The organism is Pectobacterium versatile (assembly GCF_020166435.1).
Classification (GTDB): Bacteria; Pseudomonadota; Gammaproteobacteria; order Enterobacterales; family Enterobacteriaceae; genus Pectobacterium; species Pectobacterium versatile.
The window spans coordinates 1-115,343 of the sequence record NZ_JAINZP010000004.1; the positions used below are offsets into that span (position 1 = coordinate 1).

The 115,343-nt window shown below is 52.3% G+C and carries 90 protein-coding genes, 2 pseudogenes and 2 CRISPR repeat arrays (1 of these 94 running past the window's edge); of the genes and pseudogenes, 51 read left to right on the top strand and 41 right to left on the bottom strand.

Annotated features, from left to right (window positions below; all coding sequences use genetic code 11):
- Positions 1-2: 2 nt before the first annotated feature.
- Positions 3-1,951: direct repeats of the CRISPR family, unit length 28 nt; unit sequence TTTCTAAGCTGCCTATACGGCAGTGAAC.
- A 294-nt stretch (positions 1,952-2,245) separates the two neighbouring features.
- From cas1f to cas6f, 6 genes are all read left to right on the top strand, one after another.
- On the top strand, positions 2,246-3,226 hold the full coding sequence (gene cas1f, locus K7X24_RS06775) for a type I-F CRISPR-associated endonuclease Cas1f (protein WP_224553882.1): 981 nt from the start codon (positions 2,246-2,248) through the stop codon (positions 3,224-3,226).
- Complete coding sequence (cas3f, locus tag K7X24_RS06780) at positions 3,223-6,525, top strand: type I-F CRISPR-associated helicase Cas3f (RefSeq protein WP_224553884.1); 3,303 nt, start codon at positions 3,223-3,225, stop codon at positions 6,523-6,525. The genes cas1f and cas3f overlap by 4 nt, the downstream gene beginning before the upstream one ends.
- Positions 6,526-6,938: 413 nt before the next feature.
- Positions 6,939-8,273, top strand: a complete 1,335-nt coding sequence (csy1, locus tag K7X24_RS06785; protein WP_224553885.1) for a type I-F CRISPR-associated protein Csy1 — start codon at positions 6,939-6,941, stop codon at positions 8,271-8,273.
- Positions 8,270-9,202, top strand: a complete 933-nt coding sequence (gene csy2 / locus K7X24_RS06790; protein ID WP_224553887.1) for a type I-F CRISPR-associated protein Csy2 — start codon at positions 8,270-8,272, stop codon at positions 9,200-9,202. The genes csy1 and csy2 overlap by 4 nt, the downstream gene beginning before the upstream one ends.
- Positions 9,203-9,215: 13 nt before the next feature.
- The gene (gene csy3 / locus K7X24_RS06795) at positions 9,216-10,226 is read left to right on the top strand and encodes a type I-F CRISPR-associated protein Csy3 (RefSeq protein WP_224553889.1); all 1,011 of its coding nucleotides are present in this window, start codon (positions 9,216-9,218) and stop codon (positions 10,224-10,226) included.
- 9 nt (positions 10,227-10,235) lie between these two features.
- The gene (gene cas6f, locus K7X24_RS06800) at positions 10,236-10,790 is read left to right on the top strand and encodes a type I-F CRISPR-associated endoribonuclease Cas6/Csy4 (RefSeq protein ID WP_224553891.1); all 555 of its coding nucleotides are present in this window, start codon (positions 10,236-10,238) and stop codon (positions 10,788-10,790) included.
- A gap of 129 nt (positions 10,791-10,919) precedes the next feature.
- Positions 10,920-11,907: a CRISPR direct-repeat array (repeat unit 28 nt; unit sequence GTTCACTGCCGCATAGGCAGCTTAGAAA).
- A 100-nt stretch (positions 11,908-12,007) separates the two neighbouring features.
- Here the strand turns inward: cas6f and K7X24_RS06805 are convergent.
- Both K7X24_RS06805 and uvrA read right to left on the bottom strand, forming a co-directional pair.
- Entirely contained in the window at positions 12,008-12,427 is a 420-nt protein-coding gene (locus tag K7X24_RS06805) for a secondary thiamine-phosphate synthase enzyme YjbQ (protein ID WP_224553893.1), read from the bottom strand.
- A gap of 16 nt (positions 12,428-12,443) precedes the next feature.
- On the bottom strand, positions 12,444-15,278 hold the full coding sequence (uvrA, locus tag K7X24_RS06810) for an excinuclease ABC subunit UvrA (protein WP_224553895.1): 2,835 nt from the start codon (positions 15,276-15,278) through the stop codon (positions 12,444-12,446).
- Positions 15,279-15,603: 325 nt separating this feature from the next.
- On the opposite strand from uvrA, the gene ssb1 reads away from it, so the two are divergent.
- The 4 genes from ssb1 (at position 15,604) to K7X24_RS22155 (ending at position 26,106) form a co-directional block, all read left to right on the top strand.
- Positions 15,604-16,149, top strand: coding sequence for a single-stranded DNA-binding protein SSB1 (gene ssb1 / locus K7X24_RS06815; RefSeq protein ID WP_010295128.1), 546 nt, complete (start codon positions 15,604-15,606; stop codon positions 16,147-16,149).
- 742 nt (positions 16,150-16,891) lie between these two features.
- Positions 16,892-17,173 (top strand): hypothetical protein, encoded by a 282-nt coding sequence (locus K7X24_RS06820; protein WP_039490817.1) that lies wholly within the window; start codon positions 16,892-16,894, stop codon positions 17,171-17,173.
- An 854-nt stretch (positions 17,174-18,027) separates the two neighbouring features.
- Complete coding sequence (locus K7X24_RS06825; protein ID WP_224553897.1) at positions 18,028-25,569, top strand: RHS repeat domain-containing protein; 7,542 nt, start codon at positions 18,028-18,030, stop codon at positions 25,567-25,569.
- A 252-nt stretch (positions 25,570-25,821) separates the two neighbouring features.
- Positions 25,822-26,106, top strand: a complete 285-nt coding sequence (locus K7X24_RS22155) for a hypothetical protein (RefSeq protein ID WP_224554120.1) — start codon at positions 25,822-25,824, stop codon at positions 26,104-26,106.
- Here K7X24_RS22155 and K7X24_RS06835 read toward each other — a convergent pair.
- Positions 26,006-26,225 (bottom strand): annotated as a pseudogene (locus tag K7X24_RS06835) (glycoside hydrolase family 32 protein); the annotation flags it as partial. The gene K7X24_RS22155 and the pseudogene K7X24_RS06835 sit on opposite strands and share 101 nt — an antisense overlap.
- Before the next feature lie 235 nt (positions 26,226-26,460).
- On the opposite strand from K7X24_RS06835, the gene K7X24_RS06840 reads away from it, so the two are divergent.
- Positions 26,461-26,919: a GNAT family N-acetyltransferase gene (locus K7X24_RS06840; protein WP_224553899.1), complete on the top strand. Its 459-nt coding sequence runs from the start codon at positions 26,461-26,463 to the stop codon at positions 26,917-26,919.
- A gap of 270 nt (positions 26,920-27,189) precedes the next feature.
- Here the strand turns inward: K7X24_RS06840 and K7X24_RS06845 are convergent.
- A pseudogene (locus K7X24_RS06845) lies at positions 27,190-27,489 on the bottom strand (transposase); the annotation flags it as partial.
- 468 nt (positions 27,490-27,957) lie between these two features.
- Here K7X24_RS06845 and K7X24_RS21995 point away from each other — a divergent pair.
- The gene (locus K7X24_RS21995; RefSeq protein ID WP_263499250.1) at positions 27,958-29,520 is read left to right on the top strand and encodes a M12 family metallo-peptidase; all 1,563 of its coding nucleotides are present in this window, start codon (positions 27,958-27,960) and stop codon (positions 29,518-29,520) included.
- Between the two features lie 341 nt (positions 29,521-29,861).
- Here the strand turns inward: K7X24_RS21995 and K7X24_RS06860 are convergent, their stop codons facing one another.
- From K7X24_RS06860 to K7X24_RS06885, 6 genes are read right to left on the bottom strand one after another with little or no spacing between them, the layout of a single operon-like run.
- The gene (locus K7X24_RS06860) at positions 29,862-30,899 is read right to left on the bottom strand and encodes a LacI family DNA-binding transcriptional regulator (protein ID WP_039490810.1); all 1,038 of its coding nucleotides are present in this window, start codon (positions 30,897-30,899) and stop codon (positions 29,862-29,864) included.
- Positions 30,899-31,951 carry a carbohydrate ABC transporter permease gene (locus K7X24_RS06865; RefSeq protein ID WP_010295141.1) on the bottom strand — a complete coding sequence of 351 codons (1,053 nt, stop codon included), beginning with the start codon at positions 31,949-31,951 and terminating at the stop codon, positions 30,899-30,901. The genes K7X24_RS06860 and K7X24_RS06865 overlap by 1 nt, the downstream gene beginning before the upstream one ends.
- A gap of 8 nt (positions 31,952-31,959) precedes the next feature.
- Positions 31,960-32,958 carry a carbohydrate ABC transporter permease gene (locus K7X24_RS06870; RefSeq protein WP_039470140.1) on the bottom strand — a complete coding sequence of 333 codons (999 nt, stop codon included), beginning with the start codon at positions 32,956-32,958 and terminating at the stop codon, positions 31,960-31,962.
- A gap of 23 nt (positions 32,959-32,981) precedes the next feature.
- Positions 32,982-34,073, bottom strand: coding sequence for an ABC transporter ATP-binding protein (locus K7X24_RS06875; protein WP_103971032.1), 1,092 nt, complete (start codon positions 34,071-34,073; stop codon positions 32,982-32,984).
- A 2-nt stretch (positions 34,074-34,075) separates the two neighbouring features.
- Positions 34,076-35,182, bottom strand: a complete 1,107-nt coding sequence (locus tag K7X24_RS06880) for a glycoside hydrolase family 105 protein (protein WP_039507092.1) — start codon at positions 35,180-35,182, stop codon at positions 34,076-34,078.
- A gap of 1 nt (position 35,183) precedes the next feature.
- Positions 35,184-37,646 carry a hypothetical protein gene (locus K7X24_RS06885; protein WP_224553901.1) on the bottom strand — a complete coding sequence of 821 codons (2,463 nt, stop codon included), beginning with the start codon at positions 37,644-37,646 and terminating at the stop codon, positions 35,184-35,186.
- Positions 37,647-38,087: 441 nt separating this feature from the next.
- Here K7X24_RS06885 and K7X24_RS06890 point away from each other — a divergent pair, with 441 nt between their 5' ends.
- The 7 genes from K7X24_RS06890 (at position 38,088) to K7X24_RS06920 (ending at position 45,879) form a co-directional block, all read left to right on the top strand.
- Complete coding sequence (locus tag K7X24_RS06890; protein ID WP_103971035.1) at positions 38,088-39,395, top strand: ABC transporter substrate-binding protein; 1,308 nt, start codon at positions 38,088-38,090, stop codon at positions 39,393-39,395.
- Complete coding sequence (locus K7X24_RS06895) at positions 39,392-39,943, top strand: glucosamine kinase (RefSeq protein WP_224553903.1); 552 nt, start codon at positions 39,392-39,394, stop codon at positions 39,941-39,943. Before K7X24_RS06890 ends, K7X24_RS06895 begins: the two co-directional genes overlap by 4 nt.
- Positions 39,940-40,848: a BadF/BadG/BcrA/BcrD ATPase family protein gene (locus tag K7X24_RS06900; RefSeq protein WP_224553905.1), complete on the top strand. Its 909-nt coding sequence runs from the start codon at positions 39,940-39,942 to the stop codon at positions 40,846-40,848. Before K7X24_RS06895 ends, K7X24_RS06900 begins: the two co-directional genes overlap by 4 nt.
- 163 nt (positions 40,849-41,011) lie before the next feature.
- Entirely contained in the window at positions 41,012-42,835 is a 1,824-nt protein-coding gene (locus K7X24_RS06905) for a metallophosphoesterase family protein (protein WP_224553907.1), read from the top strand.
- Positions 42,836-43,398: 563 nt separating this feature from the next.
- Entirely contained in the window at positions 43,399-44,109 is a 711-nt protein-coding gene (locus tag K7X24_RS06910; protein WP_224554121.1) for a metal ABC transporter ATP-binding protein, read from the top strand.
- On the top strand, positions 44,106-44,960 hold the full coding sequence (locus K7X24_RS06915; protein ID WP_010300359.1) for a metal ABC transporter permease: 855 nt from the start codon (positions 44,106-44,108) through the stop codon (positions 44,958-44,960). The genes K7X24_RS06910 and K7X24_RS06915 overlap by 4 nt, the downstream gene beginning before the upstream one ends.
- Before the next feature lie 40 nt (positions 44,961-45,000).
- Positions 45,001-45,879 carry a metal ABC transporter substrate-binding protein gene (locus K7X24_RS06920; RefSeq protein WP_224553909.1) on the top strand — a complete coding sequence of 293 codons (879 nt, stop codon included), beginning with the start codon at positions 45,001-45,003 and terminating at the stop codon, positions 45,877-45,879.
- A 147-nt stretch (positions 45,880-46,026) separates the two neighbouring features.
- On the opposite strand, the gene K7X24_RS06925 is transcribed toward K7X24_RS06920, so the two are convergent.
- The 12 genes from K7X24_RS06925 to K7X24_RS06980 all read right to left on the bottom strand — a co-directional run bounded on the left by K7X24_RS06925 (position 46,027) and on the right by K7X24_RS06980 (position 58,274).
- Entirely contained in the window at positions 46,027-47,526 is a 1,500-nt protein-coding gene (locus tag K7X24_RS06925) for a helix-hairpin-helix domain-containing protein (protein WP_224553911.1), read from the bottom strand.
- Between the two features lie 30 nt (positions 47,527-47,556).
- Positions 47,557-49,164: a PP2C family serine/threonine-protein phosphatase gene (locus K7X24_RS06930; protein ID WP_224553913.1), complete on the bottom strand. Its 1,608-nt coding sequence runs from the start codon at positions 49,162-49,164 to the stop codon at positions 47,557-47,559.
- Positions 49,164-50,204, bottom strand: a complete 1,041-nt coding sequence (locus K7X24_RS06935; RefSeq protein ID WP_103942298.1) for a TerY-C metal binding domain-containing protein — start codon at positions 50,202-50,204, stop codon at positions 49,164-49,166. The genes K7X24_RS06930 and K7X24_RS06935 overlap by 1 nt, the downstream gene beginning before the upstream one ends.
- Positions 50,205-50,323: 119 nt before the next feature.
- Positions 50,324-50,962 carry a vWA domain-containing protein gene (locus K7X24_RS06940; protein WP_224553915.1) on the bottom strand — a complete coding sequence of 213 codons (639 nt, stop codon included), beginning with the start codon at positions 50,960-50,962 and terminating at the stop codon, positions 50,324-50,326.
- Positions 50,963-51,607 (bottom strand): TerD family protein, encoded by a 645-nt coding sequence (locus K7X24_RS06945; protein ID WP_224553917.1) that lies wholly within the window; start codon positions 51,605-51,607, stop codon positions 50,963-50,965.
- Between the two features lie 39 nt (positions 51,608-51,646).
- On the bottom strand, positions 51,647-52,285 hold the full coding sequence (locus K7X24_RS06950) for a vWA domain-containing protein (RefSeq protein ID WP_224553919.1): 639 nt from the start codon (positions 52,283-52,285) through the stop codon (positions 51,647-51,649).
- Between the two features lie 157 nt (positions 52,286-52,442).
- Entirely contained in the window at positions 52,443-52,907 is a 465-nt protein-coding gene (locus tag K7X24_RS06955; RefSeq protein ID WP_224553921.1) for a tellurium resistance protein TerW, read from the bottom strand.
- Positions 52,908-53,257: 350 nt separating this feature from the next.
- On the bottom strand, positions 53,258-54,211 hold the full coding sequence (locus K7X24_RS06960; RefSeq protein WP_224553922.1) for an HpcH/HpaI aldolase/citrate lyase family protein: 954 nt from the start codon (positions 54,209-54,211) through the stop codon (positions 53,258-53,260).
- A complete protein-coding gene (locus K7X24_RS06965) occupies positions 54,211-55,293 on the bottom strand; it encodes a cysteine protease StiP family protein (protein ID WP_224553923.1) in 1,083 nt (360 codons plus the stop codon). Before K7X24_RS06965 ends, K7X24_RS06960 begins: the two co-directional genes overlap by 1 nt.
- A complete protein-coding gene (locus K7X24_RS06970) occupies positions 55,286-56,068 on the bottom strand; it encodes a hypothetical protein (protein WP_103861826.1) in 783 nt (260 codons plus the stop codon). The genes K7X24_RS06965 and K7X24_RS06970 overlap by 8 nt, the downstream gene beginning before the upstream one ends.
- Complete coding sequence (locus tag K7X24_RS06975) at positions 56,061-57,203, bottom strand: phosphoribosyltransferase domain-containing protein (protein ID WP_224553924.1); 1,143 nt, start codon at positions 57,201-57,203, stop codon at positions 56,061-56,063. Before K7X24_RS06975 ends, K7X24_RS06970 begins: the two co-directional genes overlap by 8 nt.
- Before the next feature lie 6 nt (positions 57,204-57,209).
- Positions 57,210-58,274, bottom strand: coding sequence for an ATP-grasp domain-containing protein (locus K7X24_RS06980; RefSeq protein WP_105879788.1), 1,065 nt, complete (start codon positions 58,272-58,274; stop codon positions 57,210-57,212).
- A gap of 322 nt (positions 58,275-58,596) precedes the next feature.
- Between K7X24_RS06980 and K7X24_RS06985 the strand changes: the two genes are divergently transcribed.
- The 6 genes from K7X24_RS06985 to K7X24_RS07010 all read left to right on the top strand — a co-directional run bounded on the left by K7X24_RS06985 (position 58,597) and on the right by K7X24_RS07010 (position 63,165).
- Complete coding sequence (locus K7X24_RS06985) at positions 58,597-59,178, top strand: TerD family protein (RefSeq protein WP_103861829.1); 582 nt, start codon at positions 58,597-58,599, stop codon at positions 59,176-59,178.
- Positions 59,178-60,338, top strand: a complete 1,161-nt coding sequence (locus K7X24_RS06990) for a TerD family protein (RefSeq protein ID WP_103861830.1) — start codon at positions 59,178-59,180, stop codon at positions 60,336-60,338. Before K7X24_RS06985 ends, K7X24_RS06990 begins: the two co-directional genes overlap by 1 nt.
- A 23-nt stretch (positions 60,339-60,361) precedes the next feature.
- Positions 60,362-60,817, top strand: coding sequence for a tellurite resistance TerB family protein (locus K7X24_RS06995; RefSeq protein WP_095700564.1), 456 nt, complete (start codon positions 60,362-60,364; stop codon positions 60,815-60,817).
- 25 nt (positions 60,818-60,842) lie between these two features.
- Positions 60,843-61,886 (top strand): TerC/Alx family metal homeostasis membrane protein, encoded by a 1,044-nt coding sequence (locus tag K7X24_RS07000; protein WP_103861831.1) that lies wholly within the window; start codon positions 60,843-60,845, stop codon positions 61,884-61,886.
- Between the two features lie 52 nt (positions 61,887-61,938).
- Positions 61,939-62,517 (top strand): TerD family protein, encoded by a 579-nt coding sequence (locus tag K7X24_RS07005; protein WP_095700566.1) that lies wholly within the window; start codon positions 61,939-61,941, stop codon positions 62,515-62,517.
- A gap of 72 nt (positions 62,518-62,589) precedes the next feature.
- Entirely contained in the window at positions 62,590-63,165 is a 576-nt protein-coding gene (locus K7X24_RS07010) for a TerD family protein (protein ID WP_103861832.1), read from the top strand.
- Positions 63,166-63,207: 42 nt separating this feature from the next.
- Here K7X24_RS07010 and K7X24_RS07015 read toward each other — a convergent pair whose 3' ends face one another.
- From K7X24_RS07015 to dtnK, 4 genes are all read right to left on the bottom strand, one after another.
- Positions 63,208-63,891, bottom strand: coding sequence for an HAD-IB family hydrolase (locus tag K7X24_RS07015; RefSeq protein WP_224553925.1), 684 nt, complete (start codon positions 63,889-63,891; stop codon positions 63,208-63,210).
- A 16-nt stretch (positions 63,892-63,907) separates the two neighbouring features.
- Complete coding sequence (locus K7X24_RS07020) at positions 63,908-64,732, bottom strand: DeoR/GlpR family DNA-binding transcription regulator (RefSeq protein ID WP_103861834.1); 825 nt, start codon at positions 64,730-64,732, stop codon at positions 63,908-63,910.
- Positions 64,733-64,936: 204 nt separating this feature from the next.
- Positions 64,937-65,917 carry a D-threonate 4-phosphate dehydrogenase gene (locus K7X24_RS07025; RefSeq protein WP_103861835.1) on the bottom strand — a complete coding sequence of 327 codons (981 nt, stop codon included), beginning with the start codon at positions 65,915-65,917 and terminating at the stop codon, positions 64,937-64,939.
- On the bottom strand, positions 65,910-67,238 hold the full coding sequence (dtnK, locus tag K7X24_RS07030) for a D-threonate kinase (RefSeq protein WP_224553926.1): 1,329 nt from the start codon (positions 67,236-67,238) through the stop codon (positions 65,910-65,912). Before dtnK ends, K7X24_RS07025 begins: the two co-directional genes overlap by 8 nt.
- 236 nt (positions 67,239-67,474) lie before the next feature.
- Here dtnK and K7X24_RS07035 point away from each other — a divergent pair, with 236 nt between their 5' ends.
- The 7 genes from K7X24_RS07035 to K7X24_RS07065 all read left to right on the top strand — a co-directional run bounded on the left by K7X24_RS07035 (position 67,475) and on the right by K7X24_RS07065 (position 75,200).
- Complete coding sequence (locus K7X24_RS07035; RefSeq protein WP_103942280.1) at positions 67,475-68,611, top strand: iron-containing alcohol dehydrogenase; 1,137 nt, start codon at positions 67,475-67,477, stop codon at positions 68,609-68,611.
- Between the two features lie 68 nt (positions 68,612-68,679).
- Positions 68,680-69,564 carry a dihydrodipicolinate synthase family protein gene (locus tag K7X24_RS07040; protein ID WP_039470120.1) on the top strand — a complete coding sequence of 295 codons (885 nt, stop codon included), beginning with the start codon at positions 68,680-68,682 and terminating at the stop codon, positions 69,562-69,564.
- Positions 69,565-69,602: 38 nt separating this feature from the next.
- Positions 69,603-71,018 carry a sodium:solute symporter family protein gene (locus K7X24_RS07045; protein WP_224553927.1) on the top strand — a complete coding sequence of 472 codons (1,416 nt, stop codon included), beginning with the start codon at positions 69,603-69,605 and terminating at the stop codon, positions 71,016-71,018.
- Positions 71,019-71,021: 3 nt separating this feature from the next.
- Positions 71,022-72,209, top strand: coding sequence for a sialidase family protein (locus K7X24_RS07050; protein ID WP_224553928.1), 1,188 nt, complete (start codon positions 71,022-71,024; stop codon positions 72,207-72,209).
- A gap of 187 nt (positions 72,210-72,396) precedes the next feature.
- Positions 72,397-72,867, top strand: a complete 471-nt coding sequence (locus K7X24_RS07055) for a YhcH/YjgK/YiaL family protein (RefSeq protein WP_103942274.1) — start codon at positions 72,397-72,399, stop codon at positions 72,865-72,867.
- Positions 72,868-73,014: 147 nt separating this feature from the next.
- Positions 73,015-73,704: an SDR family NAD(P)-dependent oxidoreductase gene (locus K7X24_RS07060; RefSeq protein ID WP_107333449.1), complete on the top strand. Its 690-nt coding sequence runs from the start codon at positions 73,015-73,017 to the stop codon at positions 73,702-73,704.
- A gap of 434 nt (positions 73,705-74,138) precedes the next feature.
- Positions 74,139-75,200, top strand: a complete 1,062-nt coding sequence (locus K7X24_RS07065) for an ABC transporter substrate-binding protein (protein ID WP_180790377.1) — start codon at positions 74,139-74,141, stop codon at positions 75,198-75,200.
- Positions 75,201-75,256: 56 nt separating this feature from the next.
- Here the strand turns inward: K7X24_RS07065 and K7X24_RS07070 are convergent, their stop codons facing one another.
- A complete protein-coding gene (locus K7X24_RS07070; protein WP_130640369.1) occupies positions 75,257-76,447 on the bottom strand; it encodes a LacI family DNA-binding transcriptional regulator in 1,191 nt (396 codons plus the stop codon).
- Between the two features lie 318 nt (positions 76,448-76,765).
- On the opposite strand from K7X24_RS07070, the gene K7X24_RS07075 reads away from it, so the two are divergent.
- From K7X24_RS07075 to fsa, 4 genes are read left to right on the top strand one after another with little or no spacing between them, the layout of a single operon-like run.
- On the top strand, positions 76,766-77,209 hold the full coding sequence (locus K7X24_RS07075; RefSeq protein ID WP_039530939.1) for a PTS sugar transporter subunit IIA: 444 nt from the start codon (positions 76,766-76,768) through the stop codon (positions 77,207-77,209).
- A gap of 22 nt (positions 77,210-77,231) precedes the next feature.
- Positions 77,232-77,519, top strand: a complete 288-nt coding sequence (locus K7X24_RS07080; RefSeq protein WP_039507113.1) for a PTS sugar transporter subunit IIB — start codon at positions 77,232-77,234, stop codon at positions 77,517-77,519.
- A gap of 14 nt (positions 77,520-77,533) precedes the next feature.
- Positions 77,534-78,793: a PTS ascorbate transporter subunit IIC gene (locus K7X24_RS07085; protein WP_010300423.1), complete on the top strand. Its 1,260-nt coding sequence runs from the start codon at positions 77,534-77,536 to the stop codon at positions 78,791-78,793.
- Positions 78,794-78,846: 53 nt separating this feature from the next.
- Complete coding sequence (gene fsa, locus K7X24_RS07090) at positions 78,847-79,512, top strand: fructose-6-phosphate aldolase (protein WP_224553929.1); 666 nt, start codon at positions 78,847-78,849, stop codon at positions 79,510-79,512.
- Between the two features lie 82 nt (positions 79,513-79,594).
- On the opposite strand, the gene yacL is transcribed toward fsa, so the two are convergent.
- On the bottom strand, positions 79,595-79,954 hold the full coding sequence (yacL, locus tag K7X24_RS07095; protein WP_103861848.1) for a protein YacL: 360 nt from the start codon (positions 79,952-79,954) through the stop codon (positions 79,595-79,597).
- Between the two features lie 186 nt (positions 79,955-80,140).
- Positions 80,141-82,738, bottom strand: a complete 2,598-nt coding sequence (gene acnB / locus K7X24_RS07100) for a bifunctional aconitate hydratase 2/2-methylisocitrate dehydratase (RefSeq protein WP_103942483.1) — start codon at positions 82,736-82,738, stop codon at positions 80,141-80,143.
- 445 nt (positions 82,739-83,183) lie between these two features.
- Between acnB and K7X24_RS07105 the strand changes: the two genes are divergently transcribed.
- Complete coding sequence (locus K7X24_RS07105) at positions 83,184-83,690, top strand: DUF3060 domain-containing protein (protein WP_224553930.1); 507 nt, start codon at positions 83,184-83,186, stop codon at positions 83,688-83,690.
- 143 nt (positions 83,691-83,833) lie between these two features.
- Here K7X24_RS07105 and K7X24_RS07110 read toward each other — a convergent pair whose 3' ends face one another.
- Positions 83,834-85,234 (bottom strand): RtcB family protein, encoded by a 1,401-nt coding sequence (locus tag K7X24_RS07110; protein WP_182813125.1) that lies wholly within the window; start codon positions 85,232-85,234, stop codon positions 83,834-83,836.
- A gap of 260 nt (positions 85,235-85,494) precedes the next feature.
- On the opposite strand from K7X24_RS07110, the gene K7X24_RS07115 reads away from it, so the two are divergent.
- Positions 85,495-85,806, top strand: a complete 312-nt coding sequence (locus K7X24_RS07115) for an ArsR/SmtB family transcription factor (protein ID WP_010300450.1) — start codon at positions 85,495-85,497, stop codon at positions 85,804-85,806.
- 95 nt (positions 85,807-85,901) lie between these two features.
- Here K7X24_RS07115 and K7X24_RS07120 read toward each other — a convergent pair whose 3' ends face one another.
- Positions 85,902-88,199, bottom strand: a complete 2,298-nt coding sequence (locus tag K7X24_RS07120) for a TonB-dependent siderophore receptor (RefSeq protein ID WP_182813127.1) — start codon at positions 88,197-88,199, stop codon at positions 85,902-85,904.
- Between the two features lie 422 nt (positions 88,200-88,621).
- Between K7X24_RS07120 and K7X24_RS07125 the strand changes: the two genes are divergently transcribed.
- Together K7X24_RS07125 and K7X24_RS07130 are read left to right on the top strand one after the other, a co-directional pair.
- Positions 88,622-89,605, top strand: coding sequence for a helix-turn-helix transcriptional regulator (locus K7X24_RS07125; RefSeq protein WP_224553932.1), 984 nt, complete (start codon positions 88,622-88,624; stop codon positions 89,603-89,605).
- Positions 89,606-89,715: 110 nt separating this feature from the next.
- Complete coding sequence (locus K7X24_RS07130; RefSeq protein ID WP_224553934.1) at positions 89,716-91,044, top strand: MmgE/PrpD family protein; 1,329 nt, start codon at positions 89,716-89,718, stop codon at positions 91,042-91,044.
- A 47-nt stretch (positions 91,045-91,091) separates the two neighbouring features.
- Here the strand turns inward: K7X24_RS07130 and K7X24_RS07135 are convergent, their stop codons facing one another.
- From K7X24_RS07135 to pdhR, 5 genes are all read right to left on the bottom strand, one after another.
- Entirely contained in the window at positions 91,092-92,279 is a 1,188-nt protein-coding gene (locus K7X24_RS07135; protein ID WP_224553936.1) for a dienelactone hydrolase family protein, read from the bottom strand.
- 160 nt (positions 92,280-92,439) lie between these two features.
- Positions 92,440-93,864 (bottom strand): dihydrolipoyl dehydrogenase, encoded by a 1,425-nt coding sequence (gene lpdA / locus K7X24_RS07140; protein ID WP_010306320.1) that lies wholly within the window; start codon positions 93,862-93,864, stop codon positions 92,440-92,442.
- A 214-nt stretch (positions 93,865-94,078) separates the two neighbouring features.
- A complete protein-coding gene (gene aceF, locus K7X24_RS07145; RefSeq protein WP_224553938.1) occupies positions 94,079-95,959 on the bottom strand; it encodes a pyruvate dehydrogenase complex dihydrolipoyllysine-residue acetyltransferase in 1,881 nt (626 codons plus the stop codon).
- A gap of 14 nt (positions 95,960-95,973) precedes the next feature.
- The gene (aceE, locus tag K7X24_RS07150; RefSeq protein ID WP_224553940.1) at positions 95,974-98,637 is read right to left on the bottom strand and encodes a pyruvate dehydrogenase (acetyl-transferring), homodimeric type; all 2,664 of its coding nucleotides are present in this window, start codon (positions 98,635-98,637) and stop codon (positions 95,974-95,976) included.
- 141 nt (positions 98,638-98,778) lie between these two features.
- Positions 98,779-99,543, bottom strand: a complete 765-nt coding sequence (pdhR, locus tag K7X24_RS07155) for a pyruvate dehydrogenase complex transcriptional repressor PdhR (protein ID WP_010306328.1) — start codon at positions 99,541-99,543, stop codon at positions 98,779-98,781.
- Positions 99,544-100,223: 680 nt separating this feature from the next.
- Here pdhR and K7X24_RS07160 point away from each other — a divergent pair.
- The 3 genes from K7X24_RS07160 (at position 100,224) to K7X24_RS07170 (ending at position 104,133) form a co-directional block, all read left to right on the top strand.
- Positions 100,224-101,582, top strand: coding sequence for an amino acid permease (locus tag K7X24_RS07160; protein ID WP_103183136.1), 1,359 nt, complete (start codon positions 100,224-100,226; stop codon positions 101,580-101,582).
- A gap of 183 nt (positions 101,583-101,765) precedes the next feature.
- Positions 101,766-103,199: a glycoside-pentoside-hexuronide (GPH):cation symporter gene (locus K7X24_RS07165; RefSeq protein ID WP_224553941.1), complete on the top strand. Its 1,434-nt coding sequence runs from the start codon at positions 101,766-101,768 to the stop codon at positions 103,197-103,199.
- On the top strand, positions 103,177-104,133 hold the full coding sequence (locus tag K7X24_RS07170; protein ID WP_224554123.1) for a family 43 glycosylhydrolase: 957 nt from the start codon (positions 103,177-103,179) through the stop codon (positions 104,131-104,133). Before K7X24_RS07165 ends, K7X24_RS07170 begins: the two co-directional genes overlap by 23 nt.
- A 36-nt stretch (positions 104,134-104,169) precedes the next feature.
- Here the strand turns inward: K7X24_RS07170 and ampE are convergent, their stop codons facing one another.
- Positions 104,170-105,024 (bottom strand): beta-lactamase regulator AmpE, encoded by an 855-nt coding sequence (ampE, locus tag K7X24_RS07175; protein ID WP_103971063.1) that lies wholly within the window; start codon positions 105,022-105,024, stop codon positions 104,170-104,172.
- Positions 105,024-105,596: a 1,6-anhydro-N-acetylmuramyl-L-alanine amidase AmpD gene (gene ampD / locus K7X24_RS07180; RefSeq protein WP_198998213.1), complete on the bottom strand. Its 573-nt coding sequence runs from the start codon at positions 105,594-105,596 to the stop codon at positions 105,024-105,026. Before ampD ends, ampE begins: the two co-directional genes overlap by 1 nt.
- A gap of 418 nt (positions 105,597-106,014) precedes the next feature.
- On the opposite strand from ampD, the gene K7X24_RS07185 reads away from it, so the two are divergent.
- The 5 genes from K7X24_RS07185 (at position 106,015) to hofC (ending at position 111,352) form a co-directional block, all read left to right on the top strand.
- On the top strand, positions 106,015-106,875 hold the full coding sequence (locus K7X24_RS07185) for a nucleoside-specific channel-forming protein Tsx (protein WP_039470072.1): 861 nt from the start codon (positions 106,015-106,017) through the stop codon (positions 106,873-106,875).
- A 144-nt stretch (positions 106,876-107,019) separates the two neighbouring features.
- The gene (gene nadC / locus K7X24_RS07190) at positions 107,020-107,910 is read left to right on the top strand and encodes a carboxylating nicotinate-nucleotide diphosphorylase (protein ID WP_224553943.1); all 891 of its coding nucleotides are present in this window, start codon (positions 107,020-107,022) and stop codon (positions 107,908-107,910) included.
- 306 nt (positions 107,911-108,216) lie between these two features.
- A complete protein-coding gene (gene ppdD, locus K7X24_RS07195; RefSeq protein ID WP_224553945.1) occupies positions 108,217-108,663 on the top strand; it encodes a prepilin peptidase-dependent pilin in 447 nt (148 codons plus the stop codon).
- Between the two features lie 2 nt (positions 108,664-108,665).
- Positions 108,666-110,150: a type II secretion system protein GspE gene (gspE, locus tag K7X24_RS07200; RefSeq protein ID WP_224553947.1), complete on the top strand. Its 1,485-nt coding sequence runs from the start codon at positions 108,666-108,668 to the stop codon at positions 110,148-110,150.
- Positions 110,147-111,352: a protein transport protein HofC gene (gene hofC / locus K7X24_RS07205; protein WP_224553949.1), complete on the top strand. Its 1,206-nt coding sequence runs from the start codon at positions 110,147-110,149 to the stop codon at positions 111,350-111,352. Before gspE ends, hofC begins: the two co-directional genes overlap by 4 nt.
- A gap of 84 nt (positions 111,353-111,436) precedes the next feature.
- On the opposite strand, the gene K7X24_RS07210 is transcribed toward hofC, so the two are convergent.
- Positions 111,437-112,477 carry a GMP reductase gene (locus K7X24_RS07210; RefSeq protein WP_224553951.1) on the bottom strand — a complete coding sequence of 347 codons (1,041 nt, stop codon included), beginning with the start codon at positions 112,475-112,477 and terminating at the stop codon, positions 111,437-111,439.
- 286 nt (positions 112,478-112,763) lie between these two features.
- Between K7X24_RS07210 and coaE the strand changes: the two genes are divergently transcribed.
- The 3 genes from coaE to yacG are packed head-to-tail and all read left to right on the top strand — an operon-like array spanning position 112,764 to position 114,387.
- Positions 112,764-113,390 carry a dephospho-CoA kinase gene (gene coaE / locus K7X24_RS07215; RefSeq protein WP_224553953.1) on the top strand — a complete coding sequence of 209 codons (627 nt, stop codon included), beginning with the start codon at positions 112,764-112,766 and terminating at the stop codon, positions 113,388-113,390.
- Complete coding sequence (gene zapD, locus K7X24_RS07220) at positions 113,383-114,135, top strand: cell division protein ZapD (RefSeq protein ID WP_040044057.1); 753 nt, start codon at positions 113,383-113,385, stop codon at positions 114,133-114,135. Before coaE ends, zapD begins: the two co-directional genes overlap by 8 nt.
- A 57-nt stretch (positions 114,136-114,192) precedes the next feature.
- Positions 114,193-114,387, top strand: a complete 195-nt coding sequence (yacG, locus tag K7X24_RS07225) for a DNA gyrase inhibitor YacG (protein ID WP_010297975.1) — start codon at positions 114,193-114,195, stop codon at positions 114,385-114,387.
- A 64-nt stretch (positions 114,388-114,451) separates the two neighbouring features.
- Here the strand turns inward: yacG and mutT are convergent, their stop codons facing one another.
- Entirely contained in the window at positions 114,452-114,847 is a 396-nt protein-coding gene (mutT, locus tag K7X24_RS07230) for an 8-oxo-dGTP diphosphatase MutT (RefSeq protein ID WP_103861867.1), read from the bottom strand.
- Positions 114,848-114,937: 90 nt separating this feature from the next.
- A protein-coding gene (secA, locus tag K7X24_RS07235) for a preprotein translocase subunit SecA (protein ID WP_103861868.1) crosses the window boundary here: on the bottom strand, positions 114,938-115,343 show its end. Its footprint extends 2,297 nt past the window's final position; only the last 406 of its 2,703 coding nucleotides appear in the window; its start codon lies off the right edge, out of view; its stop codon occupies positions 114,938-114,940.

Consider the following 115,343-nt stretch of genomic DNA (forward strand, 5'->3'; position numbering starts at 1 on the left):
GTTTTCTAAGCTGCCTATACGGCAGTGAACCGATAAGCATCCGTGAGTTAACCATTCTGCCGTTTCTAAGCTGCCTATACGGCAGTGAACAAAATTTTCCAATAACCACTGGGGATCTGCACTTTCTAAGCTGCCTATACGGCAGTGAACAACATGGTGCCTATCACGCTGCTCGCACCACTTTTCTAAGCTGCCTATACGGCAGTGAACATGATGCTACTGGCACTAGTCTTTCGCTCCTATTTCTAAGCTGCCTATACGGCAGTGAACGATCAGATTGTTTTCGCCCTCATCCCTAATCATTTCTAAGCTGCCTATACGGCAGTGAACTTACTGGGCTTAACGCCCACCGATCTTGACTGTTTCTAAGCTGCCTATACGGCAGTGAACTAATTCATTGCCCGTTTAACAGTGTTGAAGAGGTTTCTAAGCTGCCTATACGGCAGTGAACAGGTTATTCAGAAGACGGTCAAACTCATTGGATTTCTAAGCTGCCTATACGGCAGTGAACTGGGCGAACAGGTGCTTATCGCTGCCCCAGGCTTTCTAAGCTGCCTATACGGCAGTGAACATCCTCGTTGAGTACATGAATAGCGTTATCCATTTCTAAGCTGCCTATACGGCAGTGAACAATTCAGCCATTTTATACCCCATCAACATAGTTTTCTAAGCTGCCTATACGGCAGTGAACGATGTTGTCTTGATTCTGACGAATCGGAACGCTTTCTAAGCTGCCTATACGGCAGTGAACTATTGCATCAAAAAAAATCCCGCCGATTTCCGTTTCTAAGCTGCCTATACGGCAGTGAACGTCTATCCACCGACATCCCTGCTGGTCATTCTTTTCTAAGCTGCCTATACGGCAGTGAACCAAATTCCTGAACGGCCCCGATGACGGCTATTTTTCTAAGCTGCCTATACGGCAGTGAACTTTTCCACGGCCAGAATCTGGCGCACCTGGTCTTTCTAAGCTGCCTATACGGCAGTGAACGCAACGTTAGCGCGGAATTATCCCGTCGCGCTTTTCTAAGCTGCCTATACGGCAGTGAACGCAAGCCAGTAATTATCCGCACTTACTCTGCTTTTCTAAGCTGCCTATACGGCAGTGAACTTATTCCATTCTCGCGGCACCACTTTCGGAGATTTCTAAGCTGCCTATACGGCAGTGAACTATCGCTTCTGGCTGCCCGTGTTGCTTTTAACTTTCTAAGCTGCCTATACGGCAGTGAACCTGAGGCTGATGGAACGGGGCGGGCGAATAGTTTTCTAAGCTGCCTATACGGCAGTGAACCGTGAACGAATGGTGTTCACTAACAGGCGATTTTTCTAAGCTGCCTATACGGCAGTGAACTTTGGCAACAAAAAACCCGCCGAAGCGGGTTGTTTCTAAGCTGCCTATACGGCAGTGAACGCATTGTGCGTAGACGGTGCTGATGCAGGCGATTTCTAAGCTGCCTATACGGCAGTGAACTGGTCATATTTACGTAGTAGACACCTTCCTATTTTCTAAGCTGCCTATACGGCAGTGAACGTGCGCTCTTTAACATTGATGGGAATTCTTCCTTTCTAAGCTGCCTATACGGCAGTGAACGCTTCATCGGTATCTACGATTTTTGACATACGTTTCTAAGCTGCCTATACGGCAGTGAACTTTTTCACGTCGTCAGAAGATGCCCGGATGATTTTCTAAGCTGCCTATACGGCAGTGAACATCTTGTTACCGTCTTTCACCAGCACTTTCATTTTCTAAGCTGCCTATACGGCAGTGAACAATGATTAGTAAAGTTATTTATTTTTTTGCTTTTTCTAAGCTGCCTATACGGCAGTGAACATAAAAGAAAGGCACGGGGTTGGCCATGCCTTTTTCTAAGCTGCCTATACGGCAGTGAACCTTTTCTGTTGTGATCAGTTGCTCCCGGAGACTTTCTAAGCTGCCTATACGGCAGTGAACCGTTGCCCGATCACTCTAACGATTTGTTTTATTAGCAGCAATTGCCGTTTTCGCCGCAAAAACCCTTTTTTTTCGTCCTTTCGTAACTCATTGATTTTTAATCCTGTGAAATAGGCCAAATAAAAAGGGTCTGAGTCTGGGTAATATTTTTTGCAGCCACCATTTTTCCAGAATATTTGTGATAGTCTGATTTTCGTTAGTTTTCTGAAGATTATATTTTTTCTTATCAAATAGTTAGCCTGCGATTTATTCGCTGGCATCACAGCTATTATCGATTGCGGCAGAAAATACATTATGGATAACGCCTTTAGCCCTTCGGACTTAAAAACCATTCTGCATTCCAAACGTGCCAATGTTTATTACCTCCAGCATTGCCGCATTCTCGTTAACGGTGGCCGTGTCGAATATGTCACGGAAGAAGGAAACCAGTCCCTGTACTGGAATATCCCCATCGCCAATACCAGCGTTGTCATGCTGGGAACCGGCACCTCCGTCACGCAGGCAGCGATGCGGGAATTTGCCAGAGCTGGTGTAATGGTTGGCTTTTGTGGCGGCGGCGGTACTCCGCTGTTTGCGGCCAACGAGGCGGAAGTGGCGGTATCCTGGCTATCGCCGCAGAGCGAATATCGACCAACCGAGTATTTGCAGGACTGGGTCAGCTTTTGGTTCGATGATGAGAAAAGGCTGGCCGCCGCCATCGCCTTCCAACAGGTGCGGATAACACAAATTCGTCAGCACTGGCTGGGCTCTCGTTTGTCCCGCGAATCCCGCTTTACCTTTAAAGCCGACCATCTTCAGGCGCTTCTTGATCGATATGAAAAAGGGCTAACCGACTGCCACACCAGCAATGACGTGCTGGTGCAGGAAGCGATGATGACCAAAGCCCTGTACAAACTGGCCGCCACTGCCGTGAGCTATGGCGACTTTACCCGCGCCAAACGCGGCGGTGGTACCGATCTGGCCAATCGCTTTCTCGATCACGGTAATTATCTGGCTTATGGGCTGGCTGCCGTCGCGACGTGGGTGTTGGGTCTGCCGCACGGATTAGCGGTGTTGCACGGTAAAACTCGCCGCGGCGGGCTGGTATTCGACGTCGCTGATTTAATTAAGGACGCACTCGTACTGCCACAGGCGTTTATTGCCGCGATGGAAGGCGAGGATGAGCAAGAATTTCGTCAGCGCTGCCTGACCGCATTCCAACAATCCGAGGCGCTGGATGTGATGATCGGCGGTTTGCAGGATGTCGCCAGCACGCTGAGTCAGGTGGGTCGATGAACATTCTGCTAATTTCAGAATGCAATAAGCGCGCGCTGGTCGAAACCCGCCGGATACTGGATCAGTTTGCCGAACGCAAGGGCGAGCGTACGTGGCAAACCGCTATTACGCAGGAAGGGTTGAACACGCTACGCAAGCTGCTGCGCAAAACGGCGCGTCGTAATACGGCCGTCGCCTGTCACTGGGTTCGCAGTGCGAATCATACCGAGCTGCTGTGGATCGTCGGTAATTTACGGCGTTTTAATGCACAGGGGAGCGTGCCGACCAACACCACCAGCCGCGATATTCTGCGCTCAAAAGATGAAAATCCGTGGCACAACGCCGAGGTGTTTAGCCTGCTGGCGGCCATTGCCGGGTTATTCCACGATGTCGGCAAGGCCAATGCGCTATTTCAGTCAGGGTTGAGCGGCACAGGTCCACGCAGCCAACCGTATCGGCATGAATGGGTGTCGCTGCGGCTGTTTCAGGCCTTCGTGGGGGAGCAAGACGACAAAGGCTGGTTAACCGTACTCAGTAGCATCACTTCGGAAGCCGAAGTCACTTTGCTCGCCAGCCTAAAGCAAGATACGCCAGCAGTGAACGACACGCCATTTCTGACCCTGCCGCCGCTGGCGCAAGTTATCGCCTGGCTGATTGTGTCGCACCATCGGCTGCCTGTGTTTAACAAATCGACAGAGCTTACACCCAACAGCAGTGAACCGCAGCTCAACTATGCAGAAACATGGTTAACCGACCATCTCTCGGCACAATGGAATGCACTCAATCATTGCAAGACCGATGTCACGCCAGCCAATCTGGCACAGGTGTGGCAGTTTCCTCACGGTACGCCGCTGCGCAGCAGCGTCTGGCGTGAGAAGGCGCGCAAGTTTGCGGGTCGAGCGCTAAAACTCCCCTCATTCATGCATTTCGCTCAGTTAGATCAACGGTTGACCGTGCATCTGGCTCGTCTCGCACTCATGCTGGCTGACCACCATTATTCAGCAGGCGATCCAACAGCGGGCTGGCAGGATCCCGCTTATCCCGTCTGGGCTAACACCGATCGCAAAACGGGGGAATATAAACAGAAGCTGGACGAACACTGCGTCGGCGTCGGGCAAAATGCTCTGCTGCTGGGACGCAGCCTGCCACACCTGCGCGACACGCTACCCGCGATTACTCGCCACAAAGGTTTCCGTCAGCGCAGCACGCACCCGCGCTTTCGCTGGCAGGATCGCGCATTCGATCTTGCCTGTTCCATTCAGGAATCCAGCAAGCAGCATGGTTTTTTCGGCGTCAACATGGCCTCGACAGGCCGGGGGAAAACCTTCGCTAACGCGCGAATTATGTATGGGTTGGCAGATGAAGCGCTCGGCTGCCGCTTCTCAGTCGCGCTGGGGTTACGCACGCTGACGCTGCAAACCGGTGATGCGCTACGGCAGCGCTTAACGCTGGATGAAGACGACTTAGCGGTGCTGATTGGTTCACAGGCCGTACAAGATCTCCATGAAATGCGGTTGGAAAATGAGACGCGCCAACAGCACACGCCGCAGACGGGCAGTGAATCCGCCGATCCGCTGTTCTCTGAACATCAGTATGTTCGTTACGATGGCTCGCTGGACGATGGCAGGTTAAAGACGTGGCTGGAACGTAGCCCAACCCTGCATCAATTACTGAGTGCACCGGTGCTGATCACCACCATCGATCACCTGATGCCCGCAATGGAAAGTCTGCGCGGCGGCCACCAGATTGCCCCGATGCTACGGCTATTGACCTCCGATCTGGTGCTAGATGAACCGGATGATTTTGGGCTGGAAGATCTTCCCGCGCTGTGCCGACTGGTGAACTGGGCAGGAATGCTGGGATCGCGTGTTCTACTTTCCTCGGCCACGTTGCCACCCGCGTTAATTCGCGCGTTGTTCGGTGCCTATCTTGATGGCCGTGCCGCCTGGCAACAGGCTTACGGTACACCGAATACACCGCTTAACGTGTGCTGCGGCTGGTTTGATGAATTTGATTGTCAGCATGAGCAATATGGTGATGTGAAAAGCTTCATGACCCAGCACGATGCGTTCGTTCAGCAGCGGCTGAAGAATCTTACCAAAGAGGAACTTCCGCTTCGGCTGGCCTCCATTGTGCCCGTCAGTAGCCCCAGCAAAAATAAAGATGATGTTCATTTGGCTGTCGCGCAGGCGATCCACCCACTGATACGCGATTTGCACTTACAGCACCATCAGAAACACAAGAACGGCAAAGCCGTTTCTCTGGGGCTGGTCAGAATGGCGAATATCAATCCGCTGGTTGCCGTCGCCCGTCAGTTGCTTGCTATACCTTCGCCGCCGGACACCTGTATTCATTACTGCATTTATCACAGCCAACACCCGCTGGCGATGCGTTCCTATATTGAGCAGCGGCTCGATGCCGCGCTGATGCGTAACGACGCCGATGCGCTGTGGCAGGTGGCGGAGATTCGTCAGGCGATAGAAAACGCGCCGCAGCAGCATCATATCTTTGTGGTGTTAGCGACCTCAGTCGCCGAAGTCGGTAGAGACCATGATTACGATTGGGCGATTGTCGAACCCAGCTCAATGCGTTCATTTATTCAGCTTGCCGGACGAATATTACGCCATAGACAGGATGAACAGCATGTACCTAAAACCCCCAATATCTATCTGCTTAGCCACAATATTCGCGCGCTGAGAGGTGAAGACGTCGCGTACTGTAAGCCTGGGTTTGAATCTAACGATGAACCGCTAACCACACATGACCTTCGTCAGCTATTGCAGGAGGAGGACTACCGTCATCTCAACGCCGCCCCGCGCATTGTGCAACCGGCAGCCCTCACCAAGCCGTTTTCACTGGTGGCGTTAGAACATGCTGTTTTAGGAAAAACGCTACTTGGCCTAAAAAATCAAAATCTTGATGGGCTGAAACGCCCGCCCGCCGCGTTTTGGTGGCGCGCACATCCGCACTGGAACGGTGAACTCCAACGGCGTACGCCATTTCGTCAATCTGCAAAAGATGAACCGTACACCCTGTGGATCGCCGACGACGATGAAGATGCCGTTTTCATGATACCGGACGACGGCCCCAGCAAGTGGAAGCAAAGCGATGTGATCCGCCCCACGTCACTGCACATGGCAGAAGGCGTTTGTGCATGGCTCGATCCCGACTACCACGCCTTATACCAGCGACTGGCGGACGAGAAACAGTGGGAACTCAAACGGGTTAGCGAACGCTTCGGCGAAATTCGCCTACGGGAAAAAGAGGCAAAAGACTGGCTCTGGCACCCGCTGTTAGGGGTGTTTGGCGCACTCAACTGAGTGCGCCGCTGCCTGTACGGCAGTTTATATGTATAGCGAACATATCTATTTCTAAGCTGCTGATACAGCAGTAGCTTAATTCTACATAGCAAGCTACATAAAAACCAATTTTTTAATTTTATAGAGAATATATCTAGGATATTTACAACTATTCATTCATCAATTACTATTGCCATATTGTGTGGGTTTGTTTACAGGCTGTTCCATCATGAAACGATTAAAAATCATTTGGTTATGTGTTTCGGTTATCGCCTGTATATTGATAGTTACCCTTGGCACGAAACCAATGATTATGTATATCGATAACCAAGCGGACAGTTCAGCAAAGGGACAGCAATTCTCAATTTTTTCTATAACAATCAATCGGAACTAGAAAAAAATTCATGTAAGAATCTAAAAATAAAGGATTAACTATGAGTGGTGAGAAATTGACCGAATTCATACTCTCCTACATCAACAATCGAAAGCAGGCCAAGCTGGATGCGTTCGATAAAGAGGCAGAGAAGAAACGCGCGGTGCTCAGCGGCGAAGCGTTAGCCGCAGAGGAAGTGGAGCTGGCCGAGAAGCGGCGAGAGATCGAGCAAAAACATGAGGTTCGCGCTTGGTTAACCGATGCCGCCAGCCGTGCTGGGCAAATCAGTCTGGTCACCCACGCCTTGAAATTTACCCACAGCGATGCCAAAGGCAGCAGCATCTTTAGCGCTGAAACAGTAGCAAATGCCAAAACGCTTTCGACCGCAACACTGACACAGCCCGCTATCGATGCAGTCGGCAACGCGGCCGCCCTTGATGTCGCCAAGTTGCTCCAGACCGAACACGAAGGTGATTCGCTGGTCGCCGCCTTACAGCGCGGCGACCACAGTGCATTAGAAGCGCTGGCAGAAAGCCCAGAACAGCTCGCACAGTGGCTGGCAGGCTTTCAGCAGGTCTTTACCGATCGACAACCCAGTTCGCATAAGCTAGCCAAGCAGATCTATTTCCCACTCGAAAACGGTGAATACCATCTGATCAGCCCACTTTACTCTTCTTCACTCGCTCATGCACTCCACCAGCGGGTTAATGCCGTGCGCTTTGGTGATGAAGCCAAAGCCATTCGTCAGGCGCAAAAAGCCAATCAGTGGCACGACCAACTCTCTATCAGCTACCCCTATCTGGCAGTACAGAATATGGGGGGCACCAAGCCGCAAAATATTTCCTCACTCAATAGCAGCCGTAGCGGCCGTTCCTATTTGCTCAGTAGTGCCCCACCACAGTGGAACAGCATTGAAAAACCACCACAGCAGCATGACTCTATTTTCCGTCCACGCGGCGAGGTGGACTATCACACCCGAGCGACCTTAGCGCTGATGCAGCGCTTTCTGCTTAGCGTCAAAGAGGTGGAAAACAATCGTGACATTCGTCAACAGCGCTTGCATTACCTCGACCAGTTGATCGATCAGCTCTTCTTTTATGTCACCAGCGTGCAAAATCTGCCCGCTGGTTGGAGCGCAGAGTCTGAACTGACACGTGCCCAGCAGCTATGGCTCGATCCCTATCGTGCAGAAACGGATACGGTTTTCCGCCGCGAGCGTGAAGCAGAAGACTGGCAAAAGGACGTGGCCTACGATTTTGGCCGCTGGCTGAACCGTCGACTCAAGCATGAAGATTTGATCTTCGGCGAAGTCGAACGCCGCGAATGGTCTACCGCTGCGCTATTCAAGCGCCGGATGCGTGAAATGGAAAGCGCACTGAAAGAGGATCTGGCATGAGCACGCTGATTATTCTGCATCGTATCAAGGTCGAAAACGCCAACGCCATTGCCGGGCTGACCTACGGTTTTCCCGCTATTACGCACTTTCTTGGTTTTACCCATGCGCTGTCGCGTAAATTGCAGGCCAGCCACAGGTTGACGCTGGAAGGCTGCGGCGTGGTGAGCCATCAACATCAGCTACACGCCTATGGTTCCAGTTGGGAACGGAGCTTCGCTCTGACCCGCAACCCACTGACCAAAGAAGCAAAAACCGCCGCCTTCAATGAAGAAGGCCGTATGCACATGACCGTCTCGCTGCTAATCCGCTGCGAGGGACAGATCCCAGCGGATACCACGGCATTGCGTGATTTCCTCACCCAGCAGGCACAGTGCCAGCGGCTGGCAGGCGGCACGATTGTCGATATCGAGCGCGTCACCCTCCAGTCATTACCCAGCGACGAAGCAGAAACCCGTAAAGTGATGCGCCGTTTATTGCCTGGTTTTGTACTAAAAGATCGCACATCGCTACTGCATGATCATTTCCAGACGCTACAGCAGGATAATCCGCAAGCGGAACTGATTGATGCCTGGCTGGATTTCGCCGCGTTAAAAATGCGGGCAGAGCGCGATCCCAACGGGAGCAATGTACAGTGGCAATACCAGCCCAAACCCGGTGGCGGCGGCTTCCTGATCCCGCTAATGATCGGCTACCGCGCCATTTCGCCGCTTTATGCCCCCGGTGAAGTCGATAAAACCCGCGATCCGCACACGCCATTCTGTTTTGCCGAAGCCGCCTACGGCATCGGGGAATGGCAAGGCGCGCATCGCATCAGTGATATCCGCCAGATACTCTGGGAGTACGACTATCAGAACGGCGATTATCACTGCCGCCAATTAGCAGACCCCCATTCAGCAGCAGAAGACACTTCCTACGAATTCGATGACTAAAAAGGACGACATCATGGCAAAAGCACCAACAAGTTTAAAAACTGCATCGGTACTGGCTTTTGAACGCAAGCTGGCGAATTCGGACGCGGTAATGTACGCAGGTAACTGGGCGCAGCAGGATAACTGGACACCGATTGCCATTCAGGAGAAATCGGTACGCGGGACGATCTCCAACCGCCTGAAAAATGCCCTCACCAGTGACCCGGCCAAACTGGATGCAGAAATTCAGAAAGCCAACCTGCAAACCGTAGACGTTGCCGCCCTTCCCTTCGGAGCCGATACCCTGAAAGTCGTGTTTACCCTGCGGGTGCTGGGTAACCTCGCGCAGCCCTCAGTCTGTAACGATCAGGACTATCAAACCGCGCTGGGTAACATCATCACCGGATACGCTCAGGATCAAGGTTTTGGCACACTGGCGGCACGCTATGCAGAAAACATCGCAAACGGTCGTTTTCTGTGGCGCAATCGCGTCGGGGCGGAAGCGGTTCGCGTGGTGGTTACCACAGGCGAGCTGCGTTGGGAATTCAATGGTGAAGACTATTCGCTGCGCCAATTCAGCCAGCCAACGGGTGACCTTGCCGCATTAGCACAGGCGATTGAGCAAGGGCTGGCGGGCGACGCCTCGGTGCTTTTTACCGTGGAAGCCTACGTACAGCTCGGCAACGGGCAGGAAGTCTTCCCTTCTCAGGAACTGGTGCTCGATGAAAAAGCGCGTAACGGCAAGAGCAAGATTCTCTATCAGGTGAATGACGTCGCCGCCATTCACTCGCAGAAAATCGGTAACGCGCTGCGCACCGTTGATGACTGGTATCCCGCCGCCGATGAAGCAGGCCCGATTGCCGTCGAACCTTACGGTTCCGTGACCAGCCGAGGTAAAGCCTACCGCCAGCCCAAAGATAAAATGGATTTTTACACGCTGCTGGATAACTGGGTGATTAAAGGCGATGTTCCTGCACCGGAGCAGCAGCACTATGTGATCGCCACGCTGATTCGCGGCGGTGTGTTTGGTGAAAAAGGCGAATAAGGTGGCGGTATGGATCACTACATTGATATTCGCGTCCAGCCCGATCCTGAGTTCACTGCCTCGCAGCTCTTGAACGCGCTATTTGCCAAACTGCACCGGGCGCTCGGACAGGTGGCGGATGGCAAGATTGGGATCAGCTTTCCCCAAGTGGGTAAAACGCTGGGGGAATGCCTGCGGCTGCACGGTACGACAGAAGCGCTCTCTACACTGGAGCAAACGGCCTGGCTGAAAGGATTGCGGGATTACACGCAGGTTTCCGCGTGTACAGCCATCCCTGACGGCGTGAAATTTCGCACCGTGCGCCGCGTTCAGCTCAAGAGCAGCGCCGAACGGTTACGCCGACGCTCGGTCAGCAAAGGCTGGCTAACGGAAGCGGAAGCCGCAGCACGCATTCCCGATGCGGTGGAAAAACGCAGCGCACTGCCGTTTGTGCAAATCAAAAGCTTGTCCAACGGGCAGATGTTTTTCGTGTTTGTGGAACATGGCCCGCTACAGGACGCCCCTGTCGCTGGCCGCTTCTCTTCCTACGGTTTAAGCGCAGAAGCCACCGTTCCGTGGTTCTGACCCTTTTTTTACGACCAACTGCAAGCTATTGATTTTTAATTGCAGTTGGTCGCCCTAATAAAAAAGGGTTTTTCACCAAAAAAGTCATATTCTCTTTAAAAATCTGGTGGTTATCTTAAAACCTTAACGGTTCACTGCCGCATAGGCAGCTTAGAAACTGGGGTGAAGGGGTAAGAGGGGATACCGCCCGTTCACTGCCGCATAGGCAGCTTAGAAAAGAAGTAGAAATCGAAGAGCAATCACTTGAGCGTTCACTGCCGCATAGGCAGCTTAGAAAATGTGTCGAGCGAATGCGGATTTGTTGCCGGAGTTCACTGCCGCATAGGCAGCTTAGAAATCGCGCCTTGAGCGCCTCAGGAATAGCGGATTGTTCACTGCCGCATAGGCAGCTTAGAAATTGACGGCTTCGGCTACTAATTCAAACATGGCGTTCACTGCCGCATAGGCAGCTTAGAAACGACGCGACGGAACGGCGTGGCGTCCTTAGCGGTTCACTGCCGCATAGGCAGCTTAGAAAAGCATGGTTAATGCAGGAACCTGCGAACTCAAGTTCACTGCCGCATAGGCAGCTTAGAAATATCATGCCTAGCGTTGACTAATTTAAGCATCGTTCACTGCCGCATAGGCAGCTTAGAAATCCCCCATAGCGCCACACAGGGAGCCTAATATGTTCACTGCCGCATAGGCAGCTTAGAAACGTAAGGGACAGAATAAACTCGGTGAATGCTAGTTCACTGCCGCATAGGCAGCTTAGAAAGATCACGTATAGCCCATCTAATTACACCGAATGTTCACTGCCGCATAGGCAGCTTAGAAATGTCCACGCGTCTAGTTATGTCAGTGAACGGCGTTCACTGCCGCATAGGCAGCTTAGAAATTATCGAGCTAATGAACGCGTTTGGCGCGGAGGTTCACTGCCGCATAGGCAGCTTAGAAAGAACTGCTGATTGACTGCATCGTGCCGGAAATGTTCACTGCCGCATAGGCAGCTTAGAAAGAAACCAACTTCCATACACTGGATTGCGCCATGTTCACTGCCGTATAGGCAGCTTAGAAAATTGGACTGATTCGCTAGCGATCGCTGAACATGTTCACTGCCGTATAGGCAGCTTAGAAAGAGTAGTTCAGATAAATACATGTAAATCATGGTGTTCACTGCCGCACAGGCAATTCGGTACTTATCGGGATGCGTCGCTGGCGCGACGCATTTCGTGGCGTTATTCCCCGTTGAGCGTGACAACCAGCGAGCGGCTGCCGCCGTGGTTGCGATGTTCGCACAGGTAGATGCCCTGCCAGGTGCCGATGTTCAGGCGTCCGTTGGTGACAGGGATCGTCAGGCTGTTTCCCAGCAAGCTGCCTTTCAGGTGCGCGGGCATGTCGTCGCTACCTTCATACGTATGGCGGTAGTACGGTTCATCCTCCGGCACTAAGCGATTAAAGAAACTCTCGAAATCCTGCCGCACCGTAGGGTCGGCATTCTCATTAATCGTTAGTGCCGCTGAGGTGTGCTTGATGAATACCTGCATCAACCCGACGTTTATCTGACGCAGTGCGGTGACCTGCGCCAGTATTTCATCGGTCACCAGATGGAAGCCTCTGCTTTTCGGCTTCAGGCGGATTTCATATTGCGTCCACATTGCCTTATTCCTGCTATCAGGCTTCGCGCGCCAGAATCGGTCGCAGGAAACGCGCAGTGTGAGACTGTTCGCACTCCGCCACCGTTTCCGGCGTGCCGGAGACCAGAATTTCCCCGCCGCCGCTGCCGCCTTCCGGCCCTAAGTCGACAATCCAGTCTGCCGTTTTAATTACATCCAGATTGTGTTCAATCACCACGATGGTATTACCCTGATCGCGCAACTGATGCAGAACAGTAAGAAGTTGCTGAATATCGGCAAAGTGCAGACCAGTTGTAGGTTCGTCGAGAATATACAGCGTCTGCCCGGTGCCACGTTTCGACAGCTCGCGTGACAGTTTCACACGCTGTGCTTCCCCGCCAGATAGCGTGGTGGCCGACTGCCCAAGACGAATGTAGGACAGGCCGACGTCGATCAGCGTTTGCAGTTTCCTCGCCAGCGCCGGAATGGCATCAAAGAACCCTCGCGCCTCTTCAATGGTCATATCCAGCACTTCATGGATGCCTTTACCTTTGTATTGAATCTCCAGCGTTTCGCGGTTATAGCGCTTGCCTTTGCACTGGTCACACGGCACATAGACATCCGGCAAGAAGTGCATTTCGACCTTAATCACACCGTCGCCCTGACAGGCTTCACAGCGCCCGCCGCGCACGTTAAAGCTGAAACGGCCAGGATTGTAGCCACGGGTACGGGCTTCCGGCACGCCAGCAAACAGTTCACGAATCGGCGTGAAAATACCGGTATAAGTTGCGGGGTTAGAGCGCGGCGTACGACCGATCGGGCTTTGATCGATATCGATCACCTTATCGAAATGCTCCAGTCCCTGAATCTCGCGGTGCGCGGCAGGCTCTGCCAGCGTTGCACCGTTCAACTGGCGCTGCGCCAGTGGGAACAAGGTATCGTTGATAAGGGTCGATTTGCCCGATCCCGATACCCCAGTGATGCAGGTAAACAGCCCAACCGGCAGCGTCAGCGTGACGTCTTTCAGGTTGTTGCCCTTCGCACCAATCAGCTTGAGCACTTTGGTCGGATCCGCAGGCACGCGCTGCTTCGGTATTTCAATCTTGCGTTTACCGCTGAGGAACTGCCCCGTCAGCGAATCCGGCACCGCCATGATCTCTTCCATCGTGCCTTCTGCGACAATCTGCCCGCCGTGCACGCCCGCACCGGGGCCGATATCAATCACATGGTCAGCGGCACGAATCGCGTCTTCATCATGCTCAACCACAATGACGGTATTGCCCAGATTACGCAGGTGAATGAGGGTTTCCAGCAGTCGCTCGTTATCACGCTGATGCAGGCCAATGGACGGCTCATCCAGAACGTACATGACGCCAACCAGCCCGGCACCGATCTGGCTAGCCAGACGAATTCGCTGCGCCTCGCCGCCGGACAGCGTTTCCGCCGAACGGGAGAGCGACAAATAGTTCAGCCCGACATTCACCAGAAACTTGAGTCGATCGCCAATCTCTTTCAGCACTTTCTCGGCGATTTGAGCACGCTGCCCGCTGAGCTTCATATTCTGGAAAAACGTCATCGCATGGCCGATGCTCATATCGGAAATCTGCGGCAGCGTCGTCTGCTCGACAAACACGTTACGCGCTTCTTCACGCAGACGCGTTCCACCACAGCTGGCGCAGGAACGGTTACTGATGAATTTCGCCAGCTCTTCGCGCACCGCCGTGGATTCCGTTTCTTTATAACGGCGCTCCATGTTGTGCAACACGCCTTCGAACGGATGGCGACGTATCGAGGTATCGCCGCGATCGTTGATATATTTGAATTCGACGTTCTCTTTACCTGAGCCATACAGGATCACTTTCTGAACCGCGGCGCTCAGGCTTTCAAACGGGGCATCGACGTCAAATTTGTAGTGCTCCGCCAAGGAGCGCAGCATTTGAAAATAGTAGAAGTTGCGACGATCCCAGCCGCGAATGGCGCCGCCTGCCAGCGACAGCTCGGCATTTTGCACCACGCGGGACGGATCGAAGAACTGCTGCACGCCCAGACCATCACAGCTTGGGCACGCGCCCGCGGGGTTATTGAACGAGAACATGCGCGGTTCCAGCTCATGCATGCTGTAGCCACACACCGGACAGGCAAAGTTAGCCGAGAACAACAGTTCAGGCTGGGTTGGGTCGTCCATATCGGCAACAACGATACTACCACCGGACAGATCCAGCGCGGTTTCGAATGACTCCGCCAACCGCTGTGCCAGATCGTCACGCACTTTAAAGCGATCGACGACGACTTCAATAGTGTGCTTTTTCTGTAATTCCAGCTTCGGCGGATCGGACAGATCGCACACTTCACCGTCGATACGGGCGCGGATATAGCCCTGTGAAGCCAGGTTTTCCAGCGTCTTGCTGTGTTCGCCTTTGCGATCTTTCACAATCGGCGCCAGCAGCATCAGGCGTTTGCCTTCAGGCTGCGCCAGCACGTTGTCCACCATCTGGCTGACCGTTTGCGCATCCAGTGGCACATCGTGCTCTGGGCAACGCGGCTCACCCACGCGAGCAAACAACAAACGCAGGTAGTCATGAATTTCGGTAATCGTCCCGACCGTGGAACGCGGGTTGTGCGAGGTGGATTTCTGTTCGATAGAGATGGCGGGCGATAGCCCTTCTATATGATCGACGTCCGGTTTTTCCATCAGCGACAGGAACTGACGGGCGTAGGCGGAGAGTGATTCCACATAGCGCCGCTGCCCTTCGGCATACAGCGTGTCAAACGCCAGCGATGACTTACCCGAACCAGACAGACCGGTGATTACGATCAGCTTGTCACGAGGGATTATCAGGTTGATATTCTTGAGATTATGGGTACGAGCACCACGAACTTCGATCTTATCCATTCACACACTTCCCGGAATAAAAACGGTTTGTCATCGCCTCTCGAGCAGAGAGAACCGGTACGAAACGAGCAATTATGGCACAAAAAAAATGCCGGACGCATTTTTTAACGTCGCTCGCGACGGCCCGATAGGGTGGCAAGCAGGGATAGCTTGCCATAAAAAAGGCTGAATGGATATCCAGTATTAAACCCGTTTATTTTGCAAACGCTGCAAATATTACTTTCATTTCTGAAGCCATTTCGCAGGTATGACAGAGCGTTTTCCCATGTTAAGATTGATCGTTTAGACTTAAAATAAATCTATCGATTCATCAGGAGAGACGAGCATGGCCAGCAGAGGCGTTAATAAAGTGATTCTTGTCGGGAATCTGGGTCAAGACCCGGAAGTCCGCTATATGCCGAATGGTGGTGCAGTTGCCAACATCACGCTGGCTACGTCGGAAAGCTGGCGTGACAAGCAAACCGGTGAGCAGAAAGAGAAGACCGAATGGCACCGTGTGGTGCTGTTCGGCAAGCTGGCAGAAGTCGCGGGCGAATACCTGCGCAAAGGCTCTCAGGTTTACATCGAAGGCGCACTGCAAACCCGTAAATGGGCCGATCAGGCGGGCGTAGAACGTTACACCACAGAAGTGGTTGTTAACGTCGGCGGCACCATGCAGATGTTAGGTGGACGCCAGGGCGGCGGCGCACCAGCAGGCGGTGGCAATGCAGGTGGCGGCCAGCAACAAGGCGGTTGGGGTCAACCTCAGCAGCCGCAGGGTGGCAACCAGTTCAGCGGCGGCGCGCAATCTCAGCAACGCCCAGCACAGAACAGCGCACCAGCACAAAGCAACGAACCGCCGATGGATTTCGACGACGACATTCCGTTCTAAGATTTACTTTTAAGTGCACCAAAAATTTGATTGTGGGAAACCCTGCTCCGGCAGGGTTTTTTTATTCCCCAAGATTGATTGCATTTCTCAGGGTCATCCTGATTTAATAGCATAATCATCATGCTACGCGATAAAAATATCATTGGTTATTTTATCAAAAATGATATTTGAGTTATTAATATCATTAAGTTTGTGAGAGATTTAGCTTTTCCATTACCACTTAAAAAAATTAGTCATAAAAATTATTCTTAATAAAATTGCCATAAAAAATCAATGTAAATAGGTATTTTACATTCCTTGGCGTTATGTTCTGGGATTGTAATTGAAACCTGAGTCATCAGAATCACTTATAAAATACAATTTATTATTCTCCTCTCACTTAAAAGAAGATCGTGGTAATAATAACCACATTAACAATAACCAAGGAGACTATAAAATAAACCCTTAAAAAACAACACGATAAAAGAAAAAATAAAATGAATTATTTTTATCCCTGCGAGATTGACAAAGCCATTCGTTGAATATAATTTATTCTTGCATTAACGTTATTAAAATGGCTAACAGCAATACTCCTGCTATACCCGCCATACTTCAAGCTGCTTGTGCGTTGGCTGCCCTTACTCACCCCAGTCACTTACTGCTGTAAGCTCCTGGGGATTCGCGCAGTTGCCGCCTTCACGCAACTCGAATTATTTAGGGTATATAAAGCATAACTACAATTATTTATTAATAAGGATAAGCTATGTCCACTACAAAATTTGAAGCTGTCAAAGTTCAATCAGGTGCAACACAAAGTATAGATTTCGGAACTCGTGTACTTAACGCCTCTGTCGCCGTTCAAGCCTTTGAACTTTCTTTCGGTAGTGCTGATCACCATTTAAAAACCATTAGCGTTGCCAGCTCAATATCAAGTTTTAGTGGCAATAAAGTCACCGTTTCTGCAACCTGTTTTATGGAAGACAAGTCCAATAATAAAGCCTATGGCAGCGTCAACGTTCTTGTTGTCGCAGAATGTGATTCATAATTTTATCTTTCTCTTTTTTGATTAATTATATCGCAGGTAGCAGAAATGCTATCTGCGACTTTTGAGTACCAGCACACCGTCCAGAATACACGGTTCACACGTCAGAAAGCCATTATCCTCACGACACATTACCGTCTCTAGCCTAACTTATGCATCCTGACTGATAACGCTTCATTAAAAGGATATAAAAAATGAACAATAGCACGAACAGTCAAACCCCAAAAATACGCCCAAGCCAATTCGAAAAAAATATCAACAATATATTTAAGGACAGCGTTAATCTATTTCGTGGTGATATAAACCTACCTCTAGACTTAGTTTCACTGCAAGGAAGAAACAAGCTGGATGTGAAAGTGACGGCATCCTATGGCAGTAATGTTAAAAATGAGATTCATCAATCAAATGCCAGCGCCCCAACAAGTATATTAGGACTAGGCTGGAAGCTTCCTTTTGAAAGAATAGAAGTTGAAACACGAGGGAGTGCCTCATCAGGCGACAACACCTATCAAATTTACATTAATAACAGCGCAACAGAATTAATAAGAACAAAAAATGAATGGCAGCGTGCGACACTTTCCAATAACAGTATCCCCCCTCTTAACAAAGGGGAAATAGATTCCGCTATTCAGTCTCAGTTTATTGATTCTGGAATAACGATTGATAGTCATGCCCGTGTCAATACCATCGAACCGAATCAACAATGGGAAATTATTGATAGCCAAAATCAACGTGTGTTTGTCGTTAAGAACCGAGACTCACATCTGAGTGTCCTTTCTGGTGGTTTTGCCTTTGAATGTTTCCAATATGATTTCAGTAAAATTTTATATTACCCAGAGTTTGAACGCTGGGAAATTGTGAAAGATGATGGCACCAGTTATTTTTACGGTGGAATAACCCCGAATCAACATGCTATTCAATGGAAAGTAAGATGGGGTAACTGGTCAGGACAATCAGCGCTGACGCATGCCGGAGATAAAACACGATTACAATCAAGATTCGCGTCAGCCTGGAATTTAGTACAAATCGAAAGCCTTTGGGGAGATACCATCACGTTCAGCTATGATGTGGTGGAACAACAGATTGGTGACAACGGGTTATCGTTTACTAAAGCCTGCTACCTTTTAACAATCACCGACATGTTTAACCGTACCATTAATTTCAACTACAAGGAAAAACTGTACGATATTCATTCCCCTGCTGGCCCGCGCGAATACTTGTCTCCACATTGGAATGCACCCTATACGCAGATCCCTGATAACCAGCCGAGCCCCTATCAGGACCGATACGAAACTCGTTATCTGGACAATATTGTCGTTAATAATCCTCAAGGCTCTCTGCTTTATACCGTGCAATTGGGTTATGACATCAGCAGCAATTTCAGCCACTACGCAAAGAATGACAACCTCTACGGCGACACTGTCAAACGCACGCTAACCAGTATACGCCGGACATACGCCACCCCGTGTTCCCTGCCAGACCTGCAACTCAGCTACTGGCCGGCAGGCAGCGTTAACGCTGGGGCGCTAAGCCGTGCGATTACGCCCGATGGGGCCGATATCACCTACCGATACAAACAGCAGGCGCTGCCCCTCTGTGACAGGCAGCAGCAGATTACCACCCCTTGGCCACGCACCGCGAAGCCTCGAGTCTGGTTTGGGGCGGACTATGTGGTCAGCCTATGGCTAAACGAATCGACCGACCAGATCCATATCACTTTCTATACCTGGCTGGGGCGCTGGCAACAGTGGACGCCCACGCCTCAGGTCATCAAGGCCGCGTTCGATATCAATAGTGTTAACGTGATTACCTCCACTGACTTTGCCTGTCTAACCTATTCCAGCCCACAGAATGGGAAATCAGGCGTACACGTTTACCATAAAGACAACCGCAAATGGGGGGAATGGCTCGAAACGGCACCGATAAATGCAAAAACCGCTCATTTACAAATCGCCGCGGGTGACAATTTCTTCGTCACTTGTGATAAAGATAACCGCAAGCTACTACGCTACACATGGAATAGCTTTGCCAAGTCATGGATTATTGAAGAGAGATCCTCCGATCTTGCGGCAAATAAGCCAAACAACAAGCCTTACATCACCGCTACAAACAAGTACTACGCCATTCTGGACTATGCGCCAGAAAGCGGCGGCACGCATCACAATACATTCACACTCTATTATCAGGACGGTGGCGAGCAATGGCATACCGGCGCGTCCACAACGCTGACCTTTACCATAGGCGGCACTAATCCAGCAAACAGCTTTGGGTTTGCCAGCAGCGCCTCGTTTATTGCGCTGACTTACATTACTCAGGAAGTTTCTCTTAGCGTTGACTACACCATTAAAGTTCTGGAATGGGACGCTGCTTTTAACACGATAAACAGTGTCGACTTCCCCTGTCGCCTACCGAAAAGTAATCCCTCCAGTGTGATTACCATTCCCTTTATCGCCAGATTCATCAACAACAGCATGATTGCTTCCGGCCCTCATTTGCTACGCTACAACGGCGCATCATGGTTGTTTAACAAAAGCCTGAATTTCCGCGATACCTGTAGCGATCAGGACATAAACTGGTATGCCTACGGCACCGATTACGCTATCGCGGTCAGTAATCGGGAATCTGCCGTGCAAGCCAAACTCATTGGCTACGATCCCACGACCCAAATTACCCGCTGGGATAACAGTGCCATAGATTTGTATAGTAAAGACGGCTCCACATCCGCGCGGAAAATACATTTCTTCCCAACGGCCGGTGCCGATATTGCCACCATGGGCAATCGTATCTACCAGCGTGGTTCCTGGTGTAACTGGCAGGATGCGGTCAACCACTATCAGGAAGTGCCGTATGAGATAGATAGCACCACCATGATCAATCAGGGACCGCGTTTTATTTCTTATTTGAATTTGGCAGGAACGGCAGTCAAAGATACGACCGTCTGGCCACTCCTCAACCAGAACCTTGCCAGTAAAGATGTTATCGTCCAACGCTACTTCACACAGATCGGTGCAGACGGGCAAATCAAAACTAACATTAATGGTCAATACCCTTCAGGCCTCTCCACTTTTGTCACCTATTTGCCGCTGGAAAAGAGCTTTGATAACGCAGAAACCCTAACGCTGAACCGCTATCTGGATAATACCCTGCAAGGTACGCTGGTGGATTATTGCGTCGATACGGTCAGTATCAATGACGGTTATACCACCAGCACGACGGCGTATGTTTTTGATATCGCAACGGCAACCTGCGATCCAACCGGTGCCGTATTTAAATATTACAAAAGCACCTCTTATCCGGGCACCACCACGCCAGCCACCCCGCTTTTTGGCTATACCGAAAATAATTATTTCAACGGGCTAACCAGAAAAAATCAGAAGGTCAGCACGTCAGACCAAGACGATTCAGGCCTTTTAGATGGGCAGCTTATTGAACAAAAAACCTTCGATAGCAGCCATAATCTGTTGGTACATGAACAGAAGCATGTGGAAGTGTTTACAACGCTCACCGTCAAGGGAGTGCAACGTGACTTATTTGGCGGCTACATCCGCTGCGTCACCGACACAAGCACCAATGATGGCCTGCTGACGACCACGGGCTACACTTATGACAACCAGTTTGGCAAACTCGTACAGGAAACGTTTGATAATGTGACTCAAGACGGTACGGTAGAAACGATCACCAAAGACTATGGTTATGCATATCAGGCCTACCCGTGGTTCTTACTTAAGCACGTTATCGACGTTCCTTTCACCCATTTTGACTCGGTTACCAGCTCGGCTAATGGCGGCAAGAAAACGGTATTCTCCGGCAGCCTGCAACAATACACCCCTCAGTCACGTCAGTTTCCACTCTCTGGTCGCCCAGCTCCAACGGTGTGGGCAGCAAGCCAGGCGTATATCTTGCAACAGGCTTCTGATGACACCACGCCAGAGAGCTCACATCTCATCGCTGCCAACCCGGGTACATCATGGCTGAAGGTAAATAGCGTTCTGCGCAGGCGTTTTTATGGGGCAATCACCTGTGGGACTGACGCCACAAAACAGATAGAAAGCACGCTATGGGATCAAAACGAAATTCTGCCGATTGCGACCTTCACCAGCGAAGACGAGAACACCTGTGATTTTGTCGGTTTTGAACCCTATGAAGCCTATTCGTCGAACTGGCAATTATCGTCAGGCAAGGGGACGATGGCAGACTATCTCACCTCTGGTGATGCGTGCACAGGCACCCAGAGTTTTAAACTTGCCGCTAACAGCGCACTGTCGCGAATAGCGCAGCTACAACACTCGCAGACAGTAATCATTGCTGGCTGGATAAAAGTGGAAAAAGGGTTTCTGACCAACGCGGGCAACGTTTATCTGGAAACGCGCTCAGGCGGCGGTGAACGTAAAAAAATGACGATTATCCCTACCGATGAAGCGAAATGGGTGTACTGGCAGGCGGTCATCGACTATCAAGGAGAAGGGGTTCCCCTCCCGCTAACCGTGGCATTCACGAATGAAAAATCGTCCGCTTACCTTCTGATCAACAACATCAGCATTACCCCGTTGACCAGCAACATGGAAGCGAAATTTTACGACCCAATCTACTGGGATGAAACCGCCACGCTCGGCAATAATGCCGATATCATGCGTTATGGCTACGATGCACTACGCCAGAAATTCACCGAAGTTGGCCCACAGGAAAACAGCAAAAAAGGGTCGGTAAGCTACGCGACGCGAAGCTGGAATGACGCACAGCCCTTTGCCTATCCTCAAAACGATCCCTCCAGTAGCTGTGACATCATGGCGGCAGAAGGCGGCCTCTACGAAACCTTTATGAACGGCGAGCAAATCTGGGAGCACTGGCAGCGGGATGTCGTCGGTGCGTGGCGGCTCAATAACGGCCAGCTTTGCCACACGGGTCTGGCAATTAACACCATTTCATGGCGGCCAACCCAGCAACATGACTGCTATGCTATCGGCGTTACCCTCTCTTCCTACACGCCTCAGAATGCCGCTTTTGGCATCACTATCGGTAATTGCTTAAACGCCAAATGGCAGTCATTAACGGGCTGGACGCTGGAACTGGATGGCACGACGCACAAAAATAGCAAAGTTAATGGCCAGGTTCCCGCAACGGTTTTACTGATTCCTGTCAACGGAGCCGTGCTCTTATTCGCCGATGGTCGACAAGTTTTTGCCATAAAAAGTCCAACGCCACTGCGTGGCGAATGCGTGTTTTCAGCACAGGGCGAATTGCAATTCGCTAACCCTGTGACGTATCGCTCACCTCAAATTTCAATGGTGTATAAAAATGCAAATCGGCAGGGTATGCAGTATCAGGTGTTAAATGGTATCCAGTGTTTGGTTAAAGAAAAATGCTATGACGCCCTAGGGAACTGCATCGCTGAAACCAAGATAGCGACATTTGACAACACACTTTTCGGCTACCGCTCAGGGTTTGTCAGCGGGCTGGATAGTGCAACGGGCATGATGAGTGGCGAAATCAGCACGCTTTATCCACAAGATGAAGGATACCCGTACAGCGGCACTCGCTATGAAGCGTCATCACTTGGTAGACCACTCAAAAAAGGGTTACCCGGTAAACTGTTTGCCATCACTGGCAGCAACAGCCACACCACCCAGATAAGATATGCCGTTACCGATCAAAAAAGCATCGCAGGAATTCTGTATCGCCCAGGCGAACTATTGGTTACCGCGCTGACCGATGCGAATGGCTCTCAGGTTCTGGAAATTAAAGATCGTAGAGGACAAACGTTAGGCAAGCAGACCAATGCAGATAACACCGTTGTTGATGCCGTTCAGCAAGTTTTTGATGCCGCGGGGAATATCTGCCAAATCCTGCATCCGAACGCTTTTTTACCAGGCAACGACGCTGGGGCATTTACGACCCACAACCGCTATAACTTCCTGCAGCAACTCATATCCCGAACGACGCCAGATACGGGAGAAACGCGCTATATCTACGATTCCGCAGGTCGTCTACGCTTTAGTTCAACGCCGTTAACGGTTGAGAAAGGCACCGTTCTCTATAAGAAATATGACATTCTGGGTCGTATCATTGAGGAAGGAGAAATTACGCGTTCTTGGGGGGATGGCAGTCAATTACAGAGCATAGCGAACAGCGATCCGCGCTATCCACAGAATAACCTCTGGGAAACCCAAAATAGCTATGACGGAACAGGGGAAGACGTCACATTACGCGGGCGTTTATGGAAAATACAGAAACGAAATGCCAGCGATACGATCGTCGAGAACAGTTACGGCTACGATCGCTACGGCAACACAACACGCACCACATTGAGCGTGCCAGAGCAAGTTGCGCAAACCACGACATATACTTACAACAATCTGGGTAATACCACGCGTATTGATTACCCTACCGGCGCGCCCGTTCCCAGTGTCATTTACACCTATAATAACATGGGGCAAAACACGGCCATCGGTACGGAGAGCGACCCTGGAAAGTTTGCACAATATCGTTATCATGCTGATGGCAGCCTCGCCGGAGAACAGCTCAATACCACAGGGAGTCGCCCGCTTGTACGTCGTCTGGCTTACAACTCACCGGGATGGGTAACCGAAATAGACAACCAGTACGCTGACGGTAGCCTGTTGCTCAAACACACCTTTAGCTATACATCCGGTGGCTATAACGGCTCAGGTTACTACAACGGTAATATTGCCAGCGCCACCAGCGAAAACAGCATCAATCCAGAAAACACATTTGCCTACCGCTATCAGTACGATAAACGCGGCCAGTTAATCGTCGCACAGCACAGCACTCACGATGACTACAGCCTTGGCGTCGGCCACCCGCTTACCTTCGATCCCAATGGCAATATCTTGTCTCTTCAGCAGGGAACGGCACTGAGGACATATGATTACCTAAAGAACAGCAATAAAGTTGCTGCCGTTCATCATGATAACGCGCAAACACAGCATTATCGTTATGACACCTTCGGCAATGTCACCGCCTCATCGCATCGCCATATTGCACGCATCGACTACAATGCGCTGAATAATTTACCGCAGTTCGTTTCACTGGAAGAGGGCAACTCGCTGGAATTTACCTATAACGGCCTTAATCAACGCGTTATAAAGCGGCGGAGTAACGGCACACAAACGCTGTATGTACATGGGCTGAGTGACTTCCCGCTGATGGAGTCAGGGGAACAAAACACCCAATATATCTATGGCATTGGTGGCCTATTGGCGATGGTAAAAAACCATGTGACATATTATGTTCTGAAAGATTTGCAGGGATCGGTACGCGCCGTCATTGCTGACGACGGCACCGTTGCCACCATGCTGGACTACATGCCGTTTGGTCAGCTATTTGCCAATAGTGTCGGTACACCGGATATTCTTCACTACCGCTATACTGGCCAAGAGTTTGATGCAGAACTGGCAATCTATAACTATCGTGCCCGCTTTTACGATCCCCAGCTTGGGCGCTTCTACTCGTGCGATCCCAAATTCCAATATGGTGGCCCGTTCGTTTATTGCTACAACAACCCTGTCAACCAAACCGACTCTTCGGGTGAAATAGCGTCAATTCTGATTATTTTGCTCACGGGGGCACTGGTTGGCGCAGCGATTGGCGGTATCTCCGCTGCCTATACGGGCGTTCAATCTGGGCTAAAAGGGGGCGCACTGGCAGGTTACATCTTTGCCGGAGCAGGGATCGGTGCCGTTGCGGGGGCACTATCCGCAGCTGGCGGGGTCGGTGCTTTTGCTGCTGGGTCGGCGGCGGCGGCGGCAACATCAACAACGGCAGGCGGCATCATTGCGGGATCGTTTGTTGGTGCGGTCTCCGGAGGTGTTATTGGCGCTGCACAAGGCGTCAGCCAGCATTTTGTCAACGATGCCTTCGGCGTCGCCAACTCGGGAACCTGGCAACAATCGATGTTCAGCGGTGCGATTACGGGTGCGATTGGTGGAGCAATCACTGGCGCGGTCTCCGGTGCAGGCGGTGCGTTAGCATACCAACAATCGAAGATTTACGACAAAATTCTTGGTACAGGTAACAGGCTCTCATTCAGCCCGTCATCGCTTACTGATGTCAGCAATGCCTACAGCTCGTTTGGCAACCTTGGCGTCGTACCACAGTCCACTCAGCTCAGTCGCATACCCGTAATAAAAACGCTGCAAAGCCTCACGTTGGGCAAATTAACGATACCTGCGTTTGGCAGTCTAACAGGGGCGATAGCCAAACAAGGTGTAAAACCATTACTCCCTACGTCAGGTGGAACAAATAGCTCGTCATCTACATCACAGAATCAGCCCCCTTCATTCTACGGGCAACAGGCCTATAATCCGTCGATGAGCGGCAGCGTAGGGATGCAGTCAGCGCTAATAATGAATCCATCAAACTGGAGTAATAACAAGGCGTAACCGTGTCGCAGGTGAGGAAAGTGGCGTGTCCTCACCTGCTTGACCAATGAAAAAAGGAATGAAAAAGCCAAATACCTCTTTCATTTTCCGTGGCATTTGGCTCTTTATCACTGATTAACCACCCTTTTATGATAAAAAGGGTCACCACCACCACCATGGGGCTTCGCCCTGTCACGTTGCCAGATGTGCTAAAAGGGGAAAATGTTATTTTAGCAAACTGTCAGTCAGACTGATCGCTCACTCCCCGCCTACATTCCGAATAATTTTGACGCGCAGCATCAGGCAACACGCTATCTCATTGACCGTGGCTACCAAAAACCGCTCTGCTTTTGGCTCCCTGAGGCAGAAGCGGCAAACCACGATCGGCGTGAAGGATTTGAACATACCTGGCAAACCACGGGGCGCTCATTATCAGACGCCTCGCAGCACCATATGATGGTTCAACATGTTGTTGATGTTGGCGCAGGCTTTCCAGTTCACGAACAGGCCGCTGATATAGCTTTCCATGACATTCAACGAGTTCACGCGGCAGGGTAAACGACCCGGCCCACCCTTCCTGCTTGGACGGCATCGGCGACCATCCATCCCAGAATGACGCGCCTGCCACCCGCTGCTAGAAACGACTGACCATGTCCAGAAGAAGGCAAATAGCAATCCACTTAACGTTAAGTAATTTTTCCTGACAGAGTGTGCCAGTGTATGCGCGTGTTTATTCATGTTGGCCTATCCCGCAAGAAGCCCGATATGATTGTTAATGTACGGCCCAGAACGTAGGAATTTAAACGAATTGGTCTGCTTCCCTCTCAATAAGTGGATGGGCATAACAGTCTGTTTAATTGTTATAAATATCAGCCTGATGTTCAGCCCTATCCGCAACCCTATGAGAGTAAAATGATGAATATAGATCAAGAAATTATTATTAATTCCGTCGCGCCAGAAGACTATGACCAATGGCTGCCTTATTGGAAAAGTTATCAAGCGTTCTATAAAGTCCAACTTACCGATGACGTCACTGAAACCACCTGGGAGCGCTTTTTTAACGCCGATATACCGGTGTATTGCGCGGTAGCAAGAGAAGGTTCACACATTGTCGGTTTCGTACACTTTGTTTTTCACGATTCCACATGGGGAGTAAACCCTTATTGTTACTTAGAGGATCTGTTTGTTGTTCCTAGCACTCGCGGTAAACACGTTGGGAAAAAACTGATTGAATATGTCAGGGAAAAGGCACAAGAAAAAAACTGCGATCGTCTTTATTGGCATACGCAGGAAACGAATAAAACAGCACAGCGGCTTTATGATTGGGTAGCAGAAAAACCAGGCATGATCGAATATAGAATGCCGCTTTAACAGTAGCCTTTATGCAAAGCAAAACGTCCCAAGTAAATTATGCGAGCTAACCACCGCCGAATTAGTGGTGATCGCACGGCTCAATGGCATTAACGGTGTATACCCTAAATAATTCGAGTTGCATGAAGGCGGCAACCGCACGAATACCCGAGAGCATACTCAAGTAAGTGACTGGGGTAAGTAAGGGCAAATTGGCTAAGCCAATTTGAACGCCGCTTGCGGCGGCCCTCTAGAGCGAGGCTCAAAAATGAGCCGAATATTGCCAACGCACAAGCAACTTGAAGTATGACGAGTATAGATAGCTTTACGGATATCGGGTGGGTAAGAGAAGAACTGTTGAGATTTTCCCAATCTGTGCGCCAACTTTTGCTGATTTGCGCGAATTTCTCATCCCAGATGCCGACAAAAGTATCCTGTGCCATCAGAGCCGCCTTTGCCATAGGCCCTGATACACCGCTTTAAACCCGCCGGTAACGGCCTGTAATCTTTCCACAACACGTATTTCAGACTGTTAATTATGCTCAGCTAAATGTGGGTTTGCAGATACACGATGTTTATCACATCCGAGAAAACTGGTTGAGATCGTTTTCGATTTTAAGGAATTTGACCCGCTCAGCCATGAGGGATTTGAGTTTTTTCGTCCATGTTTTTCCTGTCTCTGCTATTGGAGTAAAAGTATAAAAACAGGCAATTAAATAATTTCAATTACAGTCTTGAAAAAACACATTACAAAACATTTCCGCCTGTATTATTCTAAAAAAAATATCAACATCATCAAATTAATATATCATAAAATCAAGAATTGATTAAAAATAAGCACAAATATAATTCAATGGCTACGTTTAAAATAAAACATGATATTTCCACCTCTAAATGGAAAGTTATTAAATATCATTTATAATTACCACATGCACCATGATTTACTTGTGCATACTTTCTATGGCAGCTTTTTCTCATGGGCTATTTTATACCATTCCTTACAAATAAAATTAAGCAAGATAATTAAAACTATCCTAACCATTTATTTTGGAGGTATTCATGATCAGTATCACATCATTATTTAGGGCAAGTTTTCTAGCTTTATTTTTATTGGGAAATTATGCTAATGCAACCTTACTTTATCAAATCGAACCTAGTGGCAGGTCTGCTGATGCACTTGCAGAACCGATCGTCAAATCACTATTAGAAGAAAAAACAACGAAGGAGTTATATATTGGTAAGATAAAAATTAATAAACTAGGTGAGGACATTAAGAGCATTCGACTTGAGACTTCCCCGGGCGTTATAATTAGCTCTAATTTAGTAAGTTTTAAAAAAGATGAAAACGGCTCTTTAGTTTGGAAAGGCGACATATCATCGTTGATAAAAAATAAATCCATCAATGATAAAATAGAAAACACTACAAGTAATTATGTTACGTTGATAGAAAACAACAATCTTATTACCGGTCTCATTTCATTTCGGGATAAAACATACTCCATCACGCCCTTAAATAATGAACAAATTGCTATTGTTACGATAGATAGTAGTAAATTCCCCGAAGGAGCACCTCCGATTATTAACTCCGATAGCGAAGAAACCACAGTAAAGCCCAAAGAAACACAGATTAATACGGTTACACAGCAACCTATAGACAAAACATCATCATCATTAAATTTAGATGTACGAGCTGATGATATCAGTAGAATTAATGTTTTGATGATAACAACGCCAGAAGCATATAATAGAATTGGTGCTGCTCAGTATCCTGGTTTTGTTACATTAGCTACAGATACATTACAGAGCGCAGCAACAAATAGTAAGTTGCCAATTCAGTATAAAGTAACCGCTGTCGTTACTGGTATCAGTGAAGCAGGTCGAACATACGATCAATTACTTTCTGCACTCCGTGACCCAAATACTCCACTGGGTAAGTTTGCAGCAGAACATCGGGAGCTTGCACAAGCCGACCTTGTTAATTTGATGGTTATCAATCCCGCATATTGTGGTTTGGCATATGTAACAAACGGTACAGTTGAACAATTTAGGAGACTTGGTTTTAGCGTTGTGACACATACCTGTGTGTCTGGATATACATTTCCGCATGAAATAGGACATAACTTGGGGGCAACACATGACCCAAACGCAGGTAGCAATCCTTATTTTAGTTACGGGTATGGATATCAATATCTAGGAAATCCTCCCTGGCGGACAGTGATGGCTTATGGATGTCAATCTATTTCTTGTCCTAGAATTAACGCCTACTCCAGCCCTAACCTATTTCATAATAATTTACCAATGGGAACCGCAAATCAGGATAACGTCCGTGTTCTGAATGCTACACGCCATAATGCAGCTAAAGTTTATCCAAATAAACCAGTTGACCCAGTTGACCCAGTTGACCCAGTTGACCCAGTTGACCCAGTTGATTATGACTACGTATTTCCTAACGGTCTTAACGTATATAATGCAGGCACATTGGTGAAACAGCCTAAAAATGGCAAAATTTATGAATGCAGGCCGGCACCTAATAGTGGCTACTGTCGACAATGGACTCAAACATCAACACAATATGAACCCGGCTTCGGTTTTGCGTGGCGAGAGGCATGGATAGAGAAGTAGTCAAAATGGCACGGTAGCATATTCAAACGGTAACGCCTGGCAACGATCTATACCCGTAATACGTCAAGTTGCATGTGCATTGGCTTCCAGCAACTCGAATTATTTGAGGCATAGCATAATTCGCCGCCTTTTTATTAAAAAGCTCAGTGCCATTACCCCTAACCTCGATCAAGGCTCTGATTAAAGTCTCCTGTGATTGTGCAAGAATCCGTAATTTCTATGAGATTACGGATTCTTTTTTATACTACTCAGCCAGAGCGAATGGTTCGGTGGATATATCGATTCCCGCGACTACCGCGTCACAGCGCTTGAGCGGCTGTTATCGTTGAAATAACGCCCGCCTACCCCACCCGCCGCACCGATTCCCTAACCACCACCTGCCCAGCCAGTTCAGTACGCTGGGCAATGCCGAGTGCCTGTGCGGGCGTCATTTGCTGCGCCAGTAGCTGTAGCGCGGCACGGGCAATCGTCTCAAACGGCAGGTGTACCGTGGTGAGTGAAACCGGCAGCATGTCGAACGGCAGGATGTCGTCCATGCCCATGACGGACATGTCCTCCGGCACGCGTAGCCCGTGCTGATACAGCGCGTCGATCACGCCGATAGCCTGATTGTCCGCCGCACAGAAAATCGCAGTAACGCCCAATCTGTCGGGATTAGCCGTCAGCCAGCGCAGCAGCGCATCGCGTGCCGTGCGCGGGTGGAAATCCGGCAGCGACAGAATTAGATCCTCATCCACCGCTATGCCCGCCTGCGCGAGCGCATCCCGATAGCCGCGTTCGCGCTGTTTGATCGTCATACGCGACGTCCAGGTCAGGTGCAGGATCCGCGTGTGCCCTTGTTCAATCAGATAACGCACCGCCGCGGCGGCGGCATAGTGGTTGGCAGGCGTGACGCTACTCAGGCGCATGGAGGGATCTTCCCCGTTGATCAGCACCGCCGGAATACCACTTTCCGCCACGGCGTTCAGCAGCGTTGGGTGATCGTCATTCACGATCAGAATCCCGCTCTCTTTTCCGCCCTGAAGTTCACGCAGTAGCTGCTGTTCGTTAATGGTGTCGTGCTCCCCGAGAAACGGGCGAAGCTGGATATTACGTTGCAAACACAGCGTTTTCAGGGCGTTAATCAGCGTCAGCGACACCAGATTGTACTCACTTTCCAGCATCAGGTTACGCGGCGTCGCCAGCAGGATGTGCCGCAGCGGTTCCGTCTGCGCGACGGTCGCTTTGCCCACTTTATGCAGCGGATAGCCTTGCTCGGTGGCAATCGCCATGATGTGCTGTCTGACTTTGGCGCTGATCGGGGCTGTCCCGTTCAGCGCGCGGGAAACCGTGCTGATGGAAACCCCCGCGCGGTCGGCAATATCCTTGAGTGTCGCCATTATTTCATCCCCGTGTTGGCAATCCCCGTCGTGATGTATTTTTGCAGGAAGACGAACACCGCCGTCACCGGCAGAAGCGAGAGCATCGTCATCGCCAGTATATAGTGCCATTGCACCGAGAACTGCCCCTGAAACGCATTCAGGCCGATTTGCAGCGTAAAATTGTCCTGACTGGAGAGGACGATCAGCGGCCAGAGGAAGTCGTTCCAACGCCAGATCACCGAGAAGATCGCCAGTACCGCCAGCGCGGGTGCAGTCAGCGGCAGGATGATCTTCCAGTAAATACGGAACTCGCTGGCGGCATCGATACGCGCTGCCTCGATCAGCTCATCGGGGATCGTCAGCATGTATTGCCGCAGCAGAAACACGCCGGTCGGCGTCGCCACCGTGGGAATAATCACGCCCCACAGGTTATCGCCCATGTTCAAGCCAATCACCACCAGAAACGTCGGCACCATCACCACCGACAGCGGAATCATCATCGTGGAGAGAAACAGCGTCAGCACCGTACCGCGCCCGCGAAACTCGTATTTCGATAGTGCAAAGGCCGCCATCGAACTGAGCAACAGAGTCAGCAACGTCGCCATCACCGTCACGAACACAGTGTTCTTCAGGTAGGTGGCAAAGTGGAACTTCGTTATCGGCGTCGTGTAGTTCTCCGTCTCCAGATGCAACGCTTTCATTGGCACCAGATCTTTGGTCGACACACGCACCACTTCACTCGGCGCATCCGGGTTCACCAGCTGTGCAATCAGCCCGATGCGACGTACCAGCGCCATCGTTTTCGCTTCGCCGTCTTCCTGCTTAACCTGCCACAGCTCGAGCGGCTTCGGGTACTCCGGCAGCGTGACGGTATCTGCCGCCTGCGGCAGAAAACTCGGTGGAAAGCGATTGATCTCCGCAGGCGTTTTGAACGACGACATCGCCGCCCACATCACCGGAATCATCACCAGCAGCGTACCCACCACCAGCCAGACCCAGCTCATAATATCCGTAATATGGATGCGCCCCGGATGACGGGTACGGGTGAGAAATGCGATTATTTTCATCATGGCTCCCGTTATTTTTTCCCTTCCAGCCGACGCGTCAGCAGGAACTGTAACGCCGTCAGAATCATCAGCACCACGCCCATCAACACCGACGCTGCCGAGGCTAGCCCGTAAAGCGAGGCATTCGACGAGAAAGCGGTCTGGTAGATGTACTGCACGATAAAGCTGTTGGCCGTGCCGGGGCCGCCGCCGTTGGTCAGTACCCAGGCTTCATCGAAGATCTGCACGCTATTGATGGTCAGCAGAATCACCACCACCAGAATATTCGGTGCTAGCAGCGGCAACGTCAGGCGATAGAAACCACGCCAGCGCGAGGTGCCGTCCACCGCCGCCGCCTCGTAAATATCACGCGGGATCGCCTGCAATCCGGCCAGCAGAATCAGGGTATAAAACCCGACGTGAAACCAGACGGAGACAAACACCACCCAGAAGCGCGAAAACGTTGGGTCGAGCAGGAAGGTAATCGGCTGCCCGCCCAGCGACGACAGCACCAGATTCAGCAAGCCGTTGCGGTTCAGGAACCACTGCCAGATCAGGCCAACGACCACCGGCGACAGCAGCACCGGATAGAAGAACATGGCGCGGAAAAAACCACGGGCGATAATCTTGCGGTTGAGGATCAGCGCCGTCACCAGCGCCACCAGCAGCGTGCAGAGCACGTTGAAAAAGGTGAACGACACCGTGTTGTAGACGCCAGTCCAGAACAGATCCTGCTCACAGGTGGATGGCTCGGCGTAGTTGCCGCAGCTCAGCAGCGTGGAAAAGTTATCCACGCCAACGTAGGGGCGCTCCCACAGCAAAATATTGGTGCCGCCAGTAAAGGCGTAGCACACCGCCAGTAGAATCGGAATAAAGACAAAAACGGCGAACAGCAGCATATTGGGCGCGATAAAAAACCACGGCATCACTTTGCGGCCACCGAGTTTTTGTAGCAGATTCACCGCTTTTTCCACTGGCGTCACCAGCTTATCGATCAGCGATCCTGCGGGTAGTAAGGCAATCTTTTTCATGTCGTCCTCTCCCGTCGCGATAATTAATGCTCGGTACAGCGCGGCAATGTGTCATCCGTTTTGCCATCGAACAGATGGCAGTACGTTGGCGGGAAGCGGACGAATACCGATTCACCCGCAGCGAACTCGCGGTGCTGCGCCAGATGGACGATCATCTCATCGTCAATGCCGCCCATCCGCCCGTAGATAAAGGTTTCATGCCCCATCATCTCGCAGCGATCGACACACAGTGCAATCCCCTCGCCTTCCTCCACCAGCTCACAGTGTGAAGGGCGAATGCCGAGCGTGACGTTCTGCCCGACGGTGCCGATAAACGGCAGCACCAGACGATTGCCAGACGGGCACTGCACCTCAACGCCGTCCGCGCAGGTGGCGACGATCTGCGCAGGAAACATATTCATGCGCGGTGAACCAATGAAGCCCGCGACAAATTTGTTTTTCGGCCGATTGAACAGCTCCAACGGCGTGCCAACCTGCTCGATGCGGCCGGCGTTCAGCACCACAATGCGCTGCGCCATCGTCATCGCTTCCACCTGATCGTGAGTCACGTAAATCATGGTGGTGCGCAGCTTCTGGTGCAGGCGGGACAGCTCGCCGCGCGTCTGCACCCGCAGCTTGGCATCCAGATTGGAGAGCGGTTCATCAAATAGGAACAGGTCAGGTTCACGCACGATGGCGCGCCCAATCGCCACGCGCTGCTGCTGCCCACCCGACAGCGCACGCGGCCGGCGATCCAGATAAGGTTCCAGCCCCAGCATACGGGCGGCTTCATCAATACGACGGATGATTTCGTCTTTAGGAAAGTGCAGGTTCTCCAGCCCGAACGCGAGGTTCTTGCGCACCGAGAGGTGCGGATAGAGCGCGTAAGACTGGAACACCATCGCAATCTTGCGCTCTGCTGGCGTGAGATCGTTCACCTTGCGGTTGTCGATCAACAGCTCACCGCTGCTGATCTCTTCCAGCCCGGCAATCATGCGCAGCAGCGTGGATTTTCCACAACCCGACGGGCCGACAAAGACCATGAACTCGCCGTCATGAATCGTTAAGTCCACGCCTTTGATGATGCTCACCGCACCATAACTTTTGTGGACGTTTTTTAGTTCCAGACTCGCCATTGTCAGCCCTCGCAAACAGAATCTAACTGTGCCAATAACATCAGCATGACCAGCGCCTGCCCGTAAGGCACAGCGACATTGGGAATATCGCGATAGAACTGTAAGTCGTGTCCCATCGCCGTGCCGTCCGAGACACCTTGCACCACGCCCTGCGCGTCAATCTGCGCCACCACGGCGGCATAGCCTTTTTCCAAGACGTCCTGCGGGAAGTCGCGCAGCATGCCCAACCGCCGTGCCGTCAGAATCCCGGCAATGAATCCCGCGCTGGCAGACGTCTCCAGCGGTGAATCAGGGTCATCCAGCAGCGTGTGCCACAGGCCAGAATCGTGCTGGCAGCGCGCCAGCGTTGTCGTTTGCTGTTCCAGAATCGCTTCCAGCGTACGCAGTACCGGCGCGGACAGCTGATCCTCCGCCAGCACCCGCATTTCCGGCAGCACCAGCGTGATCCAGGCATTGCCGCGTCCCCAGAACGCATTCGCATAGTGATGGCGACCGACGAACGTCCAACCGTGATACCACAGCCCGCTGCGCACATCGGCCAGATAGCGCGCGTGCGTGACAAGCTGGTATTCCGCCTCTTCGATCAGATCGCGGCGGGAAAGTAATTTCCCCGCGACCACCAGAAACAGACCCGCCATAAACAGCGTGTCGTCCCACAGCTGTCCGGTATTCGGCCGCTCTTTCACCGTATGCTGGAAGCCGCCATCCTCGGTTTTTGGCAGCGAGTGCAGCAGCCAATCCGCCCAGTCGCTCACGGTTTCGCGCCACTGTGCAGGCGCATCCGGCTTGTCCTGACACAACAAAGCCAGCACCAGCATCGGAGCCGTCGAGTTAATCTGGCGCGGTGGCAGCCCAGCATCCAGCTTTTGCTGATACCAGTTCGCCAGCGTCGTCAGCATGGTGTCATCCTGCGTCAGATGCGCCAGCTTCCAGAAGCCGTACAGCCCGACGCCAACTTCCCAATCCCACTCTTCGAATTGAATCGTCAGCCCGGCATCCGGCGCATCGTCCTGCGTCACGCTGTCAATAGCCTTCAGGCGGCAAAACGCCCGCGCCACCTGCGCCAGCAGCACTTCGGTTTGTTGTCGGTTAAGTGAACCTGTCTGCATGTCATGGATTTCCTGTGTTGAACTGCGGGACGACCGGGACATCGTCGCGGAAAAGGAAAGGCTGCTGCGCCACGTTGAATCCTGCCGCGTGGCTAAAGGCCAGTTCGCCGTAATCGGGATCGTCGATACGCACGCCGTCGCTGTCCTGTATCAGCGAACGCCCTCGGAAGCGGTCAGCAAACGCAGCAAATCCCTCTGCACCATCGCCGCTGTCCACGGCAACGAACCAGACGTTCTGCTCGCCATACGCCCGCAGTTCGCCTTCCGCCTGCTGGCCTGCGGTCGCAAACGGCTGTAATCCGGCGGGATTATGAAACGCGGCATAGCCGTTGCCGCCGCGTACGAAGCACCAGACATCTTCAACGATGACCTCATCCAGTGCGGTTTGTGGCAGATAGAGGTGCGTCCACGGGCGAATATCCTGTTGCAGATCGAACACCATCAGCGCGCGATTACGATGTTGCATCAGGTGCGGCAAACGCCCGTTTCCCGCCCAGTAAGAAGGACGGTGCACGCCGTCGGGGCGATCTTCGCCGGGGTGGTTCACCCACAGGCGGGCGGCATAGTGTGTGCCCAGCCGCACATCCAGCAGATGCTGCTGGTGCCCATGCTCGCCGGGGTGATGATCGAAAACGGAAGAAAAGGCAACATCGCGCTGCTTCCAGGCGATGATGCGGGCGCTGCGGTTCAGCCCTTGTACCCAGCGCGCTTCGGCACCGTGCGGCAGTGACCAGTGTGCGATCCGATCCGTCGCTTCCGGTGGCTGATAGTCGCTCAGGCACAGCAGCGGCAGCGCGGCGCAGTGCGGAATCAGCCAGCCCTCGCCCCACATCAGCGCACACAGGCCGGACAGCTCGGTCAACATGCCGGAACGCAGCTCTTTATCGTAGGCGCGTCCCATCGTGCCAACCGCGACGCCGTTCTGATGCACCCACGCCGTCATCAGCATGATGCGGTCAATCACCACGCGGGATTTCTCGCGCAGATCGGCGTCCTGAGCCAGTTCGTACAGCGCGACTAGCCCAATCAGATCGATGGGGTAATAGGCCGCCGAATTCCACTCCACCAGCCCGTGTTCCAGAATGGAATCAAACCAGCGCGTCAGGCGTTCGTGAGCCATCGTCTTCTGCTCCAGCCCGCGACGGCCGCTGCACGGAAAGGTGTCATCCGGGAAGTTTTGTCCGGCCAGATATTGTGCGACGTGGAAGCACAGGCAGTGGTTTTCGCTCCAGAACCACATGGTGTCGTTGCCCGGCTCATCAATCCAGTAGCGGAAACCGAGAATCGCGCTGCGCACGCGCCGCCAGTCCTGCGGCGGCAACTGCTGTCCCTGATAGCGCTGCCACAGCCAAATCAGCGGCACCAGTTGGAAATCGGCACAGTCTTCACGACGGCTGATTTTCTGCAATGCGCTATTGAGAATCGGCGCGGCGGCATCGCTGCCCTCACCAGTTTCGACAATCGCCAGCAGCCGACCGAGGCGCTCAAAACCGTGCAGCGCGGTATGGCGCAGTACCGCTTCACGCCGCGCCGCTAATGTCGGCAACGCAGGCATCGTTTGTTCAGGCAAGCGCCCAAAGCTGAGGGTGCGCGTCAGCGTAATGCCGTTGCAGGTCGCGGCGCAGACCAGATCGTAATAGCCAACCAAGATTTCGGGTAAATCCACCTGCCAGCCCAGATTGCCGGCTGGCAGCGTGTGTTGCTGCTGCCACGCAGGAACGGACTCGTTGACGTTGCCAACCAATCGGTGTGCCATCGTCACCGTTTCCAACAGCGGTTGTGAGCTATTCAGCACCAGTACGGGCGGTTGGATCAGGTTATTCTCCAGCGTCAGCCCGTTCACCCAGCTATCCAGCGCGGTCAGCTGTGCGCTGAGCGCAGCGTCTTCATCAAGCTGCCAGAAGAGCGCGTCTTCCCCCTGATAGCACAGGCTAAACAGGTAGTCGGTATCACGCTCACACAGCTCTTCGCTATGAACCACCAGCGTGTTCAGCCCCGCTCTCAACGGCAGCGAGATCGCACAGGTTTGCTCAGTGTTGCGGGTAAACGGCGTAAAGCGGGTAACCTGTTCGCCGTTCAGCCACAGCGTGACGCCGCCGCAGGTGCTGAGCGTAAACGGTGCCGTCTGCGCCCGGTCACTGTGGATCGTGCAGCGAGCAAAGCGCTGAACGTGAACCGGACACGGCCAGAAATCGCTGAAATTCACGCTGCGACTTTCATCGCCGCCGCTCCACATCAGCGGGAAATGAAGATTTTCGGGTAACGTCACTTCGCGCTTTGCCTCTTCCTGCAAAAAGCGCACGCGGCAGGGTAAAACACCGACATCGACAAAGCCGTTAATAAAGCGGTAATTCACCTTATCCGGCAGCGTATCCGGCTCGGCGAAATAACGTTTCTCCGTCAACTCGGTGATGAGAAACCGATTAATGACGCCGTTCTTCTTTAATTTCCAACCGATATTCATACGGAATCCTGTTTACGGCGTTGAAAATAAAATAACGAAAATGTATGGCTGCATTTATTTGCACTTTCGCTGTGCACGCCCTGCCAATATTTAGGGCATCGGCTCATTCACTGCACTGTGACATCGCAATTAGAATGCAAATTTGCATTAAATTGTCATTTGCATTCATTTATTGATATTTCGCATTAATAAATAAGATTATCTCTTTTATATATGTGATTAATATCACAAAAATGCTTTATTTAAATCAACATTTAAAATATCTTTAACCTGCTTCACATAAATCAATCAGGGTTCTGTCCATGATTGCATGATGAAAATGACAGATGAATGCAAATTTGCATTAATTAAAAGACAAGATAAATCGCAGGAATAAAATAAGCCCGTCGCCAACGCTTGGGTATTTGCGCCATTAATCAAACCTATGATGTGGAGATGTTTATGATACGTCCCAACACCGCGTTATTTTTTTCCGCCCTTGCGCTGGGGTTATTCGGCAACAGCGCGTTAGCCGCCAAAACGCAAATAACATTTTTATATAGTGACGACGATCCCGAATTAGTGCATTTCATGGAGCAGAAAGTTAAATCCTTCTCTCAAAGTAATGAACGCATTGATGTGAATTTCGTCAGCACTGGCTATAACGCGCTGCAAACACAGTTACCGATGCAGTTGGCTGCGGGCTTAGGCCCCGATATTGCTAAAACCACGCAAATGGGGCTGCTCGGCTATACGCTGGATTTACGTCCCTACCTGAAAGATCCCGCTGCATTTGAGAAACGCTACAGCGCCGGTATCGAAAAGATCATGCGCGTGAAAGGCGTGCATAAAGCCGATGCGCTGCCGGGCTTTGTCGCTTCCTGGACCGCCGACCTGCCATTTATTAACGTGACGCTGTTTGAGCAGGCGGGCGTTCCGCTACCGCAGCCGGGCTACACGATTGATGATTTGATGAAGGCCTCGAAGCTGGTCGCGGAAAAAACCGGCGTGCATATTCCCTTCACCATCGACCGCAGCGGTTTTCGTTTCTCCGGCCCTGCCTACTCCTATGGCGCACGTTACGATAAAGACGGGCTGATCAACTTCCCGGATGCGGCAGCACAGCAGTGGATTAAAGATCTGAAGCGCTGGTCGGATGAAGGTGTGTTCCCGCGTGAAATGTGGGGCGCGGCGGGCGGCGGCCAGTACAAGAGCATGGCGGACGATTTCGTGAACGGTAACATCGTGACCTACTTCTCCGGCAACTGGCTGTTGAACCAGTTCAGTAAGCAGATTGGCGACGGTTTTGACTGGAAAGTGCTGCCTGCGCCTTGCAAAGAGAAGTGTATTTCGATGGGCGGCGCGACCTTCATCATGCCGTTCACCACCACCAAACACCCGCAGGAAGTCGCCGAATTCATGGAGTGGCTGGGCAGTGAGCCGCTGCAACGTGAGATCGCCGAGCGCTTCAATATCATCGTCGGCGCAGATATTGCCGATCTACACTACCAGACCAAAGATAAGCACGTGATCGACGGCCTGAACACTGCGCGTGAAGAGATCAAAAAGATCCCGTCTTACGTCTTTGATTGGGAACGCATGGAAAGTCTGGGCGCGAACGAACTGTACCCCATCATCCTGACGCGCTTTACCCAATATCTGAACGATCAAGTGTCGTTTGATGAGTATCTGCGCCTGACCTCAAACGATGTGAAGCGCCTCAACGAAACGATCGCGACCAATCAACAACAGCGGAAAAACGCACCGTGAAAGGGCAACTGAGGGAGGTCGGCATTGATGGCGATCGCCCCTTTGATCGGGCGCAGGAGAGCACGTTGTGCGAACAGCGCTGGCCAGGGCAAAGCCGCTATCTGCTGGTCACCGGCGGCTTTACCCGGCTGCTGTACTGGCATGACGGCCTCCTGACCTGTCGCGGTGGTGATAGCTTTCCCATCGGCAACCCAGCCAGCCTGTCGCGGCTGGGGCTGTGGGCGGTGCAAGAGATGCTTCAGGCCGTTGAGGGCATCACCCCACTGACGCCACTCAGTGAAGCACTGTTCCTGCACTTCGATAAGCATATCGATCGGGTGATCGACTGGTCAAAACAGGCGCAGGCCGCAGACTACAGCACGCTAGGGAAAATTGTGCTGGCGCACCCGCAGGATGCGCTGGCGGTGCAACTGCTGGCCCGCTGCGCAGGTGAACTGGCTCTGCTGCTCAGCAGCCTGCCGGACTCGCAGACTGAAACCGTCAGTATCAGCGGCGATCTGGCGGTTGCCTGCCTTCACTATCTGGATTCTGGAGCACGCGCATCATGACAACATGGCTCTATGCCGGGGTGGATGGCGGCGGCACAGGCTGTCGGGCACGGATTTATCAGGCGGACGGCACGCCGCTCGGGCAGGGACACGGCGGCCGTGCCAACCTGCTACTCGGCGTGGAGAACGTACGTCAGTCAGTGGACGACGCTATCGCACAGGCGTTGAAGCACAGCGGACTTTTACCGGATGACGTATCCCGGCTGAAAGTCGGGCTGGCACTCGCCAGCGCAGAACACCGTGCCGCCTATGATGCCTTTCTTGCACTGCCGCATCCTTACGCCGCTCAGGTGCTCAATACCGATGCGCTGGGCGCCTGTCTGGCAGTCAACCAAGGGAAAGATGCGGGCGTAGTGATTGCTGGCACGGGTTCCTGCGGGCTGGCGTGGCAAAACCGGACGATTACCGCCTACGGCGGCCATGAATTCCCGATTTCCGATCAGGGCAGCGGCGCACGGCTTGGCCTAGCGGCGCTGCAACATACCTATGATGTGCTGCAAGGCTGGTGCGCGCCCTCTGCGCTCAGTCAGCGCATCGACGATTTCTTTTCTGCCCGTGTAGCGCCCGCGCAGGCCGCGAACACGCTCGACGCGCTACAGACGTTTAGTCAGCAGGCGAAACCGGGCGACTATGCGCAGTTCGCCCGCCACGTATTTGACTGCGCTCAGCAGGACGATACCGTTTCTCACGCGCTACTGGCGCAGACGGCTAGCGAAATCGGCCTGCTGTTGGCCGCCGTAGCACGCCATACGCCTCCCCGCCTGTCGCTCATGGGCAGCATCGGCTTACATATTCGTCCGTGGCTACCGGACGAGTGGCAATCCCAACTCGCCGCCCCGATGGGTGATGCACTCGACGGCGCACGATTGATAGCCTGTCATGATTATGCGCTATACCCTAAATAATTCGAGTTTCAGGCAGGCGGCAAGGGAAGGAATCCCGATGAGCTTACTCAAGTAAGTGATTCGGGTGACTGAATGCAGCCAACGCACATGCAACTTGAAGTATGACGGGTATATACCGCTAGTCCTTTGGGTTCGACCAGCAACCCCACCTATGGAGATAGTCATGGAATCACTCACTCGCAGAACTTTCGTTAAGCTCGGTGCAGGCAGCGCCATTACGCTGGCTGGCGGCTTTTTTCACGCTAACGGCGAATCGGCAGCCCCCGCCGGACCGCTGCGCATTGCCATTATTTCGGATGTCCACGTCCACAATATCTACGGCAACTACGATTTTGACGGCCTGCCTGATGCGCAGACGGGAAAAAAGCTGACCATTCGCACCCTGAAAGATTCGGTGAATTCGACCCGCATCTTCAACGAACCCTACTTTGCGCTGCTGGCCGCGCTCGACGAACTGGCAAAACAGCAGGTGAAATACGTCGTGCTGTCCGGCGATTATTCTGATGATGGGCAACAGCCTACCGTTGAAGGTATTGCCGCTATCCTGACGCAGTATGAGCAGCGTCACGGTATGCGCTTCTTCGCCACGCCGGGCAACCACGACGTTAATCGCCCGCAGGGGGATGACTCCTCGGAGAGAATGCTCAATGCCGACGGCAGCAGCACCATGCTGAGCAGTAAATCCGACGTCAAACTCGGTGATGCAAAATCGTTGATTGTCACAGCCAAAATGCAGGCACTCGGCTATGAACGTGGCCTGCCGCTGATGAAGCCGTTTGGTTTCTTTAAACGCGACGATTTTCTGCACTGGGAAACGCCGTTTGGTGACAGTGATGAACTCAGTCAGCGTCAGTATCTCGCCCGTTCGCCGGACGGCAGCAAACAGTGGAACATCGTAGACGCCTCCTATCTGGTGGAGCCGGAAGCTGGACTGTGGCTGCTTTCCATTGATGCCAACGTGTATCAGGTTAAAAACGGCCCAGAAAAGCGTGAGGAGATCAAAGGCTACTCCACCAGCAGCGACACGGGCTGGAACGCCTTGTTGACGGAAAAGCCGTTCATGCTGCCGTGGGTGAAATCGGTAGTGCAACGGGCGAAAGCGCAGAACAAGAAGCTGCTGGTGTTCTCGCACTATCCGCTGGTCGATTTTCTCGACGGCACGGTAGAAGATGAAAAACAGCTCTTTGGCAGCAACAGCTTCATTAAACGCACGCCGCGGCCAGAGGTCGCCGAACAGGCGCTGGCGGCAGGTATTCGCCTGCATTTCAGCGGCCACCTGCACGTTAACGACACCGGCGTGTATCGCGGTTCACAGGGGACGCTGGTCAATGTTGCCGTGCCATCGCTCGCTGCCTATCCGCCAGCCATGAAGCTGGCGACGCTACACAACGACAGGGTAGATATCGATACGCTGGTGCTGCGCAACGTGCCGCAGTTCAACCATCTGTTCCCGTTTTATCAGAAAGAGTTGGATCGCACCGGTGAACCGCTGGGTGACATCCTGAAAAGCCGCGATTATTACGATTTCCTGCACCATCATCTGGCGCTGCTGGTACGCCAGCGTTTTCTGGTGAAAGACTGGCCGGAAGATTTATCGCCCCTCATCACTACGCTGAACTGCGCCGATCTGCTGTGGATCGCACAACAACAGGAACCGCTCAGCGCCAAAACGCTGCCCGACGCCGCCGAGCGCAAACCGACTGCGGTTGCAGGCACCGAAGGGTTACAGGATATTTCGCTGCTCACGCTGGTGACCGACTGGTACTGCCTGCGCAACGGCAGCGATCTCGCCTGGCAGGATATCCCGGCTGCGCGGGTGAAACAGTACCGCGCACTGCTGGCGGCCTACACGCCAACGACCACGCTACCACCGGACAGTCTGCAATACCGCTTCGGCCTGATGCTGAAAATCCTAGCCGGTTACATCAACGATGAGCCTGCTACTCGCTTTGTGGTTGATATGCAGGGGAATTTTTTAACAGTATAAGATTTTCTCTTTCGGGGGAGGCTTCGTACGCCACGCTGAAGATAAAAACTGAGCCAACTCATATTGCTCACGGGTCTTCTCTTCACGGCGTAAAAAATTATGCTGAGGTGAACATGAACGCCGAGTGAGCGGCATGGATGCCGCGAAAGCCAGTGCCGCGTCGGGAACGCGTCACTGGCGGCTCGAAAAGCGGGCATGGGCACCGAAGGCACCGCGTTAGCGGCATAATTTCCGCCAAAAGCCGGGGTTCATAGGGGGCTGGCGTAGCCCCCTATGTCGGGCGCGTGCTACGACGTAGCATGAAGATAACAGTGTTCGACGCGCACGAAATAGTGCCCCCCTGCCTCATCAATCACACCCCTCCCCCTAATCGGCTTACATAATTTTTTACCTATTCCCTCTGTCGTCGTCGCCAAAAAGTGATATGTTATAATATAACAATTTAGCCTTTTGCCGATGATAATGACAAGTTTTTACTCTCTCTCCGCGTTCAAGCGCGTGTTACTGGTTTCCCTGCTGTTGGTGCTGTTGTGGCTATTGGTTGGGTGGGCGGTGATGTTGCCATGATTGCTCTACAGGAACTGGCCTTTGGCTATCGTCATCAGCCACCGCTCGCGACACTCAGCGGATGCTTTCATCAGGGATCGCTGACGGCGATTATCGGCGCGAACGGCAGCGGAAAATCTACGCTGCTGAAAACGCTGGTGGGTCTGCTGCCGCCGCTTTCTGGTTCGTTCAGCCTCGGTAACGACAGCAACAATAATGCTATTGGCTATCTACCCCAGCTCTCCGAATTTGATCGGCAGTTTCCTATCAGCGTGCGCGATCTGGTGCTTATGGGATCGCTGCCCCATCGCGGCTTGCTGCGGAGTATTAACGCCAACTGGCACAGCAAAGCGATCGATGCGCTCGACGCAGTCTCCATGACGGACTTCGCCGATCGGCATATTGGCGTCCTGTCCGGCGGGCAGCTACAGCGCGTGCTCTTCGCGCGACTGCTGCTGACACAGGCTCCCATCATTCTGCTGGATGAGCCTTTTACCGGCGTCGATAGCCAGACCACGCAAACACTCTTGCAGATTATCGAACAGCTTCACGCCGAAGGCAGAACCATTCTGGCCGTATTGCACAATCTGGAAGTCGTCGGGCAGCACTTCCCAACTATCTTACACCTCACCCCAGACGGCCACCGCTGGGGAGATGCCCAACCCCTATTACATAGCCTGCGCAAGGCCGACAGCGATACGCCAACGCTCAGGATTGTCACCTCATGATGCTATTCCACCTGATTACTTCTCCTTTTGCCGAGTTCGGTTTTATGCGTCGTGCGCTGGTCGGCTGTCTGGTCATCACGCTGAGCGCCGCCCCGCTGGGCTGTTTCCTGCTGTTGCGGCGCATGAGCCTGATTGGCGATGCGCTGTCACACGCGGTCTTACCCGGCGTCGCCATCGGCTACCTCATCTCGGGGATGTCGCTGCTGGCGATGGGGATCGGCGGTTTTATCGCCGGGCTGTCTGTCGCCATGCTCTCCGGCTTCGTCACCCGCCACACGGAATTGAAAGAGGATGCTAGCTTTGCCGGATTTTACCTCGGCTCGCTAGCACTCGGCGTCACGCTGGTGTCACTGCGCGGCTCCAGCGTCGATCTGTTGCATGTGCTGTTCGGATCGATTCTGGCGGTAGATCGTGCCGCGCTGATCGACATTGCGCTGATCGGATCGACCTCCTTGCTGGTGCTGGCGGTGATCTATCGGGCGCTGGTGATTGAATCGTTTGACGTAACCTTCCTGCGCATCAGTTCAGGGCGCTATCGGGCGTTAATCCACGGTCTATTTCTGTCGCTGGTGGTGCTGAATCTGGTCGCTGGGTTCCAGCTGCTAGGCACGCTGATGACGGTCGGCATGATGATGCTGCCTGCCGCCAGCGCACGCTTCTGGACACAGCGCCTGCCCGTCATGCTCGGCATTGCGGTGCTGCAAGGGATGCTCGCCAGCCTGATCGGGCTGCTGTGGTCCTACTATGCCGAGCTGCCCGCCGGGCCTGCCATCATTCTGACGATTACGCTGTTTTTTTGTTTCTCGGTCTGCGTTGGTCACAACGGTGGGCTGTTACGCCTGCGTCGGTGACCGATGAATCTCGTTATCTGCAACTGTCTGTGAGGGAAAAATGAAACGTTCACTGTTAGCTATTGCTTTATCCGGCCTGCTGCTTAGCCCACTGGCGATGGCAAAGAATCTTGATGTTGTCGCCAGCTTTTCCGTACTCGGCGATATGGTCAGCCACATCGGCGGCGATCGCGTTACCGTGACCGATCTGGTGAAACCCAATGGCGATCCGCATGAGTTTGAACCGTCTCCGAAAGACAGCAAAACGCTGGCTAACGCCGATCTGGTTTTCGTTAACGGGCTGGGTCTGGAAGGGTGGATCGACCGGTTGGTCACCGCCTCCGGCTACCGTGGTGAGGTAATCACGGCATCAAACGGAATTGAAACACGCTCGATGGTGGAAGACGGAAAAACCGAAACCGATCCGCATGCCTGGAACAGCATGAGCAACGGCGTGGTCTACGCGCACAACATCGTCAATGCGCTGGTGAAAGTCGATCCAACGAATGCCGATTACTATCGTCAGCAGGGTGAAACCTACATCAAACAGCTACAGGGACTGGATAGCTATGCGAAGAAAACGTTCGCCGACATTCCGCCAGAAAAACGTAAAGTGCTGACCAGCCATGACGCGTTCGGCTATTTCGGTCAGGCCTACGGCGTGACGTTCCTGTCGCCAGTGGGCTACTCTACCGAGTCAGAAGCCAGCAGCAAAAAAGTGGCCTCGCTGATTAAGCAAATCAAAAAAGAGAAGGTGAAAAGCTACTTCATTGAAAACCAGACCGATGGACGTCTGGTGAAGCAAATCGCGACGGCCAGCGGCGCGCAGCCTGGCGGTGAACTGTACCCGGAAGCGCTGACCGATGCATCTGGCCCCGCGTCAACTTACACGGCGGCGTTTAAGCACAACGTCGATACCCTCGCCGCCAGCATGAAATAAGCCCATTCCTGCCCTTGCGCTTATCAACAGAGACGCACAAGGGCAGCGATACCGGAAAACACTCCGCCGAACGCTGCCCATGGCGTCATGTCCTCTGTTAGCTCATGTTCTTTGTTAGCTCATGTTCTCTGTTAGAATAGTGCCGTGTTAATTTGTGACCAACTGTACTACCACCAGCCTTCCCCCCTCTTGGGTGGAAAGAACAAACTGGGCACCGTCCGTCAACGCCAGTTTGTCTCCGATGGCGACCTTATTCTTGTCGGGTAACGACATCAATTCCTCAATGCCTTCATTAACCAGCCACCATTGGTCATTATGAAACACAAAATAGCCAACACGCTTCTTTTGTTCTGGTGTCGTGCGCTCGTTGGGGGCAATTAACCGGTTCACGTGCCAGGCATACAAGGACTGACCATTCCATACCATCAAACGGTGGTCGTCTGGACGATAGCTTCCCGTTTTACGCGAAGAATACAGATTGAGTATCGGCAGTTTTCCTTTATACGGCGTGCCGCAGTAAGGGCATGAGGGCTGCGTTTTACCTGAAAACACATACCATTTCTGTTCACAGGCTACATTCTGGCACGGCTGGATGAGATCGACCGTTTTCACCAGTGCCGTTTCCCACTCGTCGGCCGTTGGGCGCTTGGTTGGCTCATGCAAACCGGTAATAAAGGCTTTATCAAAAAGAGGCGTAAGATAAGGCCCGAGAACGGTATAGGGGATCTTATCCGTATCTGCCCACGGTAAGGATGATGGGCTAACCTGGCTGAGCTTAACCGCATTGCTGCGGTCTGTCGGGTGCTCGATAAACAAAGCCTTTTCCCCCATAGACAGGGATTCGTCCCGCATTTCATCATCCATGTCATGAATTTTACCGCCCCGTAGCGGGTGTCGGTAAAACAGATACATGTAGATTAATACTGACAGCGCGTGGCGATCGGTGCTGATGCTCGGTAAGATCCGGTTAGCATCCTCTTTCGCCAGATGGGTGGTTTTAACGACTTCGGGAGCGATAAAGTCCGGCGTGCCGACAACGTCCGGCGGGTATTTCCCCGGCACCACCAAACCATCGATATCGATCACGCAGGCATGCCCGGCCTCAGGATCCACCAGCACATTCTTATAACTCAGATCGCTATGACACAAACCCGCTGCGTGCATGCGCCGTACCGCACGGGTCAACAACAGGCAGACTTTCAGATAATTGAGCAGGTTGCCGCGCTCACGCGGATCGAGGAATTTATTCTGGTTATTCGCACTGGCGAACCATTTCCCTTCTTTTTCCCGCCCCTTGATACCAAGAAAATCATCATTCTTAGAACCATACTTAAAGAAAAAGTGGCTGTGGTAGGTTGGCACCACAATCCCTATCCGCCCCTGATGCTCAACCACGCTGGTCGGCCAGCAGAACAGGTCTTGCCAGTAGTCGCCCCCCGCTTGCTCAAAAATACTTTGCCGATAGCGGCCAGTGATCATCGCGATCCGTTCTTTCGCCTGCTCATTCTGGGGCTTTTTGTAGAAAGCCACCACGTAGGTCTTATCAGGGGAAAAATAGACATCCTTCATCGAACCCGAACCGATGATTTCGTCAACGTATTGGACAGGCTCACCGTCTCGGGTAGTACAACTAATAATATTAGTCATTGATTATCACCAGCGATCCATTTCTGAGACTCACCATGCCACGACGATCGTCCGGTCATCATGGTTTCCGGGCGAGAAAAAGTTTAGCCACTCAGCCAGTTGTTCTGCCGCCTGTTCGCTATCATTCAGACAGGGGGCAATATCGGCGACCAGCGCATCCCATTTTTCCGGATTTTTTAGCCCGTTATCGGTTTCAAAATACGGATCGGACACCCCATCGGTCATCAGGATCAGGTGCGAAATATCGCTCCATTTGCCGATAATGACTCGCTCGCTAAACTGGGGATCCTGTACGGCATTCTGATCCAAAAAACGGGTTTGCCCTGCATATTCACCACTATCTGGCTTGCCTAATAGACGAACTTTGCCCACCGGGCCGTAGGCGGCAATAGCCCCATCTCCCAGCCAGAATGAGGCAGCAAACAGCCCATCCGCAGTGCGCAACGATACCGTCGCGAGCAGCGTGGTGGAGTAAGATTTGACATGTTCACCGGTTTCTATCGATTCGCCGTCGAGCTTATGTACCGCACGCTGTGCCGCCTTATGAAACTGTCTGCTGAAGAAGGTGAAAATCTCTTTCTGGCCTTCCGACGTCCACTGGGAAATCTCAGGCTTTAGCCATGCGGCCGATTCTTCCGCCATCTGCCGTGCTAAATAGCCGCCAACCTCCTCTGTGACCAGCCGCGACCCTTCACGAGAATTTTTGGCACTCCCAGCGCCATCAGCAACCAACAAGACACTCCAGCCGCTGTCATTATCGTGAGCGATAAAATAATCATCATCACGAAAAGTGCCAACGTGTTCGTGTGAACGCCCTCGGCGGCTAGCAGCAACGATATTAACGCCTGGTTGACGGATCAGTTGGTGCGCGACATTCGCTTTAAAATAACGATCGTCCGCTGGAGGATCGATAATTTTCCATAGGCTGCGCGGATCGGGATTCACGATCAAGAGCACCGTTGTTGTCCCTGTTAGCGCGGCTCCACATGACCAGTGGAGGGTGATTTCCCGATCGCCACTTTGGGTCGGCGTTCCCACCAGCGACGTCGTGTCTCGGTCGAAATGCAGTCCGATCGCTTCGCCAAAAATCACGTCCTGTATATCAGGCTGGATCCCGTTATCGAGGATAATTTCAATAGGCGCGTTAAATGGCGTACCGACACGCGCATTGGCGATGTTAACTTTTGCCTGTGGCGCACGCGTCGTGGGAGCCGCGTTCTGGCGCTGGTTCGACGTTGGGATCTGTCCAGGTTTTAGCATATCTGCACCACTCAGATTATTTTGCGTGGCATTCAATTCCGTAAATGGCATCGTTTCCCACTGTGCTTTTTCCGCGTTCTCCTGCTCTGTCGATTCTACACCGCTGGTCGATACCGGCTCGACGCTCTCCGACACGATGATCTCAGACGGAAGCGTATCATCCGGCCCAGATGCGGTTACCACATCGGGTAGCGTTGCGGCGCTAGTTGGCGGCGTTCCTTCAGCCTTGAGCATCACCTGTTCACGCAGTTTTTCTAACTGTAGGCATAACTCAGTATCGTCGTCCCAGACGTGATGTTCGGCTTCGGGAAGCGTTTTTCCTGCCTGTTGTAGAATAAGCGTGAATATCTGGCGATTCAGACTGACATCATGATCCATTAGCCTCTCCCACGGTTAACATCAAAATCTTCCACACCGCCATTTTCACTAAAGCTAATGTTATTATCGCACCATGGGCATATCACGGTTTCTGGCCCGTTGATACACAATAGCTTTCCACAGGAACACATCGCGAAGGCACTGGCATTACCACAATGGGGGCAACCCGGCGCACCGTGTAATTCGCTCGTATTCACCTGTAGCGCAGAGGCGGAGGCATCACTCCAGGCAAAATAATCTTCATCAATAGGGAAACAGCCTGCCAAATTAAACCCGTTGATATTGAGCTTAAAATTGAGGGAAGACAGATTGACGTTGGGGCGCTCATATTTCATCAGATAGGGACGACGTGATTTATTGCAGCGACCGACGAGGATCACACAGTTCTCATCATAAGCCCTCGCCACCTCATCCTTGGCCAACCGAACAATAGACCCCGTCGTCGGCAACAGCGGCGGTGTCTCCTCTCCGACGCTACGGCTATGTGCGGTAACAGAAGCCGTTATCCATTTAATAAAGCGGGTGAAATCCCCTTCCTGTGCATCAGTAAACAACAAGACATTTTCGGTGAGCTGGCGCAGCGTACTTAAGTCGGCAGAAGCCCCTAAGCCAATCGCAATCAGGTTAACCTTACTGGCGTAGTGTGTTTTCCAACGTGTAATCTCTGGGGTGATATCATCCGTCGGGCGACCATCGGTCAGTAGATAGACCACCGGTTTCCAATCACCTTTACGCTCTTGCGTCGTCTTTCTGACTTGCTCATCGATCTGTTTAGTCAATTCCCGTATCGCCGCCCCGAGGCTAGTACCACCACCTAACGGCAGACGCGGTGGATAAAATGACACTACTTCCACAAGGGGGACGATGGTTTGCGCCACACCAGCAAAAGCAATGACAGAAATCCATGCGGTTTCGAGGGCGTGAGGGTCTTTTTTCAGATCGCTGACGATAGTCTGGAGGCCATCGTTCATTTTCTTCAGATTATCTCCGATCATCGACTCCGAGCAGTCGAGAACGAAGAAAATGGGTAGTCGTCTCATCACAGACACCTTTATTAAGCGAATCGCTTTTATTCAGAATAGCCTTTGCGGTAAGCGCTTCTCTGGGTTCAATATTGATAAAATAAAGGCAGAGCCCTGTTGGGAGCCCTGCCTTGGTGTCACAGAACCAGCTGTATTTCGGGAGGGGGTGGCGGCAGGTTATCCTGACCCGCATTGACACCGGAGCTAGCGCTACCTGATGCAACACTCGCCGAAACCCATTTGAAGAAACCGGAAAACGCCGTAGAGTCCAGCGTTTCTAACGCCACCACTTGGCTGGTCAATTGTTTAAGGTGTTCATGCTTGGCTTTCGGCCCAACGGCACAGGCAATGATCGAACCAAAAGCACGTTTTTTGATTTCTTTCACTGCCTCATCGTACGCATAAGCGTCAGAGGGGCTGCCGTCGGTCATGAGGAACACCAGAGGCCGCCAGTCGCCTTTCTGATCGCCATCGGAACGTTTGATATCGCGATCGACTGACTGAATCAGGCACTCAAGGGCCGCCCCCGTAAACGTTCCGCCCGCGCTAGGCACCACAATATCGGTAAACTGGAAATCTTCCAGCGGCGTCAACGGGATAAACTCTCGCGCTTCATTGTCGTATGTGATGATTGAGATATAGACACTTTCTAACGCATAAGGATCCTGACGCAACGCGCTTAGCATCGCTTGGATCCCCACATTGACCGCATGAATGGACTCACCACGCATGGAGCCTGACGTATCAATCAAGAGATAAACCGGTAGACGTCTCATTTACAGGTAGCTCTTTAAATGCGTGATAAAGGAATCTGAATCGGAAGGTTCGCCAATCGCGCTAAGTTTCCAGCCCGTCCCTTCACGTACCAGTTCAGCAAACACCATGGAGAATTTTTGGTTAAATGCAGGCCCGCCAGACAGGTCAAAACGCGCCATTTCGATATTTTTAGCATCTACGGCGCGGATAAAGGCATTCTGTACTTTGCCAAAGTGCTGTTGCAGTTCCCGACCATTGTAGATCTGGACAATAAAGACGATCTTTTCGTATCTGGCATCCAGCGTATTCAAGTTGGCAATAATCTGCTCATCATCGCCATCTCCCGCGCCGGTGCGGTTGTCGCCAGTTAACCAGATTTGCCCTGAATGATGTCGCTGGTTATTAAAAAAGATCACATCCCCGTTATCTAACGTTGGCCGACCTTCTTCGATTTTCCCCAAATCGACTACTTTCCCGTCGGTGTTACACAGGAAGGCAACCACATCAAGATCGTACTCATCTTCTGTTTTTTTGCTAAAGATTCCCCCGAGGAATCCTTTTTTCTCTTCACTGATGTCCCAGCCTAGACCGATGGTCACAGAGGAGAGATCGAATTCAGTCTTCTTGAGGCTAACACTTTGTCCTTTACGCAAACTGACTGACATACAGTCTCCTTGTTTTTTCTGTTAGAGCACTATATTCATTTAGAGTACGACATTCACTTCTGGCGGCGGCGGAGGAAGATCGTCAAGACCGATAACTTCTTTTTTACCAGATTCCACTTTTTGACTTCCAACCGAGATGCTCGCCGATACCCACTTGAAAAAAGCCTTAATGGAATTCGAATCCGCGGTATCAAGTCGTAGGACTATCTCAGTAATTTCCTGTAGTACTTTCGTTTCTGCTACCTGCCCAGCAGCACAAGCAACCACAACGCCAGTACGTGCCGATTTAAAATCAGCAACACCTTTACGCCAGTCATCTGTCGGCGCACCGTCTGTCATGATGAAAACTAGCGGACGCCAATCTCCTTTGGTTTCCGCCGTGGTTTTCCGAACTTCACTTCCAATAGCTTGTGCTACCAGCGATAACGCTTCACCCAGCGCCGTCGTACCATTGGCCACCAGATCGGGAAATTTGAAATTAAGCAGATCGGTTAGCGGTACCGCTTGCCGAGCAGAGGTATCAAAGGTAATGACGGAAACATAGGCCGTTTCCAGCGCATAAGGGTCTTGGCGTAGCGTCGTGAGGAGTGTCTGTACCCCGTTCTTCACGGCTTCAATTGGCTCACCATGCATTGAGCCAGAGGTATCGAGTAACAAATAGACCGGTAGTCTTCGCATGTCATCAATCCATTAATTTTATGAATAATACGATTGGGACATCATAATCAATCTGGTCGTTATCTCAACAAAAAATACGCATCGTCAACCAGTTAACTTGAAGGGGATAATGGGATACCGCTAGGGATACTGGCGAGAGAAGCCAAAGTGGTGTGGGTTATTTTCTTGACGGCGAGGAAGCGCGAATCAACTCATCAGCACATGTACCAATCAGCATTTCCACCGCTTCGCTACGCGTAACGTCTTTCAGGCGTGCAAGCGTGTCGATTTTACGCAAGATCGACATCCTTAATGACAGAGAAACCGCTTTCTTTTTTTCTTTATCCAGAAATACCCGACTCACCGTTTCTTCTTTAAACGCGGCGTTAGATGACAGCGCTTCCGTCATACGACGTAGTGTCTTTTTATCGAGTTGACCAGGCTGAACCATGTGATAAGCGTGCAGTGCTTTGCTGTATTTTATCTCTGCAGAATAAGTGATTCTCAACTCCTTCAGTACACGAGTCAACGTAGGTTCCGAGCAATCAAGTGCGGTGATGATCTGTGAGGCGGCAACGGGCTTCCCCGTTCCCAGGATGTTGGCAAGCTGGAAAACGCGAACCTGACGAGTGCTTAGTTGCATAGAGAATCACACCCTGCATTCCAGGACAACGATCGTATTGACTGAAAAATAAGTGTGTTCATTGACATTTTTTAAATGACTCTCTCGTGCTAATCGCGGTTAATTAACGAGCCACCAATCATACCGCAGCCCTTAAAGCTGGGTGAACCGTAGCACCGCTGTCATTCCTGAACGTGGGCAAAAAATGCTGGCGACAGCAGATAAATGCTCCCACATACATTCATTTCTAAGTAAATTTTAATAACTTTTAATTTTAGCAGAAATTTTTCAACGAGAGATAAACCAATGGCAACATTAAACAACGAGCCCCAACCAGAATAAGGTGCATAGCTTATCTACCGCCGATCGCCTCAATGATTATGCGTCGCAGCGATAAAGCGCGGTCCCAAGCTTTGCTCTGATGCAATACCATACACCTTAGCACGTTCGAGAATCCCCGATGCCCAGCGCCGATGGGTAGCAGGCTCGCACATAGCCCCCTGAGATTTAAAGACCGCCTGACTGGAATTCAGGATACGCAACGCATCCGCATAGTCAGTATCAGACACCATCAACGCCTGTTCAATGATAGCAATTTGATTAGGATGAATAGCCGTTTTGCCTACCAACCCATGCGCCATGTCCAACGCGAGTTCGCGGGACATGATGTGGTGATCGTCAATATGTTCACAGACTGGCGCGGTCAAGGCGAAATTCCGGGCCGCAAATATCGAGACCAACATTTTGATCACGTATCCCATAGGCCCATCATATAAAGTCAGGTGGCGCGAGCGCCGCAGTGAGATCACATTCATCAGATCGTTTCCCCCAATGCGCAGGGCGATAATTCGCTCATGGCAAGGGTGAGACTGGAGTTGAGTGGCTAATTCACGCATCTGCACCACGTCAAAAACATCTTCTGTTTCCAGCGTGGGCATCATGCAAAGCTCGCTATTACGCACCGCTTCCCACCACAGAGGCAAAGAAGACAGGGTAAATTTGGGTAGCACCAGCCCATCTAGCGGACTCAAATCCATTTCATCCACAAGCCACTGCCCCATTTCGCTGTCGCGCGGACGAACGAAAACCAGCGGCCAGTCAGCTTTTCCATCGGCGTCTCTCGCTTGTGCCAATCTCGTCAGCAGTTCACGGAGCCGTGATAGTGCCAGAGGCACATCGCTTTCAGCGACCGCATCTTCAAGGCAAATAACCAGAGAACGCAGCCCGCTAATCTTATCGTTCAGGATAACATCAGCAATATCGGTACGCGTGGCAGGCATATAAAGCGTCGCACCGAGATTCCAAGGAGAAAGCCTTTTGTTCATCAGAGCACCTTTTTGATGATCGTAGCCGCACGGTACTGACCAATTTCATCACCGACTTCAGTAATGGTAATCCCCTTTTCCTGGGCAAGATAAACCAACAGAGCGACATCAGGATCGTCCAGCTTTCGCACCAAAACATGGTCCGGTACACGGCGCAACACGGCACGAGTTGCTTCAGCGATTCCCGGTTTTATTCTATTGATACTGTTGATGTCATAGCGTTCAGCCAACGTGCGGATCACCCTTTCGCTCTGTTGTTGAAGATAACGCTGTCGTTCAGGCAGTGACTCACAACATGATGGAACCACAGAAGAGGACGAGCCATGCAGCGCCTCAATGGTATCCACCAGCATTTGGCTGCACTCATAGCGCTTAAGGTGATCGCATATCACACAGCCGTGTAGCCCGTCATCGGCCCATAAAGATCGGGATATCAACCCAGAAACAGGTGCGCCCATAATCCCGAACGGAATCAGCCAATCATCATTGCTCGCCGCCAGCCAGGCACAACCGCAGGGATCTGCCAGTACGACCAAGCGCGGCTGAGCGGGATATCCCGCTCTCCCCTTTAAGGATCGGATCAATTCACCCGTGATAGCGCCTTTACCCGTCCAGCCATCAACAAACACAATGCCCTCGCTGCCGTGGCGGGTTTCAATCCATTCCAGCGCGGTGTTATCAATGCCCCGATCGCGGATAATGCTAATGCCATAGTGGTAGGACGTTTTCCCCAGAGCACGCAAAGCCCGGTGCAGCATCACGCCCAGAGGAACACCTGCACGCACTAAACTGGTCAACACTATCGGCGTATCACCAAAACGATCTGCCAGCGTCTGCGCGAGCATCTGTACCTCCCGAGCTAAACGCCCCCCCCCTTGTTCGAGGGCGCGGGAGAACAGTTCAAGGTGCCACACCGTCGGTTCCGGTTCCTGACTCAGCATATCTGAATAGTGCTTAGCGCCCGATTGAATCAGCCGTTCCTTCTCTTCCACAGAAGTCACTTCAATTTCTACGGGCTGAAGCAAAAAGTGGATGTCGTCTGGTAAATAGGAACCAGAAAAGGGCGTGATATCGTCATGCATTTTTGGGGTCTCCGAAAACGCGGCGGGCGATCGCCTCCGCAAACTGGCCTTGTCGGGGCAACCCGTACCAGGTGCAGAGTTTCATAAAACGGTGATCGCTGAGGCTATCTCCCAAGCCAATAACGGGAAAGGTTCCCCGTTCCGCACGCAATTTATTGAGTAAATAAGTCACTGCCAGCCCTTTTTCTACTGGATCAGGTAACCAGGCAATGTTGTTACTATTGCGGTGCACGTAAAAACCCTGAGTCGGATAGCACTGCTCTATTTCATCAGCGATAGCGTAAAGCTCCTCAAGTCTGGTGCTATCTCGGTGCTTCATCACCAGATAAATCGGGGTATCGCCATATTCGTAATTAATGCGTGCCCAACCGTTAATCCCACGCGCGGCCATCAGTTCGGTGATGCCCTGCTGCATTGCGTGAAGTTGCTCCGCATAGGGTGCCAGATCGCTCAATATCTGCGCTTTCCAGTCACTGTCCGGTTCACCCTGCGGGGTGAGGATCACCGCACCATGTGTGGTAACCGCCCAAGAGCGGAAAGGGATGGTCACACGGGCTATTTCCTCCGTGCCACGCGCAGTCACTGGAATCAGTTCAGCGTGTTCCAGCATCCAGTCCACCAGCATCGCCTGCTCTTCAGTCATAAAACTGCGCGGCGTCAGGCTGGGATCCAGCGCTCCCGTGCGGTACGGCTCCAGATCCAGCTCATCAACCATCTTACGCCGCGTCTGAAACAGGGTATCGTCAAGGTCAGAAAAAATAACGGGCTTAGTCATAGCTGATAATCTCCACCTGGGGCGCAACCGTCGCCAGCGCATCGAGTAATTGGGAATCAACACTCTCTGGCGGCGTTTCCACGCAGAGCAAAATGCGATCGAAACGTTGATGCAGCACGTTGTAGACAAAATTCGCAATGCCTAACCCGTAATTATCATTGAACGTTATCGCTGACTGAATAGCGAATCCGTTTGCGATAGGCGATCGCGTAGTTGAACCGAACTTAACCTTGGCCCCCTGCGTGTGCAAATGTTCTGCCAGTAAGAAAGGCTCCCAAACAAACTCACTACTGCCCAACACCAATATTTTTTCACCCTGCGACACGCATAAATCTCGTCCTAAATCCCCCGCAGGTTCAACCATTCCCAAACGTCCCCAGCTCTGTTTGCCAGTGATCGCAACGTTACCGCGTGCCGTAACGTTAACCGTCGGCATCACAGGCAGTGGTGCATCTGGCTCCGGCACCCACTGCCAGTCGCCCTGAACCAGAGAGATCGACTGAATCGGTAAAGGACAACGCTGTGCAAGAGCACTACCGCTCCAATCAGTCAGCGTGACGGCAAACACCTGTTGCAAATGCTTGAATAACGTCGTTTCACGCAGTGCAGCGAGTAAATTAATGAATGTATTGCCAGTGGTCGCTTCATCATCGATCAGGATCAGAGTACGCGAATCAAGTACGCGACGACGCAGTTGTTCTGCGTCGGGAAGATAGATCAGGTGATCGGTAGCGTGGCTATGCGCTTCCTTAAACTCACACAGCAGTTCGCCATCTTGCGGATGACGAGTGGAAGTCAAATAAACGGCGTCACTGACCCGTTGCCTCACCTCATCAAAAACCCCTGCGCCCAAACCCACCGCGGTTTCAGCCATGCCAATAAACAGCACGGGACCCGCGATAGAAGCGGGAAGTTGTTCTGCAAGCTGGCGATAAACACCGCGCATAACCGTTGGAGACACAGGAATATGTCGCCCCAGAACCTTACTAACAAACAAAAAGGCGCGCTTAGGATTACGGCGTTCAGCGATATCAAACAATGTATCCAGTGCCGCCACCCCGCCGGTTGGCGTCACATTCAGTGTGCCGCAGGAAAGATTGCGAGTATAAACGGGCTGTGGTGAAACCTGTGACATGGCGACTTACCCTTCTTGAAGTCGATTAGACAACGTGGTCTGGTAACGGACAACATCGGTTATAGCGCGTACTGTCGCGGGCGAAAAAGCGTCAGCCGCCAGCTCAACCACCTGTTGTGTACTCAGTAATCCCAGTTGGCGCAGGGCAAATAGGCCGGGCAGGTTTACGCCACTAAAACGGGTATAACCGATGCCACCAGAAGGGCGCATATTGATCTCAAGCAGTTGGGGGATCCCATCGCTATTGTTGCGGGTTTGCACATTGACTAAACCATCTGCCTGCATTGCCTCAGCGCAGGCAATGGCGAGCTGATAAGCCTCACCACTGTTCTCCAGATATTGCAGCGCACCGACCTTACGCCGCGCAACCGCCGCCAACACGGTGCCGTTTTCTACCAGCATATCGACAGAATATTCCGGCCCCGGCAGGTACGGCATGAGTACCAGCGGCGCAAAATTCCCCGCCTCTTCCTGTGCTTGCAAATAGTATTTCGGTGCAACCAGACGTCTGTCTGGATCGGTAAATATCGACATCGGTGAGGCGTTATCATCAAAACGCCAAAAACCCATGCCATAAATTCCCGTTACAGGTTTCACGCACAGCGGTGCACCAGAAAAAGGTGCCGCAGCGATCTGCTGCCTGAGTTCATCAACAGAGGACACGCGAATTGACGGCACGACAGCCAGCCCCAGTTTCTCCATTTCATCGGCAAAAGAGACTTTGTCATCCGCTATCAGTAACGATTTGGCATCGACAGTGCCAGTAGTGAGTTTTACACCAAGGGATTCAATTTCACGTCGATGGTTTTCGCACCAGCGGCCATGTCGGCCAGCATGGATGACATGAATTCCCTGCGTCTTGAGGATGGTGAGAATAAACGAGAGTCGAGCAGCCTCGTCTTTAGGCTCCAGGATCGCACGATCGGCCAGAGACAAAATTTCATTACGTTCATTACGATGAGAGGCAAAAATGGTCACATCTGCACGGCGCGTTTCGGCAAAAGACTTGATCGCCAAAATCATATCGCGCTGGGAAGACAAACCTTCCATCAGCCAAATTTTATGTGTCATTGGTATGTATTTCCATACGGTGTTGACTGATTACTTTAAGCGTACTGAGTCTATTTATGCCATCTCTATATGTCAATCATATTATGATTTATATCAAGTAAATAAAAAACCTTAATGAAACATCTTAAAATAGCAATACGCCATCGATGATTTATGCATATTTGTTAATATTCATATTAAAATCATTAGCATGATACATTTAAAACAATAAAAGGTAAAAAGTTTCTTGCTCACAAACTACATCATGATATGATTTTCTTAATCAATGGGTTTTGGTGTAAAAAGCGTTGTTCTTTTCAATACCTTTATAAGGAATATGGCTATGGTTTCGTTAAGTAAAAACCAGACAATTTCTCTCAGTAAACAGTCTTCTGCAATCAGCAATCTTCATTTTGGTTTAGGCTGGGATCCACTCAAAAAGAAGGGCCTTTTAGGGGGATTATTTGGCGGCAATGCGTCAATTGATCTCGATGCTGGTTGCGTGCTGCTCGACAAAGCGGGTAATGAAATCGATACCGTATGGTTTCGTAAATTGAAATCCTCCTGTGGGTCGGTAGTGCATAGCGGTGATAACCTGACTGGCGAAGGAGACGGCGATGACGAAGTGATCCGCGTTGATCTGAACCGGTTACCTCAAAACGTCGAATATTTGGCGTTCACCGTGAACAGCTTCCGTGGCCAAACATTTAATGAAGTTGAAAATGCATTCTGCCGCGTTGTTGATCAGGCCAATAAAGAACAGGCTCGCTATCAGTTGACCGAACAAGGTTCTCATACTGGTATCGTTATCTCCTCACTGCGTCGCAATAACGGCCAATGGGATTTCACGGCTCATGGGCAGGCCTGTCGTGGTCGCACCATTAGTGATATGCACGCCGATATTGTTACTACGGTGGTGCGCTAATGAATTTGATCCCAGGAGGCAATGCCCCCGTCCCCAATAAAACGTTGCAGGTTCGTATACTTTCCGGCTCAGCAGTAGACGCCAGTGCTTTCCGTCTGTTCTCAACCGGTAAGGTACAGGGCGATGCTGATATGGTTTTTTACGGTCAGCCACGTAACGATGACGGCAGTATCAGTCTGAGTAACGAAGGGAATAACACCGTTTTCACTATCGATGTTACCCGACTAAAACCAGACGTACAAAAAGTCGCCTTCACCGTTGCCTGTGAAGGCAGCCAGACCGTCACAAATTTACAGCGACTCAACATTCAAGTTGAGGCTGATAATGAGGTTCTGGTTAACGGCAACGTCGAATTGGCAGGACGCCAGGAAGCGGCCTTGATCCTGGGAGAGCTTTACCGTCGTAACAACGACTGGAAATTCCGCTTTATCGCTCAGGGATTTAACGGCGGGCTACAGCCTCTCGCCGAGCACTTTGGTATTGAGGTGTCGGCAAGCCCAGCGCCTACCGCAGCGCCTGCGCCCACGCCAGCACCGACTCCCGCACCAACCCGCATCAACCTGAGCAAGGTATCACTCACCAAAGAAAAACCGGCCATTAGCCTGGAGAAGCGAGACAACTTCGGCGAGATCCGCATCAACCTCAACTGGCATCGTGAAAGTAAAGCTTCTGGGCTACGAGGTATGTTTGGTGGCAGTAAGGGCGTCGATCTCGACCTCGGTGCTTTTGTCGAAATGCAAGATGGTCACAAAACCGTGATTCAGGCTCTGGGAGGCCGCTTTGGTGACTACCAGAACGAGCCGTTTGTCCTGCTCAAAGGGGATGACCGTACTGGTGATGTGTCAGATGGCGAATGGCTGCATATCAACGGTCGTGAATGGAAGAACCTGCGTCAGATTCTGATTTACGCCTTTATCTACGAAGGTGTGCCTAGCTGGGATAAAACCGATGGCGTAGTCACGCTACACATCCCCGATCAACCGCCTATCGAAACCCGCATGACGGAAGGACAAGATAATCGCAGCATGTGTGCTGTCGCACGTCTTGTCAATGAAGGGGGAAGCATCAAAGTAGAACGTATCAACCAATTCTTCCGTGACCACGGCGAGATGGATAACGCACATGGTTGGGGGTTCCGCTGGAAGGCGGGCTCAAAATAGTTTCATTTTACGAGGGTTTAAAAATGAGTTTTCTTAATAAGGTTAAAGGTGCCTTTAACGCCAGTCGGGAAGAGTTGACCAAACAGGTCGGACGCTTCAAAAACAAGAAATTTCTGCAAGGTACTGTCGCTGTTTGTGTCCGTATCGCGGTATCCAGCGGTGGTGTGAGTGCAGAAGAAAAACAGAAGATGATCGGTTTTCTCAAATCATCAGAAGAGTTAAAAGTATTTGATACTGCTGAAGTCATTGAATTTTTTAACAAATTAGCCACCAGTTTCGATTTCGATGAAGAAATTGGAAAAGGTGAAACGATGAAATATATCCTGGCGCTCAAAGATCAGCCTGAAGCGGCACAACTCGCCCTGCGAGTGGGTATTGCTGTTGCTAAAAGTGACGGTGATTTCGATGCAGCAGAACAAAATGCCGTGCGCGAAATCGCAACAGCGCTTGGGTTTCAACCGGCCGATTTCGGCCTTTGATGTCAATATCCTCTAAGGGTTATTTATGGTGTCTACTAATATCGGCTTCCCGACAGAAACCGTCATTGTTTTCATAGCACTGGCTATCGGGGCCATTTTTATCGACCTATTCATGCACCGTCATGATAAGCCGATTTCATTGAAAAGCGCTGCACTTTGGTCTGTGTTCTGGGTCGCGGTGGCAATGGCTTTTGCAGGGTTCCTCTATATACACCACGGTACCGAGGTCGCCAGCTTGTTCATCACTGGCTATGCGCTGGAAAAAGTGCTGTCGGTAGATAACCTGTTCGTGATGATGGCGATTTTCTCCTGGTTCTCCGTTCCAGACCGCTACCGTCACCGCGTTCTTTACTGGGGGATTATCGGGGCTATCGTGTTCCGCGGTATCTTCGTTGCGATCGGGACTGGGCTGCTCAGCCTGGGGCCTTATGTGGAGATCGTCTTTGCGTTGATCGTTGCCTGGACCGCCGTCATGATGTTGAGAAGCGGTGACGATAGTGATGAGATCGAGGACTACTCACAGCACCTTGCTTATCGTTTAGTTAAGCGTTTCTTCCCTATCTGGCCAAAATTGCGAGGCCACGCTTTTCTGTTAAACCAGAAGGAAGTGGACGAAGAACTCGCTAAACCAGAGAACAAAGACGTCACCATTGGCCGTGGTACCAAAGCCGCGTTTTACGCCACCCCACTGATGCTGTGTGTGGCAGTCGTAGAACTTTCTGACGTGATGTTCGCCTTTGACTCTGTTCCCGCTATTATTGCCGTGAGCCGTGAACCGCTGATCGTCTATAGCGCCATGATGTTCGCTATCCTTGGTTTGCGTACACTCTATTTTGTACTGGAAGCGCTGAAACAATATCTGGTGCATCTGGAAAAAGCCGTTATTGTGTTGCTATTCTTCATTGCCGCCAAGCTTGGCCTGAACGCAACCGATCACATATGGCACCATGGCTATGGCATCTCGGCAACCACCAGCCTACTTGTTGTTCTGGGTGTACTGGCGCTAGGTATTATCATCAGTATCATGTTCCCAGGTAAACCCGATGCTGAGGAGAACAAGGAGAGCTAATCTTCTTCTCCTTACACTGAATTCTGAAATATCAACTTAAGAGGTTAATTTAATGAGCGTTTCTCTTTCTAAAGGCGGTAATGTTTCACTGAGCAAAGCAGCGCCGACGATGAAAAATGTCTTAGTCGGCCTTGGCTGGGATGCCCGCGCAACAGATGGTCAGGACTTTGACCTGGATGCTTCGGCATTCCTGTTAAATGTTAACGGCAAAGTGCGTGGCGATACTGACTTCATTTTCTACAATAACCTGAAGTCTGCTGACGGCTCAGTGGCTCACACCGGCGATAACCGCACAGGCGCGGGCGATGGAGATGACGAGTCATTGAAAATTAAGTTAGATCTGATTCCAACTGAAGTGGACAAAATCGTTTTCGTTGTCACGATTCATGATGCACAAACACGTAACCAGAGTTTTGGTCAGGTTTCCGGTGCGTTCATCCGCCTGGTAAACGATGACACTCAGACCGAAATCGCACGCTACGATCTGACTGAAGATGCTTCAACCGAAACCGCAATGCTGTTCGGTGAACTGTATCGCCATAATGCGGAGTGGAAATTCCGTGCAGTTGGTCAAGGCTATGCGGGTGGTTTGGCATCTGTTTGTTCACAGTACGGTATCAACGCATCCTGATAACCCTCACCTTGTTTCCCCTCCGGGCAGCCTGAACTGCCCGGTAATCCAATCTAAAGCAGGAGCTATAAAATGGCAGTTTCTCTGGTAAAAGGCGGTAATGTATCCCTGACGAAAGAAGCACCAACCATGAATATCGCCATGGTCGGCCTGGGGTGGGACTCTCGTGTCACCGATGGGCAATCTTTCGATCTGGACGCCTCAGTATTTATGGTAGGTGAAGATGGCAAGGTACTGTCTGACGCTAATTTTATTTTCTTCAATAATAAACTGAGCCCATGCGCCTCCGTTGAACACCAAGGTGACAACCGTACTGGAGAAGGTGACGGCGATGATGAGCAGGTGAAAATCCATCTGGCGAAGGTGCCGGCTGAAGTGAAAAAGCTGGTATTTTCCGTGACTATTTACGATGCCGAAGGTCGTAAACAAAACTTCGGTATGGTCAGCAACAGCTTCATGCGCGTATATAACAATGATACGGGCACTGAAATTGCTCGTTTCGATTTATCTGAAGATGCCTCCACCGAAACTGCCATGATTTTTGGCGAACTGTACCGTAACGGTACTGAGTGGAAATTCAAGGCCGTAGGTCAAGGTTTCGCGGGTGGGTTGTCCGCCCTTGCGTCCCAGCACGGCGTCAATATCTAATTGATACTGGCTCCTCGGTTCAAACTGGGGAGCCATTAATATTTAAGGATGTCCTTTAACGACACCCGATAGCAGCAACCGTTTTGCAAGCGGCTTGAGCCGCATCCAGTGCGGGTGAAAATGACGCCAGTGCGCATCTTGAGCGGATGCTAATAGCTCGTAGTCGCCACGGGTATCGCCCCACGCGCGCAAATGATATTGGCTCAGCGGGCCATACACCCCTTCCAAGCGTTCTACCTTATAAAGACATCGGCAGTTATGCCCGTTAATCTTCCCGGTCAGTACGCCATTTTTCACTTCAAGCTGCGTCCCAATCAGTTTGATACCGAGTCGATCGGCAAAAGGACGTAACACGATCTCTGGCGATGCTGAACAGAGTGTCACTTCGGCCCCAGAATGGAGTTCTGCGGCAACGCCAAGTAAGCCTGACTTACGCATCAACGTATTCCACTTGCGGTTGCAGAAGGCCTCTGCTTTTTCCTGCATCCAGGAAACCTCGATACCCGTAAGAAAGGTGGCGATGAGCGCTTCTTTGAGTTCATCTCGCGTCAATTTGCGCTGTATACAACGCACAGAAGGCAACACTAGATGTATCACTCGGCGAGCAAACACACGCTTGCCGAAGGCGAAGCGTAAAAAAGGAATAAAACTGTCATGGTAGGTCAACGTTCCATCGAAGTCGAAGACCGATAGAACCTGACGAGCGTGATTAAACTCAATGCTCATTGGTCAAAAAACTCCCCTATAAACCACCAACCAGCGTCAGATTAAACGTTTTGCCTTTCAGTTCCGTTTGCGCCTCGGGTGCTAACGCGCTGTCGGTGATGATATCGGTTAGTTCCGACAGGGGCGTGACGCAGAACAACGAATACGCACCGTATTTACTGCTGTCGGCCAGCAATATCCGGCGGCTGGCATTCGCACCGAGATCTTGTTTTATGCCCGCTTTCTCTTCCGTCGGCGTGGTAACGCCTTTGTCCAGACTCCACGAGTTGCAGCTGATAAACGCGATATCGGGGTAAATGCTGCGTAACAGACGGCGGCCGTGTTCGCCGATGCAGGACTGACTGCTATCATCAATACGTCCACCGATAATCGTCACTTCGATCTGCTTGAACTCAGACAGAAACAGCGCAATTTGCAAATCGGCAGTAATCACGCGCAGCGGCAAATGCGTCAGGTTTCGCGCCAGCTCCAGCATGGTCGTTCCCGCATCCAGCACCACCGCACTGCCTGGTTTAACCAGCGTCGCGGCATAGCGAGCTATCGCCTGCTTTTCTTGAAGGCTACGATGTAATTTCTCATTCGTGGTCGGCTGGGAAGGGATAAAACGATTGAGCGTCACGCCGCCATGACTGCGGCTAATCACGCCCTGCTCATCCAGTTTGATCAAATCACGACGAATCGTCGCTGGGGAAGCGTCGATCACGGACACCAGTTCATCTACCGTCACCAGATTATGGCTTTTCAGGTAATCCATAATCTGATCAAGACGGCTCTGCCCTTTTACTTTATCCCCGCTCATGCGGAAAGCATCAGTTAATGTAGGATCCACGGCGATATCCATCTTGCTGTCATATACCCGTAATACTTCAAGCTGCTTGTGCGTTGGCTGCGCTACTCGAATTATTTGGGGTATAAAGTTATTTTACATTGTTGGTTCTTGATTGCAGGATACCAGAAACCTTCCCGAACGCGGGAAGGAAGATATCCTGCAATGTGCACTGTAGCTTAAAAAACCGTGCTATCAACCGTGATGGGTTACTGCCAATCAGGCCAGTTGCATGGCGAGCTGGATAGAAATCGCCATACTTTCTGACTTCGCTTTCCCTGTCCAGGCAATATCAAACGCCGTGCCGTGGTCAGCAGACGTGCGGATGAACGGCAATCCGGCGGTGATATTCACCCCATCATAGAAGCCCAGCAGCTTAAGCGGAATGTGGCCCTGATCGTGATACATCGCCACCACCATGTCGTACTGGCCTTCATACGCCTGCAAATAGACGGTATCCGGGGGGCACGGGCCATAGACATCAATGCCTTTAGCTTTCATGGCTTCAACCGATGGCGACACGATGGTGATCTCTTCATCACCAAACAGACCATTCTCGCCCGCATGCGGGTTAACCCCGGCAACGGCGATACGCGGGTGAGTAAAACCAACGCGCTTGAGGAAGACATCCGCCATCTCGATCACGGTTTCCACGCGATCGCGGTTCAGCGTATCCAGGAACTTACGCAGCGCGATGTGCGTTGAAACATGGATCACCTTCAACTTATCGGTATACAGCACCATCGCATAGTCGCGGCTGTTGGTCAGCTTCGCCAGCAGTTCGGTGTGACCCGGATAGAGGTGGCCTGCCGAGTGCAGCGCTTCTTTATTCAGCGGCGCGGTGGCAATCGCATGGACTTCACCCGCCATCGCCAGCGCGGTCGCTTTCTTAATGCAGCGGTAAGCTAAATCACCCGCCTGCGCCTGAACAAGACCCGGCTTCAGCGCCTGCGGATCTTCCAACGGCTCATCAATCATGTTGATGACGCCCGGCGCGAAGACCGCGTCAGCCGGTTTATCAATAATTTTCAGCTCTACGGCTGGCACGATATTCAGTGCCAGAATACGTCGCATCGTCTGTACGCAGCCCACCACCACGGCAGATGCGCCGGAAAGCTCGCCTTCGGCCAGCGATTTGATAATAATTTCCGGTCCAATCCCTGCCGGATCACCCATCGTTACCGCAATAATTTTACTCACTGACCTTCTCCTCAATAAAACGTAAAACGTCGAGCAAAGTAGTTTCGTTGCCAAAACCCCCCGCTTTAGTCATCACAGGGGTCGTGCCGACAACGCTGTTCAGCAGGTATCCCCAGGGCACACAGGATGCGATTTGCCCCTTAATCTGAAAGCCGGTCGCGCCCAGTGCGGTTGCCACGGCAATCGCAATGTCACCACCGGATAAATACAGCCCACCCGGCAGACGCCGGTTAGCCCTGTCCGCCGTCAGGCTGTCTAGCGCCTGAACAATATTGCGCGTAAGTTCCCCCAGATAGTGGCTGATCGTTTCGCCAAGCTGCTGTCGGCTAAGCCCAAGCTGCTGGCACCGCGCGTCAATCTCGAAGCGCTGATTTTCGTTATGACAGGTACGAATAATGCAGTGATTACCCTTCATCAGCGCCTTCACCGCGTCCTCACACTGAGATGCCATGACGGTGGACGAATCGGGTGAAAAGAGTGCGTTGATATCAATCTCAACCAGCGTGACATCGCTGCGCAGTCTGACGGCCGCAATCTGTTTTTGAGCGATATCGCTCATCGACCCGACGACAGCCAGCAGCGGCCTTTCGGTCTTACGCGTAAAATTCTGCGTATTCGCCAGCGCTTCGCTCAGGCCCGCCGAGCCAACCAGCAAGGGGCGAAATGGCAACGTTCTGGCGGCGTGAACGATATGAGTCAGATCGTCCTGCTCGTCGGTATCAAGAATAATCAGACGTACGCCCTCGTACGCCAACTGCTGCAAACGGTCGGCTAAATTGTCCTGACGGACGTCATCAAGGTGTATTTCCGCCACGGATAAAGCGGTTTGCTCTGCCAGACGAGCGGCGATAGACGCCGAAGCCACCGGTGTTTTTGGGTCGCTGGCAAATTCTGTATCGGTAAGCAGGCGCTCATTCACCCAGACTTCACCTTTGCGGGTCACGCGCCCCAGCGTCGGCGACGCGGCAGCAATCAGCGCGACGGGCACTCCTGCCGCAGACAGCGCAGCAGCCACTTCAACCCCCAGATTCCCACGTAGCGTCGAGTCAATCTTCTTAATAATCCAGCCTTGTCCGCCAGCAGCCTGCCAGGCTGTAACCGCTTCTGCGGTACGTTGAGACGCCACGTCGTCACGCGCCGCACGGCTATCGGTGTTGATCACCACCGCATCGCCCAGTAAATCCGCATGCAGTTTATTAACGTCAAATACGACGCTAACCCGCGCGCCATGCTGCGCCAGACCGACGCCCGCATCATTGGCACCCGTAAAGTCATCAGCGACTACTAATACCTGTTCTGCTGATTGCTGCACGTTTGACATACCTCATCCCCGGTTCATGATTACCTGATAATGATTATATTGAATCACATTTGATTATATGTGAGCAATATCAAATTATTTAAAAGGAATTTCACCTATAAATTATCACCACGATGTGGCAAATGGCGTTTCTGCGTGATGAGAACCACGCCATTTGACTGAAAGTAATCACCATCGCAACCATTATCATCATAGCGATAACGCTCTGGCGAAAGAGAAAAGGCAAGGTAATAAGCATGAACATCAATAGCACTATCCTCAGCGGTTACCGGGTACTTCAGGACATTAGTCACCTGTTGGCAGGGAAACAGCACGTTTTATTTGTCACCGACAAAAACATCGTCGGGCTGCCTGACGTTCAGGCGCTGATCGCACAAGTTAAGCAAGCCGTTCCGCAGGTTCTGTTGGTTGATCATGTTCCTGCCGAACCAAGCCAGCACGACGTCGCCCAGATACTGAGCCAGCTCAATCAAATCCAAACCGATCTGGTCATCGGCGTAGGCGGCGGCAGCGTACTGGATGTTGCCAAACTGCTTTCCGTACTGTGCGCGGGCGATGACACCGTCACGCTGGATAGCCTGTTGGCAGGAGAGAAACCGACTCGCCGCACCACATCCCTGCTTATCCCGACCACCGCAGGAACTGGCTCAGAAGCCACACCGAATGCCATTTTGGCGATCCCGGAAAAAGAGACCAAAGTCGGCATTATTACGCCGGTGATGCTGCCGGATTACGTTGCGCTGGTGCCGGAGCTGACCATCAGCATGCCGTCGCACATCGCCGCTTCAACCGGTATCGATGCACTCTGCCACCTGATCGAGTGCTTCACCTCGACGATCGCCAACCCAGTCAGCGACAACTACGCGCTGATTGGCCTGAAAAAGCTGTTTGCCAACCTCGAAACCTCCGTGCGCGAGCCGAGCAATATGGAAGCCAAGCTGAACATGCTGTGGGCGTCCTATTACGGCGGTGCCGCTATTGCCCACTCCGGTACGCATCTGGTTCACGCCATGTCTTACCCGCTGGGCGGCAAGTACCACATCCCACACGGTGTAGCGAACGCCATCCTGCTCGCCCCTTGCATGCGTTTCGTGCAGGACGCCGCACAGGACAAATTCGCGCAGGCGTATGACCTGCTGCCGGATGCCGATCTGACGCTCAGTACAGCGGAAAAAGCCCAGGCGCTGGTGACCTACTTCAGCGAATTGGTTAAACGACTCAATCTGCCTAACACCTTACAGCAGCTCGGTGTGGAAAAAGACCACCTGCCGTACCTGGTTGATGCCGCGTTACAGGTTCAGCGCCTGATGAAAAACGTGCCGACACAGGTCAGCGCCGACGATGTCCGTGAGGTTTATCTGACCCTGTTTTAAAACGCGCGGGTTTAGGTAGAACGATTTTAAATTTTCATCTTTTTGATTACGTGTCACGAGGAAGAACAATGAGTAAAAATATTACCGGCGTATTAACTGCCATCGTCACGCCGTTTGATAACCAGGGCGAATTTAACCCCGCTGCCATGCGTCTTCAGGTTCAGCGCCAGATGCGCTACGGCAACGGTATTTTCTGTAACGGCACCAACGGTGAGTTTTTCGTTCTGCACACCGATGAGAAAGTCGCCGTCACGGAAACCTGCGTTGATGAAGTTGCCGGAAAAGTGCCGGTTGTCGGCCACATCGGTGAAATCTCCACGCGGGAAACCATCAAGCTCGGCAAGCGCATCGCCGCGCTGGGTGTCGATGCCGTTTCGGTCATCACCCCGTATTTCATCCCACTCAAACAGGAAGAACTGATCGCCCACTACACCGCCGTCGCCGATGCGCTGACTGTGCCGGTGTTTCTCTACAACATTCCTGCACGCACGGGGAATACGCTGGCACCGGAAACCGTCCGCACGCTGGCGGATCACCCGAACATCATCGGCATCAAAGACAGCGCAGGCAGCTATGAAAGCCTGAGCGGCTATGTGCAAGCGGTGAAAGGTGTACAGGGTTTTAACGTACTGAATGGCCCAGACTCGCTCATTCACCAGGGCTTTGTTGACGGCTGCTCCGCCTGTATTTCCGGGCTGGCTAACGTGGCACCGGAACCGATCAGCCAGATTTGGCACCGCTTCAACGCGGGTGACATCGAAGGCTCTCGTCAGGCACAAGAACAGGTTGCCGAGTTGCGTAAGACACTGTACGCCATCGCGTTCTCACCGGCTGTGGTGAAAAAAGCGCTGGCGATTATGGGTGAAGATGTCGGCGTCAGCCGCTATCCGATCCAGTTTTCCGCACAGGATGAAGACAACATCCGCAACATACTTAGTCAATTCTCGCAGTAACAGAGAAATATCAATTTCCACTTATAGGCCGAGAAGATATGAACCATTTTAACTTAACTGACACCCTCATAATCGTTGGGATGATTGTGTTTTATATCGCATTCACCTCATGGTTAACCTACAAGCTCCGCAGTAAATCGAACACCGAATTCATGGAAGGCTCACGCGCGCTGCCGGCGTTTATCGTCGGTATCCTGCTGATGACCGAGTTCATCGGTGCCAAATCCACCATCGGTACGGCGCAGTCTGCCTTTGAGAACGGCTTTGCCGCATCCTGGTCGGTGATTGGCGCCGCCATCGGTTTCCCGCTGTTTGGTATGATTCTGGTGAAGAAGATTTATAACACCGGGAAAATCACCATCTCTGGCGCGATTGCCGAGAAATACGGTACCAGCACCAAGAACATCATTTCGATCATCATGATCTATGCGCTGTTGCTGGTTAACGTGGGCAACTACGTCAGCGGCGCGGCAGCGATTGCCACGGTGTTGAAAGTCTCCCTGCCTGTCGCCGCGTTGATTACCGCTGTCGTCAGTACCTTCTACTACTATTTCGGTGGCTTGAAAGGGACGGCCTACATCACGCTGATCCACAGCGCCGTGAAATACGCTGGCGTAATGATCATCCTGTTCGTGGCATTGAAAATGACCGGCGGCTTCAAGCCAATGATCGAACAAATGCCGGATTACTACTGGACGTGGGACGGTAAACTCGGTGCCAGCACCATCTTCGCCTGGCTGATCGGGACCATCGGTTCTATCTTCTGTACGCAGTTCGTGATTCAGGCCATTTCATCAACGAAAGATGCCACCAGCGCCAAACGTGCCACCTGGGTTGCCTTCTTCTTCTGTATGCCGATTGCGCTTGCTATCGCGGTCATCGGTGTCGCGGCGAAGTTTGCTCACCCTGAAATCAACAGCCTGTACGCGATGCCAGTCTTCCTGCAAGACATGAACCCATGGCTCGCCGGCTTGGTCACCACGTCACTGGTCGCGTCTATCTTCATCAGCGTGAGTATGGTGGCACTGGCTATCGTTTCCCTGCTGATTAAGGACTTCTACGTTCCTTACTGGAAACCGACGCCAGAAAAAGAGATGAAAATGACCCGAATCCTGTCGCTTGTCGTAGGTTTCGCGCCGCTCGTCTTCGTTCTGTTCGTTCCTGAAATCCTGAAGCTGTCGTTCTTTACCCGTGCTATTCGCCTGTCGATTTCTGTGGTTGCGGTGATTGCGTTCTATCTGCCGTTTTTCAACAGCGCACGCGGCGCAAACGCCAGCCTGATATCAGCCTGTGTCGTCACCTCCGTCTGGTATATTCTCGGCAACCCGTACGGCATCGATAACATGTACATCGCGTTGGTTACCCCAGCTATCGTCATGCTGATCGATCGCATGATTCCGAACAAAGCGAACAAAATCAAAATCTCTCCAACTGAAAATAAATCAGGAGCCTGAGTCATGAGTAGCGAAACCATTACTGTGGAACGTAGCGGAAAAGTTCATCACGCAGAAGGCGATGCCGCGCGTCTGGATGCCTACATTCCATCGGAATGCCCGCAGAATCATGCGGCCAACCTGCTCCATCTGCCGAACGGCGATGTACTGTGCGTCTGGTTTGGCGGCACACAAGAAGGGATTGCGGATATCTCTATCTATATGTCCCGTCTGGTGAAAGGCAGCGATAGCTGGAGTCAAGCCGTTAAGCTGTCTGAAGATGCCACGCGTTCCGAACAGAACCCGGTTCTGTTCCTCGCGCCGGACAACGTGCTGTGGCTGCTGTACACCGCGCAGAAATCCGGTAATCAGGACACCGCGATTGTGCGCTACCGTCAGTCTACGGATTTGGGTGCCACCTGGGGCGAGATCGGCACGCTGCTCGATCAGCCGGGTACCTTCATCCGCCAGCCCATCACCGTATTGGCAAACGGCGACTGGCTGCTGCCGGTGTTCTACTGCCGCGTTCAGCCGGGTGAGAAATGGGTCGGCAACGATGATGACAGCGCCGTGAAAATTTCCAGCGATCAGGGGAAAACCTGGCAGGAATACCCAGTGCCAAACAGCACGGGCTGCGTGCATATGAACATCACCCCGCTGAAGGACGGTACGCTGCTGGCGCTGTACCGCAGCCGTTGGGCGGACTTCATCTACCAAAGCCGTTCAACGGACGGTGGTAAAACCTGGTCAGATCCCGTGGCAACCGATTTGCCGAACAACAACTCGTCCATTCAGGTAACGACGCTGGAGAATGGCCATCTTGCACTGGTGTTCAACCATATGAGCGCCGCCGATGCGACCGAGCGCCGTCTGTCGCTGTACGATGAAATCGAGGATGAAGAAGACAAAGCCAGCAATGCCAAAATGCCGGAAGTACAAGCCGGTGGTCGTAGCGCCTTCTGGGGTGCTCCGCGCGCGCCGATGACGCTCGCCATTTCGGAAGACGGCGGTAAAAGCTGGCCGTGGCAGCGTAATATCGAAGTGGGCGACGGTTATTGCATGACCAATAACTCCACGGAGAAGCTGAACCGCGAGTTCTCTTACCCCAGCGTCAAACAAGCGCAGGACGGTAAGCTGCACGTCGCGTTCACTTACTTCCGACAGGCGATCAAGCACGTCGTGGTGAGTGAGGAGTGGGTCAAAGCGAACTAAACCGCGCGGCTTTTTTTCTCTTTATCAGCGGGGCTCTCCCCCGCTATACCCTAAATAATTCGAGTTTCAGGAAGGCGGCAAGTGAGGGAATCCCGATGAGCTTACACAAGTAAGTGATTCGGGTGACCGAATGAAGCCAACGCACATGCAACTTGAAGTATGACGGGTATATACCCGGGACACGATTATGATTGCAGGAAACCTCAACACCCTCAAACTCGCCACATTACCCGACGCGCTGTGGGCCATTCTGTCCGCACCGGGCATGTCGTTAGCTGAACTGAATGCGCTGCCCGAAGGCCGTTATCAGCCGGAAGGTGCCGAATGGTTCTACAACATCGGCACTGTGAACACCGCACCACGCGCCACGCGACATACCGAATTTCACAGCAACTACCTTGATATTCAACTGATTCTGGAAGGCGAGGAGATTATCGGTTACGGTCTGAATGATGTGCATGGTCAGCCCGCGACTGAACGTAAGCCGGATCTCTATATTCTGGATAATCCTCAGGTGCCGCATCAGATCCACCTGCGGGCAGGCGACTTCGTCACCTTCTATCCAGGTGAAGCTCATCAGGCGCTGTGTGCGATTAACGACAGCCCTGCTCCGGTCAAAAAAGCCGTGTTTAAAATCCCCGTCACGTTATTGTATTAAAATGGTTATCCCCTAAATAATTCGAGTTGCAGGAAGGCGGCAACCGCGCGAATCCCCAGGAGCTTACTCAAGTAAGTGACTGGGGTGAGTAAGAGAAGCCAACGCACATGCAGCTTGAAGTATGACGGGGATGCATTAAGGAGACACATGTCAGCAACAGCCCCTAAACACGCCCTGATTACCGGTAGCAGCTCAGGGATCGGTGCCGCCATCACACAAAAATTACTGGCGGAAGGCTGGCGGGTAACCGGCCTGTCACGCAAGCCGGGTGACTATTCACATCCAAATTTTACCCACCGCGCGGTGGATATCATGGATACGCCCGCGCTGACGGCCATTCTGGACGAGATTGTGCAGGTTGATGCCATCATCCATGCCGCTGGCATTATGAAAGCGGCCCCGCTCGGCCAGCTTTCGCTGGAAGACGGCGAAACGCTGTGGCGCTTGCATATCAACGCGGCACAGGTGCTTGCCGACCGTCTGGTCGATAAGCTGCCGCAAGGTGGAAGAATTGTGCTGCTGGGCAGCCGCACGTCCAGCGGTTCAGCAGGACGCAGCCAGTACGTTACGACAAAATCCGCAATGATCGGCATGGCGAGAAGCTGGGCGGCTGAACTGGCCCCACGCGGCATTACAGTAAACATCGTCGCGCCGGGCGCAACGGAAACACCGATGCTGACCATGCCGGGTCGCCAAAGCTCTCCGCCGAAGCTGCCGCCAATTGGGCGCTTCATCCAGCCACAGGAAGTGGCCGATCTGGTGGGTTACCTGCTTTCTCCGTCTGCCGCGGCCATTACCGGCCAGCAGTTGGTGATGTGCGGCGGTGCATCGCTGTAACCTTGCTTAATACACGGGATAGCGGCAACAGCGCAGGCGCTTGCCGCTTCTCCCCCAAGCCTAGATAAATTATCGCTAAGCAAGTGTGAAAACTGGCATGTTTTTGTCCAACCTCGACGCCATCGGCAAAAAATCGCCGTGTTAATCCACCTACCAATTAACTCCCCCTTCGCATTTTATCTTTTCAAAAACAAGATGATAAATAGTTCAACGGGCTAATTGCCACAGTAATAATCTCGCAAACGGATAACACTCAGGAGAAACCAAGCTAATTAAAGAAAATAAATTTTTCGCCCCCTACATTCCCCGTCTAGCTTATGTCAAAAAACTCTTTATCAAGCACCGTGCGCTTCCCTACTCTCAGAAAGGCGATATTTTCATCCTTATCTTTTATCAGGCTGCACACAGCCCAACCTATTGATGGACAGGTCATTATGAATAATAAAAGCAATACTACTCGCCCTCTTCACTCCGGGAACGCTTTACGTCGTAAATGGCTTGGTCTGACAGTAGCCAGCGCGGTTTTACTGTCGGGACTCGGTCTGCCAACTCTGGCACAGGCGGAAGGACAGTTGCGCATCGCGCAGCAATTCGGGATCGTTTACCTGCTGCTGAATGTCGCGCAGGATCAAAAGCTGATTGAAAAACATGGCAAGGAAGAAGGGCTGGATATCAAGGTCGAATATCTACAACTTTCCGGCGGTGCCGCGGTGAACGATGCCTTGCTCTCCGGTTCGGTGGATATCGCTGGGGCAGGCACCGGGCCATTGTTCACGCTGTGGGATCGCACCAAGGGCCGTCAGAATGTACGTGCAGTGGTGGCGACAGGTAACTTCCCTTATTACCTGATCAGTAATAATCCCAACGTAAAAACCATTACGGATCTAACAGACAAAGATCGCATCGCCATTCCTGCGGTGGGCGTTTCTGTCCAGTCACGTTTCCTGCAACAGGCCTCTGCCGAACTGTGGGGCGATAAAGCCTATAATCGTCTGGATAAACTTCAGGTCGCCATTCCACACCCAGAGGCCACCGCTGCGATTATCAGCGGCGGCACGGAAATCACCACGCATTTTTCCAACTCTCCGTTTCAGGAACAAGCGCTGGCAGGTAATCCTAAGGCGCATATCATCCTGAATTCCTATCAGGTCACTGACGGACCGAACTCGCCGGTCGTGCTCTACGCCACCGAAAAATTCCGCCAGGACAATCCGCTGACCTACCGTGCCTTCGTTAATGCCATCGCAGAAGCGGCGGATTTCGCCAGCGCGCACCCTGAAGAGGCCGCTGACGCCTTCATTCGCGTGACCAAATCGCGTATCGATCGCGAGCTGCTGCTGAGCATTCTGAAAAGCCCGGAGGTGTCGTTCAGTGTGACGCCGCACAAAACCTTGCAGTTGGGTCAATTCCTGCATCGCGTTGGGGCGATTAAAAACAAGCCGGAATCCGTTAAAGACTACTTCTTCGACGATAAGCATGTCGATGCAGGCAGCTAATCACATCGCGTGTGGCAGGCCTGCATGAGAAAGATGCAGGCTTGCTCAGATCCCTGTTAGCTGCTGGCGCGCGGTTCAAAGATAAATTTCACCTTTTCCAGTACGGGCGGGTGATCGTCGTTGTCCATCATGGCGAGCACCAGACGCCCGACCTCCGCCCCCAGCTTTTCATAGTCAAGCCGCATCGCGGTTAACGCTGGGAACGTGTGCTCACATTGTTCGGAACCATCGAGACAGGCAATCGCCAGATCGTAAGGGACTTTCATCAGTCGGCGCTGGCATTCAAAGAGCGCGCCCAGCGCAATTTCCTCATGGCTACAGATAATCGCATCCAACTCCGGCTGGTTTTGTAGCAGTTCCGTCATGGCGTAGCGGCCAAATTGCAGGCTGGGTGCTTCCGGGATCGTAATTTTCAAATCCGCATTGTGATAGTGCGCCAGCATGGCTTTATTCCAGCCGTTCAACTGCTGTTTTTGCAAACGGTTATCCGTATGAGCGCCAATATAAGCCACGTGACGATATCCCTTTTCCAGCAGCGACATCGTCAGTTGCTCCGCCGCTTCAGCAAGGGCGATATCAATATTGATATTTGCACTCAGCGCATCAGCGCCGGAGACGTTCACCGTAATGACGTTACTGGCCTGGATGATGTCCTGAGTTCTCTGTGAGAGTTGCGCACTGAACAGCACCAGCGCCGCTGGCCGCTGCTGCAAGAGTTTTTCGACCATTCCCGCTTCGGTGTGCTGGCGATATTCATGGCAGCCCATGATTAACGGAATGTTGTGTTTGCCCACCGCCTGTTGCAGCGCCTGCACAAAACGAACACTGGCGTGATCTTGCTGAAAAGGATAAAGCACCGCGATAGCGGGCTGATAAGCTGATGCCAGTGCGCCTGCGGCCTGATTCGGTACATAGCCCAGCGTTCTTATCGCGTCATTGATTTTCTTCTGCGTGGCATCAGAAACCAGTCCGGGCTCCCGCAACGCGCGGGACACCGTCATGGCGCCAACACCGGCATGGTTCGCGATGTCCTGTAGCGTTACGCGATGGGTGCTCTCGGTAAGCTGGCTGGCTTCTTGATTGGGTTCATAGCCTAATGCTCTGGCGGCCAGCTCCACTTTGCTGCGTAACTTTTCAGAGACCAGATCGGGTTTGCGCATTACGCGCGATACCGTCATCGTCCCTACGCCCGCGTAGTCGGCGACATCCTGTAGCGTAACCTTACCGGTACTGCGACGCTTACGCATGCTCACTTCCTCTCCATTCGTCATTTTTCTCATCGCACGGTCGCGATAACAGCCTGTTACGTCATTGCCTTCAGGCTAGCGTGAAGGGGTAGGCAACGTGCGAACACCCTGATTTCTACTGCGCCATTCACGCCGTGTCATCGCCGTTCATAGTGTGCCTGTGACAACACGGGGGAACAAATAATGGCCCCGCTTGTGCTAAGCGGGTCACAGTTAATGATAGCCATATCAGTTAGCGCTACCTTTTTAGATGTTAATCACATTATTTTCGACACTGGCACACTATCCTGCGTTCAGAATGATACAGAGGTGACTCTAATGCTTAACACTTTACTAACACCAGACGTTGTTCAGATTTTACCTGCCTGTGATGACTGGCGTCACGCTATCGCCTTGTCCTGTAAGCCTTTACTGGATAACGGTTCGATTGAATCCACCTATGTTGAGGCGATCTACCGCTCTCATGAGGCCATCGGTCCTTACTATGTCGTCGGCCCTGGGATTGCCATGCCGCATGCACGCCCGGAAGACGGCGTGAACCAACTTGCCGTCAGCCTGACGCTGATTCGCGACGGCGTGGTTTTCCATTCCGAAGACAACGATCCCGTGCATTTACTCATTGTTTTGGCTGCCACGGACAGCAATAGCCATATCGATATTATTTCACAGCTTGCTCAGTTGTTTGACACACCTGATGACGTCGCCGCATTACTCCGCGCGACGAACGTAGAACAGGTGCTTTCCGTTATTTCTCGTTATTAATTGCCACCAGAGGACACAGATTATGAAAATTACAGTCGTATGCGGTAACGGTCTTGGTACCAGCCTGATGATGGAAATGAGCATTAAAAATATCGTTAAAGAACTCGGCGTGGTTGCTGACGTGGATCACGTAGATTTGGGCTCGGCGAAAGGCACGGATAGCGACATTTTTGTCGGTACAAAGGATATTGCCGATCAGCTCGTCGCACAGGCGGTGGGGGGGAAAATTGTGTCCCTGAGCAACATGATCGATAAAGTGGCGATGAAAGAGCGCCTGTCGATCGCCCTGACAGAACTTGGCGCATTATAAGCGGGGGATCAAAAATGGAATTCTTCCGTTTTTTAATGAGTGATGTGCTGTCTGAACCCTCCATCCTGGTCGGTTTGATTGCGCTTATTGGCCTGATTGCACAGAAAAAACCGGCTACGGAATGCATCAAGGGAACGGTGAAAACCGTAATGGGTTTCCTGATCCTCGGGGCAGGCGCGAGCCTGATCGTGTCCTCGTTGGGAGATTTCGCCCAGATTTTCCACCATGCGTTTGGTATCGCGGGTGTGGTGCCTAACAATGAAGCCATCGTCGCCGTCGCACAGAAAAACTTCGGCACCGAGATGGCAATGATCATGTTCTTCGCGATGGTCATTAATATCGCAATCGCCCGCTTTACGCCGTGGAAATACATTTTCCTGACTGGCCACCACACGCTGTTTATGTCGATGATGGTTGCCGTGATTCTGGCGACAGCGGGCATGAAAGGCGTGCTGCTGATTACCGTTGGATCGCTGGTTGTTGGGGTATCGATGGTGCTGTTCCCTGCCATTATTCACCCGTATATGAAGAAAGTCACAGGCTCGGATGACGTCGCCTTTGGTCACTTCTCGGCAATATCACAGCTGTTGTCGGCCTTTATCGGCAGCAAGTTTGGTAATAAAGAGAAATCAACGGAGGACATGGAAGTACCGAAGAGCCTGCTGTTCCTGCGTGATACGCCGGTTGCCATCGCTTTTACCATGTTCTTCATCTTCATTTTCACCTGCCTGTTTGCTGGCCCGGAAGCGGTGAAAACGATGAATGCTGGTGGGAAAAACTGGTTCATGTTTTCGCTGATCCAATCCATTACCTTTGCCGCTGGCGTGTATATCGTGCTGCAAGGCGTGCGGATGGTGATTGCGGAAATCGTGCCTGCGTTTAAAGGCATTTCTGACAAACTCGTCCCGAATGCTAAACCCGCATTAGATTGCCCCGTCGTCTTCCCTTATGCCCCGAATGCCGTTCTGGTCGGCTTCCTGAGCAGCTTTGCGGCTGGGGTGATCGGTATGGTGCTGCTCTACCTGCTGGGCATGACGGTGATCATTCCCGGCGTGGTGCCACACTTCTTCGTCGGCGCGGCAGCAGGCGTTTTCGGTAACGCCACTGGCGGACGTCGCGGTGCGATTTTAGGTTCTTTTGCCAACGGACTGCTGATTACCTTCCTGCCTGTTTTCCTGCTGCCAGTGCTGGGCAGTATCGGACTGGCGAACACCACGTTCAGCGATTCCGATTTCGGCGCGGTGGGAATTCTACTGGGTATTATCGTGCGCTAAGCCCGCGCGATGAATGTCATCCGACAGACCGGTTTTAGTTAACGGGGGAAATGATGGAATTCTATTTAGATACGGCGGATGTCGCCGCAGTAGAACGACTCGCAGGCGTGTTGCCGATTAAAGGCGTGACCACCAATCCGAGTATTGTCGCACGCGGAAAATCCGATATTTATAGCGTGCTGCGGGGCATGCAGGCTGTTATCGGCACAGAAGGACAGCTGTTTGCTCAGGTAATGTCGCGCGATCCTGACGTGATGGTGGAAGAGGCGTTGAAGCTCAGAGACGTGATTCCTTCTCTGGTCGTCAAAGTACCAGTGACACATGCGGGTTTGAATGCCATCAGGCAATTGACGGCGCTGGATATTCCCACCCTCGGCACCGCCGTATACGGTGCGGGACAAGGGTTTTATGCCGCGCTGGCTGGCGCTCGCTATATCGCGCCTTACGTCAACCGCATTGATGCGCAAGGTGGCGATGGGATTGCGCTAGTGAAAGAACTGCAAACTCTGATTAACCTGCACAGCCCGCAGACTCAGGTGCTGGCAGCCAGCTTTCGCACACCGCGTCAGGTGCTGGACTGCCTGCTGGCTGGGTGTCGGGCGATTACCGTCGACCCTGCCGTTGCTGAACTGTTCCTGCAAGATCCTGCGGTTGAAGATGCGCTTAACCGGTTCGATCATGACTGGCAGGCACGCTTTGGTCATTCCGATCTTGGCTGATTGATAGCAAACACCACCCGCCTGTCGGGTGGTGTTACCAAAATAACGCGGTGACCAAAAAACGATCGTGTTACCAACACGATCAATGCAGGACGAAATCGCGATACTTTTCCACCAGCGTCAGAAAATCATCCAGACCGCATAAAGACAGGCTCTCTTCGTCGTAATAACTCATGCCTTCCTCCAGCTCATCCGTGGTGAAAGACAGCTGATTTGCCTGCACCATCACTTCTTCTTCATCCAGCGACAGCGTATATTCATGGCCCACGCGCCGCCACTGCCGCTCGCTGCCCGCGACGGAACGCGCGGCGTCTTCGACGTCAGTTAATACCGTCAGTTGGCCTTTCACTTCTTCATTAAACCAGTGCCCGATCGCTTCATGTCCCATCGACATACGAACGATGACCTGGCCCGTCACATCCCGCAAAAATTCATAGTCCATGATGCCATCCTCACTGTTATGTTTCTTTTGTTCAGTCTAGTCGCCTCTACACTCTACCGTCGTGATGCACCTTCACCTTTCATGTTGCAGATGCACACAATCCCGTATGCCAATTCCAGCAGAGATGGCGCATAAAAAAAGGAGGCACAAGGCCTCCTTCAATGTTGGGATGCGAACTATAGCGAGTTAGACCGTCGTCTGGAAGATCACGCCATCAGCTTTCTCGGTATATTGACCTAACTGGTCAAAATTCAGATAGCGATAGGTGTCCTGCGCGGTTTTATCCACCTGCGACATGTAGGTCTGGTACTCTTCTGAGGTCGGCAAGCGACCCAGCAGCGAAGCCACCGCAGCCAGTTCGGCAGAAGCCAGATACACGTTGGCACCGGTTCCCAAGCGGTTCGGGAAGTTACGGGTCGAGGTAGAAACGACTGTCGCACCGTCCGCTACGCGCGCCTGGTTACCCATGCACAGCGAGCAGCCTGGGATCTCGATACGCGCCCCGCTCTTACCAAACACGCTGTAGTAGCCTTCTTCCGTCAGCTGTGCCGCATCCATTTTGGTCGGCGGCGCAACCCACAGGCGGGTCGGCAGCTGACCTTTGTGGCTATCCAGCAGTTTACCTGCCGCACGGAAGTGGCCGATGTTGGTCATACAGGAACCGATGAAGACTTCATCAATCTTCTCGCCCTGCACGTCAGACAACCAGCGTGCATCGTCAGGATCGTTCGGCGCACACAGGATTGGCTCTTTGATATCGGCCAGATCGATGTCGATCACCGCCGCGTACTCGGCATCAGCATCGGCTTCCAGCAGTTGCGGATCGGCCAGCCATTTTTCCATACCCTGAATACGGCGTTCCAGCGTACGACGATCGCCGTAGCCTTCGGAGATCATCCACTTCAACAGTACGATATTGGAGTTCAGGTACTCGATGATCGGCGCTTTATCCAGCTTGATCGTACAACCGGCCGCAGAACGTTCCGCCGAGGCGTCGGTCAGTTCAAACGCCTGCTCGACTTTCAGATCCGGCAGACCTTCGATTTCCAGAATACGACCAGAGAAGATGTTCTTCTTACCTTTCTTCTCAACAGTCAGCAGGCCTTGCTTGATGGCATACAGCGGAATGGCGTGAACCAAGTCGCGCAGAGTAATACCCGGCTGCATTTTACCTTTGAAGCGCACCAGAACGGATTCCGGCATATCCAGCGGCATCACGCCCGTCGCGGCAGCAAACGCCACCAGCCCGGAGCCCGCAGGGAAAGAGATCCCGATAGGGAAACGGGTGTGGGAGTCACCGCCCGTACCAACGGTATCTGGCAGCAGCATACGGTTCAGCCAGGAGTGGATAACGCCGTCGCCCGGACGCAGCGATACGCCGCCACGGTTCATGATGAAGTCTGGCAGCGTGTGGTGCGTGGTCACGTCAACCGGCTTAGGATAAGCCGCGGTGTGACAGAACGACTGCATCACCAAATCAGCGGAGAAGCCCAGACAGGCCAGATCTTTCAGCTCATCACGGGTCATCGGCCCGGTGGTGTCCTGTGAACCTACAGATGTCATCTTCGGTTCGCAGTATTCGTCAGGGCGAATACCCGCAACGCCACAGGCACGTCCCACCATTTTCTGCGCCAGCGAGAAGCCTTTTTTGCTGGCTTCAACCGCTTTGGAAATACGGAAGATATCGCTGTGCGGCAAGCCCAGTGATTCGCGCGCCTTGGACGTCAGTCCACGACCGATAATCAGCGGAATACGGCCACCGGCGCGAACTTCATCCAGCAAGACGTCGGTCTTCAGCGCAAATGTCGCCAGCACGTCATTAGTGTCATGACGACGCACTTCACCTTCATACGGGTAAATGTCAATGACATCGCCCATATTCAGATCGTTCACATCGACTTCGATCGGCAGCGCACCCGCATCTTCCATGGTGTTGAAGAAAATCGGGGCGATCTTGCCGCCCAGTACCACACCACCGCCGCGTTTGTTCGGGACGTGAGGGATATCATCCCCCATGAACCACAGCACGGAGTTAGTTGCAGATTTACGCGACGAACCGGTACCGACAACGTCACCGACGTAAGCCAGCGGAAAGCCTTTCTTGTTCAGTTCTTCGATCTGTTTGATCGGGCCCACGGCGCCAGGTTGATCGGGATCGATACCTTCACGGGCGTTTTTCAGCATCGCCAGCGCGTGCAGCGGGATGTCAGGGCGTGACCAGGCATCAGGTGCCGGAGACAGGTCATCCGTGTTGGTTTCACCGGTGACTTTAAAGACGGTAACGGTAATTTTTTCCGCCAGTTTCGGGCGGGACAGGAACCACTCGGCATCAGCCCAGGATTGAATCACTTTCTTGGCGTGCGCATTGCCTGCTTTCGCCTTTTCTTCTACATCGTAGAAGTTATCAAACATCAGCAGCGTGTGGGACAGCGCTTCGGCGGCAATCGGTGCCAGCTTGTCGTTGTCTAACGCATCAATCAGCGGATGAATGTTGTAACCCCCTTGCATGGTGCCCAGCAGCTCAACGGCTTTTTCCTGGGTGACCAATGGGGAAGTGGCTTCGCCTTTGGCGACGGCAGCCAGAAAACCAGCCTTCACGTAGGCGGCTTCATCAACGCCAGGGGGGACACGGTTAATCAGCAGGTCAAGCAATACTTCTTCTTCGCCCGCCGGGGGATTCTTGAGTGACTCAACCAGCGCGGCCATCTGCGTGGCATCTAACGGTTTAGGAACAATCCCCTGCGCAGCCCGGTCGGCTACGTGCTTACGATATTCTTCTAGCACGACGTTCTCCTCGCTCTCATTGTCTTCATTATGCCCGGCGCTCTTGTTCCCGCTTGTGGTGTCCATGCCTGGGTGCCAGCGTGTGGATGTAAGGTAGTAGAGTGTCCGGTCCAGCCTCGTCAGCATATCAGGATTTGAATTGATTGTTAATTCGTTCACATAATAGCAACATTAATTTTTATTCAACTATGCTATGTGCCCAATTTCACTATCACTGAAAAATGCCGACATCAGCAGAATAGCATGTCCCTGACGGCACACACTAACTATGCTGAGTTAACCACATAATAGGTAGGTTTTTAACAACATAGCCTGATTAATCATCGTTTGATGGCGTAGCGATAATCAGAATGTTCGCAATAGAGTCGGGAAAAGTGTTAACAGATGATAGATGCCTTTACGGCAACGATGCCGGATGACCTCTTTGATAACAGGAAAAAATGCCATGAAGATAACACGGTATCTGCCAATGGTTTTCGTCTCTGCTTTCGCGTTCACCGCCTCCGTCTATGCCGCCCCTATCGAGCTTGAGGGGATCGGTTTAACGCGCGATATTCCTTGTCATGGCAATGATGTCAATATTTCAGGCAACGGCAATAACATCGTACTGACGGGGAAATGTGCCGATATTTCCGTCTCAGGTTCCGAGCACAACATCACGTTCGATACCGCAACATCGCTTACCGTGACCGGTTCAGAGATTGCCGCCACAGGTCAATCGACGGGTGACCTGACCGTCGCCGCGTATAAAAACACCATCCGCACGCACATCCTTTCCGAGGATAAACCAGCAAAGGTGAATGTGACTGGTACGGAACACCATCTCGATCTGGATTTTAAGGGCCCTGCCGTTGTTTCCTTCAATGGCATCAGCAACCGCCTCTCATGGGGAGGAACAGAGCCGAAACTCTCTTCTAGCGGCGCTAATAACGTCATCAAACAAAAGCCCTAACGAGCTGCGTTTATTCCTCTGACAGATGCCCGATAAACGGATTTTGGCAACGAAAAACACACGGCCCAATCGACAACTCGCCGATTGGGCCATCATTTTTAGTACAAAGAATATCGAATCAATTCCCGCAGAAGCGGGTCACATCAGGCCTTAAACGTCAGCCACGGGCGCAGCCGCGCTACGGGTTGAATCAGCCCCGACTGTTCCTGGATATCAATCACGGGCGTAACCGGCTTATAGGCCGCTGGCGCTTCTTCCCGCAGGCGCTCATCCTTCAGCGTAATACACTGCCAGGGCAACGTATCTGCCTGCTTCGCCGCATCGACTTTGTTGCGCATACTCTGCCGACGCTCGGCACGCCCTGCGCCGTGTGAACATGACCACAGCCAATCAGGATTCCCCTTTCCGGTAACGAGATAAGAGTAGTCCCCCATTGAACCGGGGATCAGCGCAAATTCCCCTGCTTTTGCGGGCGTAGCCCCTTTGCGGTGCAGGTTCATTCCGTGTTCCGGCAGGATAATGTTATGCGACAGATCGACCACCAGCTTGCTGGCATCGCGCGTAAACACCTGCTTCCAGGAGGAACGGATCAGTTCAGTCAGCACGATCCGGTTGATCCATGCATAGCGGGCGGCGACACCCATGGCTTCCATATAATCCATCGCTTGTTCATCAACCAGACCAAACAGGCCGGACGCCGGATATTTCTCTCCCGCAGGCCAGCAGGCTCGCGCTTTATCGATCCCACGCTGGCCGACATAAAAGCCCACGTCCCGTGAACCGGTGTGAATCATCACCACGACTTCGCCTTCCTGCACGCCAGCCTGATACGCCGCGTGCCTGTCCAACACGGCATCGACAATTTGCAGCTCAACGAAATGGTTACCCGACCCTACCGTGCCCAGACTGGAAGGTCGAAGTATCTCGCGAGGCGCAAAAAACGGCTCAGGCGCATGCCGGCTATCTGCACGAACCGTATCGGTTCCGGCGATGGAACCAAGTTCCGCCGCCAACCGTTGGAAGTCCACGTCCTGCCAAAGCCCCTGTAAGGGCAATGCCGCCAACCACGCCGACAGCCCTTCATCAAAGAGTGCGGAAAACGAATCTGGCGTAACGGGAACATCACGCCGATCCAGCAGTAACGTGTCTTTGAGCGCCTGAATCAGAGCGGGTTTGTGCTCATCCGCATCCGTATGATGCACGCCCGTCGTCATCAAGCGCATACCGCAGTTGATATCCGTCCCAATCGCCGCCGGGATAACAAAGTTCTCCGTTGTGGCGACAATGCTACCAACGGGCGCAAGCGTGCCAGGATGGAAATCCGGCGTCGCGCGGGCGGCACAGACGCGTGCATCGCTGCCCGGTAGGTGTACCGAGGCGAAATCCAGCAGTTGCTGAACCGCCTTTTCTTCCAGCGGCAACGTGTCCGGCAACAGAACCTGCGCTTCTGCATTCTGCCTGCGGAGATGATAAATAGAATGTTGGTAATCGGTGTCTATCCCCAAACGGGATAAACGTTTTTGTAAGCGAGTAAATGTAGACATGGTGCTACCTAGAAAAACAAAAAATCGCTCCTCCCGTTTCGGAGAGAAGGTTGTTTTTCCTGCAGCAGCAGATTCAGGAAAGGATGTCGGGCTATTCTAGGGAGGAACGCCCCTCTTGTAAACCGCAGGCCGCATCGCACTGGCTCCGTTATGCGCTGTTTTATCGATGTCAGTCATTCTCCTCGCTCAAGGCCGAGGGTATAGTAAGCTCAATACATTAGGCATCACTAAATTAGTCAGTCACGCAGGATGGTAGGAACATGGCGTTGAGCAATTCGGATCGGGAATTCATGCAGGACGGTGCAGCAAAAGCAGCGGCTATGCTGCGCGCGATTGGCAACGAGAACAGGCTACTGGTGCTTTGCCTGCTTATTGAGAAGGGTGAAATGTCGGTTGGCGCGCTGCTTGAACACATCCCGCTCAGCCAGTCCGCGCTCTCGCAGCATCTGGCAAAAATGCGTGAAGAAGGGTTGATTAGCTATCGGCGCGAGTCACAAACGCTGTACTACCGCATCGAAAATCAGGACGTGGAGAAAATCGTCGCCACCTTAAAAGGCATTTTCTGTCCCTGATAGCAGCGACACGAAACGGCATAGACGGAATCCCGCAATAAAAACGCCACAGGATTTCCCGTGGCGTTCGCGATTAAGTATGACGGGTAGAGAACTTAGAACGACGTATTCACGCTGACAAAGAAAGTCCGTCCCGGTTCGTTATAGGTTGCCGCACCCGCACCCGCGATGGTAACCACGTTATTGTTCACCACATCCTGCGCATTACCCGCGCGGAACAGGCGTTTATCAAACAGGTTATCGACACCGCCGGTCACGCTCAGGTTCTTGTTAAACTTATAGGTACTGCTTAACCCGAACAACGCATAAGGGCTTAACTCATTGGTTGCGCTACCCGTTACACGCTCACCTTTGTAGTTATACATCTTCGGCTTCTGGCGACCATACCAGGTCATATCGGCCAGGAAGGAGAGGCTCTCCGTTGCCTGCCAGTCCACCGATGAATTCAGGGTAAACTCCGGCGTAATCGACAGATAATCGCCCGTGGTTTTATTTTTCGATTCCAGCATCCAGGTCAGGTTGTTACGCCAGTTGATGGTTTCCGTGACAGGAACGGTCAGGTTACCTTCCAGTCCCTGAATGACGGCTTTCGGCACATTGCCCCACTGGAAGATATTGGCGTTGGCATATTGATTATTGGTTCCGCCCACCGCTTTACCAATGACATTGTTTCCTGCCTCAATCTTGTTACGGTAATCGTTATGGAAGTAGGTGACGCCAGCGATCAAACCGTCGCGGTGAAACTCCAGACCAATTTCTTTATTCAGGCTGGTTTCTGCCTTCAGGTTTTCATTACCAATCAGGTAGCAAGACGTGCCACCAGCACAGCCTTGTCCACGGCTATAGAGAAGGTAATTTTCGTTAGTCTGGTACAGATTCGGTGCTTTGTAAGCGCGGGCGATACCTAACTTCAGCGTATAATCATCACCCAGCTCCTGTGACAGGTTGAGCGACGGGCTCCAGTTGGTGCCTGCCGTGCTGTGATGATCGACGCGCAGCGCCGGGGTCAACATGGTGCTCTGCGTCAGCTCGACGTTATCTTCCACGAAAGCTGATGCCAGACGAGCAGCAGACTTCTCGTTGCGCCCACTGCTGCTCAGTGAACCCACGCTACCCGCTTCGGTTGTCGTTTGCGAGTTAGATACCGGATCCTTCATTTTCTGCTCGTTCCACTCAACCCCGAACGTCAGAACCTGATCAACCCAGAGATTCAGAGGAAGATTCACTTCGTTATGCGCGGTGAAATTATCCAGCTTGATGGTTCCGAAAGTATCTGCCGCGGAAAACAGACCTTCGGTTCCGCCAGCCAATCCTTCTAAGATACGAGTATTGTGCGTACGTTCGTATTGCAGATACGACGTGGAACTGACGCCACTGTCCCAGTAGCCGCGATGCGTGACCGCAAAGTTCTGGCGGTACATACGGTTGGTTTCCTTGCCATAATTACCGCGAACATAACCTGTATTGACATCAGTATTTGTATTTTGTGTATCACCCGCATAGATATTGCCCTGACGGCTGGAACCCGCTTCAAACTCCAGCGACTGCAGCTCGGTCATATCCCAGCGCAGCAGCCCGTTGATATCTTTATTACGCACCCCTTCACGCCCAGAGGGCAGCGAGGTAGCCTGATTCCCTGCACGGACAGACTGATGTCCTTCATTAATATCGCGCGCATCGGCTTGAGTTTTATTCAGATTACCGAACAAACGGAAGCTCAGGCTGTCGGTCAGGCCGCCCATCAGGCTGAAATCGGTACGCTTGGTTGCGCCTTCTGAACTATGCTCCGGCGCGTTCAGGAAGGTGTTCCAGGTGCCGTGCCATTCTTGCGTCGGCTGCTTGGTGATGATGTTAACCACACCACCCGCCGCACCGTTACCATAGCGCGCCGCCGCTGGGCCGCGCAGCACTTCAATACGCTCGACCATATCGGCAGGCACCCAGTTGGTGTCACCACGGGTATCGCGCTCACCGCGCCAGCCGTAACGCACCGCCGTACGGCTCGACACGGGCTTGCCATCCACCAGAATCAGCGTGTTTTCCGGCCCCATGCCGCGGATATCGATCTGGCGATTGTTACCGCGCTGGCCGCTGGTTGAGTTACCGGACAGATTAACGCCCGGCATGGTGCGAATCAGTTCCGACAGATCGTTAGCAGGTGGGCGCTTGCTGATATCTTCAGCCGTAATCACCGACACGCCCGGAGCCTGACGGGTTTGCTCAGCGGCCGTCACCACCATCGTATCGCCCGATGCTTTACTTTCGGCCTGATTCTGCACCTGAGGGGCAGGTTCTGTTGAAGGCGAGGTCTGCGCAGCGCTCAGAAACGACGTCATCCCGCAGCTAACGCCAATGAGCGTCGCCAGATAACGACGCGATTGTGGTAGTTTCATCAAAATTATCCTGCCCTGTAAGAAATGAATAAGTAGCCTGAAAAAGGATCAACATCGCAGCCGGTACAGCGACACCTAACGACAATCAGCAAAACGCTGAATAACGGCGGAGATAAAACGCGCAAACATGGCGGTTATCGGGGAGAAGCGTCATGCCAACGGCATCACGTCGTGTTGTTATGAAATGCTGTGTGTAATCAATCAGCCCTTTTCTCCGCATTGCCGTAAATGGAAAATGCCTTTATCGTGCAATGTGACGTCCTCAACGAAAAATGCTATTGAGAAGTATTTGCATTACCATTTTGGCGCGGTCATTGTTACATTTGTCATTCAGGACGGGGTTTGCTCTAGCAGCAAAATGTTTTGCCAAAGCATCAAAATGGAAGGCGCAGGTCGAAGGGTTTAATCAGGTAGGTAATCACGTGCGCAGCTTCACTCAGTCATCAAAGCCGATCTATAAAGATCACATCGTTCAGCAATCGAGTCTGGTCGCGAACAATTACCGTTTTATCGGCCCCCGGCTGATCGATAACACGCCGGTGCTCTTTGGCTCGTTCACTGTTGTACAGCTCAATCCGCATCTGATCCTGCATACCGCGGATGTGATTAATCGCCACAATATGAAAACCCAAAACCTGCTGGATGGCGCGATCAAGCTGGCCATCGTGGTGAGTGGCAATGCGCATATCTCATTTGGTCATCAGGAACTGCATCTGGGAGAGAACCAGCCCGCCTCGCTGATTACGTTGACGGAGCCGACGATGTTTACCCGCATCGGCAAGCGTGATGAATATGAGCGAACCATTACGCTGACGTTCGACAGGGAATGGCTGTACGGCAATATGATGGACACCGTTGGCGACTGGCAGGCCATCCACGATTTCACGCAAACTCACCTGGCGACACACCTGTGGACACCGTCCCGGCAGGCGCTGGCGATTGCCTTACAAACGCTGGACGCTGAACCTTGCCAAACGCCGCTCCAGCGCCTTTATCTGGAAATGCAGTGTATGAGCCTGATTATCGAGGCGTTTACTTCATTGACCGCCAGTGTGGCACAGGAGAAAAGCAGCGGTGTTACCCTGCGCAGCTACCACCGCATTCAACAGATCAGAGATATGCTGGAAAGCGGCAGCGCCGACCATCTGTCGATGAGTGAAATCGCTAAAAGCGTCAACATGAGCGAAAGCACGCTACAACGCCACTTCCGTCAGACGTTCAATATGAGTGTTTTTGAATACCTGCGTAACTGCCGTTTGCAGCGCGCCATGCTGGCCTTGCAGAAAGACGGCATCGGCATTGCGCAGGCGGCCAGTATCGCCGGTTACAACAGCCCCGCCAACTTTGCCACCGCTCTGCGCCGTGCATTCGGTATTACGCCGAGGCAGTTAAAAGACCGCTTCTGATTCTGAACCACTAATAACCAAATGGAATTTATTATTCCATTTGGTTATTAATCGCTATTCAGCGATGCACAGTAAATTAGTGTTTTTCTGCCAGCGACACATGACGCCCCATGACCAATCAGACTGATATCACCGCAACGCTTGCCCACCACATCATCCATAGCGAACCCAATCGAGAAGCGATTGATACCGCCCGTGACGGGGTGACTGATTTCATCTCCACCGCGCTTCCCATCGTACAGGGTGCGATTGCCGATAGCGGGCTCGCGCCGTTAAAGCAGGTATTCAGCGGCACGGACAGCCTGACGCGTAGTCTGATCCTGGGTTATGCAGGTCACGTACTGGACTTTGACGATTATCATCCGGCGTTTCGCGGCCACCCCAGCACCGTCATTCTGCCCGCCCTGTTTGCCCTTGCCGCAGAAGATCCCGCCGTCACGGAAGAGGCGTTTTTGACGGCATATGTGATCGGCGTGGAAGCCGCAGGCAGAATCGGTCTGGCATGTGGCCCACGTCATTACAGTCTCGGTTACCACAACACGGCTACGCTCGGTGCTATCGCCGCCGCCGCTGCCGCTGCACGTCTGGCTGGTGCCTCGGTAGAACAAACGCAAACCATTCTTGGTCTGGCTGCCACACAGGCCGCCGGGCTGCGGGCGCAGTTTGGTTCAGCGGTCAAACCGCTACACGCCGGGCTTGCCGCCAGAGCAGGACTAACCGCCGTCAAGCTGGGCCTAGCGGGCTTTGAGGGCAATACACAGCAGGTGATTGATGCCTTTCTTGCCGCGCATGGCGATCAAAAACAGCAGCCGGAGTTGCTGGTTGAAAACTGGGGAGCGCCGTGGCGTATGCTTTCTCCCGGTCTGGAGTTCAAACGCTACCCGACCTGTGGCGGCACCCACAGCGCCGCCGAAGCCGCGTTTGCGCTGCGGGAACAGTGGCATCAGCAGAAGGGTGCGGATGCCGATTTAGCTGACGCTATCGAACAGATCACGGTGACCTTCCCGCCGGGCGGCGATGTCGCTCCCTTTATCCGCAATGCCACAAACGGCGTAGAAGCGCGTTTCAGTCTGGAATATGTGATTGCAGCGGCGCTGCTTGAAGGGGAATTGAAGCTGGCGCATTTTTCGGAAGCCCCGGTTGAAACCACGATCTCCGCGCTGGCGAATCGCGTCATACGCCGTGCCGATGAAACCGCACCACCCGATGAACTTGACCCAGAGGCGCGCTTTCATGAGGTTACGCTGCACCTGCGTAACGGCAGCACGCTAATCCAGCGCACCACACGTCAAGAAACCTCAGCGCGCCCTACCGATCTCCGTGCTAAATTACAGCAAACCATCGGCTCGCTGGCGCACCTCGACAGCAACCAGATCGCCGACCGCTGCGCATTACGGCAGGAAGGCGATCTGCGCTATTTACTGGGGCTGTTGTTTTAACAAAATGCTAGTTTTAACAAAATGCTAGTTTTAACAAAATGCTGGTTTTAACGGGATGCAGGCTTTAGCCACTGGTCCAGAAAGCTAAAGACTTCTTCCTGCTGCTCCTGATAGAAAACGTGTCCCAGCTCAGGCCAGATCTTGGTTTGCAGCTTGCTGTCCGCCCGCTGGGATTGCCACACCTTGTGCATTTTGGCGTAGGCGTCTTCAACGGATTGCGTCGGGAACAGCTTGTCTTTGCCGCCATTAAATAACAGCATCGGTTTTGGCGCGGCGACGCTAGCCACATCTGGGAAGTCAAAGCGTGTTGGTAGCCCCGGGTGCAACATATAGAATGCCGACTGCCCTCTCAGCACATTGTTACCCGGCGTCATCAGGCCATCGTACGTGCCAATCCAGGAGACCGCTGCCGTTGCCGCCACCTTGTCGGACAGCGCGGCGACCTGCCAGGCACGGTAGGCGCCCATCGAGAAACCGACGACGCCAATACGTTGCTTATCAACCTGTTCAAGCGATACCAGAAAATCCGTTGCCCGCATGTCTTCGTAGGCCATCAGCCCCGCGAGCGAGCGCCCCAGATTAAAGAAATTGCTCGCCAGCGCCTGCTGCTGCTCATATTTGATCGGCCCGCGCGATCCCCAACCTAGCGCATCCACCGCCAGCACCACATAGCCCCGCTTCGCCAGTTCATCCCCGACAAAACGGCCGGTGAAAAACTTATCGGCCCATGCCTGTGCAGAATCAAGCTGTGCGTCATTCCCCCACGGCTTGATCATCTTCTCTTTGCCGATATCAAATTTCGCGCCGTGATCGTGTAGCAGGATGACCGCAGGATGCGGCCCCGCGCTTTTTGGGGTCAGGAGCAGCGCGTCTACACGGCTTTCATCGGTCAGGTTAAAGGCAACTTTTTCTGCCGTGTAGCTGCCGCGATCCTGTTTTTCAATCGCCTGCGGGGCAAAGTCTTTGGTGGAGTCAGGCGTTAGGAGCAGCGAACGCAGCGTTTTTCTCGACTGGGCTTGCCACTGGCTAAAATCCGTAAAATTCCCAGATAGCCAGGAATCCGAGTAGGTCATCTGCTGCTTAAGCTGCGGATAGAATGAAGGAAGCCCTTCATCTGTCACCGCCTGATCCGTCGCGGGTTGAATCGTAGGGTTCATATCGTTCGCCATCAGTGAAGGGCTAGCCAGCAAAGCCGTCAACAGCCAGACAGAGGTGCGTAAGGTATTAAGATTCATCATAACCTCAAAAACAAAACATCGTTTCTTTTTTGAGGTTTGATTGTAATTGACGCGGCTAAAAATAAACGGACGGGAGGCGCATTCTGCGAAGCAGCAGGCAAAAAAAATCCGGCACCTATAAAGGTGCCGGATTGCTATTCATCGAACGCGAGAGAACTTACTTCTTCTTCGCTTTCGGGTTCGGCAGGTCAGTGATGCTGCCTTCAAAGATTTCAGCGGCCAGACCAACAGACTCATGCAGCGTTGGGTGCGCATGGATGGTCAGTGCGATATCTTCTGCATCACAGCCCATCTCGATCGCCAGACCGATTTCGCCTAACAGTTCACCACCGTTAGTCCCGACAATTGCACCACCGATAACACGGTGAGTTTCTTTGTCGAAAATCAGTTTGGTCATACCGTCAGCGCAGTCAGAGGCGATAGCACGGCCAGACGCCGCCCATGGGAAGGTCGCGGTTTCGTAGCTGATGCCTTTCTCTTTCGCTTCTTTCTCGGTCAGACCTACCCACGCCACTTCCGGTTCGGTATAGGCGATAGAAGGAATCACTTTCGGATCGAAGTAGTGTTTCTTGCCGGAGATCACTTCAGCAGCAACGTGGCCTTCATGCACGCCTTTGTGCGCCAGCATCGGCTGACCGACGATGTCGCCGATCGCATAGATGTGTGGCACGTTGGTGCGCATTTGCTTATCAACGTGGATGAAGCCGCGATCGTCAACTTCCACGCCCGCTTTGCCAGCATCCAGGTTTTTGCCGTTCGGTACACGACCGATAGCAACCAGAACCGCATCGTAACGCTGTGGCTCGGCTGGCGCTTTTTTGCCTTCCATCGTCACATAGATGCCGTCTTCTTTGGCTTCTACTGCCGTCACTTTGGTTTCCAGCATCAGGTTGAACTGCTTGCTGATACGCTTGGTGAAGACCTTAACGACATCTTTGTCAGCAGCCGGGATAACCTGATCGAACATTTCAACGACGTCGATCTGTGAACCCAGAGCATGGTAAACGGTACCCATTTCCAGACCGATGATACCGCCGCCCATAACCAACAGACGTCCTGGGACGTTTTTCAGCTCCAGCGCATCGGTAGAATCCCATACACGTGGGTCATCATGAGGAATGAAAGGCAGTTGGATTGGACGTGAACCCGCTGCGATAATCGCGTTATCGAAGTTGATCGTCGTTTTGCCGTTTTCGCCGTCAACTTCCAGCGTATTAGCACCCGTGAATTTGCCCAGACCGTTAACCACTTTAACTTTACGGCCTTTTGCCATACCAGCCAGACCACCGGTCAGTTGGGTGATGACTTTTTCTTTCCACAGACGGATTTTATCAATGTCGGTTTTAGGTTCACCGAACACGATACCGTGCTCTGCCAGTGCTTTGGCTTCTTCAATGACTTTAGCAACGTGAAGCAGGGCTTTGGAAGGGATACAACCCACATTCAGACACACCCCACCCAGCGTGGAGTAGCGCTCTACCAGTACAGTTTCCAGACCCAAATCCGCCGCGCGGAATGCAGCAGAGTAACCCGCGGGGCCGGCACCAAGTACCACTACCTGAGCTTTAATTTCAGTACTCATCATGACCTCTTAATTGATTTCCGGCGGGTCTGTGACGTCATTGTTATTGAGTCTTAACGCCCTCTTCCACCGGGACGTGTCTTTGCCGCTGTAGTTTACAAAATCGTTAACAATTTTGAAACAACAAGCGACTAACGATTTGTCCTTGATCACTGACAGCTGTAACAAATAACAGCTTATCAGAAAAAAGCCGGCCGTCAGGCCGGCTTTTCGATTACATCACCAGACGGCGAATGTCAGACAACGTGTTGTTAATGATGGTAATGAAGCGAGCACCATCAGCACCGTCAATGACCCGGTGGTCGAAGGACAGAGACATCGGCATCATCAGACGCGGAGTGAACTCTTTACCATTCCAGACCGGTTCCATCGCGGACTTAGACACACCAAGAATAGCCACTTCCGGCGCGTTGACGATCGGCGCAAAGTGCGTAGTCCCGATGCCGCCCAGGCTGGAGATCGTGAAGCATCCGCCCTGCATTTCGCCAGCGGTCAGCTTACCGTCACGGGCTTTCTTGGAGATCGCCATCAGTTCGCGAGACAGCTCAGTGATGCTCTTCTTGTTCACGTCTTTGAACACTGGAACCACCAGACCGTTCGGGGTATCAACCGCTACACCGATGTTGATGTATTTCTTCAGCGTCAGACGTTGAGCGTCTTCAGACAGTGAACTGTTGAAACGTGGCATCTGCTCAAGGGCAGCGGCAACGGCTTTCATGATGAAGACAACTGGGGTGAATTTCACATCCAGTCTGCGCTTCTCAGCTTCGGCGTTCTGCTGTTTACGGAACGCTTCCAGATCGGTGATATCCGTTTTATCAAAGTGAGTAACGTGCGGGATCACCACCCAGTTACGGCTCAGGTTGGCACCAGAGATTTTCTGGATGCGGCCCAATTCCACTTCTTCAACTTCACCGAACTTGCTGAAATCGACTTTCGGCCACGGCAGCAGCCCCGGCAGAGAACCACCGGTAGCAGCGGCAGGCGCAGACTCAGCGCGTTTCACAGCATCTTTCACGTAAGTCTGAACGTCTTCGCGCAGGATACGGCCTTTACGACCAGAACCCTTCACTTTCGCAAGATTCACGCCGAATTCACGTGCCAGACGACGGATAACCGGCGTGGCGTGAACGTAAGCATCGTTCTCAGCGAAGTCGCTCTTGCCTTCAGCTTTCGCTGCCGGTGCAGCAGCAGGTTTTGCCGCTGGAGCTGGTGCAGCCGCCGCTTCTTGCTTGGCAGCCGGAGCCGCCGCAGGTGCAGCGCCTTCCACTTCGAAGACCATGATCAGTGAACCGGTTTTAACTTTATCGCCGGTGCTGATTTTGATTTCTTTAACCGTACCCGCGAACGGCGCAGGGACTTCCATTGAAGCCTTGTCGCCTTCAACGGTGATCAGTGATTGCTCAGCCGCGATTTTATCGCCAACTTTAACCATCACTTCAGTCACTTCAACTTCGTCGCCGCCGATATCCGGTACGTTGACTTCTTTCGCCGCAGAGGCCGCTGGCGCAGCTGCTGCTGGAGCAGCGGCTTGTGCCGGAGCGGCAGCAGGTGCTGCACCCGCTACTTCGAATACCATGATCAGAGAACCGGTAGAAACTTTATCGCCAGTGCTGATTTTGATCTCTTTAACCGTACCTGCGAAAGGTGCCGGAACTTCCATAGACGCTTTGTCGCCTTCTACAGTGATCAGAGACTGTTCAGCAGCAACGGTGTCGCCCACTTTAACCAGCACTTCGGTCACTTCGACTTCGTCACCGCCGATATCCGGTACGTTGACGTCTTTCGCTGCCGCTGGGGCAGCAGCCGGAGCCGCTTCTTTCTTCTCTTCTGCCTTGGCAGGTGCAGCGTCAGCTGCACCGTCGGCGGAATCGAAAATCATGATCAGTTTGCCAGTTTCAACTTTGTCACCGACAGAGACTTTAATCTCTTTCACGACACCAGCCTGCGGAGAAGGGACTTCCATAGAAGCCTTATCACCTTCAACCGTGATCAGCGACTGTTCAGCTTCAACTTTGTCGCCAACCTTCACCAGCACTTCGGTGACTTCAACTTCATCTGCACCGATGTCCGGTACGTTGATTTCGATAGCCATGTAATCTTTACCTCTTATGCCAGACGCGGGTTAACTTTATCTGCATCGATGTTGAATTTAGTGATGGCATCTGCAACCACTTTCTTATCGATTTCACCGCGTTTAGCCAGTTCACCCAGAGCCGCAACCACGACGTAAGACGCATCCACTTCGAAGTGGTGACGCAGGTTCTCACGGCTGTCAGAACGACCGAAACCGTCAGTACCCAGTACGCGATAATCGCTAGCAGGGACGAAGCTACGGATTTGCTCAGCAAACAGCTTCATGTAGTCAGTAGATGCAACCGCTGGCGCATCGCTCAGTACCTGAGCCACGTAAGGTACGCGCGGCGTTTCGGTTGGATGCAGCATGTTCCAACGCTCACAATCCTGGCCTTCGCGTGCCAGTTCAGTGAAGGAGGTTACGCTGAATACGTCAGAACCGATGCCGTAGTCTGTCGCCAGAATCTGAGCCGCTTCACGTACGTGACGCAGAATAGAACCTGAACCCAGCAACTGCACTTTACCTTTGCTACCCTCAACCGTTTCCAGCTTGTAGATACCCTTACGGATACCTTCTTCCGCACCCTGCGGCATCGCAGGCATGTGGTAGTTTTCGTTCAGCGTGGTGATGTAGTAGTAAATGTTTTCCTGCGCTTCACCGTACATGCGGTGCAAACCGTCATGCATGATGACAGCAACTTCGTAGGCAAATGCCGGATCGTAGGAAATACAGTTCGGGATAGTCAGAGACTGAATGTGGCTGTGACCATCTTCGTGCTGCAGACCTTCGCCGTTCAGCGTCGTACGACCTGAAGTACCACCGATCAGGAAGCCACGTGCCTGTTGGTCACCCGCTGCCCAGCACAGGTCGCCGATACGTTGGAAACCGAACATGGAATAGTAGATGTAGAACGGGATCATCGGCAGGTTATTGGTGCTGTAAGACGTTGCCGCCGCCAGCCAAGAAGAACCTGCGCCCAGCTCGTTGATACCTTCCTGCAGAATCTGACCTTTCTGGTCTTCTTTGTAGTAAGCAACCTGCTCACGATCCTGCGGAGTGTACTGCTGGCCTTTCGGGCTATAAATACCGATTTGGCGGAACAGACCTTCCATACCGAAGGTGCGCGCTTCGTCAGCGATGATCGGAACCAGACGATCTTTGATAGATTGGTTCTTCAGCATCACGTTCAGGGCACGTACAAACGCGATAGTGGTAGAGATTTCTTTGTTCTGCTCTTCCAGCAGAGTGCTGAAATCTTCCAGCGTTGGCAGTTCCAGTTTTTCGCTGAAGTTAGGCTGACGAGAAGGCAGGTAGCCACCCAGTGCCTGACGACGCTCGTGCAGGTATTTGTACTCTTCAGACTCTTTATCGAAAGTGATGTACGGCAGTTTTTCGATATCAGCATCAGACACAGGCACGTTGAAGCGGTCGCGGAAGTAACGCACGCCATCCATGTTAACTTTCTTAACCTGGTGAGCGATGTTCTTACCTTCAGCCGCGTCGCCCATACCATAACCTTTAATGGTATGCGCCAGAATAACGGTTGGTTTGCCTTTGGTGTCCTGCGCTTTTTTCAGTGCAGCGTAGACTTTCTTCGGATCGTGACCACCACGGTTCAGTGACCAAATTTGATCGTCGGTCCAGTCTTTAACCAGTTCTGCCGTCTCCGGGTATTTACCGAAGAAGTGCTCACGCACATAGGCACCGTTTTTGGATTTGAAGGTCTGGTAGTCACCGTCGACGGTTTCTTCCATCAGTTGGATCAGTTTACCGCTGGTGTCTTTACGCAGCAGTTCATCCCAACGGTCGCCCCACATGACTTTGATCACATCCCAGCCAGCGCCGCTGAAGATACCTTCCAGTTCGTTGATGATCTTGCCGTTACCGGTAACCGGACCATCCAGACGTTGCAGGTTACAGTTGATGACGAATACCAGGTTGTCCAGTTTTTCACGGGTCGCGATAGTGATCGCACCTTTGGATTCTGGTTCGTCCATTTCACCGTCGCCCAGGAAGGCATAAACGGTTTGTTTAGAGGTATCTTTCAGACCACGGTTTTCCAGATATTTCAGGAATTTAGCCTGGTAGATGGCGCCAATCGGGCCCAGCCCCATAGATACAGTCGGGAACTGCCAGAAGTCCGGCATCAGTTTAGGGTGCGGATAAGAGGACAGACCGTTACCGTGAACTTCCTGACGGAAGTTGTTCATCTGATCTTCAGTCAGGCGGCCTTCAAGGAAGGCACGAGCGTAAACGCCCGGAGAGATGTGGCCCTGGAAGTAGACCAGGTCGCCGCCGTCCTGCGCAGTGCGAGCACGGAAGAAGTGGTTAAAGCACACTTCATAGAAAGTGGCGGAAGACTGGAAAGAAGCCATGTGGCCGCCCAGATCCAGATCTTTTTTAGAAGCACGCAGCACTGTCATGATCGCGTTCCAGCGGATTGCTGAGCGAATACGACGTTCCAGATCCAGATTACCAGGGTATTCCGGCTCGTCTTCCACTGCGATGGTGTTGACGTATTGACTCGCCGCCAAACCAGCAGCAACACTTACGCCGCCTTTACGTGCTTCACTCAGGACCTGATCTATCAGGAACTGAGCGCGCTCAACACCCTCTTCACGGATGACCGATTCGATCGCCTGCAGCCAGTCGCGGGTTTCGATCGGATCCACGTCATTATTTAAACGATCTGACATGGTTATTCCTTATCTTCTCTAATCAGTTAGTTTATGGAGCCTGTCTTCCTGCATTCTGACTTAGGTTTCGCCCTAAGCAAAACGCATGAAGACAGGCTCATCGTCGTCATTGCCGCATTCAGAGCCCCAAATTACGGGTGCTCAATCCCTGCGTTGCTGGAGCCGACGCAGCGATCTCTCGCGCCGACTATGTTCCCGGTTAAGATCCAGCAATACTTCCTCAATAAACGCCAGATGACGGTGTGATGCTTCGCGCGCCTTTTCCGGCTCACGGGCAACAATCGCCTCAAAAATGCTGGCGCGATGAATGCTAACCTGAGCCAGCACTTCACGGCTCAAATAAAGCAATTCAAAATTCTGCCTCACGTTCTGTTCGAGCATCGGCCCCATACAGCGCACCAAATGCAGCAACACCACATTATGCGTGGCTTCTGTTACAGCAACCTGATACTGCATAACGGCTTCTGATTCGGCGTCCAGATCGCCCGCTTCCCTCGCCTTCTCAATCACGGCATGACAATCCCGGATACGTTGCAGATCCGACTCTGTGCCACGCAACGCAGCATAGTAGGCAGCAATGCCTTCCAGCGCATGTCGCGTTTCCAGAAGATCGAACTGTGATTCGGGATGTGTGCTCAGTAATTCTGCCAGCGGATCGCTGACGCTTTGCCATAGATTGGCTTGAACGAAGGTACCACCACCCTGACGGCGCAAAAGGAGACCTTTGGCTTCCAGGCGTTGAATGGCTTCTCTCAGAGAAGGGCGGGAAACATCGAACTGTTTTGCTAGTTCGCGCTCCGGTGGGAGCTTCTCGCCGGGGCGCAAGGTTCCCTCAAGAATCAGAAACTCCAGTTGCTGTTCAATCACATCTGACAGTTTGGGCTGACGGATCTTGCTGTATGCCATAGTGAATTCTTCTCTGCGAATGGCGCGGAGTCAATTGGTAATACCAATTTCAAAAACGTGACGCTAAAGTAACAAAGTATTCACCTTCTGTCCATAAGGACCTTGAGCTAAATCACCAATCCCACCAGATTTTAACAAATGCACGAGAAACATGCGGCAAAGTGATAGCCCGCCTGTGGTATTACCATTAATCCCCTCTGTCTATATTTTAACTTTTTTGAAACGTAAAGCAGGCATTGCTGAACCGTTTAAATACGAAAATAGTGAATTTTAATTCAAAAAATAAGAATTTTTATTCTCAAAAGAAAAGCATCACCCCGGCAACTCCACATTGTGGTGAGCACTCTTTTTACAGCGGGGATAAAGAGATAATAAAAGGGAGTAAACCTAAAGAGGTAACAACCCCCTCCCATCCTAAAAAACCTCTCTCGATTTTCTCGTCATCAGGCTCTTAATTAAAGAAGGATGAAAATTTTGATGTAGCGATAGTTTTTAATTATCAGACTATAAGAAATCAGTGCAATCTTGCGCACTTACCACTATTCTCTGGCAAACGGTAGCGGTTTCATTATTTAAAGAAACACCACCCGTAAAAATAAAATTACACAAACGTACAGTCACTAATACGCGTGTTCGCTCACACCGTGTTTTTTACTTGCACTGGCAGAGGGTTAAATTTGATGGATAATCAACAAACGGACGGCACGCTAAAGCGTGGTTTGAAAAACCGTCATATTCAGTTGATTGCCTTGGGTGGCGCAGTAGGTACTGGCCTCTTTCTTGGTATTGCGCAGACAATCAAAATGGCCGGGCCATCGGTCCTGTTAGGCTATGCGATTGGCGGGCTGATCGCGTTTCTCATTATGCGCCAACTGGGCGAGATGGTGGTTGAAGAGCCGGTAGCCGGATCGTTCAGCCACTTTGCTTATAAATACTGGGGCGATTTCGCTGGCTTTGCATCGGGATGGAACTACTGGGTGTTGTATGTGCTGGTCGCTATGGCTGAGCTCAGCGCCGTGGGGATTTACGTCCAGTACTGGTGGCCAGACATTCCGACCTGGGTATCCGCCGCCGTCTTCTTCCTGCTGATTAACGCCATCAATCTGGCGAACGTCAAAGTCTACGGTGAGATGGAATTCTGGTTTGCCATCATCAAAGTCGTCGCGATTATTGGCATGATCGTCTTCGGTGGCTGGCTGCTGCTCAGCGGTACGGGCGGGCCGGAAGCAACCGTAACCAATCTGTGGGCGCAGGGCGGGTTCTTCCCGAACGGCGTGCTCGGTCTGGTGATGGCGATGGCCGTAATCATGTTCTCATTTGGCGGGCTGGAACTGGTGGGGATTACCGCAGCAGAAGCGGATGACCCAGAGAAAAGCATTCCACGCGCGACCAATCAGGTTATCTACCGCATCCTGATTTTCTACATCGGTTCACTCGCTATCCTGCTGTCACTGTACCCGTGGGGCAAGGTTGTGGAAGGCGGTAGCCCGTTCGTCATGATCTTCCATGAACTGAACAGTAACGTCGTAGCAACGGTGCTGAACATCGTGGTATTGACCGCTGCGCTGTCCGTTTATAATAGCTGCGTGTATTGCAACAGCCGCATGCTGTTCGGTCTGGCGAAACAGGGTAACGGACCGAAAGTACTGAAAACTGTCGATGCCCGTGGCGTTCCGGTTGTTGCTATCGGTATCTCCGCACTGGCAACGGCGCTGTGCGTGCTGATCAACTACCTCATTCCCGGCAAAGCGTTCGAGCTATTGATGGCGCTGGTCGTGTCTGCTCTTGTGATTAACTGGGCGATGATCAGTCTGGCGCATCTGAAGTTCCGTGCGCAAAAGGATAAAGAAGGCACGGTGACCAAGTTTAAAGCGCTGCTTTATCCACTGGGCAACTACATCTGCCTGCTGTTCCTCGCGGGTATATTGGTCATCATGTTCCTGACGCCGGGCATTCAGATTTCCGTCATGCTGATTCCGGTCTGGCTGGTTATTCTGGGCGTGGGCTACTTTATCAAAAAGAAAAATCAGCCGAAGTAAGCCTCCGCGCTCACCACATCCTTTTTCATGGCCGACTCTGTCGGCCATTTTCATATTTGCCGCCTCCATCACACTTTGCTCCACCCGACCCGTTTGTCCATTTTTGCAACCGATTTCATACGCTCTTTTATCCCTATCGAGGGGAATAATCGTGTTTACACGTTAAGCACAGGAGTCGTATTCATGAAGAACAACGCACTGTCCGTTAAAGAAAAAATTGGCTACGGAATGGGTGACGCAGGGTGCAACATGATTGGCGGAGCCATCATGCTATTTCTGAGCTACTTCTACACAGATATCTATGGGCTCTCGCCTGCCTTGGTCGGCACCCTGCTACTCTCCATTCGCGTCATCGATGCCGTCACGGACCCGATTATGGGCGCGATCGCCGATCGTACCCAAAGCCGCTGGGGTCGCTTTCGGCCTTATCTGCTTTGGGTCTGCGTGCCCTACGTTCTGTTCAGCGTACTCATGTTTACCACACCGGATTGGAGCTACAACGGCAAGATCATCTACGCCTTCGTTACCTATTTCCTGATGTCGCTGACGTACACTGCCATCAACATCCCCTACTGCTCGTTGGGCGGCGTGATCACAGCGGACCCACATGAGCGGGTGTCCTGTCAGTCATACCGTTTCATCATGGTCGGCATCGCCACGCTCATTCTATCTTCGACGCTGCTGCCGATGGCCGAATGGTTCGGCGGTGAAGACAAAGCGCGCGGCTACCAAATGTCGATGGGTGTGATGGCGGTCATTGCCCTCTTCATGTTTCTGTTTTGCTTTGCCACCGTTCAGGAGCGGATTAAGCTTGCCATTCCGACCAACGATGCACTGAAAGCAGACTTGCGAGACGTCTGGAAAAATGACCAATGGCCGCGCATTCTGCTGTTAACCCTGTGCAACGTCTGTCCTGGATTTATTCGCATGGCGGCTACGATGTATTACGTCACCTGGGTGATGGAAAAGTCTGTCTCATTCGCCAGTCTGTTTATCAGCCTAGGCGTAGTCGGCATGATGTTTGGCAGCGCATTGGCAAAACCCCTGACTGACCGTTTCTGCAAACTGAAAGTGTTTTTCTGGGTCAACATCGCACTGGCGATCTTCTCCAGCGCCTTCTACTTCTTCAACCCTCACCTGACCAGCTTTATTCTGGTGATGTACTTCCTGCTGAATGTCCTGCATCAAATCCCTTCCCCGCTCCACTGGTCGCTGATGGCCGATGTGGATGACTACGGCGAGTGGAAAACCGGCAAGCGAATCACCGGGATCAGCTTCTCAGGCAACCTGTTCTTCCTGAAAGTCGGGCTGGCAATTGCGGGTGCGATGGTCGGCTTCCTGCTGTCCTACTATGGTTATGATGCCAATGCCCCGCAGCAAAATGCAGAAGCCATGAACGGCATCATTATGTTATTCACCCTTATTCCCGGCGTAGGCTATTTGATTACCGCAGGCGTGGTGCGTTTGCTGAAGGTCGATCGCCAGCTTATGCAGCAAATACAAATTGATCTGGAAAAACGCCGTAATAACTATCGGGAACTGAGCGAGAGCCACAACAGCCAATCATCCAACGTCAAAAGAGGAGGAGAGAATGATGAACCCACATCAATGGCCTAACCCACTGATAGAACAACGGGCAGATCCTTTCATTCTTCGCCACACGGATGGACAGTACTATTTTATTGCCTCGGTACCTGAATACAATCGGCTCGAAATTCGCCGGGCCAGTTCGCTGGCGGCACTTGCTCACGCTACCCCAGTGACAATCTGGCGCAAGCATGAGCGCGGCCCTTTAAGTGCGCTGATTTGGGCACCGGAACTGCACGTGATTAATAGCAAATGGTATGTCTATTTCGCCTCTGCGCCGACGGAAGACATCAAAGACGGCTTATTCCAGCACCGCATGTTTGCACTGGAATGTGCAGACAGCGACCCGCTAAAAGGCAACTGGGTTGAAAGAGGCCGGATTTATACGCAATTCGATACCTTCTCTCTGGATGCCACCCACTTTGAACATAAAGGCAAACGCTACTATCTGTGGGCGCAAAAAGATCCCGCTATTTCAGGTAATTCGAATCTGTATCTGGCGGAAATGGAAAATCCGTGGACGCTGAAAGGCACGCCCGTCATGTTGAGCAAGCCGGAGTTGCCGTGGGAAGTCATCGGTTTTAAAGTCAATGAAGGCCCAGCTGTCATTAAGCACGGCGAACGCATCTTTATCACCTATTCCGCCAGCGCCACCGATGAAAATTACTGTATCGGCTTACTGTGGGCGAATGCAGACAGCGATCTGCTGAACCCGACAAGCTGGCATAAATCGCAGCAGCCGGTCTTTACCACCAGCCGAGAAAACCGCCAGTTTGGCCCGGGCCATAATAGCTTCACCCAAACAGACACGGGCGAGGACGTTCTGGTTTACCATGCCCGCAACTACACGGAGATCGAAGGCGATCCGCTGTATGACCCCAATCGTCACACGCGGATTAAAACGTTCACCTGGGATCGTGACGGTATGCCCGTGTTCGGCGAACCGCCCGCAGACAGGCAATAAGCGAGAAACGGGTGCGCTGGGACGTACGTTAGGAAATCAAACCAGCGCACCGTATATCGTCAGGAGCGCGACCACCACCACCAGTGCTAACGTCACTTTTTTTGCTAGCGTCACGGCGGCTTTCGGTGTCTCTACAGGCTCAACGTGGGATTCACGCGCCAGAGAAAATTGGGCCAGTTGAGTTAACACCCAATACTGTGAACTGCGAGAATCCCCCAGCGAGGCAAACCAGGCAGGCAGCGCTTTTTCGCCGTGCCCCAGCAGTGCGTAAGCGGCACCGACCAAGCGGGCAGGAATCCAGTCAAGCCAATGCAACAAACTATCGACGCCAGACTGCGCGCGCTCCAGCGGGGTGTGGTGGCGGGCAAGCCAAGTCTGTCTGGCGCGTAAAAACGCGTACCCCATCAGCGCAATCGGCCCGTAGGGTCCAGCAACGATAAACCAGAACAGCGGCGCTAAATAAAACCGAAAATTTATCCACAGCAGCGCGTTTTGCAGCTCTTTCAATTGCTCGCTTTCGCCTGTGCCAACGGGCAGGCCGTGAATCAGCGCCAGCTCTGCCGCCATTTCCCGGCTGGCATCCGCCTCACCGCGCTGTGCAGCCTGCAAATAGCGCCGATAGTGCTGACGAATTTCACCCGCACCAATGCACATCAGACTGATGATAATCCACAGCAAAAGAGAAATCAGGCCGAACAGAATACCGCTCGTGAGCCACAGCAGGCCCCCCACGATACCCATGCTGCACAGCGTCAGGAACAGCGTTTGAAATAAAGACGGAGGCGGCACGTGCCGGAACACGACCTCAAGCCGATGATCGATCTGCCAGTGCTCGCCCTGTTTGAACAAGCGCTCCCATGCCAGCGTAAGCAACAGTGTAAACAGCGTCATTAATCCAGACTCCCTTTGTTCTCTGTCCAGTTTTCTTGTAGCAGACGATGATAGCCGTCCCAGTCAAATGCCGGGCCGGGGTCGGTTTTACGGCCCGGAGCGATGTCGCTGTGTCCAGTAATGCGCGATAGCGTAATGGGATAGACCCGCATTAACAGACGTGTAATCGCAACCAGCGAGTGATACTGCTGCGCGGTAAAAGGCAGCGCATCCGTCCCTTCCAGTTCAATGCCAATAGAGAAATCATTGCAGCGTTCTCGGCCTTCAAACACCGAAACGCCAGCATGCCAAGCGCGCTGCTCGAAAGACACATACTGTGTGATTTGCCCATCACGGCGAATCACACAGTGTGCCGCGACGCGTAAATGGGAAATGTCGGCGAAATAGGGATGCGCCGAGGGATCCAAAGTAGCCGTAAACAGTTGATCGATATACGGGCCGCCAAATTCACCGGGCGGCAGACTAATATTGTGGATCACCAGTAGGGAAGGCACCTCATTATTTGGGCGACCATCATAATGCGGTGAAAGCGTGTGTGTAATGTCGGATAACCAGCCATTTTCCAAAAGCATCGGCGATAACCTCGCATCGTATCGTTTGCCGGCTGAATCAGGCGAAAAATCAATTTCAGGCGTAAAAGCCATGTAGCCAAAAATCCTTGTATCCAAGATACCATGTTTCACGCCATGCTATCTATTCAACTGGGTATCAATAGATTTTACCGTTTGTTTTGTGATATTCCCGCTGTTTTCCTGCCTGAAAGCAATCCCGATATCTTTTTTAGTAAGGTGGAATCCCTAACCCCACCATGTGATTAAAATCACATTACACATGTAATATTGCAATGTACGCTAATAGTTTTCGTGCATTGCATCTATTTTTACTTAAAATACAAAGCAAAATTATCTCCTGATTTTTTTAGATATTGAGAATTTTTATTTCGATATCTCACACAAGACGTACATTACGCCTAACACTATGGTACTTAACATGAAAAAAACTTTCGCTGCAGGCGCTTTACTCGCCCTGTCATGCTCAATGCCTGCTCTTGCCGACAGCAATAAAGCCGAATATCTGTCCGACTGGTGGCATCAGAGCATTAACGTCGTCGGCAGCGCCCACACCCGTTTCGGGCCGCAACTGAACAGCACGACTTATCTGGAATACGAAGCATTTGCGCGTAAAGACTGGTTCGATTTCTACGGCTACGCCGATGCGCCTAAATTTTTTGGTGGCGATCCTGACAGCCGTGGCATTTGGGACAAAGGCTCTCCGCTGTTTGTCGAGATCGAACCACGCTTCTCTATTGATAAGCTGACGGGTGCTGACCTCAGCTTTGGTCCGTTTAAAGAGTGGTACATCGCTAATAACGTTATTTACGATCAGGGCCGCAACAGCGGTTCACGCCAGAGCACCTGGTACATGGGCTTAGGCACCGATATTGATACCGGTACCGATCTGTCTCTCTCAGTAAACGGCTATGCCAAATACCAATGGCAGAACTACGGCGCGGCGAACGAAAACGAATGGGACGGCTACCGTGTAAAAGTGAAATACTCTTACCCACTGGGCTCGATGCTGGGCGGCAACGTCTCGTATATCAGCTTCACCAATTTCGATTTTGGTTCAGAACTGCGTGATAAATCAAATGCAAGCCGCACCAACAACTCCATTGCCTCCAGCCATATTCTGGCGCTGGGCTACGACCACTGGCACTACTCTTTCGTCGCTCGTTATTTCCACAATGGCGGCCAATGGGCTGATGGCGCAGAACTCAATTTCGGCAAAGGCCCGTTTGAAGTGAAATCTACCGGTTGGGGCTACTACCTGGTCGTCGGTTACAACTTCTAAAATCACATCCCTTTCCGGCGATTGGAGATCGCTCGCCGGAAAGTTAATAGCAGTAACAGGTTGAATTGTAATAATTATTCATTCTGGATGTCCTGATATAAACAAGGTAGCATAGACCTCCGAATCCCCCTTCGGAGTTTTGTCATGTCAACGCGTCGCTACAGTCAGGAACAACGCCAAAAAGCCTTGCTCGCTCGTATTGCACAAGATATCCCCGCCAGCGTGCAACTGGCCTTGCGTGAAGATTTAGGTGGCATCGTCGATGCTAATCAAGATATTACCGCCCTTCTGTTACCCGACAATGAGACCGTCAGCGCACGCATCATCACGCGTGAAGCGGGTATATTCTGCGGCACGCGCTGGCTTGAGGAAGTCTTTTCTCAATTAGGCAACACGACAACGATCGTCTGGCACGTTGCCGATGGCGACGCTATCACTCCCAACCAAACGCTGTGTGACATCACAGGCCCAGCCAAACAACTCCTGACAGGCGAACGCACGGCGCTGAATTTCCTGCAAACGCTGTCCGGCGTCGCAACCGAAGTCAGCCGCTATGTTGCCGTATTGCAGGGAACGCGCACTCGACTGCTGGATACGCGCAAGACGCTGCCGGGGCTGAGAACCGCGCTGAAATACGCCGTATCATGCGGTGGCGGAGACAACCACCGACTCGGTTTATCCGACGCCTTCCTGATTAAGGAAAACCACATCATCGCCGCTGGCTCAATCAAGAATGCGGTAGAAAAAGCGCAGTCTTTACGCAGCGATGTTCCGGTAGAAGTGGAAGTCGAATCGTTGGATGAGTTACAGCAGGCGCTGGAAGCGGGCGCAGATATCATCATGCTGGATAATTTCAGTCTGGATAACATCCGAGAAGCCGTTGCTATAGCACAAGGCCATGCGTTGCTAGAAATATCCGGCAATGTCACCCTCGACACACTGCGTGGCTATGCGGAAACTGGCGTAGACTATATCTCAGTGGGAGCGTTAACCAAGCACGTACAGGCACTGGATTTATCCATGCGCTTCGTCTAACCGTTCCTCTATTTCTCCCAGAGAGGTGCTATTTCGCACCTCGTTCACCTCTCATCCTCTAGTACACCATCGTAACGCTATAGGCTGCCAATCCCACACGAACGTCCTGCACCGACAGCGTGAAAATTGCGTCTCTGCTCGCAAAAAATTTTCAATCCTCTGCAAATATCTAAAAACATGTCGTGCCGCTTTCCTGTTTTACGTTTCCCTGCTCGTCAGCCTTCGCTCCCTTTTCTATGCTGCCGCCATCCGTATGGATTTCTGCACCGAAGCCTTTAATTTATGTGCCACAACAGGGAAATCAACATGACAAAACAACAAGGATTTACGCTGATTGAGCTGATGATCGTCATTGCGATCGTCGCCATCCTCAGCGCTATTGGCGTACCGGCTTATCAAGGCTATCTGCAAAAAGCAGCGCTGACGGACATGCTACAAACGATGGTGTCTTATAAAACGCCAGTCGATCTCTGTGGTCTGGAAAATGCCGCTTTTACGGCCTGCAATGCAGGTAATCAGGGAATACCGGGCAGCCAGTCTTCACGCTATGTCAGCGCCGTTAGCGTCACTCAAGGGGTGATTACGCTGACCGGACAATCCACTCTGCAAGGGCTACGCGTTATCCTGACACCAACGTGGGATACCGAAATCGGCGCTTCACGCTGGACGAAGAACTGTGCCACGGATGACAACGCAGAGAGCCTGCAATCTGCCTGTCAGGACGTTTTCCGTTTCGATAATACGGCAGGCTAATCATGACAGATTCCTCCTTCTCCTCAGAGCATACACTCAGCGAGTTGCAGACACTGTGCCGACGTTATCAGGCATTATTGCTCAGTCTTGATGAACAAACGCTGTCGGTCGCCGTCACGGCTCCCCCTTCTGCGGAGATAATTGCCGCGCTGCGCTTCGCCAGCAATCGCCGAATTATGGTGGAACAATGGCCACAAGCCAGAATGGAACAGCAGCTTAACCTGGTGAACGCCGTTGCCGAGCCCGCAGAAACCTACCATGCCAGCCCTTATGCCAACACTCGTAACAACAGTACTGGGCAGCAGGATCATGACGAGGACTCCCCCGTTGCACAGTTTATCCATCAAACGCTACGTCTCGCCGTTCAACGGCGCGCCTCTGATATCCACTTTGAGCCGTTGCTAGATAACTATCGCGTACGCCTACGCATTGACGGTGTGCTACAGGCCATATCCGCACCGCCGCCCGAACTGACAAACCGTATTACTGCACGGCTAAAAATCATGGGCAAGTTGAACATCGCTGAACGGCGATTGCCGCAGGACGGCCAATTCAGCCTGACGCTGGATCAACAAGCCTACTCATTACGCATCGCTACGCTCCCCGTACAGCAGGGGGAAAAAGTCGTACTGCGTATCTTGCAAACGCATCAGCAGGAGCTGGCACTGGATAAACTTGGACTCACCACAAAGGCATTACAGCAGGTGATTAGCGTGCTGAGCGCCTCACAGGGGATGCTGCTAGTCACGGGTCCAACGGGCAGTGGAAAAACTGTCACGCTTTACAGCGCAATACGCTGGCTAAATGAGTGCAGCCGCAATATCTGTAGCGTGGAAGATCCGGTCGAAATCCCCTTGCAGGGTATCAACCAAACGGCAATCAACCCCAAAGCCGAACTGGGTTTTGGCCGCATTTTACGAGCGCTACTGCGACAAGATCCAGACGTGATTATGATTGGTGAAATCCGCGATGCTGAAACCGCAGAAATTGCGGTAAAAGCTGCACAAACCGGCCACCTAGTCATGTCCACGCTGCATACCAACTCTGCCGTAGACACGTTAACTCGCCTCAGTCATCTGGGCATCCCCGGTTACCTGTTAGCTGCGGCGCTAAAACTCATTATTGCCCAACGCCTTGTACGTCGGTTATGCCCGCACTGTAAAACCCCAGAAGAACCGCTACTTTCACTGCCAAACGACGTATGGCAAGGGCCACTGCACCATTGGCAAGCCCACGGTTGTAGCCACTGTTTTTCTGGCTACTATGGCCGCGTCGCGCTCTATGAGTTATTGCCTATCACGCCAGATTTTCAGGCAGCGCTCGCAGGCAACGCCAGCACAAGTGAATTATCTACACTGTCTCGCCATTCAGGTTTTCCAACGTTGCTGATCGCAGGGCTTGGGTTAGTCAACGACGGCCTAACCTCACTTGCTGAAGTCTACCGTGTAGTGGGCGATGAGCACGCAATAAATCAGGAGACGCAATGAGGCTACAGCGCTTATATCACTGGCAGGCCATCACGTCCGAAGGCGAATTTATCGATGGGGAACTCATTAGCACACATCGCCAGCGCGCCTATGCCAGCCTGATTGCACAGGGCTACCAGCCGCTTCTTGTAAAAGCTGGCCATTATCTGTCGCTACGCTACTGGAAACGTGAGCAGCTAGGCGAGTTAATCAAACAGCTTTCTGCCCTGCTACAAGCCGGATTACCGCTGCTGGAAGCATTAAAACTGGTATCGGAACAGCACGAGCGCCCCGGCTGGCGCTGCGTATTACGGGATGTGCGTACCCATGTTGCTCAGGGAAATTCACTGTCTGAGGCATTACACGAATATCCTCATATCTTTCCTGTTCTGTATCAATCCCTCATTGCCGTCGGCGAATTGACCGGGAAGCTAGACGCATGCTGCCTACAGCTCGCTCAGCAGCAAGAAAAACAGTCCAGACTGCAACAGAAAGTCATCAAAGCGCTACGCTACCCCTGCTTTGTTTTGGCAATTGCCATAGTGGTCAGCATGATGATGTTGACGCTGGTTCTGCCCGAGTTTGCGTCGCTCTATTCCTCGTTCGATACGCCGTTGCCGTGGTTTACCCGTCAGTTGCTCCATCTGGCAGAGATAGTCACTGACTACGGATTCATTGGGTTACTGGTGCTCAGTGGCCTGATCGTGGGATACGCCCGCTTAAGACAGAAAAGGCCATTATGGAAAACCCGAGAGCAAGAGTGGCTGCTGAAGCTTCCTATCGTATCCAGCCTGCTACGCGGTAAATCGCTGAACCAGATATTCCATATTCTCGCCATGACGCAACATGCTGGCTTGACGCTCCCAGAAGGACTGGATGCTGCCGCGACGATCCGTCATCCGCTTTATCAGGCCGCAATTCAACAGATACAAGCGCAACTGCATCAAGGTACATCGCTATATCATGCCACACAGCATCACGCCATGCTGTTCCCTGCCCCCTGTCCGCAGCTGATTCGTGTGGGGGAAGAAACCGGTGCGTTGGACGCGATCTTTACACAACTGGCAGAATGGCATGAGGGTCGGGTACAGCAGCAGGCAGACATGCTGACACAAACGCTGGAACCGTTGCTGATGATGGTCGTCGGGGGAATGGTCGGGGCACTGGTGATTGGCATGTATTTACCTATCTTCCAGTTGGGGAATGTATTAGCCGGAGCCTGAACCGACCAATACAGCACGACACCGTTTACACGTTAGGCCGCACGCTCTCGCTAACAGCAAAAAGACGGCGCGTAATAGCGGCAACTATCCGTTGAAAATCCGGTTTTCCTGTTCAGCCACGCGGATAAACGTTGTACGCTTCGTCAGTTCTTTCAAACGGCCTGCACCAACATAGGTGCAGGCCGACCGCAGGCCGCCAAGAATATCGCGTACAGTATTGTCTACCGGACCACGCAGAGGCAATTTCACGGTTTTTCCTTCTGCGGCACGGTACTCCGCTACGCCGCCAACATGACGCTCCATCGCGGATGCAGAACTCATGCCGTAGAACAGCATCATTTTCTCGCCGTTTTCTTCAACGATGGTGCCTTCACATTCATCATGTCCTGCCAACATACCGCCCAGCATGACGAAATCGGCTCCGCCACCAAATGCTTTCGCTACATCGCCCGGCATGGCACATCCGCCGTCGCTCACGATTTGCCCACCGAGACCATGTGCTGCATCGGCGCATTCGATCACGGCAGAAAGCTGAGGATAACCTACCCCCGTTTTAACGCGCGTCGTGCAGACAGAACCGGGGCCAATACCGACTTTCACGATGTCCGCGCCGGAGAGAATCAGTTCTTCCACCATTTCACCGGTCACGACATTTCCAGCGCAGATCACGTTGTCTGGGCAAGCCTCACGCGCTTTTTGCAGGAACGTGACAAAGTGCTCGGAATAACCATTGGCCACATCAATACAGATAAATTTCAGCTCGGGCGATAGCGCCAGAATTTGCTTTAACTTGATGAAATCAGCCTCAGATGTCCCAGTCGAGACCATCACATGGCGTAATACCGATACTGGTGCGCGTTGCACAAACTGGGACCATTGTTCGACAGAATAGTGTTTATGGACAGCCGTCAGAACATCAAAAGAGGCCAGCACCTCCGCCATACTAAACGTACCCACGGTATCCATATTGGCTGCGATAATCGGTACGCCGGACCAGTTGCCGCCAGCATGGAGGAAGGTGAATTGACGTTCCAGTTCAACGTCGGAGCGGCTTTTCAGCGTCGAACGCTTTGGCCGGATGAGAACGTCTTTAAAGCCTAACTTTAAATCTTCTTCAATACGCATGAGGTTCGAGTTCCTGGTTAGTGACGGCGGAATGCTCAGTATTGATTGTTACTGAGTGAAAAAATAATAGTCCTTTACCAGTAACGTTATCATACGCAGGAATAATCCTGCGGCAAGACTGCGATTTTCACTTTATTTGGGATAAAATCAGAGAAATTTACCTATCACCCAGCAAAGTGATAACGTGAAGCACACTGCGGTTGATGCCTGATTGACTTCAAAGGGGCAGGAAGACATCCCTCACCTTTGAAAATAGTAGAAATGTTAACTTCTCAACACGAGTGCAATGACATACATCGTAGCCTTAACGGGCGGTATCGGCAGCGGAAAAAGCACCGTAGCCGATGAATTTGCCACATTAGGGGCCACTATCGTTGATGCGGATATCATCGCGCGTCAGGTAGTCGAGCCTGGGAAACCCGCACTGGACGCCATCAGGCTCCGGTTTGGCGACACTATGCTCAATACCGATGGTTCATTGAACCGTGCCGCACTACGCCAACGGATTTTTTCCTCACCAGAGGAGAAACAGTGGCTGAATAATTTACTCCATCCGTTGATCCATCAGGAAACACAGGCCCGGTTTCAGGCTGCATCCGCACCGTACATTCTGTGGGTCGTCCCTTTACTGGTGGAGAACGGTTTACAACAACGAGCACAGCGTATTCTGGTCGTTGATGTAGACAAAGAAACACAGCTTGCGCGCACGCTGGCCCGCGATGGCATCAGTCGGCAGCAAGCAGAAAACATACTGGCAGCACAGGCTACCCGAGAACAACGCCTGGCTTATGCCGATGATATTATTGATAACAGTCGCTGCCCAAACGAGCTGGCTCCACAGGTTGCGGAATTACACCGCCAGTACCTAGAGCTCGCCGCCTCCGCAGCCGACAGGATGACTAAGAATGAGTGACGCCCCCTCAACGATTTTATTCGAATACCCGCTGAACGAAAAAACACGTACCTGGTTGCGTATCGAGTCATTATTGCAGCAGTTGCATCAAAACCACTCCCTGACCGATATGGGAGGCGCTCTGACATTTTTTCGTGCCATAGCCGAGCTGCTCGATGTATTGGAACGTGGAGATGTACGCACCGAGCTGCTGAAAGAACTGGAGCGGCAACAGCAAAAACTGCTGCAATGGAGTGATGTACCGGGCGTTGACATGGAGCGCATCCATACGCTGAGACGCCAATTGAAAGATCTGGCCAGTACGCTGATAGCCGCACCACGAATGGGGCAGTTCTTACGTGAAGATCGCCTGATTGGCATGGTACGCCAGCGGCTCGGTATCCCTGGCGGATGCTGTAGTTTTGATCTGCCCACTCTGCATAGCTGGCTGCACCAGCCTCAGGAACTGCGCGAGAAATTGGTTTCCGGCTGGCTTAACTCCCTGTCGCCGCTCAAACAAGCGCTGGATATGATCCTGGAGCTGATCCGCCACTCCGGCACGTTCCGCCCACAGACCAGCCTGAACGGCTTCTTCCAGGACAATGCCTCCGATGCTGACCTGCTACGTTTGCGCCTTGAACAGGTACATCAGCTCTATCCGCAGATCTCCGGCCATAAGACACGCTATGCCATCCGTTTTCTACCATTAGATAGTGAAAACGGCCACATTCCTCCGCGTTTAACATTTGAACTGGCCTGCTGCTAGACTCAGCCCTGACAAACCAGAATGTGTTAAGTCACAAATAGAGTGAAAAAGAATCTTATGACAACAGAAGTTACGACGGTGAAATGCCCAACCTGCAAGCAGGCGGTCATCTGGGAAGCAGCCAGCATCTATCGCCCATTTTGCAGCAAACGCTGTCAGCTCATCGATTTGGGTGAATGGGCTGATGAAGAAAAGCGCATTCCAAGTGATGATATGGTTTCTGATAGTGAAGAATGGAGCGAAACGCGCTAACGGCCACGTTTCGCCACTATAGCTTTCAGGCCGGGGCTTTCAGACAGGAAAAAGTAAAGCTAGATTAAAGCGATTTCAGCCAGCGGATCATCTCCGCATTCGCTGGCGGAAATTCTTCCTCACGTAATTCGTCTACGTTAACCCAGCGAGATTCCTGACCTTCCCGGCCATAAGGTTTCCCCAGCCACGTTTCAACCAGAAAGAAATGAAGCGTGATGATTCTCTCCGGTGTAGAAAACGTTTTATCGTTTAGCGCCTGTGGTGCGCTAGCTTCGATGCCCGTTTCTTCATGTAGTTCACGAATCAGCGCCTGCTCTGGCGTTTCGCCCTCTTCAACTTTACCGCCGGGAAATTCCCACATCCCTGCCATATGAACGCCATCAGGGCGGCGAGCAATGAAATATTGCTGCTCCGCATTGCGGATGATACCTACCGCGACGGATAACTGTTTTTGCGTCATGACACTTCCTATCAGGTTCTTATCAAGTAAAAGGCGGTCAATGACCGCCCTTGTACTTATCACATTTTAATCACTGGATTCAGCAGTCAATTATTTCTGTAAACGACCGTGGCACTGCTTATATTTCTTGCCTGAACCACATGGGCAAGGGTCGTTACGTCCAATTTTACGGTCTGCCTGCGCCGGTGAACCCGTATTCAGGCTATCTTCTTCCTGATGGCTAAACTGTTGCTGCTGCGCCAAACGCTCAGCTTCTTCACGGCGTTGCTGCTCCAGCGCTTCGATTTCTTCTGGCATTCTCACCTGGACTTTGCTCAGCGTGCTGATCACTTCATATTTCAGTGATTCCAGCATCGCGGCAAACATAGAGAACGACTCACGCTTATATTCTTGTTTCGGATCTTTCTGAGCATAACCACGAAGATGGATGCCCTGACGCAGGTAATCCATTGCCGCCAGATGCTCTTTCCACAAGGAATCCAGCGTCTGCAGCATC

Bases quoted from the DNA above. Each gene is read 5' to 3' on its own strand.
- cas1f (WP_224553882.1), top strand. From the start codon at position 2,246: ATGGATAACGCCTTTAGCCCTTCGGACTTAAAAACCATTCTGCATTCC.
- cas3f (WP_224553884.1), top strand. From the start codon at position 3,223: ATGAACATTCTGCTAATTTCAGAATGCAATAAGCGCGCGCTGGTCGAA.
- csy1 (WP_224553885.1), top strand. From the start codon at position 6,939: ATGAGTGGTGAGAAATTGACCGAATTCATACTCTCCTACATCAACAAT.
- csy2 (WP_224553887.1), top strand. From the start codon at position 8,270: ATGAGCACGCTGATTATTCTGCATCGTATCAAGGTCGAAAACGCCAAC.
- csy3 (WP_224553889.1), top strand. From the start codon at position 9,216: ATGGCAAAAGCACCAACAAGTTTAAAAACTGCATCGGTACTGGCTTTT.
- cas6f (WP_224553891.1), top strand. From the start codon at position 10,236: ATGGATCACTACATTGATATTCGCGTCCAGCCCGATCCTGAGTTCACT.
- K7X24_RS06805 (WP_224553893.1), bottom strand. From the start codon at position 12,427: ATGTGGACGCAATATGAAATCCGCCTGAAGCCGAAAAGCAGAGGCTTC.
- uvrA (WP_224553895.1), bottom strand. From the start codon at position 15,278: ATGGATAAGATCGAAGTTCGTGGTGCTCGTACCCATAATCTCAAGAAT.
- ssb1 (WP_010295128.1), top strand. From the start codon at position 15,604: ATGGCCAGCAGAGGCGTTAATAAAGTGATTCTTGTCGGGAATCTGGGT.
- K7X24_RS06820 (WP_039490817.1), top strand. From the start codon at position 16,892: ATGTCCACTACAAAATTTGAAGCTGTCAAAGTTCAATCAGGTGCAACA.
- K7X24_RS06840 (WP_224553899.1), top strand. From the start codon at position 26,461: ATGATGAATATAGATCAAGAAATTATTATTAATTCCGTCGCGCCAGAA.
- K7X24_RS21995 (WP_263499250.1), top strand. From the start codon at position 27,958: ATGATCAGTATCACATCATTATTTAGGGCAAGTTTTCTAGCTTTATTT.
- K7X24_RS06860 (WP_039490810.1), bottom strand. From the start codon at position 30,899: ATGGCGACACTCAAGGATATTGCCGACCGCGCGGGGGTTTCCATCAGC.
- K7X24_RS06865 (WP_010295141.1), bottom strand. From the start codon at position 31,951: ATGATGAAAATAATCGCATTTCTCACCCGTACCCGTCATCCGGGGCGC.
- K7X24_RS06870 (WP_039470140.1), bottom strand. From the start codon at position 32,958: ATGAAAAAGATTGCCTTACTACCCGCAGGATCGCTGATCGATAAGCTG.
- K7X24_RS06875 (WP_103971032.1), bottom strand. From the start codon at position 34,073: ATGGCGAGTCTGGAACTAAAAAACGTCCACAAAAGTTATGGTGCGGTG.
- K7X24_RS06880 (WP_039507092.1), bottom strand. From the start codon at position 35,182: ATGCAGACAGGTTCACTTAACCGACAACAAACCGAAGTGCTGCTGGCG.
- K7X24_RS06885 (WP_224553901.1), bottom strand. From the start codon at position 37,646: ATGAATATCGGTTGGAAATTAAAGAAGAACGGCGTCATTAATCGGTTT.
- K7X24_RS06890 (WP_103971035.1), top strand. From the start codon at position 38,088: ATGATACGTCCCAACACCGCGTTATTTTTTTCCGCCCTTGCGCTGGGG.
- K7X24_RS06900 (WP_224553905.1), top strand. From the start codon at position 39,940: ATGACAACATGGCTCTATGCCGGGGTGGATGGCGGCGGCACAGGCTGT.
- K7X24_RS06905 (WP_224553907.1), top strand. From the start codon at position 41,012: ATGGAATCACTCACTCGCAGAACTTTCGTTAAGCTCGGTGCAGGCAGC.
- K7X24_RS06910 (WP_224554121.1), top strand. From the start codon at position 43,399: ATGATTGCTCTACAGGAACTGGCCTTTGGCTATCGTCATCAGCCACCG.
- K7X24_RS06915 (WP_010300359.1), top strand. From the start codon at position 44,106: ATGATGCTATTCCACCTGATTACTTCTCCTTTTGCCGAGTTCGGTTTT.
- K7X24_RS06920 (WP_224553909.1), top strand. From the start codon at position 45,001: ATGAAACGTTCACTGTTAGCTATTGCTTTATCCGGCCTGCTGCTTAGC.
- K7X24_RS06925 (WP_224553911.1), bottom strand. From the start codon at position 47,526: ATGACTAATATTATTAGTTGTACTACCCGAGACGGTGAGCCTGTCCAA.
- K7X24_RS06930 (WP_224553913.1), bottom strand. From the start codon at position 49,164: ATGGATCATGATGTCAGTCTGAATCGCCAGATATTCACGCTTATTCTA.
- K7X24_RS06935 (WP_103942298.1), bottom strand. From the start codon at position 50,204: ATGAGACGACTACCCATTTTCTTCGTTCTCGACTGCTCGGAGTCGATG.
- K7X24_RS06940 (WP_224553915.1), bottom strand. From the start codon at position 50,962: ATGAGACGTCTACCGGTTTATCTCTTGATTGATACGTCAGGCTCCATG.
- K7X24_RS06945 (WP_224553917.1), bottom strand. From the start codon at position 51,607: ATGTCAGTCAGTTTGCGTAAAGGACAAAGTGTTAGCCTCAAGAAGACT.
- K7X24_RS06950 (WP_224553919.1), bottom strand. From the start codon at position 52,285: ATGCGAAGACTACCGGTCTATTTGTTACTCGATACCTCTGGCTCAATG.
- K7X24_RS06955 (WP_224553921.1), bottom strand. From the start codon at position 52,907: ATGCAACTAAGCACTCGTCAGGTTCGCGTTTTCCAGCTTGCCAACATC.
- K7X24_RS06960 (WP_224553922.1), bottom strand. From the start codon at position 54,211: ATGAACAAAAGGCTTTCTCCTTGGAATCTCGGTGCGACGCTTTATATG.
- K7X24_RS06965 (WP_224553923.1), bottom strand. From the start codon at position 55,293: ATGCATGACGATATCACGCCCTTTTCTGGTTCCTATTTACCAGACGAC.
- K7X24_RS06970 (WP_103861826.1), bottom strand. From the start codon at position 56,068: ATGACTAAGCCCGTTATTTTTTCTGACCTTGACGATACCCTGTTTCAG.
- K7X24_RS06975 (WP_224553924.1), bottom strand. From the start codon at position 57,203: ATGTCACAGGTTTCACCACAGCCCGTTTATACTCGCAATCTTTCCTGC.
- K7X24_RS06980 (WP_105879788.1), bottom strand. From the start codon at position 58,274: ATGACACATAAAATTTGGCTGATGGAAGGTTTGTCTTCCCAGCGCGAT.
- K7X24_RS06985 (WP_103861829.1), top strand. From the start codon at position 58,597: ATGGTTTCGTTAAGTAAAAACCAGACAATTTCTCTCAGTAAACAGTCT.
- K7X24_RS06990 (WP_103861830.1), top strand. From the start codon at position 59,178: ATGAATTTGATCCCAGGAGGCAATGCCCCCGTCCCCAATAAAACGTTG.
- K7X24_RS06995 (WP_095700564.1), top strand. From the start codon at position 60,362: ATGAGTTTTCTTAATAAGGTTAAAGGTGCCTTTAACGCCAGTCGGGAA.
- K7X24_RS07000 (WP_103861831.1), top strand. From the start codon at position 60,843: ATGGTGTCTACTAATATCGGCTTCCCGACAGAAACCGTCATTGTTTTC.
- K7X24_RS07005 (WP_095700566.1), top strand. From the start codon at position 61,939: ATGAGCGTTTCTCTTTCTAAAGGCGGTAATGTTTCACTGAGCAAAGCA.
- K7X24_RS07010 (WP_103861832.1), top strand. From the start codon at position 62,590: ATGGCAGTTTCTCTGGTAAAAGGCGGTAATGTATCCCTGACGAAAGAA.
- K7X24_RS07015 (WP_224553925.1), bottom strand. From the start codon at position 63,891: ATGAGCATTGAGTTTAATCACGCTCGTCAGGTTCTATCGGTCTTCGAC.
- K7X24_RS07020 (WP_103861834.1), bottom strand. From the start codon at position 64,732: ATGGATATCGCCGTGGATCCTACATTAACTGATGCTTTCCGCATGAGC.
- dtnK (WP_224553926.1), bottom strand. From the start codon at position 67,238: ATGTCAAACGTGCAGCAATCAGCAGAACAGGTATTAGTAGTCGCTGAT.
- K7X24_RS07035 (WP_103942280.1), top strand. From the start codon at position 67,475: ATGAACATCAATAGCACTATCCTCAGCGGTTACCGGGTACTTCAGGAC.
- K7X24_RS07040 (WP_039470120.1), top strand. From the start codon at position 68,680: ATGAGTAAAAATATTACCGGCGTATTAACTGCCATCGTCACGCCGTTT.
- K7X24_RS07045 (WP_224553927.1), top strand. From the start codon at position 69,603: ATGAACCATTTTAACTTAACTGACACCCTCATAATCGTTGGGATGATT.
- K7X24_RS07050 (WP_224553928.1), top strand. From the start codon at position 71,022: ATGAGTAGCGAAACCATTACTGTGGAACGTAGCGGAAAAGTTCATCAC.
- K7X24_RS07055 (WP_103942274.1), top strand. From the start codon at position 72,397: ATGATTGCAGGAAACCTCAACACCCTCAAACTCGCCACATTACCCGAC.
- K7X24_RS07060 (WP_107333449.1), top strand. From the start codon at position 73,015: ATGTCAGCAACAGCCCCTAAACACGCCCTGATTACCGGTAGCAGCTCA.
- K7X24_RS07065 (WP_180790377.1), top strand. From the start codon at position 74,139: ATGAATAATAAAAGCAATACTACTCGCCCTCTTCACTCCGGGAACGCT.
- K7X24_RS07070 (WP_130640369.1), bottom strand. From the start codon at position 76,447: ATGCGTAAGCGTCGCAGTACCGGTAAGGTTACGCTACAGGATGTCGCC.
- K7X24_RS07075 (WP_039530939.1), top strand. From the start codon at position 76,766: ATGCTTAACACTTTACTAACACCAGACGTTGTTCAGATTTTACCTGCC.
- K7X24_RS07080 (WP_039507113.1), top strand. From the start codon at position 77,232: ATGAAAATTACAGTCGTATGCGGTAACGGTCTTGGTACCAGCCTGATG.
- K7X24_RS07085 (WP_010300423.1), top strand. From the start codon at position 77,534: ATGGAATTCTTCCGTTTTTTAATGAGTGATGTGCTGTCTGAACCCTCC.
- fsa (WP_224553929.1), top strand. From the start codon at position 78,847: ATGGAATTCTATTTAGATACGGCGGATGTCGCCGCAGTAGAACGACTC.
- yacL (WP_103861848.1), bottom strand. From the start codon at position 79,954: ATGGACTATGAATTTTTGCGGGATGTGACGGGCCAGGTCATCGTTCGT.
- K7X24_RS07105 (WP_224553930.1), top strand. From the start codon at position 83,184: ATGAAGATAACACGGTATCTGCCAATGGTTTTCGTCTCTGCTTTCGCG.
- K7X24_RS07110 (WP_182813125.1), bottom strand. From the start codon at position 85,234: ATGTCTACATTTACTCGCTTACAAAAACGTTTATCCCGTTTGGGGATA.
- K7X24_RS07115 (WP_010300450.1), top strand. From the start codon at position 85,495: ATGGCGTTGAGCAATTCGGATCGGGAATTCATGCAGGACGGTGCAGCA.
- K7X24_RS07120 (WP_182813127.1), bottom strand. From the start codon at position 88,199: ATGAAACTACCACAATCGCGTCGTTATCTGGCGACGCTCATTGGCGTT.
- K7X24_RS07130 (WP_224553934.1), top strand. From the start codon at position 89,716: ATGACCAATCAGACTGATATCACCGCAACGCTTGCCCACCACATCATC.
- K7X24_RS07135 (WP_224553936.1), bottom strand. From the start codon at position 92,279: ATGAATCTTAATACCTTACGCACCTCTGTCTGGCTGTTGACGGCTTTG.
- lpdA (WP_010306320.1), bottom strand. From the start codon at position 93,864: ATGAGTACTGAAATTAAAGCTCAGGTAGTGGTACTTGGTGCCGGCCCC.
- aceF (WP_224553938.1), bottom strand. From the start codon at position 95,959: ATGGCTATCGAAATCAACGTACCGGACATCGGTGCAGATGAAGTTGAA.
- aceE (WP_224553940.1), bottom strand. From the start codon at position 98,637: ATGTCAGATCGTTTAAATAATGACGTGGATCCGATCGAAACCCGCGAC.
- pdhR (WP_010306328.1), bottom strand. From the start codon at position 99,543: ATGGCATACAGCAAGATCCGTCAGCCCAAACTGTCAGATGTGATTGAA.
- K7X24_RS07160 (WP_103183136.1), top strand. From the start codon at position 100,224: ATGGATAATCAACAAACGGACGGCACGCTAAAGCGTGGTTTGAAAAAC.
- K7X24_RS07165 (WP_224553941.1), top strand. From the start codon at position 101,766: ATGAAGAACAACGCACTGTCCGTTAAAGAAAAAATTGGCTACGGAATG.
- K7X24_RS07170 (WP_224554123.1), top strand. From the start codon at position 103,177: ATGAACCCACATCAATGGCCTAACCCACTGATAGAACAACGGGCAGAT.
- ampE (WP_103971063.1), bottom strand. From the start codon at position 105,024: ATGACGCTGTTTACACTGTTGCTTACGCTGGCATGGGAGCGCTTGTTC.
- ampD (WP_198998213.1), bottom strand. From the start codon at position 105,596: ATGCTTTTGGAAAATGGCTGGTTATCCGACATTACACACACGCTTTCA.
- K7X24_RS07185 (WP_039470072.1), top strand. From the start codon at position 106,015: ATGAAAAAAACTTTCGCTGCAGGCGCTTTACTCGCCCTGTCATGCTCA.
- nadC (WP_224553943.1), top strand. From the start codon at position 107,020: ATGTCAACGCGTCGCTACAGTCAGGAACAACGCCAAAAAGCCTTGCTC.
- ppdD (WP_224553945.1), top strand. From the start codon at position 108,217: ATGACAAAACAACAAGGATTTACGCTGATTGAGCTGATGATCGTCATT.
- gspE (WP_224553947.1), top strand. From the start codon at position 108,666: ATGACAGATTCCTCCTTCTCCTCAGAGCATACACTCAGCGAGTTGCAG.
- hofC (WP_224553949.1), top strand. From the start codon at position 110,147: ATGAGGCTACAGCGCTTATATCACTGGCAGGCCATCACGTCCGAAGGC.
- K7X24_RS07210 (WP_224553951.1), bottom strand. From the start codon at position 112,477: ATGCGTATTGAAGAAGATTTAAAGTTAGGCTTTAAAGACGTTCTCATC.
- coaE (WP_224553953.1), top strand. From the start codon at position 112,764: ATGACATACATCGTAGCCTTAACGGGCGGTATCGGCAGCGGAAAAAGC.
- zapD (WP_040044057.1), top strand. From the start codon at position 113,383: ATGAGTGACGCCCCCTCAACGATTTTATTCGAATACCCGCTGAACGAA.
- yacG (WP_010297975.1), top strand. From the start codon at position 114,193: ATGACAACAGAAGTTACGACGGTGAAATGCCCAACCTGCAAGCAGGCG.
- mutT (WP_103861867.1), bottom strand. From the start codon at position 114,847: ATGACGCAAAAACAGTTATCCGTCGCGGTAGGTATCATCCGCAATGCG.